The organism is Halomonas sp. AOP30-A1-24, assembly GCF_052378165.1.
In the GTDB taxonomy this organism is placed as follows: Bacteria; Pseudomonadota; Gammaproteobacteria; order Pseudomonadales; family Halomonadaceae; genus Vreelandella; species Vreelandella citrativorans.
Map to the genome: position 1 here is coordinate 1 of NZ_JBQSXL010000014.1, position 106,612 is coordinate 106,612.

The 106,612-nt window shown below is 54.9% G+C and carries 98 protein-coding genes and 1 pseudogene; 59 read left to right on the plus strand and 40 right to left on the minus strand.

The genetic code is table 11. The features are described from left to right. Window positions 1–65: 65 nt before the first annotated feature. The gene (locus ACT3TJ_RS09485; RefSeq protein ID WP_193056888.1) at window positions 66–1,718 is read left to right on the plus strand and encodes a sulfatase-like hydrolase/transferase; all 1,653 of its coding nucleotides are present in this window, start codon (window positions 66–68) and stop codon (window positions 1,716–1,718) included. On the opposite strand, the gene waaF is transcribed toward ACT3TJ_RS09485, so the two are convergent. Then, window positions 1,708–2,754, minus strand: coding sequence for a lipopolysaccharide heptosyltransferase II (gene waaF, locus ACT3TJ_RS09490; RefSeq protein WP_193056889.1), 1,047 nt, complete (start codon window positions 2,752–2,754; stop codon window positions 1,708–1,710). The two genes, ACT3TJ_RS09485 and waaF, sit on opposite strands and share 11 nt — an antisense overlap. Further along, window positions 2,747–3,703: an ADP-glyceromanno-heptose 6-epimerase gene (gene rfaD, locus ACT3TJ_RS09495; protein ID WP_192526754.1), complete on the minus strand. Its 957-nt coding sequence runs from the start codon at window positions 3,701–3,703 to the stop codon at window positions 2,747–2,749. The genes waaF and rfaD overlap by 8 nt, the downstream gene beginning before the upstream one ends. 111 nt (window positions 3,704–3,814) lie before the next feature. Here rfaD and glyQ point away from each other — a divergent pair, with 111 nt between their 5' ends. From glyQ to gmhB, 4 genes are all read left to right on the plus strand, one after another. Continuing rightward, on the plus strand, window positions 3,815–4,774 hold the full coding sequence (gene glyQ / locus ACT3TJ_RS09500; protein ID WP_192526755.1) for a glycine--tRNA ligase subunit alpha: 960 nt from the start codon (window positions 3,815–3,817) through the stop codon (window positions 4,772–4,774). Then, window positions 4,774–6,840, plus strand: a complete 2,067-nt coding sequence (gene glyS, locus ACT3TJ_RS09505) for a glycine--tRNA ligase subunit beta (protein ID WP_193056891.1) — start codon at window positions 4,774–4,776, stop codon at window positions 6,838–6,840. The genes glyQ and glyS overlap by 1 nt, the downstream gene beginning before the upstream one ends. A 279-nt stretch (window positions 6,841–7,119) precedes the next feature. After that, complete coding sequence (locus tag ACT3TJ_RS09510; protein ID WP_192526757.1) at window positions 7,120–7,908, plus strand: hypothetical protein; 789 nt, start codon at window positions 7,120–7,122, stop codon at window positions 7,906–7,908. An 11-nt stretch (window positions 7,909–7,919) separates the two neighbouring features. Beyond that, a complete protein-coding gene (gmhB, locus tag ACT3TJ_RS09515) occupies window positions 7,920–8,483 on the plus strand; it encodes a D-glycero-beta-D-manno-heptose 1,7-bisphosphate 7-phosphatase (RefSeq protein WP_193053430.1) in 564 nt (187 codons plus the stop codon). A gap of 102 nt (window positions 8,484–8,585) precedes the next feature. Here the strand turns inward: gmhB and gyrB are convergent, their stop codons facing one another. The 4 genes from gyrB to dnaA all read right to left on the minus strand — a co-directional run bounded on the left by gyrB (window position 8,586) and on the right by dnaA (window position 14,872). Beyond that, window positions 8,586–11,006, minus strand: coding sequence for a DNA topoisomerase (ATP-hydrolyzing) subunit B (gyrB, locus tag ACT3TJ_RS09520; protein WP_193056893.1), 2,421 nt, complete (start codon window positions 11,004–11,006; stop codon window positions 8,586–8,588). A gap of 39 nt (window positions 11,007–11,045) precedes the next feature. Then, window positions 11,046–12,149, minus strand: a complete 1,104-nt coding sequence (recF, locus tag ACT3TJ_RS09525) for a DNA replication/repair protein RecF (protein WP_444665675.1) — start codon at window positions 12,147–12,149, stop codon at window positions 11,046–11,048. Between the two features lie 97 nt (window positions 12,150–12,246). Beyond that, window positions 12,247–13,350: a DNA polymerase III subunit beta gene (gene dnaN, locus ACT3TJ_RS09530; protein ID WP_087106978.1), complete on the minus strand. Its 1,104-nt coding sequence runs from the start codon at window positions 13,348–13,350 to the stop codon at window positions 12,247–12,249. Window positions 13,351–13,408: 58 nt separating this feature from the next. Next, window positions 13,409–14,872 (minus strand): chromosomal replication initiator protein DnaA, encoded by a 1,464-nt coding sequence (gene dnaA / locus ACT3TJ_RS09535; protein ID WP_192526760.1) that lies wholly within the window; start codon window positions 14,870–14,872, stop codon window positions 13,409–13,411. A gap of 532 nt (window positions 14,873–15,404) precedes the next feature. On the opposite strand from dnaA, the gene rpmH reads away from it, so the two are divergent. The 4 genes from rpmH (at window position 15,405) to mnmE (ending at window position 19,229) form a co-directional block, all read left to right on the plus strand. Continuing rightward, complete coding sequence (rpmH, locus tag ACT3TJ_RS09540; protein WP_172118745.1) at window positions 15,405–15,539, plus strand: 50S ribosomal protein L34; 135 nt, start codon at window positions 15,405–15,407, stop codon at window positions 15,537–15,539. A 13-nt stretch (window positions 15,540–15,552) separates the two neighbouring features. After that, on the plus strand, window positions 15,553–15,954 hold the full coding sequence (gene rnpA / locus ACT3TJ_RS09545) for a ribonuclease P protein component (RefSeq protein ID WP_193056894.1): 402 nt from the start codon (window positions 15,553–15,555) through the stop codon (window positions 15,952–15,954). A gap of 115 nt (window positions 15,955–16,069) precedes the next feature. Then, complete coding sequence (gene yidC / locus ACT3TJ_RS09550; protein WP_172118743.1) at window positions 16,070–17,758, plus strand: membrane protein insertase YidC; 1,689 nt, start codon at window positions 16,070–16,072, stop codon at window positions 17,756–17,758. Window positions 17,759–17,858: 100 nt separating this feature from the next. Continuing rightward, on the plus strand, window positions 17,859–19,229 hold the full coding sequence (gene mnmE, locus ACT3TJ_RS09555; RefSeq protein WP_172118742.1) for a tRNA uridine-5-carboxymethylaminomethyl(34) synthesis GTPase MnmE: 1,371 nt from the start codon (window positions 17,859–17,861) through the stop codon (window positions 19,227–19,229). Window positions 19,230–19,380: 151 nt separating this feature from the next. Here mnmE and ACT3TJ_RS09560 read toward each other — a convergent pair whose 3' ends face one another. The 4 genes from ACT3TJ_RS09560 to rdgB all read right to left on the minus strand — a co-directional run bounded on the left by ACT3TJ_RS09560 (window position 19,381) and on the right by rdgB (window position 22,788). Next, window positions 19,381–20,226 (minus strand): 23S rRNA (adenine(2030)-N(6))-methyltransferase RlmJ, encoded by an 846-nt coding sequence (locus ACT3TJ_RS09560; protein ID WP_193056896.1) that lies wholly within the window; start codon window positions 20,224–20,226, stop codon window positions 19,381–19,383. 88 nt (window positions 20,227–20,314) lie between these two features. Then, a complete protein-coding gene (locus tag ACT3TJ_RS09565; RefSeq protein WP_192526767.1) occupies window positions 20,315–20,989 on the minus strand; it encodes an OmpA family protein in 675 nt (224 codons plus the stop codon). A gap of 31 nt (window positions 20,990–21,020) precedes the next feature. Continuing rightward, complete coding sequence (hemW, locus tag ACT3TJ_RS09570) at window positions 21,021–22,187, minus strand: radical SAM family heme chaperone HemW (protein ID WP_193056897.1); 1,167 nt, start codon at window positions 22,185–22,187, stop codon at window positions 21,021–21,023. Then, a complete protein-coding gene (gene rdgB, locus ACT3TJ_RS09575; protein WP_193056898.1) occupies window positions 22,180–22,788 on the minus strand; it encodes an RdgB/HAM1 family non-canonical purine NTP pyrophosphatase in 609 nt (202 codons plus the stop codon). The genes hemW and rdgB overlap by 8 nt, the downstream gene beginning before the upstream one ends. Before the next feature lie 279 nt (window positions 22,789–23,067). Between rdgB and ACT3TJ_RS09580 the strand changes: the two genes are divergently transcribed. The 6 genes from ACT3TJ_RS09580 to ACT3TJ_RS09605 all read left to right on the plus strand — a co-directional run bounded on the left by ACT3TJ_RS09580 (window position 23,068) and on the right by ACT3TJ_RS09605 (window position 27,486). Further along, entirely contained in the window at window positions 23,068–23,754 is a 687-nt protein-coding gene (locus ACT3TJ_RS09580; protein ID WP_193056899.1) for a LuxR C-terminal-related transcriptional regulator, read from the plus strand. A gap of 29 nt (window positions 23,755–23,783) precedes the next feature. Continuing rightward, entirely contained in the window at window positions 23,784–24,245 is a 462-nt protein-coding gene (locus ACT3TJ_RS09585; RefSeq protein WP_193056900.1) for a CsgE family curli-type amyloid fiber assembly protein, read from the plus strand. 53 nt (window positions 24,246–24,298) lie between these two features. Next, window positions 24,299–24,721 (plus strand): curli assembly protein CsgF, encoded by a 423-nt coding sequence (locus tag ACT3TJ_RS09590; protein ID WP_193056901.1) that lies wholly within the window; start codon window positions 24,299–24,301, stop codon window positions 24,719–24,721. A 95-nt stretch (window positions 24,722–24,816) separates the two neighbouring features. Next, window positions 24,817–25,647, plus strand: coding sequence for a CsgG/HfaB family protein (locus ACT3TJ_RS09595; protein ID WP_193056902.1), 831 nt, complete (start codon window positions 24,817–24,819; stop codon window positions 25,645–25,647). 283 nt (window positions 25,648–25,930) lie between these two features. Next, on the plus strand, window positions 25,931–26,458 hold the full coding sequence (locus tag ACT3TJ_RS09600; protein WP_193056903.1) for a hypothetical protein: 528 nt from the start codon (window positions 25,931–25,933) through the stop codon (window positions 26,456–26,458). 59 nt (window positions 26,459–26,517) lie between these two features. After that, entirely contained in the window at window positions 26,518–27,486 is a 969-nt protein-coding gene (locus tag ACT3TJ_RS09605) for a curlin subunit CsgB (protein WP_193056904.1), read from the plus strand. Between the two features lie 75 nt (window positions 27,487–27,561). Here ACT3TJ_RS09605 and ACT3TJ_RS09610 read toward each other — a convergent pair whose 3' ends face one another. From ACT3TJ_RS09610 to ACT3TJ_RS09630, 5 genes are all read right to left on the minus strand, one after another. Further along, complete coding sequence (locus ACT3TJ_RS09610) at window positions 27,562–27,831, minus strand: hypothetical protein (protein WP_226912126.1); 270 nt, start codon at window positions 27,829–27,831, stop codon at window positions 27,562–27,564. Between the two features lie 176 nt (window positions 27,832–28,007). Beyond that, complete coding sequence (gene hemL, locus ACT3TJ_RS09615; RefSeq protein ID WP_193056906.1) at window positions 28,008–29,288, minus strand: glutamate-1-semialdehyde 2,1-aminomutase; 1,281 nt, start codon at window positions 29,286–29,288, stop codon at window positions 28,008–28,010. Window positions 29,289–29,324: 36 nt separating this feature from the next. Then, a complete protein-coding gene (gene thiD / locus ACT3TJ_RS09620; RefSeq protein WP_172118734.1) occupies window positions 29,325–30,134 on the minus strand; it encodes a bifunctional hydroxymethylpyrimidine kinase/phosphomethylpyrimidine kinase in 810 nt (269 codons plus the stop codon). Continuing rightward, entirely contained in the window at window positions 30,134–30,565 is a 432-nt protein-coding gene (gene hemJ, locus ACT3TJ_RS09625) for a protoporphyrinogen oxidase HemJ (protein WP_087107012.1), read from the minus strand. Before hemJ ends, thiD begins: the two co-directional genes overlap by 1 nt. A 9-nt stretch (window positions 30,566–30,574) precedes the next feature. Next, complete coding sequence (locus ACT3TJ_RS09630; RefSeq protein WP_172118733.1) at window positions 30,575–32,401, minus strand: chloride channel protein; 1,827 nt, start codon at window positions 32,399–32,401, stop codon at window positions 30,575–30,577. Between the two features lie 134 nt (window positions 32,402–32,535). Between ACT3TJ_RS09630 and argC the strand changes: the two genes are divergently transcribed. The 19 genes from argC to mgtE all read left to right on the plus strand — a co-directional run bounded on the left by argC (window position 32,536) and on the right by mgtE (window position 50,191). Next, window positions 32,536–33,570 (plus strand): N-acetyl-gamma-glutamyl-phosphate reductase, encoded by a 1,035-nt coding sequence (argC, locus tag ACT3TJ_RS09635; protein ID WP_193056907.1) that lies wholly within the window; start codon window positions 32,536–32,538, stop codon window positions 33,568–33,570. A gap of 103 nt (window positions 33,571–33,673) precedes the next feature. Continuing rightward, window positions 33,674–34,027, plus strand: a complete 354-nt coding sequence (erpA, locus tag ACT3TJ_RS09640) for an iron-sulfur cluster insertion protein ErpA (protein WP_172118731.1) — start codon at window positions 33,674–33,676, stop codon at window positions 34,025–34,027. 155 nt (window positions 34,028–34,182) lie between these two features. Next, window positions 34,183–34,950, plus strand: coding sequence for a transporter substrate-binding domain-containing protein (locus ACT3TJ_RS09645; protein WP_172118730.1), 768 nt, complete (start codon window positions 34,183–34,185; stop codon window positions 34,948–34,950). 103 nt (window positions 34,951–35,053) lie between these two features. After that, window positions 35,054–35,722 (plus strand): amino acid ABC transporter permease, encoded by a 669-nt coding sequence (locus ACT3TJ_RS09650; RefSeq protein ID WP_172118729.1) that lies wholly within the window; start codon window positions 35,054–35,056, stop codon window positions 35,720–35,722. A 14-nt stretch (window positions 35,723–35,736) separates the two neighbouring features. Beyond that, on the plus strand, window positions 35,737–36,507 hold the full coding sequence (locus ACT3TJ_RS09655) for an amino acid ABC transporter ATP-binding protein (RefSeq protein ID WP_172118728.1): 771 nt from the start codon (window positions 35,737–35,739) through the stop codon (window positions 36,505–36,507). Between the two features lie 595 nt (window positions 36,508–37,102). Next, window positions 37,103–39,007 (plus strand): tRNA uridine-5-carboxymethylaminomethyl(34) synthesis enzyme MnmG, encoded by a 1,905-nt coding sequence (gene mnmG / locus ACT3TJ_RS09660; RefSeq protein WP_193056908.1) that lies wholly within the window; start codon window positions 37,103–37,105, stop codon window positions 39,005–39,007. Further along, window positions 39,004–39,684, plus strand: a complete 681-nt coding sequence (gene rsmG / locus ACT3TJ_RS09665; protein ID WP_193056909.1) for a 16S rRNA (guanine(527)-N(7))-methyltransferase RsmG — start codon at window positions 39,004–39,006, stop codon at window positions 39,682–39,684. Before mnmG ends, rsmG begins: the two co-directional genes overlap by 4 nt. Continuing rightward, window positions 39,685–40,452, plus strand: a complete 768-nt coding sequence (locus ACT3TJ_RS09670) for a ParA family protein (RefSeq protein WP_172118725.1) — start codon at window positions 39,685–39,687, stop codon at window positions 40,450–40,452. A gap of 27 nt (window positions 40,453–40,479) precedes the next feature. After that, entirely contained in the window at window positions 40,480–41,409 is a 930-nt protein-coding gene (locus ACT3TJ_RS09675; RefSeq protein WP_193056910.1) for a ParB/RepB/Spo0J family partition protein, read from the plus strand. A gap of 207 nt (window positions 41,410–41,616) precedes the next feature. Further along, window positions 41,617–42,015, plus strand: a complete 399-nt coding sequence (locus ACT3TJ_RS09680) for an ATP synthase subunit I (protein ID WP_193056911.1) — start codon at window positions 41,617–41,619, stop codon at window positions 42,013–42,015. A gap of 12 nt (window positions 42,016–42,027) precedes the next feature. After that, the gene (atpB, locus tag ACT3TJ_RS09685; protein WP_172118722.1) at window positions 42,028–42,855 is read left to right on the plus strand and encodes a F0F1 ATP synthase subunit A; all 828 of its coding nucleotides are present in this window, start codon (window positions 42,028–42,030) and stop codon (window positions 42,853–42,855) included. 67 nt (window positions 42,856–42,922) lie between these two features. After that, window positions 42,923–43,150, plus strand: a complete 228-nt coding sequence (atpE, locus tag ACT3TJ_RS09690) for a F0F1 ATP synthase subunit C (protein WP_018918432.1) — start codon at window positions 42,923–42,925, stop codon at window positions 43,148–43,150. A gap of 77 nt (window positions 43,151–43,227) precedes the next feature. Beyond that, entirely contained in the window at window positions 43,228–43,698 is a 471-nt protein-coding gene (locus ACT3TJ_RS09695) for a F0F1 ATP synthase subunit B (RefSeq protein WP_193056912.1), read from the plus strand. Window positions 43,699–43,709: 11 nt separating this feature from the next. Beyond that, window positions 43,710–44,246: a F0F1 ATP synthase subunit delta gene (locus tag ACT3TJ_RS09700; protein ID WP_193056913.1), complete on the plus strand. Its 537-nt coding sequence runs from the start codon at window positions 43,710–43,712 to the stop codon at window positions 44,244–44,246. A gap of 16 nt (window positions 44,247–44,262) precedes the next feature. Then, on the plus strand, window positions 44,263–45,807 hold the full coding sequence (gene atpA, locus ACT3TJ_RS09705) for a F0F1 ATP synthase subunit alpha (protein WP_172118719.1): 1,545 nt from the start codon (window positions 44,263–44,265) through the stop codon (window positions 45,805–45,807). Window positions 45,808–45,872: 65 nt separating this feature from the next. Beyond that, window positions 45,873–46,760 (plus strand): F0F1 ATP synthase subunit gamma, encoded by an 888-nt coding sequence (gene atpG / locus ACT3TJ_RS09710; RefSeq protein WP_444665677.1) that lies wholly within the window; start codon window positions 45,873–45,875, stop codon window positions 46,758–46,760. A gap of 73 nt (window positions 46,761–46,833) precedes the next feature. After that, on the plus strand, window positions 46,834–48,213 hold the full coding sequence (gene atpD, locus ACT3TJ_RS09715) for a F0F1 ATP synthase subunit beta (protein ID WP_193056914.1): 1,380 nt from the start codon (window positions 46,834–46,836) through the stop codon (window positions 48,211–48,213). Window positions 48,214–48,237: 24 nt separating this feature from the next. Continuing rightward, entirely contained in the window at window positions 48,238–48,666 is a 429-nt protein-coding gene (locus tag ACT3TJ_RS09720; protein WP_193056915.1) for a F0F1 ATP synthase subunit epsilon, read from the plus strand. Between the two features lie 142 nt (window positions 48,667–48,808). Then, window positions 48,809–50,191 carry a magnesium transporter gene (mgtE, locus tag ACT3TJ_RS09725; protein WP_193056916.1) on the plus strand — a complete coding sequence of 461 codons (1,383 nt, stop codon included), beginning with the start codon at window positions 48,809–48,811 and terminating at the stop codon, window positions 50,189–50,191. 28 nt (window positions 50,192–50,219) lie between these two features. Here mgtE and ACT3TJ_RS09730 read toward each other — a convergent pair whose 3' ends face one another. Continuing rightward, the gene (locus ACT3TJ_RS09730) at window positions 50,220–50,819 is read right to left on the minus strand and encodes an undecaprenyl-diphosphatase (RefSeq protein ID WP_193056917.1); all 600 of its coding nucleotides are present in this window, start codon (window positions 50,817–50,819) and stop codon (window positions 50,220–50,222) included. A gap of 58 nt (window positions 50,820–50,877) precedes the next feature. After that, window positions 50,878–52,071, minus strand: a complete 1,194-nt coding sequence (locus ACT3TJ_RS09735) for a cation diffusion facilitator family transporter (RefSeq protein ID WP_172118714.1) — start codon at window positions 52,069–52,071, stop codon at window positions 50,878–50,880. A gap of 195 nt (window positions 52,072–52,266) precedes the next feature. On the opposite strand from ACT3TJ_RS09735, the gene ACT3TJ_RS09740 reads away from it, so the two are divergent. Genes ACT3TJ_RS09740 through glmS form a run of 4 tightly spaced genes read left to right on the plus strand, consistent with a single transcriptional unit; the run spans window position 52,267 to window position 57,446 of the window. Then, window positions 52,267–53,067, plus strand: coding sequence for an undecaprenyl-diphosphate phosphatase (locus ACT3TJ_RS09740; RefSeq protein WP_193056918.1), 801 nt, complete (start codon window positions 52,267–52,269; stop codon window positions 53,065–53,067). 9 nt (window positions 53,068–53,076) lie between these two features. Next, window positions 53,077–54,195 carry an FAD:protein FMN transferase gene (locus ACT3TJ_RS09745; RefSeq protein WP_444665679.1) on the plus strand — a complete coding sequence of 373 codons (1,119 nt, stop codon included), beginning with the start codon at window positions 53,077–53,079 and terminating at the stop codon, window positions 54,193–54,195. Window positions 54,196–54,200: 5 nt separating this feature from the next. Next, window positions 54,201–55,571: a bifunctional UDP-N-acetylglucosamine diphosphorylase/glucosamine-1-phosphate N-acetyltransferase GlmU gene (gene glmU, locus ACT3TJ_RS09750; RefSeq protein ID WP_444665681.1), complete on the plus strand. Its 1,371-nt coding sequence runs from the start codon at window positions 54,201–54,203 to the stop codon at window positions 55,569–55,571. A gap of 45 nt (window positions 55,572–55,616) precedes the next feature. After that, a complete protein-coding gene (gene glmS / locus ACT3TJ_RS09755) occupies window positions 55,617–57,446 on the plus strand; it encodes a glutamine--fructose-6-phosphate transaminase (isomerizing) (RefSeq protein WP_444665683.1) in 1,830 nt (609 codons plus the stop codon). Between the two features lie 155 nt (window positions 57,447–57,601). Here the strand turns inward: glmS and ACT3TJ_RS09760 are convergent, their stop codons facing one another. Beyond that, window positions 57,602–59,233, minus strand: coding sequence for a CapA family protein (locus ACT3TJ_RS09760; RefSeq protein ID WP_193056921.1), 1,632 nt, complete (start codon window positions 59,231–59,233; stop codon window positions 57,602–57,604). 441 nt (window positions 59,234–59,674) lie between these two features. On the opposite strand from ACT3TJ_RS09760, the gene nhaD reads away from it, so the two are divergent. Further along, complete coding sequence (gene nhaD / locus ACT3TJ_RS09765; protein ID WP_172118710.1) at window positions 59,675–61,141, plus strand: sodium:proton antiporter NhaD; 1,467 nt, start codon at window positions 59,675–59,677, stop codon at window positions 61,139–61,141. Between the two features lie 130 nt (window positions 61,142–61,271). On the opposite strand, the gene ACT3TJ_RS09770 is transcribed toward nhaD, so the two are convergent. From ACT3TJ_RS09770 to ACT3TJ_RS09785, 4 genes and pseudogenes are all read right to left on the minus strand, one after another. Continuing rightward, window positions 61,272–61,874 carry a CBS domain-containing protein gene (locus ACT3TJ_RS09770; protein ID WP_087110219.1) on the minus strand — a complete coding sequence of 201 codons (603 nt, stop codon included), beginning with the start codon at window positions 61,872–61,874 and terminating at the stop codon, window positions 61,272–61,274. A gap of 100 nt (window positions 61,875–61,974) precedes the next feature. Beyond that, window positions 61,975–62,490, minus strand: coding sequence for a sensor histidine kinase (locus tag ACT3TJ_RS09775; RefSeq protein WP_444665711.1), 516 nt, complete (start codon window positions 62,488–62,490; stop codon window positions 61,975–61,977). A gap of 24 nt (window positions 62,491–62,514) precedes the next feature. Then, window positions 62,515–63,270 (minus strand): annotated as a pseudogene (locus ACT3TJ_RS09780) (sensor histidine kinase N-terminal domain-containing protein); the annotation flags it as partial. A gap of 56 nt (window positions 63,271–63,326) precedes the next feature. Further along, window positions 63,327–64,007 carry a response regulator gene (locus ACT3TJ_RS09785; RefSeq protein ID WP_444627715.1) on the minus strand — a complete coding sequence of 227 codons (681 nt, stop codon included), beginning with the start codon at window positions 64,005–64,007 and terminating at the stop codon, window positions 63,327–63,329. A 117-nt stretch (window positions 64,008–64,124) separates the two neighbouring features. Between ACT3TJ_RS09785 and ACT3TJ_RS09790 the strand changes: the two genes are divergently transcribed. Together ACT3TJ_RS09790 and ACT3TJ_RS09795 are read left to right on the plus strand one after the other, a co-directional pair. Next, the gene (locus tag ACT3TJ_RS09790; protein WP_444665685.1) at window positions 64,125–65,024 is read left to right on the plus strand and encodes a GNAT family N-acetyltransferase; all 900 of its coding nucleotides are present in this window, start codon (window positions 64,125–64,127) and stop codon (window positions 65,022–65,024) included. 411 nt (window positions 65,025–65,435) lie between these two features. Next, on the plus strand, window positions 65,436–65,897 hold the full coding sequence (locus ACT3TJ_RS09795; protein WP_444665687.1) for a c-type cytochrome: 462 nt from the start codon (window positions 65,436–65,438) through the stop codon (window positions 65,895–65,897). A 52-nt stretch (window positions 65,898–65,949) separates the two neighbouring features. Here the strand turns inward: ACT3TJ_RS09795 and rep are convergent, their stop codons facing one another. Next, window positions 65,950–68,019 carry a DNA helicase Rep gene (rep, locus tag ACT3TJ_RS09800; RefSeq protein WP_444639590.1) on the minus strand — a complete coding sequence of 690 codons (2,070 nt, stop codon included), beginning with the start codon at window positions 68,017–68,019 and terminating at the stop codon, window positions 65,950–65,952. 76 nt (window positions 68,020–68,095) lie between these two features. On the opposite strand from rep, the gene ACT3TJ_RS09805 reads away from it, so the two are divergent. Next, the gene (locus ACT3TJ_RS09805; protein ID WP_172118758.1) at window positions 68,096–68,566 is read left to right on the plus strand and encodes a tRNA (cytidine(34)-2'-O)-methyltransferase; all 471 of its coding nucleotides are present in this window, start codon (window positions 68,096–68,098) and stop codon (window positions 68,564–68,566) included. Here the strand turns inward: ACT3TJ_RS09805 and pyrE are convergent, their stop codons facing one another. Next, complete coding sequence (gene pyrE, locus ACT3TJ_RS09810; RefSeq protein WP_172118706.1) at window positions 68,567–69,232, minus strand: orotate phosphoribosyltransferase; 666 nt, start codon at window positions 69,230–69,232, stop codon at window positions 68,567–68,569. It lies immediately after the preceding gene. A gap of 141 nt (window positions 69,233–69,373) precedes the next feature. Between pyrE and ACT3TJ_RS09815 the strand changes: the two genes are divergently transcribed. Further along, entirely contained in the window at window positions 69,374–70,141 is a 768-nt protein-coding gene (locus ACT3TJ_RS09815) for an exodeoxyribonuclease III (protein WP_087110235.1), read from the plus strand. 78 nt (window positions 70,142–70,219) lie between these two features. On the opposite strand, the gene rph is transcribed toward ACT3TJ_RS09815, so the two are convergent. After that, window positions 70,220–70,957 carry a ribonuclease PH gene (gene rph / locus ACT3TJ_RS09820; RefSeq protein ID WP_444665689.1) on the minus strand — a complete coding sequence of 246 codons (738 nt, stop codon included), beginning with the start codon at window positions 70,955–70,957 and terminating at the stop codon, window positions 70,220–70,222. 129 nt (window positions 70,958–71,086) lie between these two features. On the opposite strand from rph, the gene ACT3TJ_RS09825 reads away from it, so the two are divergent. Then, window positions 71,087–71,965, plus strand: coding sequence for a YicC/YloC family endoribonuclease (locus tag ACT3TJ_RS09825; protein WP_444665691.1), 879 nt, complete (start codon window positions 71,087–71,089; stop codon window positions 71,963–71,965). Window positions 71,966–72,183: 218 nt separating this feature from the next. Here ACT3TJ_RS09825 and ACT3TJ_RS09830 read toward each other — a convergent pair whose 3' ends face one another. The 4 genes from ACT3TJ_RS09830 to ACT3TJ_RS09845 form a co-directional block, all read right to left on the minus strand. Further along, window positions 72,184–72,642, minus strand: a complete 459-nt coding sequence (locus ACT3TJ_RS09830) for a very short patch repair endonuclease (RefSeq protein ID WP_444665693.1) — start codon at window positions 72,640–72,642, stop codon at window positions 72,184–72,186. Further along, complete coding sequence (locus ACT3TJ_RS09835) at window positions 72,626–73,849, minus strand: type II restriction endonuclease (RefSeq protein ID WP_444665695.1); 1,224 nt, start codon at window positions 73,847–73,849, stop codon at window positions 72,626–72,628. Before ACT3TJ_RS09835 ends, ACT3TJ_RS09830 begins: the two co-directional genes overlap by 17 nt. 48 nt (window positions 73,850–73,897) lie before the next feature. Then, a complete protein-coding gene (gene dcm / locus ACT3TJ_RS09840) occupies window positions 73,898–75,358 on the minus strand; it encodes a DNA (cytosine-5-)-methyltransferase (protein WP_444665696.1) in 1,461 nt (486 codons plus the stop codon). A 70-nt stretch (window positions 75,359–75,428) separates the two neighbouring features. Continuing rightward, on the minus strand, window positions 75,429–76,550 hold the full coding sequence (locus ACT3TJ_RS09845; protein ID WP_444665698.1) for a hypothetical protein: 1,122 nt from the start codon (window positions 76,548–76,550) through the stop codon (window positions 75,429–75,431). Between the two features lie 406 nt (window positions 76,551–76,956). On the opposite strand from ACT3TJ_RS09845, the gene ACT3TJ_RS09850 reads away from it, so the two are divergent. The 3 genes from ACT3TJ_RS09850 (at window position 76,957) to ACT3TJ_RS09860 (ending at window position 79,980) form a co-directional block, all read left to right on the plus strand. Beyond that, window positions 76,957–78,096, plus strand: coding sequence for a tyramine oxidase subunit B (locus tag ACT3TJ_RS09850; RefSeq protein WP_193056931.1), 1,140 nt, complete (start codon window positions 76,957–76,959; stop codon window positions 78,094–78,096). A gap of 77 nt (window positions 78,097–78,173) precedes the next feature. Continuing rightward, window positions 78,174–78,599 carry a Rid family hydrolase gene (locus tag ACT3TJ_RS09855; protein ID WP_193056932.1) on the plus strand — a complete coding sequence of 142 codons (426 nt, stop codon included), beginning with the start codon at window positions 78,174–78,176 and terminating at the stop codon, window positions 78,597–78,599. A gap of 91 nt (window positions 78,600–78,690) precedes the next feature. Beyond that, on the plus strand, window positions 78,691–79,980 hold the full coding sequence (locus ACT3TJ_RS09860; RefSeq protein WP_444665700.1) for an NAD(P)/FAD-dependent oxidoreductase: 1,290 nt from the start codon (window positions 78,691–78,693) through the stop codon (window positions 79,978–79,980). Window positions 79,981–79,987: 7 nt separating this feature from the next. Here the strand turns inward: ACT3TJ_RS09860 and ACT3TJ_RS09865 are convergent, their stop codons facing one another. Further along, window positions 79,988–80,929 carry a helix-turn-helix domain-containing protein gene (locus ACT3TJ_RS09865; RefSeq protein WP_193056934.1) on the minus strand — a complete coding sequence of 314 codons (942 nt, stop codon included), beginning with the start codon at window positions 80,927–80,929 and terminating at the stop codon, window positions 79,988–79,990. 180 nt (window positions 80,930–81,109) lie between these two features. On the opposite strand from ACT3TJ_RS09865, the gene feaR reads away from it, so the two are divergent. Beyond that, window positions 81,110–82,054 (plus strand): transcriptional regulator FeaR, encoded by a 945-nt coding sequence (feaR, locus tag ACT3TJ_RS09870; RefSeq protein WP_193056935.1) that lies wholly within the window; start codon window positions 81,110–81,112, stop codon window positions 82,052–82,054. Between the two features lie 100 nt (window positions 82,055–82,154). Here the strand turns inward: feaR and ACT3TJ_RS09875 are convergent, their stop codons facing one another. From ACT3TJ_RS09875 to ACT3TJ_RS09905, 7 genes are all read right to left on the minus strand, one after another. After that, window positions 82,155–83,639, minus strand: coding sequence for an aldehyde dehydrogenase family protein (locus ACT3TJ_RS09875; protein WP_193056936.1), 1,485 nt, complete (start codon window positions 83,637–83,639; stop codon window positions 82,155–82,157). A 163-nt stretch (window positions 83,640–83,802) separates the two neighbouring features. Beyond that, window positions 83,803–85,146, minus strand: coding sequence for an alginate export family protein (locus ACT3TJ_RS09880; RefSeq protein WP_226912129.1), 1,344 nt, complete (start codon window positions 85,144–85,146; stop codon window positions 83,803–83,805). 235 nt (window positions 85,147–85,381) lie between these two features. Then, window positions 85,382–86,698 carry a TRAP transporter large permease gene (locus tag ACT3TJ_RS09885; protein WP_193056937.1) on the minus strand — a complete coding sequence of 439 codons (1,317 nt, stop codon included), beginning with the start codon at window positions 86,696–86,698 and terminating at the stop codon, window positions 85,382–85,384. After that, the gene (locus tag ACT3TJ_RS09890; RefSeq protein WP_193056938.1) at window positions 86,698–87,204 is read right to left on the minus strand and encodes a TRAP transporter small permease; all 507 of its coding nucleotides are present in this window, start codon (window positions 87,202–87,204) and stop codon (window positions 86,698–86,700) included. The genes ACT3TJ_RS09885 and ACT3TJ_RS09890 overlap by 1 nt, the downstream gene beginning before the upstream one ends. 49 nt (window positions 87,205–87,253) lie before the next feature. Then, window positions 87,254–88,327 (minus strand): TRAP transporter substrate-binding protein, encoded by a 1,074-nt coding sequence (locus tag ACT3TJ_RS09895; RefSeq protein WP_226912130.1) that lies wholly within the window; start codon window positions 88,325–88,327, stop codon window positions 87,254–87,256. A 106-nt stretch (window positions 88,328–88,433) separates the two neighbouring features. Next, window positions 88,434–91,463, minus strand: a complete 3,030-nt coding sequence (locus ACT3TJ_RS09900; protein WP_444665702.1) for a cytochrome P450 — start codon at window positions 91,461–91,463, stop codon at window positions 88,434–88,436. A gap of 226 nt (window positions 91,464–91,689) precedes the next feature. Then, window positions 91,690–93,567, minus strand: a complete 1,878-nt coding sequence (locus ACT3TJ_RS09905) for an FAD-binding monooxygenase (RefSeq protein ID WP_193056940.1) — start codon at window positions 93,565–93,567, stop codon at window positions 91,690–91,692. Window positions 93,568–93,971: 404 nt separating this feature from the next. Between ACT3TJ_RS09905 and ACT3TJ_RS09910 the strand changes: the two genes are divergently transcribed. From ACT3TJ_RS09910 to hpaH, 5 genes are all read left to right on the plus strand, one after another. Further along, a complete protein-coding gene (locus ACT3TJ_RS09910; RefSeq protein ID WP_193056941.1) occupies window positions 93,972–94,358 on the plus strand; it encodes a 5-carboxymethyl-2-hydroxymuconate Delta-isomerase in 387 nt (128 codons plus the stop codon). Window positions 94,359–94,386: 28 nt separating this feature from the next. After that, entirely contained in the window at window positions 94,387–95,895 is a 1,509-nt protein-coding gene (gene hpaE / locus ACT3TJ_RS09915; RefSeq protein WP_193056942.1) for a 5-carboxymethyl-2-hydroxymuconate semialdehyde dehydrogenase, read from the plus strand. Between the two features lie 72 nt (window positions 95,896–95,967). After that, entirely contained in the window at window positions 95,968–96,948 is a 981-nt protein-coding gene (gene hpaD, locus ACT3TJ_RS09920) for a 3,4-dihydroxyphenylacetate 2,3-dioxygenase (RefSeq protein ID WP_193056943.1), read from the plus strand. 69 nt (window positions 96,949–97,017) lie between these two features. Then, window positions 97,018–97,908 (plus strand): fumarylacetoacetate hydrolase family protein, encoded by an 891-nt coding sequence (locus ACT3TJ_RS09925; protein WP_193056944.1) that lies wholly within the window; start codon window positions 97,018–97,020, stop codon window positions 97,906–97,908. Further along, window positions 97,895–98,695: a 2-oxo-hept-4-ene-1,7-dioate hydratase gene (gene hpaH / locus ACT3TJ_RS09930; protein WP_193056945.1), complete on the plus strand. Its 801-nt coding sequence runs from the start codon at window positions 97,895–97,897 to the stop codon at window positions 98,693–98,695. The genes ACT3TJ_RS09925 and hpaH overlap by 14 nt, the downstream gene beginning before the upstream one ends. A 10-nt stretch (window positions 98,696–98,705) precedes the next feature. Here the strand turns inward: hpaH and hpaA are convergent, their stop codons facing one another. After that, the gene (hpaA, locus tag ACT3TJ_RS09935; protein WP_193056946.1) at window positions 98,706–99,605 is read right to left on the minus strand and encodes a 4-hydroxyphenylacetate catabolism regulatory protein HpaA; all 900 of its coding nucleotides are present in this window, start codon (window positions 99,603–99,605) and stop codon (window positions 98,706–98,708) included. A 139-nt stretch (window positions 99,606–99,744) separates the two neighbouring features. Between hpaA and hpaD (ACT3TJ_RS09940) the strand changes: the two genes are divergently transcribed. The 4 genes from hpaD (ACT3TJ_RS09940) to hpaR all read left to right on the plus strand — a co-directional run bounded on the left by hpaD (ACT3TJ_RS09940) (window position 99,745) and on the right by hpaR (window position 103,724). Further along, window positions 99,745–100,599 carry a 3,4-dihydroxyphenylacetate 2,3-dioxygenase gene (gene hpaD, locus ACT3TJ_RS09940; protein ID WP_193056947.1) on the plus strand — a complete coding sequence of 285 codons (855 nt, stop codon included), beginning with the start codon at window positions 99,745–99,747 and terminating at the stop codon, window positions 100,597–100,599. Window positions 100,600–100,629: 30 nt separating this feature from the next. After that, window positions 100,630–101,433 (plus strand): 4-hydroxy-2-oxoheptanedioate aldolase, encoded by an 804-nt coding sequence (gene hpaI / locus ACT3TJ_RS09945; protein ID WP_193056948.1) that lies wholly within the window; start codon window positions 100,630–100,632, stop codon window positions 101,431–101,433. Window positions 101,434–101,505: 72 nt separating this feature from the next. Beyond that, window positions 101,506–102,957 (plus strand): NADP-dependent succinate-semialdehyde dehydrogenase, encoded by a 1,452-nt coding sequence (gene gabD / locus ACT3TJ_RS09950; RefSeq protein WP_193056949.1) that lies wholly within the window; start codon window positions 101,506–101,508, stop codon window positions 102,955–102,957. Between the two features lie 314 nt (window positions 102,958–103,271). Then, complete coding sequence (hpaR, locus tag ACT3TJ_RS09955) at window positions 103,272–103,724, plus strand: homoprotocatechuate degradation operon regulator HpaR (RefSeq protein WP_193056950.1); 453 nt, start codon at window positions 103,272–103,274, stop codon at window positions 103,722–103,724. An 18-nt stretch (window positions 103,725–103,742) separates the two neighbouring features. Here the strand turns inward: hpaR and ACT3TJ_RS09960 are convergent, their stop codons facing one another. Then, the gene (locus tag ACT3TJ_RS09960) at window positions 103,743–104,357 is read right to left on the minus strand and encodes a TetR/AcrR family transcriptional regulator (protein WP_444665704.1); all 615 of its coding nucleotides are present in this window, start codon (window positions 104,355–104,357) and stop codon (window positions 103,743–103,745) included. Window positions 104,358–104,550: 193 nt separating this feature from the next. Between ACT3TJ_RS09960 and ACT3TJ_RS09965 the strand changes: the two genes are divergently transcribed. Continuing rightward, window positions 104,551–105,312, plus strand: a complete 762-nt coding sequence (locus ACT3TJ_RS09965) for an NAD(P)/FAD-dependent oxidoreductase (protein WP_444665705.1) — start codon at window positions 104,551–104,553, stop codon at window positions 105,310–105,312. A gap of 17 nt (window positions 105,313–105,329) precedes the next feature. Next, window positions 105,330–105,851: an NAD(P)/FAD-dependent oxidoreductase gene (locus ACT3TJ_RS09970; RefSeq protein WP_444665707.1), complete on the plus strand. Its 522-nt coding sequence runs from the start codon at window positions 105,330–105,332 to the stop codon at window positions 105,849–105,851. 107 nt (window positions 105,852–105,958) lie between these two features. Here ACT3TJ_RS09970 and ACT3TJ_RS09975 read toward each other — a convergent pair whose 3' ends face one another. Further along, window positions 105,959–106,318 (minus strand): cupin domain-containing protein, encoded by a 360-nt coding sequence (locus ACT3TJ_RS09975; RefSeq protein WP_444665709.1) that lies wholly within the window; start codon window positions 106,316–106,318, stop codon window positions 105,959–105,961. Window positions 106,319–106,612: the final 294 nt, after the last annotated feature.

Here is a 106,612-nt window from a genome sequence, read left to right on the forward strand (position 1 = left end):
CGTAACATTGCACTAGCACCAACAACGTCATTTTTATCAAAATTGCAATAGCATTAGGATATGGCATGCCCTCTTCAAGGACTCTGAAACTTACTCCCTGGCTGCCACTAGCGACCATTGGCCTTAGTCTAGGCTATGCCGCTACCGTGTTAACTCGCCTGCCCTGGTGGGCTCTCTTTCTCATCGCCGCTGGTTGGATCGGCACGGGGTTGAAGCTGAGCTGGGGTCGCCCAGCAAATGCTCGCTACCGAAAAGTATGGCCCTGGTCATTAGTGCCGCTAAGCTTGATGGGCGTGTACGTTTATTTAGCTGACAGCTTCGGCAATGTCGATTTAGGCGCTGTGTTTTTTCATTTACAGGCCGGTATCGCGGAGCACGGCGGTGCCAGCAAAATGGTGGTCGCGGTACTTTATACGCTGACTATGCTGGGCATTTTATGCTCCATTACGTGGCTTTCACGCCATGATCAGCGCTGGCGACTAGCCGAGCGCTATTTTGCGATTATTTTGCTGGCGACCAACCCGTTACTTTATGGTTTGGGTCAACGCAGCGTTGCCGTCGTGGCTGACGATAGAGAGTGGTTAAATCGACGTTATATGCCGCCCATGACCAACGAGCAGTCGCATACCCCTAATCTGTTAATCATGTACCTGGAGAGCCTTGAGCGTACCTATAGCAACGAGATTTTTGATGACGCTTATGCCGACTTGAATTCGCTGGGCGAACAGGGTCTGGTTTTCGAAGGTATCCGACAAATGGAAAACACCGGCTGGACCATGGCGGGAATGATCGCCAGTCAGTGTGGTGTTCCGCTAATGCCTGCCGGGCTTTTACACGATACACAGTTTGAGCCATTGAAAAAGGTGGTGCCAGGCGTTGACTGCCTGGGTGATATTTTAGCTGCTCAAGGGTATCAATTAAGCTATCTGGGGGGCGCTAGTACGCAGTTCGCGGGTAAAGGCCTTTTCTATCGCGGTCATCAGTTTAATAGCGTAAAGGGGAAAGAAGAGTTTTTACCCGACATGGAAGATCCAGAGTATTTAAATAGCTGGGGGCTTCATGACGACACGCTTTATAATTTTACCGCTGATGAAATACGCCGGTTAAATGAAGAGGATAGCGGCCCCTGGGCAGTGGTGAACCTTAACCTGGCAGCCCATGCGCCGAGCGGGTTTCCGTCCCAAACCTGCCAGGACCGCCAGGGCACATTTGATGGCCAGGATATTCTGTACTCAGTGGAGTGCTCGGCTCATGAAGCACGGGTATTTATTGAGCAGTTACAGCGCGAAGGGCTTTTGGATAATACGTTGGTAGTTGTACTCAGCGATCACCTCACCATGCGAGTCTCCGTATGGGATCAACTGACAGCCCTGGACCGCGATAACACGCTGATTATGCTCGGCGACTATATTGAGCCCCAGCGTATTCGCCGCGATGCCACAATGCTGGATGTGTTTCCAACGATATTAGAAGCGCTCGGCTTTACCTTGAACGATCACCGCGCAGGGCTGGGTGCTTCACTACTCAGTGAAAAACCCACGCTGGCTGAGGTGCATGGTATCGAAACACTCAACGAGCGCTTGCGTGAGGAAACCGCCCTGCAGCACCGCTTATGGGAAGGGCTAACGCCCCAACGCCGCGAAGCAGAAGATACCTCGGCAGATCAAGTGACAGAAACGCCAGCGGATCAGGCCGACGAAGTAAACATCACCCATTAATGATCAAGCCGCTGGCACGCTGCGGGTCGGCTTGCATCGCCTGATAGACCTGCTCTACCGCTAACTGATTAAGGCAGTTGGTATGTCCCAACGGGCAAACACGCTTAAAGCAGGGCGAGCAGTAGAGCCCCAAATAATGAGCGACAGCGTTGTTGGTCAAGGGCGGCGTATAGGCCGGTGACGAAGAGCCGTAAAGCGCATGAATGCGCACGCCGACGGCAGCGGCCACATGCATGAGACCTGAGTCGTTGGTTACCACTTGCCGACAGTCGGCCAACAGGTCTACCGCATCGGCTAACTGCGTTTTGCCGCATAAATTATGCGCATGGGGCAACCCTTTCACGATGCTCTCGCCTGCCGAATGATCTTTTGGCCCACCCAGCACCCGAATTTCAAAACCGTCGCTGATAAGTTGCGCGGCCAGGTTGTGAAAATAGGCCAGTGGCCACTGCTTGGCAGGCCCATATTCTGCGCCGGGCATCATGCCAATGGCGGGCCGCGATGACAGCGCATGAGCCAGGCGCAAATTAACCAGATTATCCCGGTCGATCATTAAACGCGGCCTGGGGATCGGAAAATCCCCGTTTAGCGCTTCATCACGAGGCAAACCCAGCGATACAAACCGCTTTACGGTCTGGTCCAGAACCTGCTTATCTAGCTTGCGGCGCTCTTTTAAAAGCCCATAGCGATGCTCGCCCAAAAAGCCCACCCGCTCAGGAATGCGAGCCATGAAGGGAACGAGGGCGGCTTTCCAGGAGCGTGGCAGCACAATGGCACGATCAAAGCGCCCTTTTAGCTGGCTGGCGAGTTCACGGCGATTAGCCAAACCAAACTCGCCGTGACCAACAGCCAAGGGGAGCACTTCGTCTACCTCCGGCATACGCTCTAAAATGGGTTGTGACCACGCGGGCGCAACCACCCCAATGGTCGCATCAGGCTGACGCGCTTTAAGCGTCATAAAGAGGCTTTGCGCCATGACCATATCGCCCACCCATGACGGGCCAACCACCAGCAGACGCTTGGCGGAATTAGCCATTTAGCCACTCCAGGTAAGCGCCAACCCCTTGGGCCACGGTTTTGAACTCAACATCGCAGCCGGCTTCACGCAAATGACTGATGTCAGCACGCGTGTAGCTTTGATAACGGCCTTTCAACTCCTCAGGAAAATCGATGTAATTGATCTCGCCTTTGCCATAGAAGTCGATGACTGCTTCGCCAATCGCTTTAAAGGGCTCTGCTCGGCCAGTTCCCAGGTTAAAAATGCCAGACGCTTGAGGGTTATCCAAAAACCATAGATTGACGTCGACGACATCGCCCACGTACACAAAATCCCGGCTCTGCATGCCAGCCTCATAACCACCATAGGCGCCAAACAGTTTCAGGGTTTCGCCGTTACGGATTTGAAGATGGTTATGGTAGGCGACACTTGCCATCTTGCCTTTATGCTGTTCACGAGGGCCGTAGACGTTGAAGTAACGGAAACCAACGACCTGGGTAGTCAGCGACTCCCAGCGTGAGCGCACATGTTGATCAAACAGCAGCTTGGAGTAACCGTAGACATTAAGCGGTTTTTCGTACTCGGGCGCCTCTTTAAAGACGTCACTGCCGCCATAGGTCGCTGCGGATGATGCGTAGAGGAAAGGGATACCGAATTTCTCACAATAATTCAGCAGTACCTTCGAGTACTCGAAGTTATTTTTCATCATGTACTGGCCGTCCCACTCAGTGGTATCGGAACACGCCCCTTCATGAAAAATCGCCTCGATGTTTGGCAAGTCGGTGATCTCACCGCGCAACGCGGCCTCTATCTTGGCAAGAAAGTCATCTTTATCCAGGTAATCGGCCAGCGTACAGTCGGCTAAATTGACAAATTTAGTGCCGTCGCGCAGGTCATCCACCACCATGACATCATTACGGCCGCGCGCATTCAGTGCTTTCACGATGTTTGCGCCAATAAAACCGGCACCGCCTGTTACAACGATCATTTTGCTCTCCTTAACCAAAAGCGGTTCTGTTGGCTTATGTGCCTATAACCCATCTGCCTAGGATTGTATACTTGACGGCTTATGAATTCATGGCCAACGGTGCTTTCTGCGATGAGTGTCTCGACAAACCAATCGACACCTGATGTGTCGACCTTCCAAGGCTTGATCCTTGCTCTGCAACAGTACTGGGCAGAACAGGGCTGCGTCATTCTCCAACCTCTTGATATGGAAGTTGGCGCGGGCACCTTTCATCCCGCTACTTTCCTGCGCTCAATCGGCCCGGAAAGCTGGAACGCGGCCTACGTTCAGCCTTCTCGCCGCCCAACCGATGGCCGCTATGGCGAAAACCCCAATCGCCTGCAGCACTACTACCAGTTTCAGGTCGTCATGAAGCCATCGCCAAGTAATCTGCAGGACCTTTATCTTGGCTCACTAAAGCGTTTAGGCCTGGACCCACTGATCCACGATGTGCGCTTTGTTGAGGATAACTGGGAATCGCCAACGCTGGGCGCTTGGGGCCTGGGTTGGGAAGTATGGCTCAATGGGATGGAAGTTACCCAGTTCACCTATTTCCAGCAAGCGGGCGGTATTGAGTGCTACCCCGTTACCGGTGAGCTGACCTATGGTCTTGAGCGGATTGCCATGTATCTGCAAAACGTTGACAGCGTTTACGACCTGGTATGGGCGATTGCCCCGGACGGTAGCCAAGTCACCTATGGCGATGTGTATCTACAGAACGAGCGTGAGCAATCGACCTATAACTTCGAGCATGCCGACGTCGATCAACTGTTTGCCTCCTTCGATCACCAGGAGCGTGAGTGTACCAAGCTGCTGACCGCCAACCTGCCCTTACCTGCTTATGAGCAGGTACTCAAGGCATCACACACCTTTAACCTTCTGGATGCCCGTCACGCTATTTCGGTAACCGAGCGTCAGCGCTTTATTCTGCGCGTACGCACCATGGCGCGGGATGTTGCCCATACCTACTTTGAGTCGCGTAAAGCAGCAGGTTTCCCCATGGCTCCAGAAGCGCTTCGCCGCGAACTACTTGCCGATCAGGGAGATGCATAATGGCTGTTGATACGCTTTTATTAGAACTGGGCGCCGAAGAGCTGCCACCCGCGGCGCTGGATGCACTCTCTGACGCATTTGCCGCGGGGATTGAAAAAGGCCTGCAAGAGGCCGAGATTCCTTTCCAGCACGTGACCGCTTACGCCACGCCTCGCCGTTTAGCCGTCAAGGTCAGCGAGCTTGCCGATAAACAGCCTGACCGCGAAGTAGAGCGTCGTGGGCCGGCGCTGGCCGCCGCCTTTAAAGACGGTGTTGCAAGCAAAGCAGCCGAAGGCTTCGCTCGTTCCTGTGGTGTTAGCGTCGATGAGCTAATTCACTTGGAAACAGACAAAGGCACCTGGCTTGGCTACCGCGAACAGCAGCAGGGTGAGAGCCTTCAAGCACTTCTGCCCGAGATTCTGCGTAAAGCCATTCAGGGCCTGCCTGTACCTAAAAATATGCGCTGGGGGGCATCACGTATTGAGTTCTCCCGCCCGGTACACTGGTTGGTCGCACTTTACGGCAGCGATGTCATTGCCGCAGAAGTGCTGGGATTACAGGCTAGCCGCACCACCTATGGCCACCGCTTCCACGCCCCCAATGCGATTCAGCTTGAGCACGCCGATGATTATCTGGCCACGCTCGAAAACGCTTACGTATTGGCGGACCGCAAGCTGCGTCGCGAACGCATTCGCGAGCAAGTACTAGCCGAAGCGGAAGTACAGGACGCCAATGCCGTTATCGACGAAACCCTGCTCGTTGAGGTCAGTGGTTTGGTGGAGTGGCCGGTCGCACTTACCGGCAGTTTCGATGAGCGCTTTTTGGAGGTCCCGGCGGAGTGTTTGATCTCCTCCATGAAGGCCAATCAAAAGTACTTCCACCTGCTGGATGACCAGGGCAAGCTCAAACCGCTGTTTATCACTATCTCCAATATCGATAGCGCTGATCCACAACAGGTAATTTCGGGTAACGAAAAAGTCATTCGTCCGCGCCTGGCGGATGCCGCCTTCTTCTACGATACCGACCGTAAGCAGAGCCTGGCTTCGCGCATTCCGCAACTTGAAAGCGTAGTGTTTCAGCAGCAGTTGGGAACACTGGCCGACAAAGCACGTCGTACCACCGCTATTGCCACTTTCATTGCTGAGAAGATCAACGGTGACGTTGCCAATGCACAGCGTGCTGTGGCACTTGCCAAGTGTGACCTTGTCACCGAAATGGTGCTCGAGTTCCCTGAGTTACAGGGCATTATGGGTCGCTACTACGCCGAGCAGGACGGCGAGCCTGCGGATGTTGCTCAAGCGATTGAAGAGCAGTACCTGCCACGCTTTGCCAGCGATGCTATTCCGCAAAGCCTGACCGGGCAAACGCTGGCCTTGGCGGATCGCCTGGACACCCTGGTAGGTATCTTTGGTATTGGTCAGCGTCCAACCGGCGCAAAAGATCCCTTCGCCCTGCGCCGCGCCTCAATTGGCGTGTTGAATATCCTGATCAAGGGCGAGCTGAATCTTGATCTGCGCGAGCTTTTAGATGCCGCCGCTCAGCAGCATCAGGGGCTGCCCAAGGCTGAGGGGCTGGTAGAGGACGTGCTGACCTATATGCTGGATCGCTTCCGCGCCTGGGGTCAGGAAGAAGGCATTAGCGCCGAGATGTACCTGGCGGTGCGTGCACGCCCGGTCACCAACCCGCTCGATTTCGCTCGCCGGCTGCGCGCGGTGAAAGCCTTTGCTCAACGTGAAGAGGCAGCTGCGTTAGCCACCGCTAACAAGCGCGTGACCAATATTCTGAGCAAGCAGGATCACAACGGCAACCTTCAGGTTGACCCGAGCCTGCTGCAAGAGGAAGCCGAGCAGGTACTATTCAAGGCAGTCACCAGCCGCCAGGAGCAGGTAGCCCCGCTGTTTGGTACCGGTGATTATCAGCAAGCGCTGGATGTACTGGCGACGCTTCGTGAACCCGTTGATGCATTTTTTGATCAGGTGATGGTCATGGCGGATGATGAAGCAGTGCGCAATAACCGTCTTGCTCTTTTGGCGAGCCTTCAGGCACTGTTCCTGGAAGTTGCTGATATTTCGCTGCTCCCCCAATAACGCTCTCTCGACCGTCTGCCGGTCGCTTTTATGCCACCGGCAGCACGCTTATCACTCCTTCCCCTACCTGCCTTTTAGCGCGCTCATTTCTGGCTGTGACGTATAATCGTGATGCTCCTCTTTGAAGGTCTCTTCACGCGCTGCTGGTTTGTTTCACGTGAAACACCGTGAAAAAATAATCGATTTTTACTAAAATAAAGTTTTCCTGATGCGTTAATTCCCCTTTATAGACGTAATGCGTGTTATTGCTTGGGTGCATAAGCACTCTGGAGTTGCCCTGTGTACGATCTCTTTCTACTGGACTCATTTCCCCAGCAACAGGCTAGCATGGCTTCCCATACGCTGAATGGCCAAAAGGTGTGGTTAAACCGTGCCGCCAAACGGAACTCGCAGCTTGCCTATGCGCCGCTCAAGTTATTGGCTGCATGGTTTAATATTGAAGCGTTAAAGCCGGTCCCCAACCTGGGCGGCGAGCAAAGTATTTTCACCGAGGCCCAACGGATTAGAGCCTTAAGTGAAGCAGGTATCTCCGTTCCCGTCATCCTGGCCGAAAATCCTCAAGCCCTTCTTTTAGCGGATGCAGGGTCGCCTGAACAACCCGCGGTGACACTGCTGGAAAAGCTCAAAAAGGCGAGCAGTGTTGAGGAAGTGGATAAAGCGCTTAGTCAAAGCATTCAGGCACTCAACGCGGTTCATGAGCGCAATTGCTACCTGAGTGAAGCGTTCGCACGCAATATCCTTATCACCCACGACCAAACTGTCTTTATCGATTTTGAAACGGATCCAGGTAAAGTACATACCCCAATCAACTGCATGGTGCGCGATTGGTACTGCTTTATCTTTTCACTCTATGGCAAACTCTCTAAATCACCGATGCAAATCGAACGTTTAACCCCTGCGCTGATTGATGGATTGCACAGCGCCCGGCAGGAAGTTCGAGAGCAGTTTAAAAAAACGCTGCCCAAACTACTCCGCTTGCAAAAAATCCCATTTAAATACCTGGGTAGTGATGGCCGCAAAATTAGCGTCACGTTGCAGGCGTTGGCGATGCTTAATCAGCGTCTTTAATGGAACGCGCAATGCCTATCTCCCCCGAGCAGCTGGTTATTCTTGATCGTGACGGCGTCATTAATCAGGATTCTGACGCCTATATAAAGTCACTCGAAGAGTGGCTGCCCTACCCTTCTTCCATCCATGCTATCGCTAAATTATCCCAAGCCGGTTACACCGTTGCGATAGCCACGAATCAGTCGGGCATTGGCCGCGGTTATTACGATGCAGGCGTTCTCGGTCAAATGCATGACCGTCTCAATGCGTTGGTCAATGCCGCAGGAGGAACCATTGCGCATATCGCTTATTGCCCGCATGGTCCCGCCGATGACTGCGAGTGCCGCAAACCCTTACCGGGCTTGCTGCACGATATTCAGCGTGCACTAAGTTTATCGAGCTTATCCGGCAGTTGGATGGTGGGTGATAGCCTGCGCGACCTGCAAGCGGGCGAAGCATGTGGCTGTCAGTCGGTATTAGTAAAAACTGGCAAAGGCGAGAAAACACTGGCCAAGGGCGTAGGCCTGGAAAATGCCCACGTTTATACAGATTTAGCCGAGTTTGTCGATTGGCTGTTATCCCGTTCATCCGGCTGAATTTTATAGCTCAAAAAAATGCCGCTGGCTTTAAGCCAGCGGCATTTTTCATTTCAAACAATGTTTCACGTGAAACATGTTATGCGAGCTTCGCTCGGTGCCTTATACGTCCAGATTAGCGACCAAGGCATTGCTTTCGATAAAGTTACGCCGTGGCTCTACATCATCACCCATCAAGGTGTTAAACATCATATCGGCGGCGACGGCGTCTTCAACCGTAACACGCAGCATACGGCGGCTATCCGGGTCCATGGTGGTTTCCCAAAGCTGATCTGGGTTCATTTCGCCCAGCCCTTTATAGCGCTGTACCGAAAGGCCACGCTGACCTTCCTGCATTAGCCACTGCAACACCTCGGAGAAGTGAGCCACAGGCTTCTGACGCTCGCCACGGGAAATAAAGGCGCCCTCTTCAAGCAGCCCATTAAGGGTATCACCCAGCGCTGAAATAGCCCGATAATCCGCACTTTCAAAGAAGTCCAGGCCCCAGTCGTACTCGGTAGTCACGCCATGCGCAATAAGCGACACGGTAGGCAATAACAAGCCACGCTCCTCATCTTCTTTCAGATAGAAGGTGTAACGCGGCCCGCCTTCATAGGCCACCATGTCATCCATGACTTTTTGCAGTTCAGCAATCCAGTTTTCCATGGTGACACGATCTTTAAGACTCGCCTCGCCCTGCAATCCTGTGACATGGATGATCTGCTTCAATACTTCAATCGGGTAAACGCGCGCCAGGCGATCGATACGCTTCATCACGTTGCGATACTGGTTTACCAGGGCTTCCAGCTGCGAACCGGAGATACCCGGCGCGTCCGCATTCACATATAGGCCTGCGCCATCCAGCGCTGTCGTGGTCAAGTAATCGACCATGGCCTGCTCATCTTTAAGATAGAGCTCTTGCTTGCCTCGCTTGATCTTATAGAGCGGCGGCTGGGCAATAAAAATATGGCCGCGCTCAATCAGCTCCGGCATTTGCCGGAAGAAGAAGGTCAGTAGCAAGGTACGAATATGCGAACCGTCGACATCCGCATCGGTCATGATGATGATGGAGTGATAACGGAGTTTATCGGGGTTAAACTCTTCGCGGCCGATACCACAGCCTAGCGCGGTGATGAGCGTACCCACTTCAGCTGACGAAAGCATTTTGTCAAAACGCGCTTTTTCGACGTTCAGGATTTTACCTTTAAGCGGCAAAATGGCCTGAGTGCGGCGGTCACGCCCCTGCTTGGCACTGCCACCGGCCGAGTCGCCCTCCACCAGGTAGAGTTCTGACTGGCTGGGGTCTTTCTCCTGGCAATCAGCAAGTTTGCCCGGCAGACCTGCAATATCCAGCGCGCCTTTACGCCGCGTCATGTCCCGGGCCTTACGTGCCGCTTCACGCGCACGCGCCGCATCCAGCATTTTATTAACGATTGCTTTGGCTTCGTTAGGCTTTTCAATCAGGTAGTCAGAAAACAGGCGACCCATTTCCTGCTCAACGGCTGTTTTCACTTCACTGGACACCAGCTTGTCCTTGGTTTGTGAAGAGAATTTCGGGTCAGGCACTTTGACAGAAACAATCGCCGTTAAGCCTTCACGAGCATCATCACCCGCCGTGCTTACCTTGGCTTTTTTGAGCAGGCCTTCCGCTTCGATGTAGTTATTCATCGTGCGCGTCAGTGCTGCCCGGAAGCCGGCCAAGTGAGTGCCGCCATCACGCTGAGGAATATTATTGGTATAACAGAAGATGCTTTCCGTAAAGACGTCGCTCCACTGCATTGCCACTTCGACTTCAACACCGTCCTCCCGCGAGGCAGTAAAGTGGAAAACAGGGTTCAGAACCGTTTTATTGGAGTTGAGGTGATCAACAAAGGCTTTCAAGCCGCCTTCGTAATGAAACAGCTCTTCCTTACCGCTGCGATCATCCATTAGCCGAATGGCAACGCCAGAGTTCAGAAACGACAGCTCACGCAGGCGTTTGGCCAAAATATCGTAATGGAATTCAATATTAGCAAAGGTGTTCTGGGAAGGGCGGAAATGAACACGTGATCCGGTTTTTTCCGTTTTACCCACCACGCTAAGCGGTGCCTGAGGCACGCCATGGTGATAAATCTGCTCAAACACTTCGCCCTGGCGCCAGATGGTTAAGCGTAGCTCTTCAGAAAGCGCATTAACCACGGAGACACCCACACCGTGAAGACCGCCAGATACTTTATAAGAGTTATCGTCAAACTTACCGCCCGCGTGTAACACGGTCATGATGACTTCTGCGGCAGAGACGCCCTCCTCTTCGTGCAGCTCGGTAGGAATACCGCGACCATTATCGCTAACGGTTACCGACTCATCGGCATGAATAACCACGCGAATTTCACTACAATGGCCCGCCAAAGCCTCATCGATGGAGTTATCCACCAACTCGAAGACCATGTGGTGCAACCCGGTGCCGTCGTCGGTATCACCGATGTACATACCAGGACGTTTGCGTACTGCATCCAGTCCTTTGAGCACCTTGATGCTTGATGAATCGTAAGCCTGTTCGCTCATTGACCACTCCGTCGTGAAGTCTGTCTTGTCCCGTATCGTCTACCCATCTTGCACCAACTGGCCAAGCCCTTGCGGGTCATGTTTCACGTGAAACATGCTAACCAGGGTTTTAGATTGCCACATAGGTTGTAATGCGGCGGGGTCGACGCTGGTAATAAATGCCTGACACTGCATCTCTTCAAGCAACTGACAGAAACGCTGTTGGTGTTGCACATCCAGCTCTGCTGGCAAATCATCAATTAAATAAATGCAGTGACGCTGTGCCGTTCTTTCCAGAAACCGCCCCTGGGCAAGCTTGAGTGCGCTTACCACTAGCTTTTGCTGGCCTCTGGAAAGTACTTCAACAGCAGGCTGTTTATTAAGCCTGATACGCAAATCGGCACGCTGAGGGCCTTGTTGGGTAAACCCCTTTTGCTGATCGGTGACTCGGTTATCCTGAAGCACATCAGCCAGCGTTTTCTGTTTGTCCCATCCTCGAGCGTAGTTAAGTTTTAAGCCAGGTAATGGAAGAAGTACATTCAGCGTTTCTTCAAAGACAGGCAGAAACTCACTAAACCATTCAAACCGCAACCTATCGACTACCTCGCCCCATAGCGCCAATTCTTGTTCCCAGGCCGCCATTTCCTGTGGGTCTATTCTACCACGCCTGAGTAATGCGTTCCGATGTTTCACTGCTCGGCGTGTACGCTTCCATGCTTCCAGAAAGTGATGTTTCACGTGAAACACTCCCCAGTCAAGAAACTCGCGCCGTCCGGCTGGGGACCCTTCAAGAAGCCTAAAAGCGTCAGGATTGATTAGTTGCAAAGGCATCGCCTCGACCAGCTCGGCCAAGCGTACCCCCTTATCCCCACGCAAACGCAGCTCTAGTTCACGCTGAGCCCGTAACCGGCGCACCCCTATGGAAATCTCTGGTTCCCCTTCCAGGCGCCCGTAGAGCGTCATATGTGCCACATCAGATTGGATGGCATGCTTTAGCTGACGGGTACGAAACGAGCGCCCCATCCCCAAAACATGAATGCCTTCCAGCAGGCTGGTTTTGCCACTTCCGTTCAGCCCAGTGATGATATTGATCCCCCGAGAAGGATGCATATCCAGCGGCGCTAAATTCCGTAACCCTTGGAAGTTAAGCTGACTCAAGCTCATGTAAACACTCGGGTAAAAGGCGTAACCAACCCTCAAGAGAAAGCGGCGCCCCTGCTACCAGAAGCGCCGCCCCGTTTGGCATTTATGAAACGCTATATTACAACCGCATGGGCATAACAACATACAGCGCATCGCCACCACCCGGCTCTTCAAGCAGCGCACTGCTATTAGGGTCGGCCAGCGTTATTTGCACTCTGTCTTCATTTAGTACGCTAAGCACGTCAACCAAATAGCCCACGTTGAAGCCGACTTCCATCGCAGAGCCGTTATATTCGACGGCCACGTTCTCTTCGGCTTCTTCCTGTTCAGGGTTATTCGCCATGACCTTAAGGTTGCCCTCTTCCAGGTATAAGCGCACACCTCGATACTTCTCATTGGAGAGAATCGCCGTACGTGACAGCACCTGACGCAACTCGGCGCGTTCAGCAATGAGCACCTTATCGCCATTGCGTGGTACGACGCGCTCATAGTCAGGGAACTTCCCGTCAATCAGCTTGGACGTAAAGGTGAAGTCACCGGTATGAGCACGCACATGGGTTGAACCCAACGTCAGGCTTACCGGCTCATCGCTATCATCCAACAGGCGCGAAAGCTCAAGAATACCCTTACGAGGTACAATCAGCTTCTGCGGCTGGCTAACCGCGACATCAACAGGACGTGAACACATCGCCAAGCGGTGGCCGTCTGTCGCCACCGTGCGTAGCAAGTTACTTTGAATTTCCAACAGCATGCCATTGAGATAGTAGCGAACATCCTGCTGCGCCATGGCAAATGATGTGGTTTCAATAAGATGCTTTAACGTGCCCCGTGGAACGCTTAACTCCTGACTGCTATCGGCATCTTCAATATTGGGGAATTCAGCCACCGGTAATGTCGAGAGCGTAAAGCGTGAACGACCGCTGCGCAGCACCGCTCGGCCATCTTCAACGGTCAGTTGGATATCGGACTGATCAGGCAGCGATTTACAAATATCCATCAGCTTACGAGCAGGCACGGTTGCCGCCCCTGGCTGGTCAACCTGGCTTGCGACAGTACGCCCGATGAGTTCAACCTCAAGGTCCGTACCGGTTAGTGCGACCTGGTCACCTTCGACCTGAATCAGCACATTAGACAGTACAGGTAGCGTTTGGCGCCGTTCTACCACGCCTGCCACCAGAGTCAGCGGACGCAGCAATGCCTCTCGGGAAATGGAAAATTTCATCAACACTCCGGTTTATATCCTGAAAACCTGCAGACGGCAGGCCAATCCCATGGATGATTTAGCTGGTTAAAAGGCGCAACAGATTTTTGTAATCTTCGCGAATATCCGCGCTCTCCTCTTGCAAGGCTTTCACCTTGCGGCAAGCGTGAAGTACCGTTGTATGATCACGGCCACCAAACGCATCGCCAATTTCCGGCAAACTATGATTGGTCAATTCCTTGGCTAGCGCCATGGCCACCTGCCGGGGGCGAGCGACTGAGCGCGAGCGTCGCTTGGATAATAAATCTGCCACCTTGATTTTGTAATACTCGGCGACTGTGCGCTGGATATTATCTACACCCACCTGCTTATCTTGTAGCGCGAGTAAATCTTTTAGCGACTCACGAATAAAGTCCTGGGTAATCGGCTTACCCATAAAGTGTGAGTCAGCAATCACTTTTTTCAGTGCCCCTTCCAATTCACGTACGTTCGAGCGAATTTTTTGAGCAATAAAGAAGGCCGCATCATGAGGTAAATCAACTTTGGCCTGGTCGGCTTTTTTCATCAAGATGGCTACGCGGGTTTCAAGTTCGGGCGGCTCAATAGCCACCGTCAAGCCCCATCCAAAGCGCGATTTCAGGCGCTCCTCAACACCACTGATCTCCTTTGGATAACGATCAGAGGTGAGAATCATTTGCTGGCCGCCTTCCAAAAGCGCATTAAAGGTATGGAAAAACTCCTCTTGGGAGCGCTCCTTGCCAGCAAAAAATTGAATATCATCAATGAGTAACGCATCAACACTGCGATAAAAGCGTTTGAAGTCGTTGATCGCATTAAGCTGAAGTGCCTTGACCATATCGGCAACAAAACGCTCAGAATGCAGATACACCACCCGGGCATTTTCCCGGCGGCCAGCCAGCGCATTGCCTACGGCGTGCATCAAGTGCGTTTTACCCAGACCTACCCCACCGTATAGAAATAGTGGGTTATAGGCACCACCCGGATTTTCTGAAACCTGCCGAGACGCCGCACGCGCCAGTTGGTTGGATTTACCTTCCACGAAGGTATCAAACGTAAAATTGGGGTTCAGCCCACTGCCGTGCTTAAGACTACCTTCGACCTGGACCTGACGCTCGTTAGTCCGCCGGCGCGGCGTTTCTTCACGCTCACGCAGCTGATCAATTTCACGCTCATCGGCAATATCACCGCGCGGGGGCGTATGCACTGAAGGCGCCGAGGTTGAAGCGGAAACAGGATTACCCAAATCACGCGGCTGGGGGACTGCCGCTACTGGACGACGGCTACCTACGGTCAGGCTTACTTTGGGTGGTTTAGACGGCGCAAGCTCGCGGATCAGCTCACTGATTCGCTTGGCATACTTGTCACTCACCCAATCGCGCACAAAGCGATTAGGCGCCAGTAAGCGCAACTCATTGGACTCTCCTTCTTCTGCCTGCAAGGGACGTATCCAGGTATTGAATTGCTGAGAATTCAATTCGTCCTGCAGGTAGTCCAGGCACTGTTGCCAAAGCGCGAGTGACACTCATCTCACCATCAGTTGAAAACGGCCGACCATTGTAGCGCTCTAAAGCTTGGTTATCCACACGGGTTTGGCTAACAATTATGCCTGTGGACAACTTATCGTAAGCACGTGGGACAACCCGCTGATGGAGTGGGGACAGATCCGTTTTTAGCGTTTTCCCACATCTCTACACACATCAAAACAACAGTTTATAGACCGCTTATACGACACTTATGCACATTGTTTTTATGATTTTATCATATTGATTAACCTATTTATTATTCACTTATCCACAAATAGTATCCCCACTATTAATAACAACAAGATTTAAAAACCTTATTAGTAATAATAGCTGTTTTGATTTTCGCGTAAAAAAGCCGGCAGGCCCCATGCCCACTGCCTTTTTGTTGGTTTTTATGCAAGGAAAAATTGCACCCGGCGCGGGAAGCCTCTACAATTTCCGGTCTTGAATTGAAACTCCCCGGCTAGTTTCCTCACTGGGCCGGGTCTTTTGGATTCACATCCGTCCTAAACCACGTGGGAATTACGAGTTATGAAACGCACTTTTCAACCCAGCGTTCTCAAACGCAAGCGCATGCATGGCTTCCGTGCTCGCATGGCAACCAAAAACGGCCGTGCCGTTATCTCTCGCCGCCGTGCGAAAGGCCGCAAGCGTCTGAGCGCCTGATCTCGGATTGCGTGTGCCGCCTCAAGGCTTTCCCCGGCGTTTGCGTCTTTTAAACGCTGGGGATTTTAGTCACGTGTTTGAACAAGCTGACCTTAAAGTTCATGGCAAAGGTATGATGGCGTTAGCGCGCATGACTACCCGAGGGCATCCTCGCATTGGACTAATTGTCAGCAAGAAAAATGCAAAGCGCGCTGTAGATCGCAACCGCTTTAAGCGTCTAGTCCGAGAGTCCGCCAGGCTTCGCCAGGATCACCTTCCCTCCATGGATATTGTGATATTAGCCAAGCGCGGTGTGCAGGATATCGACAATGAAACGCTTAGTCGGCAGTTGCATGGTATGTGGAAACGCCTTCAGCGTGACGCGCAAACGCTATCAATTGCACCACCGCTTGATGGCGTAACACGTGACACTTGACGACACACCTCGCCGCTCGACCTCGGCCTGCCGCTTGGCAGGCTTTCGTGTGTCATGGGTCGAGTAAATGACACTGCGCCATTAGCATGTTCATCACCCAGCGGGCAGAACCCTCATGGACGTAAAACGACTTCTCTTACTGATTCCAATGGCAGTACTTGCCTATCTACTGGTGATCCAGTGGAATCAGGATTATGGGCCGACAGATTACGACTCGACGCCTGAAATTACGCAAAGCAGTAGTGACGCCCCCTCAGCCAATGCTGAAAGCAGTAACGACCTGACGGTTCCGTCAACGTCGGCACCCAACAGTGCGGTAGACGACGGGCTGGCAAGCAATACTGAAAGCGAAACATCTAGCCGTGACTTTATTGCAGTGGCTACCGATGTTCTCGACGTGCGCATTGACCCGCACGGCGGCGACATTATTTATGCTGCGTTACCTCAGCATAAAATGACGCTGGATACTGAACGCAACTATGTGTTGCTCTCGGATAATTCAACGCGTAGCTATGTTGCACGTTCCGGCCTACAGCTGGATGGGCAAGCAAGTCGTATTGAATTTACCCCGGAAAGCAATGCCTATCGTCTGGCAGATGATGATGACCAGCTGGTCGTTGATTTACGGGCAGACGTTAACGGCGTTGATATTATCAAGCGTCTTACATTCGAACGTGGAAATTACGCGGTCAATGTTGATTACTATATTGCCAATAATACCGATGCGCCGGTAAGTGCTCGTTTTATTGGCCAATTAGCGCGTGATAACAGCCCTGACCCGTCAAGCGGCGTTGCCATGGGTATGAACTCCTATATTGGGGCAGCGTACTCAACGCCAGACGAACGTTATGAAAAGATCGATTTTGAAGACATTCAAAACCGTAACTTTGAAAATCGTGAAGCCCAGGGCGGCTGGATTGCGCTTATCCAGCACTACTTTGTTTCTGCCTGGGCACCGCCCCAAGACCAACAAAACCTTTACTACGTCACCACTGACTCAAGTGACCGTAACGTGGTGGCGTTTGCAGGCCCCACCAGCAACATTGCGGCGGAAGGTGAAGCGACACTGGGCGCCACGCTCTACATGGGTCCCAAGGTTCAGGATCACCTTGAGCAAGTGGCACCCAACCTGCGCCTGACCGTTGACTATGGCTGGTTATGGTTTATTGCCAACCCGCTGTTCTGGTTGCTGGATAAGATCCACGACATCGTGGGCAACTGGGGCTGGTCAATTGTTCTGCTGACGGTTGTGGTTAAGCTGGTGCTCTTCCCGCTGTCTGCCAAGGCTTATAAGTCAATGGCACGCATGCGGAAACTGGGCCCGGAAATGCAGCGTCTTAAAGAGACCTATGGCGATGATCGTCAGAAAATGTCTCAAGAGATGATGAAATTCTACCAAAAGGAGAAGATCAATCCTTTAGGTGGCTGCTTACCCATCGTCATACAGATGCCGGTGTTTATCGCGCTTTACTGGATGTTGCTGGAGTCGGTAGAGCTGCGCCATGCGCCGTTTATCTTCTGGATTCACGATCTATCGGTGAAGGATCCTTACTTCATCCTGCCAATACTGATGGGTATATCCATGTATGTTCAGCAGCTGCTGAACCCAACACCTCCGGACCCCATGCAGGCGAAGATCATGAAGATGCTGCCGATTATCTTCACCTTCTTCTTCCTGTGGTTCCCGGCGGGTCTGGTCATCTACTGGGTAACCAACAACATCATTTCGGTCGCGCAACAGTACTTTATTACGCGTAGTATCGAAAAAGACCCCAGTGTGGGTAAAGGAATGCGAACCAAGTAATCCTTGTTAACCACGCTCCCAGACCCCCGCCCTCGTGCGGGGGTCTGGCGTTTTAGAGACGACAAATTCACAATGTACGCATCCATTAATGAGGCGCGCCATGGCTGAACGACTTTATACCCAGGATACGATTACTGCTCTGGCGACACCGCCTGGGCGTGGCGGCGTAGGGATTATTCGCGTCTCAGGGCCTGCCTGTCGCGATATTGCAGCGTCCATACTCGGCCACTGCCCGGCGCCTCGGCATGCCTATCACGGCCCCTTTAAGGGCGCTGATAGCATTATTGACGAAGGCATCGCCCTGCTGTTCAACGGCCCTCACTCCTTTACTGGCGAAGATGTGCTGGAGCTACAGGGGCACGGTGGCCCCATTATCATGGACATGCTGCTTGAGCGTTGTGTGGCCTTGGGCGCGCGGTTGGCGCGGCCTGGTGAGTTCTCCGAGCGGGCCTTTCTCAATGACAAGCTCGACCTTGCCCAAGCCGAAGCGATTGCCGACTTGATTGATGCCACCTCGCGTTCAGCGGCGGAAAATGCCGTGCGCTCACTGCAGGGCGAGTTTTCTACCCGCGTCTCCCATCTGGTTGAGCGGCTTATCGAGCTGCGTGTCTATGTAGAAGCCGCCATCGACTTCCCTGAAGAGGAGATCGACTTCCTGGCGGATGGTCATGTCGCCCAGCGTTTGGAAAGTGTTCAGCAAGCACTCAGCGACGTGCGCAAAGCCGCCGGCCAAGGGGCGCTGTTACGCGAAGGCATGAACGTGGTCATTGCCGGTCGCCCCAATGCGGGTAAGTCCAGCCTGCTTAACGCGTTGACCGAACAAGAGACCGCCATTGTGACCGATATTGCAGGCACCACGCGGGACGTGCTGCGTGAGCACATCCATATTGATGGCATGCCGCTGCACATTATTGATACAGCGGGCTTGCGTGATACCCCGGACGCCGTTGAAAAAATCGGTGTCGCCCGCGCCTGGGCCGAGATTGAGAAAGCCGACCGGGTACTGCTGTTGGTGGACGCCTCTACCACCGAGGCGACCGACCCCATGATGATCTGGCCCGAGTTTGTTGCCCGCCTTCCCGATCAAAGCCGTTTAACGTTGGTACGTAACAAAATCGATACCAGCGCTGAGCAGGCTGGAATTGATTTATCCACAGCCACGCCCACGCTTCGCCTTTCGGCCAAAACCGGTGCGGGTGTGGATAACCTAAAAAACCATTTGAAAACCGTGATGGGCTTTGCGGCGACCACCGAAGGACGCTTCTCCGCACGTCGGCGTCACCTGGATGCCCTCGACCGGGCAATGGCAGCGCTTGATACCGGCCGTGCCCAATTGGATGGCTACGGCGCTGGAGAACTGCTGGCCGAAGACCTTCGCGACGCGCAGCAAGCGCTGAGTGAAATTACCGGCGAGTTTAGCGCTGATGACTTGCTGGGCGAGATTTTTGGCAGTTTCTGCATCGGCAAGTAATACGCTCACTTTATGGATCAGCGGGGCGGCGCTGTTGTGCCACCGTAATCCTAACGTCAAATGGTTTAGAATAGTGGTGGTACTGGAGCGTGTTAAAACCACGCTAGAGATCATCTAGCGAGCGGCTTTCACTCAACGTTTTTGTGCCTGGCTACTCCTCAACCCACCACTGCGCCTCAACGCGGCTTTCACTTCCAAGGCAACGGGTTACCTCTGCCATTGCGGTCTTCAGGCGCTCATCAAGCCCCCAGGGCGGGTTAACGACCAACATACCGCTACCGTACATACCGTGCGTTTGCTCACCCGGCGCACGCAGCAAAAGCTCGCTGCGCCATATTTTGCGAATACCGCTTGCCTTTAGCCCGTCCAATAACGCGTGATGATGCCCGGCGGGTAGCAGGGGGTACCAAATCAGTAGTATGGCGTGGCGCGCCTTTTCAAGCGTGTATATTGCCGTATCAACCACTTCCTGGTACTCCGCTTTACGCTCAAAACTAGGGTCAATCAGTACACAGAGCCGCGGGGTAGACACCGGCAGCATGGCCGTTAAACCCGCTAAACCATCGCCATAAATACGTTTTGCCTGAGGAGGAAGCGACTGCGTGTTCAAGTGCTCATGCTCACCCGGATGAAGCTCAAAAAGGCGCAGCTTATCGTGCTCGCGCAATGATTGGCTTAGCCACCACGGGGAGCCGGGATAGTGCGTTAACGCACGAGTACTGGGCTGAACGCTGGTGACAGCATTTAACCAATCACAGAGTAACGGGTCGGTGAGTACCTCGCGTTCGTGCCATAGCGGCCAAATGCCCTCACGGTACTCCTGAAGCCGCTGCGTCTCTTTGGTGGCTAACGGATATAGCCCTCTTCCCGCATGCGTATCTATATATGTAACAGGTGTTTTTTTACGTAATAAATAATCAACGACGGTGTAGAGCGTCAAGTGTTTGTGTACATCGGCAAAATTACCGGCGTGATAGGCGTGTTGATAAGACAGCATGGTAACTCGCAGATAAGTGAACGAAAAAAGCCCGCTATGGGATCATAGCGGGCTTTAAACGGTAATGCGCGGGGGAGTTATGTCTTACTTAACCCTGGCCGTTACCGATTGGCGTCAGGGTGATTTCAACCCGGCGGTTTTGCGCCCGGCCCTGCTCGGTATCGTTGCTGGCAACCGGCTGGTTAGCGCCGTATCCCATGGTGTTAAGACGCGAGGAGGATACCCCGTTTTGACTTAAGTAGTTGCCCACTGACTGAGCTCGGCGCTCTGAGAGACGCTGGTTGTAGCTGGCATCCCCGGTGCTGTCGGTGAAGCCGGCAATATTAACCCGCGTATCGGTATACTGCTTGAGCACGTTAGCCACTTCATTAAGCGCACTGCGCGCATCGCCGGTTAGATCTGAGGAGTCAAACCCGAACGTCACGCTGCTGGGCATATTCAGTACGATGTCGTCGCCGCGACGGTCGATTTCAATGCGCGAGCCCTCCAGGTTCTGGCGAAGCTGCTGTTCCTGACGGTCCATGTAAGCGCCAATACCGGCACCCGCAGCAGCGCCCACGGCAGCACCAATCAAGGCACGGTCACGACGGCTGGTACTTCCGCTACCCGAAAGTGCACCCGCAGCAGCGCCTACCGCCGCGCCAATCCCTGTTCCCATGCCAGTCGATGAACGTTGTGTCTGGCCACCATAAGGGTCAGAGGTGGCACAGCCCGCCACTAAGATCGCAGCAGCCAACGGGGTCAGTAGTCGAGAAATACGCATCACTCACTCCTTGTATATTTTTGCGCTTGAATTATTCGTCGCTGATAAAGGCCAGCAACTCATTCAAGAATAATAGACCTTGAGGCGATGCACGCAGCTTTTCGGGCATTTCCATCAAAAGTCCTTTTTTGGCGGCCGTGTGTAAACGTGCCAGCAGTGCTTCCTGCGGCTGGCCGGTATGCGCCGACCAGGCATGCATGGCAACCCCTTCGGTTAAGCGAAGCGCATTCATGGAAAACTCAAGCGGCAGCTCGTCCGCCGCGATAGGCTGCTTGCCCGCCACAAAACCGCGTGGGTCATTATCACGCCGTAAGTAAGCATCCGGCTGGCGCGTTTTCCAGCGCCGTTCAATATGCCACTGCCCTTGCGGGTCAATCGTCGTCAGTTTGCCGTGTGCCCCGGCGCCAATGCCCAGATAGTCGCCAAACTGCCAATAGTTGAGATTATGCCGGCTCTGCTTACCAGGTTTTGCATAGGCTGAAATTTCGTAGCGTTCAAAGCCCGCCTGCTCCAATCGCTGATGGCCAAGCTCCTGAATATCCCAAAGCGCCTCCTCTTCAGGCAGAACAGGTGGCTGTGAATGAAACGCGGTATTCGGCTCAAGGGTTAGCTGATACCAGGAGAGATGATCCGGTGACAGCGCAAGCGCCTGGTCAATATCATCAAGCGCCAGGGAGGGCGTCTGGCCAGGCAAGCCATGCATCAGGTCGATATTAATATTATCAAACCCCGCCGCACGCGCCTGGCCTACCGCAGTAATAGCCTCTTCACCGCCGTGAATACGCCCCAAAGCCTTCAACTGAGCGGGCTGAAAGCTTTGAATACCCAACGAGAGACGATTGATGCCCGCCTCGCGGTAGCCCGTAAAGCGTGCCTGCTCGGTGGTACCAGGATTCGCCTCCATGGTGATTTCTATATTGGGCGCGAAGGGTAAGCGTTGGCGTATTCCATTAAACAGCCGTTCAAAGAACGCGGGTGACATCAGGCTTGGCGTACCGCCACCAATAAAGATGGTCTGAATCTGACGCTCAGCGGCTAACGCCAGGTCGCCATCCAGATCATGAAGCAGTGCTTTTAAATAAGCCGCTTCGGGTAAATCACCGTTAGGTTCATGAGAGTTGAAGTCACAATAAGGGCACTTGCGTACGCACCAGGGCGTATGAATATAGAGCGATAACGGAGGTAATGGCTTAGCCATGTGCCACCTTAAGTATATCAACCAACCCTTGAAGCGCCCGCCCACGGTGGCTTAGCCGATTTTTTAAGTCACTGGGTAATTCCGCCACGCTCATGCCCTGGTCGGGTAGCCAGAACAGCGGGTCATAGCCAAAGCCACCCTCTCCGCGTGGATAAGCAAGTAACTCCCCTTCCCAGCTGTGCTGAACAATAACCGGTACCGGATCAGCAGGATGGCGCAAATACACCAGCACGCACCAGTAGCGCCCGGTGCGCTGACCTTCTGCACAGTCATTAAGCGCTGCCAATAGTTTTTCATTGTTACGCTGATCGCTTTTCGGCTCACCAGCGTAGCGTGCGGAGTAAATCCCCGGCGCCCCTGAAAGCGCATCAACCTCAAGGCCGGAGTCATCAGCAAGCGCCGGTAAGCCGCTAACCCGGCTCGCCTCACGCGCTTTTAAAAGGGCATTTTCAACAAAGGTTAACCCCGTTTCTTCGACATCATATACGCCAAAATCTGCCTGTGGGCGAACATCCAGCCCCAGTGGGGCCAGCAGTTGATTGAATTCTTTAAGTTTTCCCGCATTGCCGCTTGCTAGAACAAGGGTATTTACCGTGACCATCACATTTTCTCCAAACGTCAGTCTGTAAGTGTACGCCTAACAAAATCATACTATGGCTAGCAAAATGTTACCAAATGTACATAATGATTTGATTAACAAACAACGTCGCTTTATTTATTACATCATTAAAAACATATATTTATATTAAATCCACCGTTTTACACCTTAAAGGGGGCGAGTTGTTTTAAAAAAATACTAGTAACAAAACTTTACGAAACTACACTTATAGACAACACTTATTTCGTCGTTAGCTCACTCCTCCTTACCAAAGGGCTTAACATGAAAAGGGAACCGTCCTCCGACTTGGTGTATATCCTGACCGAGCAGAGTCCTCAATCTCAGCTTTTTGCTGAATACTTAAATAAACGCACCGGCTATCAGGTGAGCATTTACTCGCGTCATTCGGCCCTGTCTGCGGATACATCAGGAAAGCTACTGCTTCTCATCGATAGCGATCACATCACTAGTGATGCACTACCTGAATGGCAGGACCAGCTACCTGAAGCGCTATCAAAAGCGACGCTTGCCGCGTTCAATATTCGCAACATGAACCATGCGTTAGAGGCACTTTCCTGTGCTCATTTAAAAGGCGTTTTTTATCGTGAACAGAGCCTGGAGATTATCTGCAAAGGCGTTCACGCCTTGCTCGATGGTGAGCTATGGATGTCGCGTGAATTAATGGCTCGGCTAATTCTTTTTTATCGTAAATCACAGAACAACGCGTTTAGACCTACTTGCGGACTAACAAACCGAGAAATTGAAATTATTTCGTTACTAAAAGCAGGCTCTTCTAATCAACAAATTGCTGATCGACTATTTGTTAGTGAGCATACGGTTAAGTCACATCTTTATAACATCTTTCGCAAGATAAATGTGCATAACCGTATACAGGCTTTGAACTGGATTCATCAAAATCTGGGCCCTATTCTTCCGGCTATTGATAAACCCCGTGGGCTCAAAAACTAATAGTACAACTAGCTTGAGGTTATATCGTGATGTTATTTCGTCGTTGTTTAACACCACTCTGCGTACTTCTACTGTTTTCTTTATCGCCACTAATGGCCAGTGAAACACTCTCCCAGGAAGAGGTTGAGCGATTAAACGAGCAAAAAGAAATTGATTCTATTAATCAATTATCGAGTCCCGATGGGCCTGAAATAGAAAGTGTTAAAAACGCCAGCAGCGAGCTGACCGGGGTGATGGTAGACCGCACGATTACCATGGCAGGGAAGACATTTTACCGAGCCTTTAGCCAGCGCGCTATGGACAACCTGATTATTGGCAATGCCACCATCACAATCCAGGAACGACCTGATGCTCGCTGGGGCAGCCAAATATGGGTGATGGATGGAAATCGTATGTATTTTCGCACACAGCTTTCTCCAAGAATCAATGAAGCGGGTCGCGCCGCAGGAGAAGCCGTACAAATCGTCGAAGAAGCGCTGCTACGCCAATAAATAGCGTCAGCGTTAACTTCCGACAAAGACCTGGGAAGAGAGGAGATACGTTAATGAACGCTATAAAAACCACCCAACACACGTTGCTGGCCATCGCGCTGGGCACGCTGATAGCGTCAGCGGCCTCTGCAGGTGAATTGGTTTATCGCCCCCTGAACCCCTCTTTTGGTGGTGACCCCTTTATGGGCAGCTATCTATTGAGTAAAGCTCAATCGCAAGATACCAATAAAGACCCGGACTCAAGAAGCATAGAACCCATTTCCTCCACCGAACGGCTTATTCAAAACCTGGAGAGTCGTTTGATCTCTCAACTTATTTCAGATGTTGGCGCCGGCGATGTCGGTGAAGGATCTTTTGACAGCGGTGAATTTAGTGTGGTTGTACGCGATGAAGGCGGGCAATTGATTGTACGCGTGATTGATAAAGTGACCGGTGATGTGACGAATATCAGTGTTGGTGGCTTGTTTAACCCTTAACCATTGAGCCTGCCCCCGTCACGAAACTTAATAACCAAAAACCAATAAGGCCTTAAAAGCCTCTCCCATATCCTAGATGCTGTCAGGGGAACATCATGAAATTCATTGCTTCACTTATAATGCTTGCGCTGCTCAGCGGATGTGCGGGCATGGTCGCAAACTCTGAAAATTTAGAAGGCGCTGAGGCTACGCTTACGCCCCGAGGGGTAACCTATCAGGATCTCATTTCCTTGCCACCACCTGCCGGCAAAATTTTTGTATCGGTGTATGATTTTAGAGATCAAACCGGGCAATATCGGCCTGCCCCAGCCAGCACGTTTTCAACAGCGGTTACCCAAGGTGCAGCGGCAATGCTAACCGGTGCGCTGGCCGACTCGGGCTGGTTTATCCCCCTTGAGCGGGTGGGATTACAAAACCTGCTTACTGAGCGGCGCATCATTCGTGCAGAATTTGAGCGCTTTGGCCAACCCGATTCGCTTCCTTCACTACGCGCGGCCTCGGTAATGCTGGAAGGCGGCATTATTGCGTATGAATCCAACGTGCGAACAGGGGGAGCTGGCGCTGAGTACTTTGGTATCGGTGCCTCAGGACAGTATCAGGTTGACCAGGTAACGGTTAACTTGCGAGCCGTCGAGATATCGACAGGTGAAGTACTCGCTAACGTCACTACAACAAAAACCATCTACTCCAAAGAGTTAAGAGCGGGTATCTATCGATTTATTGATTTCCGACGCTTATTAGAAGCTGAAGCAGGCATTACCACAAATGAACCTGTTCAATTAGCGGTCATGTCGGCCATTGAATCTGCCGTTATTCATTTAGTAGCTCGTGGCGTTGAGAATAGCCTTTGGAACCTCTCAAACGGCGTAAACTTCCGGGAAACTATTTTATCTGACTACTTAACTGCGCCGACTCCAGCACTATAAAAAACGTTCTCCATAAAGGCTATCCCCGTAAAAACGGTCTCCATAAAGACTGTCTCCTATGACTGGAAGGTTCAGCGCAATCGGCTTAGCTTACGCTAAGCCGATTTTTTTATAGCTAAAACAACCTGCTATTTAAACGTATGAGAAAGTTAATCAATAATGCATAGAAAAGCACTAACAAACACATCGCTTAAATAACAAAAAGATGGATGGCAGAAAATTTAAAAAAGCCCAAACTCAATGTACCAGGATAAAATCATACCAACATTGAGAGCTTAAAAAAATGATCCGCACACTAACTAGCATTCATTATCTCTCAGCGTTACTTCAAAAAGTAAACGTTAATACTGTTTTGTTAATGACGGTACTTTTATTCGTTACAGGGCATGCTAGTGCGGACACAAACCGTATTGAGCAATATTTTAATCAGGTTGACCCACACGCCTACCAGGGTAACTACAGCATTATTTCTCAGATAGGTAATAACAACAGGGCAACGGTTAAACAATCTTACTCTGCTGCTTACCAGGCCGGTAACTTCTCGCATATCAGCCAATACGGTAATAAGAACACGGCCTCAATCACTCAAGTTGGTGCTAGAAATTACGGCGTTATTCTTCAAGACGGTAATTATCACAACACCCAAATAAGCCAGTCCGGGAGCCAGCAAGAACAGGCAACGTATGTTTCCCAGACAGGATTAAGAAGCGATATACACGTTTCACAATCGGGGAGTGGCTATCGCAGCATAGGCATAGAACAGCAAGCATTCTCTGGCTATACACGACCAGTCACCGTCGAAACCTACTGAGCAATACTTCTGTTGTCTCAGTAACAACCAAAGCAAGCATAACAGGATGGGGAAACATCATGAAAATCCAAATCACAACGATCGCTGCCGCCGTTGCCTTTGCTATGAGCACGGCTGCTTTCGCACAGTTTGCAGGCAGTGACTCAACTATTTACCAGGATGGTGATCGCAATACCAACGCTATCACCCAGTGGGGCACGCAAACCTCACGTGTGTATCAAGAAGGTCGTGGTAACGCCACTACCGTTTCACAAGATGATATTTCAGGAGTGGCAACAACGCTGCCTGGCCAGAACAACTCGGATATTGACCAGGTTGGTGGCGGAAACTCGGCAGGCGTTACTCAATTAGGTGCGAGGAACAGCTCAACCGTATACCAGGAGGGCATTAGTAACGATGCAGCCGTTGACCAGGACGGTTCTAAAAACGTTTCTGTGACAACGCAAACTGGTATTTCCAATAACGTCAGTGCGACTCAGAATGGCCGTCTTAACGATAGCTATGCCTACCAGCAAGGTTACAACAATGAAGCGACCGTTGATCAGGAAGGTTTTGCAAATATTTCTGTGACAACGCAAACTGGCCTTTCCAATGACGTCAGTGTGGCTCAGGATGGCCTATTTAACGATAGCTATGCCTACCAGCAGGGGTACGGCAATGAAGCGACCATTACTCAGGAAGGTTTTGAGAACAAGTCCGTCGTTGAAGAAATCGGCAGCTTCAATGAAGCAACCATTACTCAGATTGGCAACGATAACGATAGCTACGCTCACCTAAACGGTCATCATAATGTGGCCAACGTTAGCCAGAATGGTAACTCACTTGAAAGCACCATTTTAGCCAGTGGCAACAACAATACTCATGATGTCATGCAGTCTGGCCGTGGACATGACTCCTATATCAATACCCAAGGCAACGGTAACGTGCATAACGTTACCCAAAGCGGTGCTTTCTGGGGCGGTGCTCATACCTCTAGCATCGTGACTTATGGCCATGGCAACCTTAATACAGTAAGCCAAGGCCATTAAGCATAGGGCGTACGCATACAAACCGTCCCACCCGGGGCGGTTTTTTAATATTTATAGAAAATACCTTAAAACGGGTTAACGAACCCCGACCGTTACCGTTGACCCTAGTCCTTGGGTAGATGAGCGCGAGCGGTTGCCGCCTTTCTGAATATCCACATCCAGGCGCTGGCTATCACTTAATAATGTCACCGTACCCTCAAGCGACGACCCGATAAACGTATACTCTTTGGGCACCGTAGCGTGCTCTTCAATATGCTCGATAGTTTGACCATCGTGAGTGATGCGCCAATGTGCGGAGAACTCAGCACCAGGCGTTCCTCCCATCGCAATATGGATCTGGCTCATGCTCTGCTCCTCAGAGGCAAAGGTACTAACGGAGAGTCCCATAGCAAACACCGCTATGAAAACCTTTGGAAGAGTCGATAATTGTTGTTGCATGATAGCGACCTCACTAACGATAAAGCCGCTCGGCATGAGCGGCTTTATAGTTTAGCAGAGCAACACCTTTCCGTTACATTGAGTTACATAATACTAAAGGCTTTTTCTGCAGCATCCAGCGTAAATTGGATATCCTCAGGCGTATGAGCGCTCGACATAAAGCCTGCCTCAAACGCTGAAGGTGCCAGGTAAACACCGTGATCCAGCATCGCGCCAAAGAAGCGGCGAAACGCCTCGGGGTCACATGCGGTTGCCTGGGCGAAGTTATCCACACGGCGTTGAGAGGTGAAAAACAGCCCAAACATGCCCCCCGCTGATTGCGTCATCATGGAGACACCGGCGGCATTAGCGCGTTCTTTCAGGCCGCTGCAAAGTGTTTCAACCCGTTGAGAAAGCGCATCATGGAAGCCAGGGACCTGGAGTTTAGTCAATAACGCAACACCGGCCGCCATCGCCAAGGGGTTACCTGACAGCGTACCTGCCTGATAAACCGGCCCCATGGGGGAGATATTTTGCATAATCTCGCGCTTACCGCCAAACGCACCGACTGGCATACCACCACCAACAATCTTACCCAAGCACGTTAAATCAGGCGTAATGCCGTAATGCGCCTGAGCCCCGCCCAGCGCAACGCGGAATCCGGTCATGACTTCATCGAAAATCAGAATGCTTTCATGCTCGTTACACACCCGGCGCAGCGTTTCCAAAAAGCCCGGCTGGGGAGGAATACAGTTCATGTTACCTGCAACAGGTTCAACAATAATGCAGGCAATCTGGTCACCGATTTCAGCAAAGCACGCCTCAACGCCTTCAATATCGTTATAGGAGAGCGTAATGGTGTGCTCGGCAAGTGACGCGGGAACACCTGGCGAGCTAGGTTCGCCATGGGTGAGCGCGCCAGAGCCCGCTTTTACCAGCAACGAATCTGAATGGCCGTGATAGTTACCTTCAAACTTAACGATCTTGTCGCGCCCGGTGGTGCCGCGTGCCAAGCGGATCGCCGACATGGTGGCTTCCGTACCGGAGCTGGTCATGCGCACCATTTCCATGGTGGGGATCATTTCGCAGATCAGGTCTGCCATGGTGGTTTCCACCGCGGTCGGGGTACCAAACGAGAGACCGTTGTCCAAACGAGCACGTACCGCTGCCAACACATCCTGGTCCGCATGACCGGTAATCATTGGGCCCCAGGAACCTACATAGTCCACGTAGCGGTTGCCTTCCACATCAAACAGATAAGCGCCCTGGGCGCGCTCCATAAATACCGGCGGACGGTGCAGGCCTTTAAACGCACGTACCGGCGAATTTACGCCACCTGGAATATGGCGGCTAGCAAGCTCAAACAGTTCAGCAGATGTGGTCATGGCGTCCTCAATATCAATGGCGTAGCGCGAATAAAATCAAAAGCGAACCGGCCGTGGCAAGCGATTAGGTAAACACTGCCCGCTAGGCGGCTGATACCCATGAGACAGACTCTCCCAGGTAAAGTGCTGGGCCTGTTCACAGGCCGTCGGCAAACGCTCACCGGCGGCAAGGCGTGCCGCAATGGCAGATGCCAAGGTGCAGCCTGAACCGTGAAACCGTTCCGGCAGACGTGGCCACTGCCATTGGCGCGTGGTATCCGGCGAGTGCAGTGTATTAACAACCTGCTGCTCGTTACCTGGAACAGGCTCATCGGTCGCGGTTACTAAAATAGCCTGGCAACCCTGGGATAAAAGTGCGACGGCGCGCGCCGTATCATCCAGGGGGCCGTCAATCTCTGGAGTGAGCTGCTTAAGCTCATAACGGTTGGGCGTTAAGATATCCACAAGCGGTAGCAGGCGAGCCGCATAGAGGCGTTGCAATTGGGGTGTGGATAACTCAGTACCGCCACCGGCTTTAAGTACTGGGTCGGCCACAACCGGGATGCCTGGGAAACGGCGAATAATCTGCTCGGCTGCTCTTAGCGTTGCTTCATCTGCCAACAGGCCCAGCTTGATCGCAGCAACCTGCATCCCGCTAAGCGCCTCTGCCATTTGGCGCATCAACGCGGGGTCGGCCGGAACGACATGGCTCACGTTATGGCAGTTTTGCACCGTTAACGCGGTGGGAATCGTCACTGCCCAACCGCCACAGGCGGCAATGGCTTCGCTATCTGCCACTAAACCCGCTCCGCCCGTCGGGTCATGGCCCGCCAGTACTAAAACAACCGGTGAAAGAGGTTGGCGCATCAAAAAGGTTTCACAACGGCAAGTAGAATAATCGCCACTAGCGCAATCACCGGCGCTTCGTTGAACCAGCGAAAGAACGTGTGGCTTTTCGTGCAGCGATCCTGGGCAAACTGTTTTAAATAAATCAGACAGACGTGATGATAGGCGATCAGCAGTACCACAAAGGTGAGTTTAACGTGCATCCAGCCTTGGCTGAACCAGCCGGGCACCAGATACAGCATCGCCCCGCCAAAGATAAGCACCAGTATCATGGAAGGCGTCATGATGCCGCGATAAAGCTTACGCTCCATGGTTTTGAAATAGGCGATAGCTTGATCGTCGCCTTTATCTCGTGCCATGGCGTGATACACATACAGCCGCGGCAAATAAAACAGGGCGGCAAACCAGGTCACCATGGTCATTAAATGCAGGGCCTTCAACCATAGATACATTGTCTCTCCTTATACGGGCGAATCATTCGCTTTCGGGTCAGTACGGGTATTTGGGTCAGCGTCGGTATTGGGGTCAGAATAGTAATAATAACGTTCAATGGCACCACGGGTGATGATACCTGAAATTCGCTGCCGCTTTGGCCGATAACCGTGCACTACATAAAGCGCGCCCAAGGCATCGTCTTGAAGCTTTACAAACGCCTCTGACAGGGTGGCCTGTAGGCCAATCGGCGCAAGTTCCAGGCGCTGGCCCGGAATTTCCAGTAAATCGACGGATTCATTATCGGGAGGAGCATCGCCATCAAGCGCTTCATCGTGCTCCAAAAGCCACCGCGCCAGCGCCGACGCTTTTAACGCCAGTACCGATTTTTCTTCATTTGAACGCTCAATAATCAGCCAGACAGGATTGGTTTCCAGTAGTTTACGTGCCTGCTCAAACGTCACCTTGCGCTCAGTACGTACCAGGCTTCGCTCCATCACCGCAGGCACCGACACGCGGGAAAGCGCCTGCATTAACGGCTGTTGAAGCGGGTGCAGCCCATAACGTACGGAACTAATAAAAAATCCTTCGCAGCCGGTAAGCTGGCGAGACGTCAGGCAGGCAACCACCACCACCAACATACCCGGCAACATGACATGCGGCGTATGAGTAAGCTCCAACAGCGCCATTAACGCCGCAAGCGGCGCTTGCAGCACCGCCCCCATCATGGCCGCCATGCCTAACATGGCGTAAATGCCTGGGTCTGACGCTTTATCAGGCCATAGCCAGCCACCCAAAATACCGCCCAGCGCGCCTGTCGCAGCACCAATCACCAGCGTGGGGCCAATAATCCCGATGGGTACGCTACCTGATACGGTCAGGGCGGTAATCAAAAGCTTGGCAATCATCAGCGCCAGCAACACGTTAATGTCCAATTGATTATTAAGCGCCGCCGCCACACTATCGTAGCCAATTCCCTGAACCTGCGGAAACCACCATGCCACCACCCCGGTCGCCACCCCCACACAAGCCAAACGAAGCCACAACGGCCATGCCTGCATGCGTTTGTTACGTGAAATATGAATAAATAGCCCCGCCAATAGCCCGACCACAAAGCCGAGTACGATGACCCACGGTAAATTCATGAGCGAGCCCAGCACGACCTCGGGGATACGAAAAGCCGGCTCATTGCCATACACCATCTGCGCAATGAGCGCCGCCATCGTAGAGGCTAAAATCACCGGCATAAAGCTCATCAGGGTATACTCCATCATGACGACTTCCATGGCGAAGATAACCCCGGCAACCGGTGTATTGAACGACGCAGAAATCCCCGCCGCCGTCCCACAGGCAACCAAAACGCGCAGGCTGTTATTGGGTAACCGAAGCTTGACTCCCAACCCGCTTGACGCGGCAGCGCCTAAATGAATAGCCGGGCCTTCCCTCCCAGCAGAGAGCCCACCAAGAACCGACACCACCCCCACCCACCATTGATTCAGCCAGTTTCGCATTGGGAAGCGGCCCTGGTGATAAGAGAGGCGCTCAATAACGTGCCCTACTCCCATCTTTTGGGCAGCGGCTTTTTGCCGATAAAGCAGCAGCCCCAGCACGCTAACGGCAATAATAGGCAGCAGTGAGCGCAGCCACGGAGGCAGTCCTTCAAATCCTTCCGGGTTTCCATCCGGCATATAAAACACCGCCCCCGCTTCGAGCAGTAGCCGGAAGGCGACCATCGCCGCCCCCGTAATGATCCCCGACACTAACCCCAATACGCACAGCTGAGGCAGCGCATCAACATGGGCCAACTGGCGTCGAAACCCCTCGAGGGTGAAATCTGATCGGGAAAAACGCGCCACGACGACCTTCCTTTACGCATGTAGTGTAGTTCTCTTGTGTATCATAGCCCGATACGCTTCGACAGCCTGCGCCAATCTGTTTAGGCTGTTAATTATTACCCTGTCTCGAATGTGCAACGTGTAAGGAGTCGTTTGTGATTAAGGTCGGAATTGTCGGCGGTACCGGTTATACCGGCGTTGAGCTACTGCGGTTACTCGCCCAGCATCCCCATGTCAGCGTTGAAGCCATTACCTCGCGCTCGGAAGCCGGCGTAAAGGTATGCGATATGTATCCCAACCTGCGCGGCCACTACGACACATTGACGTTCAGTGAGCCCGATGCAAAGCAGTTGGGCGATATGGATGCGGTATTTTTCGCCACTCCCCACGGTGTTGCCCACGCTTTGGCTGGCGAGCTTTTGGACAAAGGCACCCGCATTATCGACCTGTCGGCTGACTTCCGCCTGCGTGATGTCAAGGTATGGAGCCAGTGGTACGGCCAACCTCATGGTGCGCCTTCGCTACTTGAAGAAGCGGTCTATGGCCTGCCCGAGATGCACCGCGAAAAAATCAAAACGGCGCGTCTGGTGGCCGTGCCAGGCTGCTATCCAACCGCTGTGCAGCTAGGCTACCTGCCGCTGCTGGAAGCCGGGCTGGTTGATCCTCAACAGCTGATTGCCGACTGCAAGTCGGGTGTGACGGGGGCAGGCCGAGGGGCCAAGGTGCCTTCACTACTGGCAGAAGCCAGTGAGTCCTTCAAAGCTTACGGCGCCTCAGGGCATCGTCATTTGCCCGAAATCCGCCAGGGCCTTGGTGATATGCAGGCGCACCCGGTGGGGCTGACCTTCGTTCCTCATTTAACACCGATGATACGGGGCATTCACGCCACGCTCTATAGTCAGCTCACCACCTCGGTGGATGACCTTCAGGCGCTGTTTGAAAAACGTTATGCAAGCGAACCCTTTGTTGATGTGATGCCTGCGGGTAGCCATCCTGAAACGCGCAGCGTTAAAGGCACCAACACCTGCCGCCTGGCCGTGCATCGCCCAGAGAACAGCAATACAGTCGTCGTGTTATCGGTCATTGATAACCTGGTGAAAGGCGCCTCGGGCCAAGCCATTCAAAACCTCAATCTGATGTTTGGGTTCGAGGAGAGCATGGGCTTGACCGCTCCTGCCTTGATGCCATAAGCCACGTACAAAATCCCGGCAATAGTTGACCCTTTTGCTGGGAATTATCCATAATCATCTTCCAATGCTGATTATTCGTTCTTAAAGCTCGCGGGAGGTACCCATGAGCGGTGCAGAAGCTTTTGTTCCAACCCCTTTAATGCTGTCCGATAGCGCACGTAAACGTATCCGTGCCCTAATGGATGAAGAAAATAACCCTGCGCTAAAACTGCGCGTCTATGTCACCGGCGGTGGCTGTTCAGGTTTTCAGTACGGCTTCGATTTTGCCGACACGGTCGCCGAAGACGATACGCTCATTGAATTTGGCACGGCGACCCTGGTGGTCGACCCTCTCTCCTACCAGTATCTGGTTGGATCGACGGTGGATTACGAAGAAGGCCTCGCTGGCGCACGCTTTCGCATTCAAAACCCCAATGCCACCACCACCTGCGGCTGCGGCGCCTCTTTTATGGTGTAGGCGCTTATAACGCTAGCAAAGCGTTGGTACCCATGACTTGACGCCTTGGTGGTTTCTCGCCAAGGTTAAAAGGTCAACAATTGCTCTAACGCGGTGTGAAAAGAACGTCGTCTCTTCTTTTCACCGCTTCAGCGCTATAAAACATGGGGAAACCAATGAAAACCATACTAACGACAACTGCTATCGCTTCCTCCATCGCTCTGGGTTTAAGCGGCGCCTCTGTCGCCATGGCCCAAACGCCTTCTGTTAATGTCGCAACCGACCCAAGCTTTGTTCCTTTTGAAATGATGGATTCAGAAACCGGCGAGATGATCGGTTTCGATATGGATATTATCAACGCCGTTGCCGAGCGTGCCGGTTTTGAGGTCAACCTCACCACCATGGAATTTTCGGGCATTATTCCCGCTGTGCAAACCGGCAGTCAGGAAATTGCCATCGCAGGCACGACCATCACCGAAGAGCGTGCGCAGGTCGTTGACTTCTCTGACCCCTACTACGATTCCGGTCTACAGATTATCGTTCGTGCCAACAACGAAGACATCTCTTCATTGGAAGACCTCCAGGGCTTGACCATCGGTACCAAGATCGGCTCGACAAGCTACGACTTCCTCCAGCAAGAGCTGGGGGAAGGCGCTGACATCACGCCCTATCCAGGCACCGCCGACATGTACATGGCTCTGCTGGGCCGCAACGTAGACGCCGTGCTGTATGACGCTCCTAACGTTGCTTACTTCTCCCAAACCCGTGGCGAAGGACGTACCAAAGTGGTGGGGCCGCTTTATGAAGGCCAGCAGTATGGCATTGTGTTCCATAAGGGCAGCGAATGGGTAGAACCCACCAATGAAGCCTTAGCCGCCATGCGCGAAGACGGCACTTACGACGAAATCTACAAAAAATGGTTCGGTGAAGCCACCAGCGAGTAACCCAGCGGCGCTATAGAGTTAACAGCTAATTTATCACAGGGCCGGGCGGCTACCCTCCCGGCCCTGTGACGTTATACGTCGCGTGTTTTTTTGGAGATAAGACGTGGATTTCGACTTTCATTTCGACTGGGCAGCCGCGTTTGCGTCGATCCCTTACCTGCTGCCGGGTATTCCCTGGACGCTGCTGATTTCATTTGGCGGTCTAGCAATCGGCTTTTTTATTGGTATTTTCTTTGGCCTGCTGCGTATTAGTCCGATCCGCTGGCTACGCTGGGTGGCCCTTTGCTACATAGAAGTGTTTCGTGGTACGCCTATTCTCGTGCAGGTACTGTTTATTTTCTACGGCCTGCCCCAGCTACTGGGCAGTCCTATCAATGCGCTGGTCGCAGGCATTGCCGCTATTGCGGTTAACTCGGGTGCGTATATTTCTGAAATCGTGCGGGGCGGCGTGCAGTCCATTGAGCGCGGCCAGCGTGAAGCATCCCTCTCGTTAGGGCTTTCGCGCGCTCAGGCCTTTCGCTATGTGATTTGGCCCCAGGCGCTGCGTCGTATGATTCCTCCGCTTGGCAATCAGGCCATTATCAGCATTAAAGATACCTCACTATTTTCAGTCATTGGGGTCAGCGAGCTGGTACGCCAGGGGCAAATCTATATCGCGACAACCTTCACCGCCCTGGAGGTCTACTTTATGGTTGCGGTGATGTATTTAGCGATTACCTGGACCCTCTCTATTCTTCTGCGCCTGCTGGAGCGTAGAGGCATCGCAGGCTGATAAGGAAACGTACAATGACCGATACCGTGTCACCCACAACGCCCTCCATTGTGCGTATGCAAAAGCTGAATAAACATTTTGGCAACCTGCACGTACTCAATGAGATCGACCTTGAAATTATCCCCGGTGAAGTCGTCGTCATTATTGGCGCAAGCGGGTCAGGTAAATCCACGCTGATTCGCTGCATCAATGGGCTGGAAGAGTTTCAGTCGGGCATGCTGGAAGTAGATGGCAATACGCTAACGCCTAACGGCAAGAGCAGCAAGGCACTACAAACCATCCGTACAGAAGTCGGTATGGTGTTTCAGCAGTTCAATCTATTTCCCCACCTTAGCGTGATCGATAACATCACCTTGGCCCCCATGAAGGTGCGTGGCTGGAACCGCGACGATGCAGTGGCAACCGCAAAACGCCTGCTGGATAGGGTCGGAATTGCCGACCAGGCCGATAAGTACCCCAGTCAGCTCTCAGGTGGTCAGCAGCAGCGTGTTGCCCTCGCCCGTGCCTTGGCCATGGAGCCTCGGCTTATGCTGTTTGATGAGCCTACCTCAGCGCTTGATCCCGAAATGATTGGTGAAGTGCTGGACGCCATGCGTGAGCTGGCGAAAGAGGGCATGACCATGGTGATTGTCACGCATGAAATGGGCTTTGCCCGTGAAGTAGCCGATCGCGTGATTTTTATCCATAAAGGGGTTATTGCTGAGCAAGGAGCGCCACAACAGCTCTTCGATTCGCCTCAGCATGAACGCACTCAATCGTTTCTTGCCCGGGTGCTTAAACACTAATCTTTAGCACTCACCTTAAGCACGAATACCGGCAAAAAATACCCGCTTTAACGCATTTTTTATGGCCTGTCCTTGCGACAGGCCATTTTTGTGCCCTGTGGATAATTTTTTTATTTTAAAACGCTACAACATGCCACAGCGCCCATGAGGAGCGCCTTTAAGGTGGACACGCAATGCTTTTTAGATGTGTTCACAGCTGCGGTAACAACGTCGGTATGAGTAGGTGGATAAGCCGTGTTTTTATAGCGCTGTGGGTAAGTAGCGGTTCCATCCACAGGGCCTACACCGTTTCTACGCAGCTAATACGCTGCTTAACCACGTAAAGGTCAACATTTTAAGCATTTGAATTTTATAAACTTAATAGAGTTATACACAGAAACTGTCCACACTAATAATTACAGCATTAACAGAACTTCTCTTATTTTATTTATATATTGTTATTAATAGAGAGTAACTGAGCAGACGAGGTGTGGAAAAACCTGACGGTTACCCACAGGGGGTTTATACTGGCGGGCTTGTTTAACTACGCCGACACGTCTGAAACTGACGAAACGGCCACATCATTCGTGCCAACTGGCACAAGACGAGGTGTCTCTTGAATTACCCCGACCGCTTTGACGTGATTGTCATCGGCGGTGGCCATGCGGGAACTGAAGCCGCACTGGCCTCTGCTCGTATGGGCTGTCAGACCCTACTGCTCACGCACAACATCGAGACCTTGGGTCAGATGTCGTGCAACCCTGCCATTGGCGGCATTGGCAAAAGCCATCTGGTGAAAGAGATCGATGCGCTAGGCGGGGCGATGGGGCTTGCCACGGATTTAGGCGGCATCCAGTTCCGGGTGTTAAACGCTCGAAAAGGGCCGGCAGTACGTGCCACACGTGCTCAAGCAGACCGCGTTCGCTACAAAGCAGCGATCCGCGGCATGCTGGAAAACCAGCCAAATTTAACGATTTTCCAGCAGGCAGCTGGCGATCTGATTGTGGATAACGATACGGTTCGTGGCGTCGTAACGGAGACTGGTATTCGTTTTTATGCCGAGTCCGTTGTGCTGTCGACGGGTACGTTTTTAGGTGGTGTGATTCACATCGGCCTGGATCAAAGTCGCGGCGGTCGAGCAGGTGATCCACCCTCGAATGCCTTGGCTGAGCGTCTGCGTGCCCTGCCGTTTCGGGTTGACCGGCTCAAAACCGGCACGCCACCGCGCATTGATGCTAAAAGCGTGGATTTCACCCAGCTTGAAGAACAGCCTGGCGATACGCCAACACCGGTCATGTCCTACCTTGGTTCGCGGGGTATGCACCCTCAGCAAGTCAGCTGTCATATTGCGCACACCAATGAGCGCACGCATGAGCTGATTTTGGCGAATCTTGATCGTTCACCGATGTACTCCGGCGTGATCGAAGGCGTGGGTCCGCGCTACTGCCCATCAATTGAAGACAAGGTTCATCGCTTTGCCGATAAATCGAGCCATCAGGTCTTTATTGAGCCGGAAGGCCTGGATACCCATGAGCTATATCCCAACGGTATCTCGACCTCGCTGCCCTTTGATGTGCAACTGCAGGTAGTGCGCTCGATTAAAGGTCTGGAGAACGCGCATATCACGCGGCCAGGCTATGCCATTGAGTATGATTTCTTCGATCCGCGGGATTTAAAACACTCACTGGAAACCAAATTTATCCACAACCTGTTTTTTGCCGGGCAGATCAATGGCACAACAGGTTACGAGGAAGCCGGGGCCCAAGGCCTGTTGGCCGGGCTCAACGCCGCGCGGCGTGCCATGCAGCAGGATGCCTGGTACCCACGTCGTGATGAGGCCTATCTTGGCGTGCTGGTGGACGACCTGATCACAATGGGCACCAAAGAGCCTTACCGTATGTTTACCTCCAGGGCGGAATACCGGTTATTGCTGCGTGAAGATAACGCCGACTTGCGACTGACTGAAAAAGGCCGTGAGTTAGGCCTGGTGAATGATCAGCGCTGGGAAGCATTTAGTAAAAAGCGCGAAGCCATTGCGCTGGAGACCGCGCGTTTAGCCAGTGTATGGATTCAGCCAAGCAGCCCGGCTGCGGCAAAAATTGCTGAAAAAACCGGCAAACCGCTCTCCCGCGAGTATCGGTTGAGCGATCTGCTCAAGCGCCCGGAGCTAAATTATGCGGACCTTGCTGAACTGCCGGGGCTGGAAAGCGGCGTTATCAATGATGAAGCCGTTGCCGAACAGGTACAGATCCAGTCGAAGTACGAAGGCTATATCGAACGTCAACAGTATGAAATTGATAAGCTTAAGCGCCATGAAGCAATGCCACTTCCCGCCGACCTGGATTACCAGCGGGTGGAAGGGCTCTCCAATGAGATTCGCCAGAAGCTGACCAACGTACGGCCTGAAACACTGGCCCAAGCGGCGCGTATTTCAGGCGTAACACCGGCCGCAGTGTCTATTTTGCTGGTGCATCTTAAAAAGCGTCGTCTGATCGCCTCGCCCGAGGTGGCTAACGGATGAGCGGTTTAACTGTATTGGTGAGTAGCTTGCCTGCGAGTGTCGCTGCACGACTGGATAATGGATTAGCGCAGCTCGGTTTAACGGTAACGGCAAGCCAGCGTGAACAGTTGCTTGGGTTTGTCGCCCTATTGCACAAGTGGAACAAGGCTTATAACCTCACGGCAGTTCGCGATATTGATGATATGGTGGCACGTCACATACTGGATAGTGCGGCTGTCGCGCCTTATGTGCATGGCCCTAGATTGCTGGATGTGGGTGCGGGGCCAGGTCTGCCAGGTATCGTGCTGGCCATCCTTGATCCGGCGCTGTCCGTTACGCTTTTGGATAGTAATGGTAAAAAAGTCCGTTTTCAGCGCCAGGCTATCATGGAGCTTGGGCTAAAAAACGTGGTTGCAAGCCAGGCGCGGGTGGAGACGTTTAGTGACCAGCCGTTTGATCAGGTAATTTCACGCGCGTTCGCAAGCCTGGTGGACTTTGTCACCCTAACGCGTGAACTACCCACAGCGAACGGACAGTGGTTGGCCATGAAAGGCCCTGGCGCTGACGATGAGTTGCGTGAACTGCCCAGCGGTATTCGATTGCAAACACGTCACCTGCTAAACGTACCCTTCGATACGGCCGAGCGACAGCTATTGATTCTGAACGTTGATTCTGAACCCCAGGAAGGAGTTGAGTAAGTGAGCCAGATCATTGCCCTGACCAATCAAAAAGGCGGCGTGGGCAAGACCACCTCAGCCGTTAACCTGGCGGCTAGCCTTGCTGCTCTTGATCGTCGAGTGCTGCTGGTGGACCTTGATCCTCAAGGGCACGCCAGCATGGGCAGTGGTATTGATAAACACGAACTCGATAAAAGCGTCCTGGATGTACTGCTCGGCGATGCCACCGCCGCCGATACCATCGTACGCGACCTGCCGGTCAACTATGATGTTCTCCCCGGTAACGGTGACTTGACCGCAGCGGAAGTCGAATTGCTGGATCTTGATAAGCGCGAAAGCTGCCTGACCACGGCGCTTGGCTCGGTTGCTGAGAAGTACGATGTGGTGCTGATTGACTGCCCACCTTCACTCAATATGCTGACCGTTAATGCGCTGACGGCAGCGGATAGCGTGCTTATTCCGCTGCAGTGCGAGTTTTACGCGCTGGAAGGACTGTCGGCGCTGTTGGATACTGTTGAACAGATCAAGCAAAGCGTTAATCCTGATTTGGCGATTGCGGGTATTCTGCGCACCATGTACGACAAGCGCACCAGCCTAACGCGGGAAGTGGACAAGCAACTGCGAGACTTCTTTGGCGATGCGCTGATCAAGACGACGATCCCGCGCAACGTCAAAGTGGCTGAAGCGCCAAGCCACGGAATACCCGTGACGCAATATGCCCGCTTTTCACGCGGCAGCCAGGCGTACCGCGTACTGGCAAAAGAGATGATTCGTCGGTTATCGCTATAACGTATTGATTAGTACGAGGGAAAGCGAATGACGCGTAAACGCGCGCTAGGACGTGGCCTGGATGCCCTAATTGGTGCGGGCGCTCGTCGCCGTGACAGCCTGGAACTTACTGGTAGCTCTTCATTGGAAGCTCATGATGAGGCGTCATCCGCGATGGTGGCCTCGGATGCGGCTTCTGAGCGTTTGGAGCGCCTTCCGCTTGGTCAGTTAACCCGTGGCAAGTATCAGCCGCGGCGTGATATTCAGCCAGAAGCGCTTGAAGAACTTGCCGATTCTATTCGTGCCCAGGGCGTAATGCAGCCTATTGTGGTACGCCCTATTGGCGAAGATCGCTATGAAATTATTGCTGGTGAGCGGCGCTGGCGTGCAGCGCAGCTGGCCGAGCTTGACGTTATCCCCGCGGTTATTCGTGAGGTAAGCGACGAAGTTGCCTTGGCACTGGCGCTGATTGAAAATATTCAGCGTGAAAACCTCAATGCCATCGAAGAAGCGATGGCGCTTAAACGGCTGGGTGATGAGTTTGAATTAACCCAGCAGCAGATTGCTGACGCGGTCGGTAAATCCCGCACTCAGGTCGCCAACTTACTGCGCTTGCTGGCACTGGACCCTGAAGTCCAAACGCTGCTAGAGCGAGGTGACCTTGATATGGGCCATGCGCGTGCGTTGCTATCACTTAACAGCGTTCAGCAGCGCCAAGTGGCTCATGAAGTGGTGAATAACGATCTCACCGTGCGGTCCACCGAAGCGTTGGTTAAAAAGGTACAGGCCAGCCAAAGCGTTGAAAAAACGCCGAGCCAGCCAAGTAAAACAGCGGATGTCTCGCGTCTGGAGACGCAGCTAGGCGAACTGCTTGGTGCCCCCGTTTCAATTGACCATGGCAACCGGGGGAAAGGCAAAGTGACCATCCGCTATACAAGCCTTGATGAACTCGACGGAATACTGGCGCATATTAAATAGGCTGCTTATTAATTAAATAGCAGGCTTATTAAGAAAACGTTAAAAAGTAGCTAATTTTCACCCTTTGGTCGCAAGTTGTCTCCTAAACACGTTAAATACGAGCAACTTTGGTTGAAGGTGTGATAGCGCTTCCCTATAATCGCGCAAGATTTGTGCAGGTTGCTTATCAACAGCCTAAGCAACCATTCGCTGGCAGGGTGCTGGGCAATGGTAGAACGTGTTGAAACCCAGCGCAGGAAGGCGTATGTCATCCGGCTTTTTACCGCACAGCTAATCGTGACGGTAGTCGGTATGTTGATGGTCTACCCTGTAGCGCGCATGCCGGGCGTTTTCTCCGTGGTAACAGGTGCGCTGGTGGCCTTGCTACCCCATGCTTTTTTTATACAGCGAATGGGTATATTGCACAGTAAGCGAACATCGCGTAGCGCTGTTCATTTGTTTCGTGCCGAAGCAGGCAAGTTTGGTTTGACGGTGGCACTGTTTAGCGCAGTGTTCGTTGTAGTGCCCCCCTCAAACCCCGCTTTCTTTTTTAGTGCTTATGTGGCGATTGTTCTGATGCATGGGCTAACGCCGTTGTTTATGCGCAGACATCGCACACTTGATTGAGGTGATATCTCTATGGCCGCAGGAAACGAAGTCTCGACGACTTATTATATCCAGCACCACTTGCAGAACCTGACCTTTGGGCATCACCCGGTGAATGGTTGGTCGCTGGCGCATTCCGCTCAAGAAGCGAGCGAAATGGGCTTCTGGGCGATCCATCTGGATACCATGGGCTGGTCAATCGCTATGGGGGTACTGTTTCTCTGGGTATTCCGTAAGGCGGGAAAAGCGGCGACCACTGGCGTGCCAGGCGGTCTGCAAAACGCGGTTGAAATGGTGGTCGAGTTTATCGATAACCTGACGCGCTCAACGTTCCATGGACGCAACCCTCATATCGTACCGCTGGCCATTACGCTATTCATCTGGATACTGCTGATGAATAGCCTCAAGATTATTCCGGTTGACTACTTCCCGGTACTGTTTAGCAAGCTCGGTGTGGAGTACATGAAAATTGTACCTACCACCGACGTAAATGCCACGCTAGGCATGGCGTTGGGCGTATTTGGCCTGATTTTGTACTACAACTTCAAAGTGAAAGGCGTTGGCGGTTTTGTCAAAGAGCTCTCCCTGACCCCGTTTAATCACTGGGCACTGATTCCTTTCAACCTGGTGCTGGAAATTGTATCGCTACTGGTCAAGCCGTTCAGTCTGGCCATGCGTCTTTTCGGTAACATGTTTGCCGGTGAAGTGATCTTCATTTTGATTGCCATGCTGCCGTTTTGGGCCATTTGGGTACTGGACGTGCCATGGGCAATTTTCCATATCCTGGTCGTCACGCTACAGGCCTTTATCTTTACCACGCTCACCATCGTTTATTTGAGCGCGGCGCACGAACACCACTAACCAAGCAAAGCTAACGCTTTCATTAACCCACAACCCTTAACCAAAACTTAAACTCAGGAGCAACATCATGGAAATGGTTTATCTTTCTGCTGCCATCATCATCGGTCTAGGCGCATTGGCTACTGGTATTGGCTTCGCTATTCTGGGCGGCAAACTGCTTGAGTCTACTGCACGTCAGCCGGAGCTGGGTGACCAACTGCAAACCAAAACCTTCATCATGGCAGGTCTGTTGGACGCTGTACCGATGATCGGTGTTGGTATTGCGATGTACCTGATCTTCGTTGTTGCCGGTTAATGATTGCTTTACCGGGCGGTTAGCCGCTCGGTTTTGTTTCACTCCGGTCGCCACGAACTTGTCAGAGGTACATCCCTGTGAATATCAACATGACGCTTATCGGGCAGACGATCGCCTTCGCGATCTTTGTCTGGTTTTGCATAAAGTACGTGTGGCCTCCGATCAGCAACGCGCTTAACGAGCGTCAGAAAAAAATTGCTGATGGCTTGGATGCAGCCAGCCGTGCTACTCGTGATCTTGAGCTAGCTCAAGAGCGGGCAGAACAGACGCTGCGTGAGAGTAAGGAACAAGCTTCACAGATCCTTGAGCAAGCTAATAAGCGCTCTGCTCAGATGATCGAAGAAGCTCGCGAGCAGGCCCGCGCAGAAGGTGAACGTCTCATGACGGGCGCACGTTCTGAAATCGAGCTTGAAGTAAATCGCGCGAAAGAAGAGTTACGTGCCCAGGTGTCTCATCTGGCCATCATCGGCGCTGAGCGTGTATTGGAAGCTTCTGTCGATGAAAATGCGCATCGCGAGCTGCTTGATAAGCTGGCTGCCGAACTGTAAGGAGGTGAATTATGGCGGAATTACTTACCGTCGCTCGTCCTTACGCAAAGGCGGCGTTTGAACACGCGCGTGATAATGATGTGCTTGATAGCTGGTCACAGGCGCTGGGTTTTTTAGGCACTGTTGTGGCCGATAGCGACGCTCGACGTCTGCTGGATAGCCCCAAAATCGAGAATGCAAAGAAAGTTGCCCTTCTGGTTGAAATGCTTCCAGAAACGCTGGGTGATGCACTGTCTCGCTTTTTGGAGGCTGTGGCTGACCATGACCGTTTAATGGTGCTGCCTTTTATCGCTGAACAGTTTGAGCGCCTGCGCGCTGAACACGAGCAGCGTATAGAGGTAATGGTAACGTCAGCGTATAAGCTGACAGCCGCACAAAAGACCAAGCTATCCAACGCGCTCAAGAAACGTCTGAATCGCGAAATCTCCATTACTACTCAGGTAGATAAGTCGCTCATCGGTGGTGTCATCCTGCGTGCTGGCGATACCGTCATTGACGGGTCGGTACGTGGTCGACTGAACCGCCTTTCCGAAGCGCTAACCGCTTGAGTCTGAGGGACATGGCATGCAGCAATTGAATCCTTCCGAGATCAGCGACATCATCAAGCAGCGAATTGAGAAGCTTGACGTCGCATCTGAAGCTCGTAATCAGGGCACCATCGTAGGTGTTTCCGACGGTATCGTGAAAATTCACGGCCTCGAAGACGCTATGTTTGGTGAAATGATTGAATTTCCTAACAGCGTTTTTGGCATGGTACTTAACCTGGAGCGCGACTCCGTAGGTGCCGTTGTCCTGGGCGACTACCTGCTGCTTGAAGAAGGCATGACCGCGAAATGCACCGGTCGTATTCTTGAAGTACCGGTAGGCCCTGAGCTGATTGGCCGTGTTGTTGATGCGTTGGGTAACCCCATCGACGGCAAAGGCGATATCAACGCTAAAATGACCGACGCGGTAGAAAAAGTAGCGCCTGGCGTTATTACCCGTCAGTCGGTTGATGAGCCGATTCAAACCGGCTTGAAATCCATCGATGCCATGGTACCGATCGGTCGTGGTCAGCGTGAGCTGATTATCGGCGACCGTCAGATCGGTAAATCTGCCATTGCCATTGATGCGATCATCAACCAGAAAGGCAAAGGCGTTACCTGTGTCTACGTTGCCATTGGTCAGAAACAGTCGACCATCGCCAACGTTGTGCGCAAACTCGAAGAGCATGGCGCGATGGAACATACCATCGTCGTCGCTGCGGGCGCTGCCGATCCGGCTCCGATGCAGTTCCTCTCCGCGTATTCCGGTTGCACCATGGGTGAGTACTTCCGTGACCGTGGCGAAGACGCGATGATCGTTTATGACGATCTTTCCAAGCAGGCAGTGGCGTACCGTCAAGTATCCCTGCTGCTGCGTCGTCCGCCAGGCCGTGAAGCCTACCCCGGTGACGTGTTCTATCTCCACTCGCGTCTGCTTGAGCGTGCGGCACGTGTCAACGTCGACTACGTTGAGAAGTTCACCAACGGTGAAGTGAAGGGCAAAACCGGTTCCTTGACCGCACTGCCGATCATCGAAACCCAGGGTGGCGACGTTTCTGCGTTCGTTCCGACCAACGTGATCTCGATCACCGACGGTCAGATCTTCCTGGAAACCAACCTGTTTAACTCCGGTATTCGTCCGTCGATTAACGCAGGTTTGTCCGTATCGCGCGTGGGCGGTGCTGCCCAGACCAAGATCATCAAAAAGTTAGGTGGTGGTGTTCGTCTGGCCTTGGCTCAGTACCGTGAACTGGCTGCGTTCTCGCAGTTCGCTTCTGACCTTGACGAAGCGACCCGCAAGCAGCTTGAGCACGGTCAGCGCGTTACTGAACTGATGAAGCAGAAACAGTATTCGCCGATGTCGGTTGCAGAAATGGCGCTGTCTCTCTACGCCGCTAACGAAGGTCACATGGATGATGTGAGCGTCGATAAAGTGTTGGACTTCGAACGTGCGCTGCACGATTACATGAAGTCTGAGCACGGCGACCTGCTCGACAAAATCAACCAGACCGGCGACTACAACGGCGAGATTCAAGACGGCTTGAAGTCGGGTCTCGAGAAGTTCAAGGCGACTCAGAGCTGGTAATGTCCGGCCCGCCTGCGGGCGGGCTTGCCTACTTTCTGAGAGTCACGAACGAAAGGTAGATCGCTATGGCAGCTGCAAAAGAGATACGCACCCAGATCGGGAGCATCAAAAATACGCAGAAGATCACCAGTGCCATGGAAATGGTAGCTGCGTCGAAAATGCGTAAAGCACAAGATCTGATGAAGGCTGGCCAGCCGTATGCCAAGCAGATTCGCAACGTCGTAGGCCACATTGCTGACGCTAACCCCGAATATCGCCACGATTACATGATCGAGCGTAACGAGGTAAATCGCGTAGGCTACATTGTGGTGTCTACCGACCGCGGTTTGTGCGGCGGCTTAAACGTCAACCTGTTCAAGGCCGTGGTGAAAGATGCCCGCGTCTGGAGTCAGGAAGGCGCTGAGCTGGACTTCTGTGCCCTTGGCGCGAAAGGCAGTGCTTTCTTCCGTAACTATGGCGGCAACTTGATTGCCGCCAAGAGCGGATTAGGCGAAGCACCCACGGTCGAGGGTCTGATCGGTAGTATCAAGGTCATGCTCGAAGCGTACGATGAAGGACGTCTTGACCGCCTGTACGTGGTGTATAACGAATTTGTTAACACCATGACGCAACGGCCGGTTGTGCGTCAGCTTCTTCCTCTGTCGCCTGATATGGGCGAAGACGCTAAACATGACGAAGAAAACGCCCGTCCCGAAAGCTGGGACTACCTGTATGAACCGGATGCCAAGGCGTTGCTAGACAGCCTGTTGGTTCGATTCATCGAATCGCAGGTGTATCAGGCGGTAGTCGAAAACGGTGCGTGCGATCAGGCCGCCCGAATGATCGCTATGAAGAGTGCCACTGATAACGCGGGCAACCTGATCGACGATCTGGAGATGGTTTACAACAAGGCCCGTCAGGCCGCCATCACCCAGGAAATTTCTGAGATCGTCGGCGGCGCTTCAGCCGTATAACGCCTAGGGAGCTGCCCAATAAAGCAGCTCCTGGCAGACAGGTTTCATTTGCAGGTTTTTGAGAGGAACCAAGATGAGCGGACGTATCGTACAAATCATCGGCGCGGTGATTGACGTAGAGTTTCCGCGGGACTCTGTGCCCAAGGTCTACGACGCGCTGAAGGTCTCTGACAAAGAGACTGTCCTCGAAGTCCAGCAGCAGCTGGGCGACGGCGTGGTACGCACCATTGCCATGGGCTCCACTGAGGGCTTAAAGCGTGGCTTGGACGTAGCCAACACAGGTGCCGCGATTTCCGTACCGGTAGGTAAGGAAACGCTGGGTCGTATCATGAACGTACTCGGCGAGCCGATTGATGAAGCGGGTGATATCGGTGAGCAAGAGCGTATGCCGATCCACCGTAAAGCACCCAGCTATGCCGACCAGGCAGCCTCTAACGAGCTGCTGGAAACCGGTATCAAGGTTATCGACCTGGTCTGCCCGTTTGCCAAGGGTGGTAAGGTTGGCTTGTTCGGCGGTGCGGGTGTTGGTAAAACCGTTAACATGATGGAGCTTATCCGCAACATCGCCACCGAGCACAGCGGCTACTCTGTATTCGCCGGTGTGGGTGAGCGTACGCGTGAGGGTAACGACTTCTATCACGAAATGACCGAATCCAACGTTATCGATAAGGTATCGCTGGTTTACGGCCAGATGAACGAGCCGCCCGGTAACCGTTTGCGCGTCGCGCTGACCGGTCTGACCATCGCTGAAAAATTCCGTGATGAAGGCCGCGACGTTCTACTGTTCGTCGATAACATTTACCGTTACACCCTGGCCGGTACAGAAGTATCTGCACTGCTTGGCCGTATGCCGTCTGCGGTAGGTTATCAGCCGACGCTAGCCGAAGAGATGGGCGTTCTGCAGGAACGTATCACCTCGACGAAATCGGGCTCAATCACCTCCGTACAAGCGGTATACGTACCGGCGGATGACTTGACCGATCCGTCTCCGGCAACCACCTTCTCACACTTGGACGCGACCGTTGTACTGGCCCGCTCCATTGCTGAGCTAGGTATCTACCCGGCCATTGACCCGTTGGACTCTACGTCGCGTCAGTTGGATCCGCTGGTGGTAGGTGATGAGCATTATGCGGTTGCTCGTGGCGTGCAGAACGTTCTGCAGCGTTACAAGGAACTGAAGGATATTATCGCCATTCTGGGTATGGATGAGCTGTCTGATGAAGACAAGCTGGCCGTTTCTCGGGCGCGTAAAATTCAGCGTTTCTTGTCGCAGCCGTTCTTCGTTGCTGAGGTATTCACTGGCTCACCCGGTAAGTATGTTTCTCTGAAAGATACTATCCGTGGCTTCCAGGGCATCCTCGATGGCGAGTATGACGATATGCCGGAACAGGCCTTCTACATGGTTGGCTCCATCGACGAAGCGGTCGAAAAAGCCAACCAGATGAAGAAGTAATCCCGTCCATTAGGGGGATTCGCTATGGCGAATAGCTTCATTTGCAATATCGTCAGCGCAGAAGCATCTATCTTCTCAGGCAGTGTTGAGCAGGTAGTCGCTTCCGGGATGATGGGTGACCTGGGTATTTTGCCAGGTCACGCCCCGTTACTGACAGAGCTTCAGCCGGGCCCGATTCGTGTCATTCACGACAATGGCAAGGAAGAGAACTTCTTTGTCTCGGGTGGCTTTATGGAAGTTCAGCCGGATGTCGTTACGATTCTGGCAGACGCCGCAGCACGTGCCAGCGACCTCAATGAGGCCGCTGCCGAAGAAGCGCGTCAGGAAGCGCTGAAAGCCTTTAATGAGAAGTCATCGGAGCTGGATTATACCCGTGCCTCCGCTGAACTTGCCGAAGCCGTTGCACAGCTGCGTACGATCCAGCAGCTGCGCAAAAAGGCGGGTAAAGGCTAACACTACGCGGTAAGCGTGAATAAAACGCCCCTTGAACCCGTTAGGGTTTAAGGGGCGTTTTTTTTGTCTGGTACACTTGTCATAAGCATTTAGTAGCATAATGCTTGTCAGCACTGACTCGTCTGCAGAGAAGGAGAACGCGATGTCATTGAACGATGAAATCTTGCAGGAATTAAAAACCGAGCTGCTGGACGAGCTGGTCAAAGAGGAACCGAAAAAAGAGCTATTATCCGAACGCTTGGCCGAAATTCGTTCGGCAGATATTGGTGAGGTGCTTGAAGAGCTTATCGAGGAGGACGAAGAGCTGTCCGCAGCGCTTTCAGTGCTCGATATACTTTCTACAGAACGCGCCGCTAATGTGCTTGGCTACCTGCCAGGTGAAAGCCAGCTGGAAGTCGTGGGTGAGCTAAAGGACACCCAGGTACTTAAGCTGTTGGAAGAGATGGGCTCTGACGAGCGGGTGGATCTGTTCAATCTTCTGGATGAAGATCGCCGAGAAGCGCTGCTAAGGCGCATGGCACATCAGGAGCGGGAAGATCTCAAGCGGCTGGCAGGCTACGAAGAAGGTACTGCAGGCGCCATTATGACCTCTGACTATGTAGCGATAGCCAGTGGCATGACGGTGTCTCAGGCGATGATGCGCGTACGCCAGACCGCTCCAGATGCCGAGACGGTCTATCAGCTCTATATCCTGGACAACGATGGTAGGCTGATTGGCACGATGTCCCTGCGTCAGTTGATGATTGCCAGGCCCGGCGCGTTGGTTGATGACATCATGATCAAGGATGTGATCAGCACCGCTGTGGACGAAGCGCAGGAAGAAGTGGCTCGTATCGTGGCTCGTTATGATCTTCTGGCACTGCCGGTGATTGATGCCGACAATCGTATGGTGGGTATCGTTACTCACGATGATGCGATGGACGTGGCGGAGTCGGAAGCCACCGAAGATATCCACAAGGGGATGTCGATTGGCCAGTTGGAAGATGGCGTTAGCCGTGTATCGCTGTGGAGCCTGTACCGTAAACGGGTGACGTGGCTGGTAGTACTGGTCTTTGCCAACCTGTTTTCCGGCGCGGGTATTGCTCACTTTGAAGGTATTATTGCCGCCCAAGTGGCGCTGGTATTCTTTCTGCCCTTGTTGATTGGTAGTGGCGGTAACGCAGGCGCTCAGGCGGCAACGCTGATGGTTCGCGGTATGGCAACCGGTGATGTAGGCGTTAAGGACTGGAGTAAAATGCTCGGCCGTGAGCTGTTGGTAGCTGGCTCCCTGGGGCTGACCATGGCCATCGCCGTCGCTCCCATCGGGATACTGCGTGCAGGCAACGAAGTCGCTATTATCGTCTCCCTCAGTATGGTCACTATCGTACTGTTTGGCAGCCTGTTGGGCATGTGCCTGCCGTTTGTACTGGAGCGCTTCAAGGTCGACCCGGCAGCTGCCTCTGCGCCGCTGGTCACCACCTTGATTGATGCCACCGGGGTATTGATTTACTTCTCTATTGCAACGGCAATTCTTACTAGCTTATAGCGACTAGTCATTTGTAGCGTACAGCCGGCTAACGCTGCACCCAGCCACGGCGGATAAGTGGCGCGAACAGCCAGTGATAAAGGCGCTTGGCGACGTGCTCATAAATCGGTAGCACTAGCCAGGCGCGGTTGAAACCCACCAGCACGGCCATAACGGCTGACAAAAGGGCAGCGCCTGCCATGTCCTGGGGAAAGTGGACGCCCAAAAAAATTCTTGCCCAGCCGACGGGAATGGCCAAGAGCAGAAGAAGGCCGCCGATACGTCGGGTGTAGCTGTGCAGCATCAAGCTAAAGGCCATGGTCAGAATGATCGTTAGATGATTACTGGGGAAGGCTGGGGTTGGCGCATGGGCCATCAACGTGGTGCCTGCCGGTACCGCAAAGGGCCGGGGCATCGGCCATAGCATCCCAATGATGCCACTTATCGCTAAGGCCAGCAGCGTCGCTATCAGCGCCTCCAGCAGTGGCTGCTTGAGCTGTTCACTGCCGCGCAGCCAACCGACTACCAGTAGCGCAGGTAATAGCCACATCAATTCAACGGCGCATCCATGAGCAAACATGACCAGCCAGGCAGGGGTGTCAGCGGCGGCGTTGAGCCTTTCAAACAAGGTAAGGTTAAGCGCATTCATTACGTACTGAAACCATAAGGCCCGTCAGGTGGTTGAGTATTTGGCGTTTATCGAACGGCTAGCGCATCGCGCTACTGGCCGCTCGGGTGATAAACATGACTTCCACATGACCAAGCCACTCGATATCACTGGCGAGCGCTTTGAGCTGGCTAGCCAAACATTGCGGGGGCTGATGTACCGCATCGCCGATAATCAGCGATACGGACACTTTGTCATCCAGATAGTGCAGTTGAAGCTCGTTTAACGTACGCCACACCGGATGCGCATACCAGCGTTGATCAAGCGCGGCCTCAACTTCCGGGCGTAGTGGCAGGCCAGGCATTCGGCTGGGGTCCCCTTCTCCAGCGTCGTCTTCAGGGTCAACGTGGAAAATAACGTCGGTGAGTAGTGGAAACTCATGACGTAAACGGCGGCTGACCTCATTACCTATCTCATGGGCTTCTGAAACGGTGATTTTAGGCCCGACCACGACATGCAAATCCACCATTACCCAGCCTGCCGACTGGCGAGTACGAAGGTCATGCACGCTATCCACGCCCGGTACGCTACAGGCTACGTCGTGCATTTGGCGCTGGGTGTCTTCAGGCAGTGCGGTATCGACTAATTCCCGCGCAGACTCCCACAGTAAATCCCAGCCAACCTTGCCTACCAGCAGGCCAACCACAATGGCGGCAACGGCATCCAGCCAACCCAAGCCAAACTGAGCACCAATCAGTGCGACCAGCACCACCGCAGTAGAAAGGGCATCGCTACGGGAGTGCCAGGCGTTAGCCTCCAACAGCTTGGATTTTACCCGCTTGGCGACGCGCATGGTGTAGCGAAAAATCCACTCTTTACTGATCAGCGCAATAAACGTAATCACAATCGCCACGATGCCAGGCGCGGTGACTTCTGTGCCGCTAAACAAGCGCTCCAGGCTTGACCAGGCAATACCGCCTGCCACAAAGATCAGTACGCTACCCAACAGCAGCGTGGTGAGTGTTTCGATGCGCCCGTGACCATAGTGATGGTCGTTGTCGGGCTCCTGACGCCCGTAATGAATGGCGGCCAGTACAAAACCATCGGTGATTAAGTCGGAGAGCGAGTGGATGCCATCGGCAATCAGTGCGGCAGAGCCCACCCAAAAACCGACCACCACTTTGACAATACTAAGCACACCATCCAACCAGGCACCGATATAGGTGACGCGCTTGGCTTCCTGATTATCTAGCTCGTGGTTGGGAACCACTGGCGTTTCAACGGTCTGAGTCATGGAATACCTGACAAGGGAGCGCTTTCAATAAAGCATTATTGTAGCGCACTGCAATATGATCTCTTAAGCCCTTTGTTCTAAGCAGGCTAATACGCAATACAAAACGATGGCAGCCATGGCGGACAATCCCCTAATGGAGGTGTATCCTTATGCGCCATTGTCATTCAACCACCCTTTTGATGTATAGGATGACCCATGGAGTGGCTCCAAATAGTGGTACTTGCCGCTGTGCAAGGGATAACGGAATTTTTACCTGTCTCAAGCTCGGCGCACTTGATTTTAGTACCCGTATTAACCTCTTGGGAGGACCAAGGGCTTGCTTTTGATGTCGCGCTCCACTTGGGCAGTTTAAGCGCAGTAGTGGTCTATTTCCGGCATGAAATTTGGCAAATGATAGCGAGCAGCCTGGCAGCGCTGCGTGGCCGGGGGATCAATAAAGATGCCAAGCTCGCGATCTGGGTCACGCTTGCCACGCTGCCTGTGTGTATCATCGGTTTTCTGCTTCGTGATGTTATCTCGGTGTATATGCGCTCCACGGTTATCATCGCGCTCAGCCTGATTGGCTTTGGCCTGTTACTGGGGTACGCCGACTGGAAAAAACGCGGTACCCGCAGTGAATACCAAATGCAGCTAAAAGATGTGCTGATCATTGGCGGCGCCCAAGCGTTGGCGCTCATTCCGGGCACATCACGTTCAGGGATTACCATCACCGCCGCCCTTCTGGTAGGTATGAGTCGTGAAGGGGCTGCGCGGTTCTCCTTTTTACTTTCCATCCCGGTAATCGTATTAGCCGGTGGGTTAGAAGCCGTTGAACTTTTACATCAGCCCCAGTCAGTCGATTGGCTATCCATGGCGGCCGGAACGCTATTGTCCGGTGTTATTGCGTACCTGTGTATTCACTATTTCCTCGTTATTATTAAAAAAATGGGGATGCAGCCTTTTGTTGTTTATCGCGTACTGTTCGGTGCGTGGCTCCTCTGGTTTTTTTACATGTAGAGTAAGCTCATGACCCTATTTATGCCTGAATCAACACGGTTAACAGTAAAAGCGGTATGTATTATGTCGCTGTTACTGTTGGTTGGCTGTTCGGAAAAAGATCGTCCTTTGGAGTCGCCTGTCCGTTTAGAGGGCGGCATCTTTGGCACGTTTTATCAGGTAACCATTAGTGACCCGCTAACCCAGGAGCAAGCCAGCCATCTGGAAGCCGGTTTTTTGGAAGAGCTTGAACGTGTCGATGTGTCCATGTCGACGTATAAAGATGACTCTGAACTAAGCCTGTTTAACCAGGCGCCGCTGAATGAGTGGCAGCCACTTTCCAACGAGCTAATTGAAGTACTGGCGATAAGCCGCTCGGTGTCTGAACAAAGTAACGGCGCGTTTGATACGACCGTTGGTGGTCTGGTCAATTTATGGAGTTTTGGTCCTGAGGCTCGCCCGCAAGAAGCCCCTTCGGAGCACCAGTTGGCCGAGCGCTTGGCCGAAGTGGGCTTTGATGCTGTAGCGATCGATACTCAGGCCATGCAGGCGCGCCGTGAGCGTGACGTTTATGTGGATCTTTCCGGTGTCGCCAAGGGACATGCAACCGACCGCGTGGCAGCGTACCTAAACCAGCAAGGGATTCAGGGTTATTTAATCAACCTGGGGGGAGATATGCTGGCGCACGGCTATCGTGATGATCAAGAGACGCCTTGGCGCGTAGGCATTGAAACGCCGCAAAGCAGCGCGCCACAAGCACAGCATATTGTGCCTCTTCACGATATGTCGGTAGCGACCTCTGGGGATTATCGCAATTACTTTGAGGCTGATGGGCAGCGCTTTTCACATACCATTGATCCACGTACCGGGCAGCCTGTCTCGCATAATCTTGCATCGGTATCGGTTTTCCATCCATCCAACGCCTGGGCCGATGCCTGGGCCACCGCGTTATTGGTAGAAGACAGCGATACCGGTATGGAAGTGGCCGTTGCGCAGAATCTGAGTGTATTAATGCTGATCCGCGATGGCGACCAGTGGCAGAGTATTGCAAGCCCTGCTTTTGTTGATGAGTTTGGCGAAGAACTCATCAATGAAAGCGGTATTGGTCAGTGGGCGTCTCCTAACGTGCGTCACGCAGAAGAAGGGTAATGAGAATGCAAAAAGCGCTAGATGTAGTAATTCTCGCAGCGGGTAAAGGCACGCGGATGCGCTCACACATGCCGAAGGTGCTTCACTCCTTGGCGGGCAAACCCATGGTGTCGCACGTGTTGGAAACCGCGGCGAGCCTAAGCCCTGCGCGCACGCAGGTCGTCATTGGTCACGGCGCTGAGCAGCTGCGTCACGCATTGGCGGATGAAAACATCACGTTTGCCGTGCAAGAAGAGCAGAAAGGCACGGGGCACGCCGCTGCTCAAGCACTGAATGAACTGGGTGACGGCATTGTTTTGATACTGTATGGCGACGTACCGCTCATTCAAAGTGAAACGTTGACAGCGCTGTTGGCCCATGTGAACGAACAACAGATGGGGCTGCTGACGGTTACGCTGGACGATCCAACGGGGTACGGCCGTATTGTGCGCAATGCGGCGGGCGATGCGGTGGCGATTGTAGAGCAAAAAGATGCCAACGACGCCGAGCGTGCCATCACCGAATGCAACACCGGCATCATGGCGATGACCAGTGCCCAACTGGCGCGTTGGTTGCCTAAGCTTTCCGCTGACAATGCTCAGGGTGAATACTACCTGACCGATGTGATCGAAATGGCGGCTAAAGAGGGGATTAAAGTTTGCACCGAGCAGCCAGCTCACGCCGTTGAAGTAGAAGGGGTTAATAATCGTGCCCAAATGGCGCGGTTAGAACGCGTTTACCAAGCGCGCCAAGCGGACCTGCTAATGGAACAGGGCGTGGCACTGGCTGATCCTGCAAGGATCGACGTGCGCGGAAGCCTCACCTGTGGTCACGACGTGTTTATTGACGTGGGCTGCATTTTTGAAGGTGACGTGACGCTGGGTGATGGCGTTAGTGTAGGGCCTTACTGCGTGATCAAAAACAGTGCCATCGGTGCTGAAAGTAGCATTGATAGCCACACTGTTATTGATCAAACGAAGATGGCTGGCCATAACCAGGTGGGGCCTTATGCGCGCCTGCGCCCCGGTACGCGCTTGGCGGTTAATGCCAAGGTGGGCAATTTTGTAGAAACCAAAAACGCCGAGGTAGGCGAGGGTAGCAAAATTAACCACTTAAGCTATGTTGGCGATGCCCGCTTGGGGCGTGACGTTAATATTGGGGCGGGCACGATTACGTGCAACTATGACGGCGCTAACAAGCATCACACTGAGATCGGCGATCATGCCTTTATTGGCTCTAACAGCGCACTGGTAGCCCCGGTTAGTGTGGGGGCAGGCGCAACCATAGGCGCTGGATCCACCATAGCAAAAGATGTCCGTGAGCATGCCTTAGCGGTGACGCGAGGCAAGCAGCTGGAAAAGGCCGATTGGGTGCGTCCTACTAAAGCTGGCAAGTAAACGCGTGGTACATCGCTACTTTAATTTATCCTGGGAGAACGGTTTATGTGTGGCATCGTCGCTGCTGTAGCGCAACGTAACGTGCAAGACATACTGTTGGAAGGGCTTAAGCGCTTGGAGTATCGCGGTTACGATTCAGCGGGCATGACGGTGTTGAACGATCATAACCAGCTTACTCGTCATCGCGCAGTTGGTAAGGTCGCAGCCCTTGAGAACGAGCTGAATAGTGCACCGCTGCCGGGAGCGTCAGGGATTGCTCACACGCGCTGGGCAACTCACGGAAAGCCTTCAAAAGCCAATGCCCACCCGCACCATAGCGGTGACTGCGTCAGCGTGGTGCATAACGGCATTATTGAAAACTACGAATATATAAAAGAGACGCTGCAGGCAAGTGGCTATACGTTTAGCTCGGAAACCGACACCGAAGTCATTACGCATTTGCTAGCGGACAAGTTGCAGAGTGGTCTCTGCTTGTTTGAGGCAACCCAGCAAATTGTGAATGGTCTGGGCGGGGCGTATGCGCTGGGCGTTATGAGTGTCAAGGAGCCGGGCGTCGTAGTAGGTGCACGCCAAGGAAGCCCGCTGGTGGTAGGTGTGGGTATGGGGGAAGCATTTTTAGCCTCAGACCCGCTTGCCTTGCTACAAGTAACGGATCGCTTTATTTATCTGGAAGAAGGCGATGTGGTCGAGTTAAGCGAAAAGGGTACTATCCGGATTGTCGATAAAGACGGCAGCTCGGTAACACGGTCGGTACACGTTTTTGAGCATGGCGATGGTGTTGCTAGCAAAGGCAACTATCGCCACTACATGCTTAAAGAAATCTTCGAGCAGCCCACCGTGATTGAGGCGGCCCTGGAAGGGCGTTTGAGCGCGGACAGTGTGTTGGTCGAGAGCTTTGGTCCTGATGCTCAAGCGCTTTTCCAGAAAACCCGCCAGGTCCATATCATTGCCTGTGGCACCAGTTATCACGCGGCGATGGTGGCCCGCTACTGGCTTGAACGTTACGCGGGCGTGCCGGTACAGGTTGAGGTGGCCTCCGAGTATCGTTACCGCCACCCGGTCGTACCTGCAGATACGTTATTCGTAACGCTCTCCCAGTCGGGTGAAACCGCTGACACGCTGGCGGCACTGCGTTTTGCCAAGACCTTGAACTATGTAGGCTCGCTGGCTATTTGCAACGTGCCGGGAAGCTCCCTGGTGCGTGAATCAGACATGACCCTGATGACCCGTGCAGGCCCGGAAATTGGCGTTGCCTCCACAAAAGCGTTTACCACTCAGTTGGTGGCACTATTGCTTCTAACGCTGGCGATAAGCAAAGCGAAGGGGCAGGAAGAGCATGCAGGTATTGTGAAGGCGCTGCATTCGCTTGCTGATATTTGCCAACAAGTACTGGCCCTGGACAGCCAGATTGAGCAGCTCTCCCAGGCATTTGCTGAAAAGCACCATGCGCTGTTCTTGGGCCGTGGTGCGCACTACCCGATTGCACTGGAAGGCGCGCTTAAGCTTAAGGAAATCTCCTATATTCACGCAGAAGCGTACCCAGCCGGTGAGCTTAAGCACGGCCCGCTGGCGCTGGTAGATAGCGAGATGCCGGTGATATCCGTCGCACCCAATGACGACCTGTTGGAAAAGCTAAAATCCAACCTGCAGGAAGTCCGTGCCAGGGGCGGCCAGCTATTTGTATTTGCCGATGAGAACGTGGGTATCAAGCCGCATGACAATATCCGAGTCATTGAGCTGCCGCATATTCACGAAGCCTTGGCGCCGCTTTTATATACGCTTCCTCTCCAGCTTTTGAGCTACCACGTCGCAGTGCTTAAAGGCACCGATGTCGATCAGCCGCGTAACCTGGCGAAAAGCGTGACTGTGGAGTAGACCACTGCCGTCTGGTATCAAGCGGTTCGTTGAATGCTCTTACGGCAATACCCTAAAGGTTGGATGAAGTGTCCAACCTTTAGGGGTGAGAATGGTTCGCTGGTTAGCATGACGTTCAGTGTGATCCGCCTATTACTCTACGTTTTCGTTCGCTTCTAACGTGTACCGAGCCTCGCAAGTGGCGAGAGTACCGCGTGCCACACTTTTTCTTCCAAATGCGGCAGCTGACTTTTCTCCAGCTCGGTTAGACCGTACTCATCCGGGTTTTTCAAAACGTCATGGAATTTGACGATACGGCAGTCGTAGCGAGTACCACCCAGCTTCTCATTGACAATATAAATGGGTAGGGCCTGAAGGTTAGCCAATTCTATAGCATCGTAGACCTTCACAATGTCGAATTTAACAATATAGGCAAGCTTTGAATTGCGGCTTTCCGGGTGATAGCTGACGAAGTCACCGAACGCGTAAACCACCAGTGCATCCTGCTTGCCTGGGCGGGGGATAGCTTCCGCCGGTTGGCTGACATGGGCATGGTTGCCAAGAATCGTGTCAACACCGCAGTCAATCACCTTGTGGGCGGCTTCTCTGATATTCACATGCGGGTACATCTCAAATTCCCACCCCCAGTGGCAGTAGGCGATGATCCACTCTGCACCTCTGGCTTTTGCTGCCGCCACCTGCTTCTTAATCAGTGAGTAATCAGGGGCTGGATCAGCATCGTTGAAGCGCACCTCGTTGGCAAGGTACGGCTTGTCAGCGGGAATCTTGTAGCCATTAAGGTCGAAGGTAAACGCCAGCAAAGCAACCTTAATGCCGTTTTTATCGACGACGACGACATCATCCTGTTCAGCCTGGCTTGCGGCAGTGCCAGAATAGTAGGCGCCTGATTTTTTGAGCACATCGAGGGTGGCAAGTACACCCTGTTCGCCCCAGTCCATGGCATGGTTGGTCGCCGTGCTGAAATAGTTGATTTTTGCTTCGTTGCGAAACTTCTGGAACATTGCCTCAGAGGTATTCATACGCGCCGGTTGTCCCGATGCTTGGGTGCGCCCCACGAGACTGTTCTTGTCAACGGTGGATTCCAGGTTAGCGCTGACAATATCGGTGGTGCTGTAGAAATCGGTGATTTCATCAAACAGGTGAGGTGTGTTGTCTGGTGTTAGAACATCGACGGCAAGCAGATCCCCCGCGCATGAAATAGAAGTTGTCGAAACAGGATAATTATTAGGGTGATCGACAATCCGGAAATCCAGTACCCGTGACGCCAAGAAGTCTTCTAGTCCTGCCCCTTTTTCAGCCACTTCAAGTTGATTGAACCAGTAGCGGTAAAGCCATTTGAGCTTTTGGAAGGAGTTTTCTGAAATATCATAAACGCTGGTTTCAGGCTGTGGGTAGTGGAGATCGTCGTAGAAAATATAGCTTACTAGGAGGAGTGCTTGTCGGATTAAGTCTCGCCTATTTGTTTTAATTGTGTCGATAATATCTTTAGGTGGCAGTCCTTTAGGCATTACGCTTTCAATATCATTAAGCGTAATGCCTCTACTTAAAAGGTTAGGATCAGCCAATAGTGGCTGAAGTATCGCCAGGATCTGTGTTGGCCTCTTTGCTACCATCCAGCCGCAAAGCGCCCGAAAGAGCTCCTCTTCCTTGGGAGTGATGGTTTCGGGCATGTCTAAGTCACCACGTGCTACGCTCTGCAGCGTTGCGATCACTTCATCTTCATTCCCCTCAAGGTAATCCTTAAGCTTTTGCAAGATGTCATGGATATTGTCTAAATATGCATCCATCAGCGGGCTCCTTTTTTGTTTGATGGTCTTTTACAGGAGGGTATTTGCTCTTTGAGTACATGGGGGACTTATCCAGCGTACTATCGCGTTAGTGAGAGCGTGTTTATTAACGATACTAACGATTGATACAACTAGAAATAAAAATACGGTGGCGTTACACACACTGGCATCCTGTCTTAAGTAATACCAGCATTGTTATAGCGGCTGAACGACGATCTGATTTTTTAACAGCCATTATTCCTGTGATCTGCTGTCCTGAAAAAAGAAGCGTATGGCCCATTGAATGAGCAAATGTAATAAGTTGTTCGGACACTATAAAACAGCGTTACAAGGTGCGACAATTAGGCGCACCTTGTGAGTCGGCGCTGCGTTGCAGCAGTTTATTAGCGTGCTTATCATGGTGCCACGCTCTCCCCCCACATCTGTCAGGATCACGCTGTCATGAAACCACAAAACGTCCTTGCACCTCGGCTCTCAGCTCGCCGGGTCGCTTGGTTGTTGATTGCTCTCTGTGCTGTTGTCTTTCCTTCCCTCTCTTATGCCGCTGCTGGCCCACTGAATTTAACGCTCTCTCTTGCCGGTATTACGTGTGTGGGTATCTTTGTACTTGCCTATGCTCTGGTAATGTCTGAAGAGCTTCTCCACATGCGTAAATCCAAGCCAGTTCTGGTAGCGGCGGGGCTTATTTGGGCCATTGTGGCATGGGTGTATGTGCAGGCCGGTATGCCTGAAGAGGCAGAAATCGCTTTTCGGGAAACGTTGCTCGAATACACCGAACTATTGCTGTTTTTGCTGGTGGCGATGACCTATATCAACGCCATGGAAGAGCGGCGTATATTTGACGCATTGCGTGCCTGGTTGGTGCGTAAAGGGTTTAGCTACCGCAGCCTTTTTTGGATTACCGGTTTTCTCGCATTTGGTATTTCTGCGATAGCCAATAACATGACCACGGCTATGCTGATGTGCGCGGTAATCCTGAAAGTGGCTGAAGGTGATAACAAGTTTATTAGCCTATGCTGCGTCAACGTGGTGGTGGCTTCCAATGCTGGCGGCGCATTTAGCCCCTTTGGGGATATCACTACGCTGATGGTTTGGCAGGCAGGACAAGTGCCGTTTAGCGGCTTCTTTGTACTGTTATTACCCGCTATCGTTAACTTTATGGTGCCTGCGGTCATCATGAACTTCTTTATTGTTAACCGCCAACCGGCAGCGCTTACTGAAAACGTCTGGCTCAAGCGGGGCGCACGCCGGATCATTGCGCTGTTTTTGCTGACCGTTGCCATCTCCGTACTCTGCCACTCGGTTCTGCACCTGCCGCCTGCAATGGGCATGATGTTTGGTTTAGGACTACTGCAGTTCTTTGGATACTACCTGCGGCGCAGCCTGCCGCGCTCGTTAGAGCGTAAACGGGTACGTTATTCACGCCGCGGCGACTGGAAGAAGCTGGAGCAATTAGGCAGCGTGGTGCCGTTTGATATCTTTAGCCGTATCGCACGTTCTGAGTGGGATACGCTGCTGTTCTTCTACGGCGTCGTACTGTGTGTGGGCGGGCTTGGCTTTATGGGGTATTTAAGCCTGCTGTCTGAAACGCTCTATGGCAGTTGGAATCCCATCTGGGCTAACGTTGTGTTAGGGCTGATTTCAGCCGTGGTGGATAACATTCCAGTCATGTTTGCCGTGCTTTCCATGGCGCCCGATATGTCTGAAGGCAACTGGCTGCTGATTACGCTTACCGCTGGTGTTGGGGGAAGCCTGCTCGCCATGGGGTCAGCGGCTGGCGTTGCCTTGATGGGCCAGGCACGGGGTATTTATACCTTTATGGTTCACTTGCGCTGGGTGCCGGCTATTTTTCTGGGTTATGCCGCGAGTGTAGCGACACACTTATTTATCAACGCCTCCATGTTCTAGTGGTTAGGTGTTAATCTTTAGGGATTAACACGTTATTGATAGAACACTAAAAAACGCCTCTTACCGTTTTTGGTAAGGGGCGTTTTAGATGATAAATACGTTTAACAACAGCTAACGGATACTTTTAAACTTACAGGTCGTGACCGGTAATCACTTGGCAAATATCGGCAAAGCTGCTCGCGACGGGAACCACTGTACTGACTTGCTTACCCACAGTGTTTTGAATATCGGTGGCTGATATTAAGCCACGAATGGTCAGTGCGTTATGGTCGTCGTACTGAGTGATCAACAGGTGCTGTTCAGTCACGTCTTCCATGACCAGGACAAGGTCTTCAATCGTCAGCGCCGAGAGCTGTTCCAGCGTCATCGCACTGAGTTTATCCCAAGAGGTCATGATCATATCCGCGGTTATTTCGTCGCGGTCAAGATTGCGCTGCTGCATGGCCAGGTTAATACGGCGTGTGCCGATCAACTCTTTGGCGGTAAGAATACCGATGCAGTGCTCATTTTTGTCGGTTACAAACAGAAGCCGCACACCGCTATAACGCATTTTGAGATGTGCCTCATCAACAGGCGTGTCGGCGGCGACTGAATGAGGTTTCAGCGTTTGAAAGTCGGTAAGTACATCCAGCGCTGAACTTTCAGTCGTTAACCGCTTGGCACTCGGCGACTTAAGGCGGGGAGCGGCGCTGAATTTAATTAACGTTTTAGGTGCAAAAGCCACTTGATTCATCAGGGAACCTCCATTTTTATTTGGCCAACGGCTTACTGCCAATCAGCCTGGTACCCTCAGAGTCACAGTTAATTCTTATCGGAACCTTAAGGCTTGAAAACTAGCCTTGGCCGCTGTGGCGATTAAGCGTGACCTGTACGCGCAAACCGCCCCCTGGCGCATCATCAAATACCAGGCTGCCCGCATGCTGCGCCACTATCCGTTCCACAATGGATAATCCCAATCCTGACCCGGCGCCGGGGCCTGCGCGGTGAAAGCGCTCTGTAACGGCCTTGCGAGCTGATAAAGGAATCCCCGGGCCCTGGTCATCCACTACTAAAATAATGGCGCTCAATTCCGCCTTAAGCTGCACGTGGATAGTTCCTTGAGGGGGAGAGTGCTGAATGGCGTTGCCCACCAGGTTTTGTACGAGTGCTCCCAAGGTGCCAGGGACTTCGTTTAACGCCCTCTGGCCTTGTTCATCGGCCTCTAGCTGCAGCGTTTGCTGCTGTTGCTGGGCGAGGGGAAGTAGCTTGGCCAGCGCGTCACGTACCTCAAACAGCGCATCAACAGGGCGTAATGGCAGGCTTGTTTCATCCGGGTCAAGCCTTGCCAGCGTTAACAGCTGGCTGACCAAATGTGTCGAACGGGCAACGCCTTGGCGCAAATAATGAAGCGACTCCTCACGGTCCTGTGGGCTTTCTGCGGCCAAGGCGTTTTGGGCATGAAGGTCGAGTACGGCAAGCGGCGTACGCAGTTCATGGGCGGCATCGGCGATAAAACGTTTTTCGCGCTCGCGTAAACGCTGGATGCGCATCAACAGGCGATTGAGTGCACCGGAAATAGTCGCCAGCTCGTACGGCAGAGGCGCAAGCTTAAGGGGTTGAAGATTATGTGGGTCTCGGTTGCGGATTTGCTCTGCCATTCTCGACAGCGGTGAAAGCCCCCAACCGATGCTCCACCACAATAAAGACGTTAAGACGATTAGCCCCATAAATTCGGGCAGCAGCGTACGCAGCGCTACCCGCCTGACCAAACGTAAGCGGATATCGTCACGCTCACCCACAATGACCCTGCGCCCCTCGGCAAGCGAAAGCGTGTAGGTTTGCCACGTTTGCCCCTGGTACTGTTGCCGGGTGTAGCCACTTTGCGATACGGCAAGCGGCGCTAATGGTGCATCGGTTGAGCGCAGCAGTAGTTCATCGCCTTCCCACAGTTGAAAGACGAGCGCTTCAGGATTGCGCTGCTTGGTTTGCAGCGTATTTTCTACGCTTTGCAGAAGTGCCTGCTGATACGCGGGCGGAATAGGCGCCTGCATGAGCTCACCCAAAAGATGCGCGTGACGGGCAAGGCTTGCATCGTGCAACTGCTGAATTTCGTGCGTGGCGTAACGGTAGCTAACCACGCTAATGACCATAATACTGAGTAGAAACAGCAGCAGTGTGAGCCCTAAGGTTCGCCGGCGGATAGAGTTCACTGTTCGCCTCCCGGCGGCGCTTTATCCATCACATAGCCAATGCCACGTACGGTGCGAATCACCTCAGGGAACAGCTTGCGCCGTAAATGATGAATATGAACTTCAATGGCGTTGCTCTCGACATCCTCATCCCAGCCATAAATCAGGCTGGTCAGTGTATCGCGGGTAAAGACCCGGCCCGGGTGGCCCATAAATTCCTGTAACAGGGTAAATTCGCGCCGTGAAAGGGTAATGACGTTATCTTGATAGCTGACGCTTAGGGTAAGCGGTTCCAGGCGGATGCCGCGACACTCCAGGTAATTATCCAATTGCCCCTGACTACGCCTTAGCAGTGCCCGTAAACGGGCCTTGAGCTCTTCTACTTCAAAGGGCTTGACCAGGTAATCATCGGCCCCAGCATCCAGCCCTGCTATGCGGTCATTGATACCGTCGCGGGCGGTGAGTACCAATATCGGAATTTGGCTGCCTTGGCGGCGTACCGCCTTGATAATGTGGAGGCCATCCAAACCCGGCAAGCCCAAATCGAGAATGACAGCATCAAACGGCTCAGCCTCTTTTAGTGCCATAAGGGCGCTATTGCCATTATCCAGGTGATCAACCGTATAGTGTTCCGGCTTGAGCGCCAGGCGAATGCCCGAAGACAAGCTGGCGTCGTCCTCAACCAGCAGTATGCGCATGGTGTTAGTCACTCCTGTAGCAACGGCCCGGTAAGAAGTAACAAAAGGTAGCATCGTTAGGGGGAGTCAGTCAGGATTAACATCAACGAAAGCAACACAGTGGCGCCCTGATTACTAATGAAGCCGACGGTCGATAGTGCATTTGTGAGTATTTGCCCTTCAACGCAGCGTAGGGAAGCCCTGCTTCACTTGGCGGCGGTGCATGAGCCGTCCTTGCAATCGACGCTGCACACCGCCTTAACATCAGCCTCGCAGGCAGCCTGGGACGGGCTATGGGTCTATCAGCAGCACGGCCGTATTAGCGGTGCGCTGTGGGTGCAGCCGCTCGCTCACGCCACCGCACAGCTATGGCTTCCTTGCCAGGATGATCCAGCAAGCCAAGCCTTACTAAGCGCTGCTCATGATTGGGTAACCGCGCAGGAAATAACGCTTTGCCACGTGGTCTTGCCGCCCAGCCACTATGCGTGGGAGGCAACGCTGCTTGCGCATAATATGGTGCGCTTGGCTGAGCTACACTATTTGTCCATTACGCTGGCGGGCACGGAGGCGGTACCTTCAACGGATTCACCAATTCGGCTAGCGCCTTTTAGTGAGCTAAGCGCCGCCGCGCAAACCGCCCTGATCGGTTCCATTAGCCAAGGCTCGCTGGACTGCCCAGCACTGCGAGAATCACTTTCCAGCGAAGCGCTGCTAGCCGGTTTTTATGACCAGGCACCTACGGCGCCGAACCACTGGTACAGCGTTAACCTGGGCGATGAGCAGGTGGGCGTGTTGCTGTTAGCGCCGCGGTCGGCTCACTGCTGGGAGCTTTTATTAATGGGCGTCACGGCGCAATGGCGCAGTAAGGGCATCGGTCGAAACGTGCTAACCGAGGCTTTTAACCTGGCAATTAACCAAGGGGCAAACGAGATGATATTGACCGTCGATGCTCGCAATACGCCCGCTTGGCGCCTTTATCAACAGGCGGGGTTCATCGGTTATGCCGAGCAGCGCCTGCTTGCCTGGAAAAATGCCTAGCTTACCGCTTCAAGCCCATGATGAAGCACGAGAATTTCTCTGTTCGAAAGGTAACATTAAGCCTGCTTTTTTAATTTTTCTTCTATACTGTGAGCGTGGTATTGAGGAATGCTTCTTTTATTCATGGAGGAAACGTTATGAAAATTTTGCTGTGGATTATCATCTTTATTTTTGCCGTGGGGCTTCTTACTCTTACGGGCGTCTTTAAGCTGATCTTCTAACCGTAGGTAGGCCTTTAAATCACCGTTTAGACCCTTTTGTTATTACGTCACCCGATAGGTGACTCTCACCTATCGCCCTCTGGCTATCTGTGAAAAAAAAGATATTATCTCCTAGTATATTTTCCTGGAACACGGTTATCGATACAGGATTAAACGCCGCTATTATGGCGATAAACGCCAAGGGGGCAGGGTGAATTTCAAATGTATGCTGGGCGGGATAGTTGCGTTAGGAGTGCTATCGAGCGCCGCACTTGCTGATGCAGAGGCCGAGGATGCAGCGCTTGCCGAGCGCCTTGCGCCAGTTGGCAAGCTCTGCCTGCAAGGACAAACATGCCAACGTGCGGTGGCCCAGCCTGAACCTGATGCTTCCTTGCCAGAGGAGCCTGAACCGGAAGATATCGCCGCCCAATACGATGGTGAAGCGCTGTATGCCAGGGCAGGCTGTGGCGCCTGCCATGCGGCAGGCATTGCGGGCGCTCCGGCAACGGGCGATAACGCCGCCTGGACTGCACGGCTTGCTCAAGGCACTGACACGCTTTACGTCAACGCCATTAAGGGGATTGGTGCGATGCCGCCCAAGGGCGGTCGGTTTAATTTCAGCGATGATGAGATCAGGGCAGCGGTCGACTACATGATCGAAGAGGTCGAATAGCCTGTCCACAAGCGGTTCCGGTGTTCCACCTGTGGATAGTTTGGTCTGGTCGTTACCCCAACAGAGAGCGCAGCCCGGCAATTGCATCCTTGCCGCGCGCCTGCTTCTTGTCCGGGTCCTCTTTATCCGCTCGACCTTCCCACTCCAGGTCTTCCCCGGGCAGTTCATCCAGAAAACGGCTGGGCTGGCAATCCATCAGCTCACCGTAGGCTTTGCGCTGGCGGGCAAGCGTGAGCGTGAGCGTGCGCCGCGCCCGGGTAATACCCACGTAGGCCAGGCGGCGCTCCTCTTCCACCGTGCCCATTTCAATAGCATTGCGGTGGGGCAGCAGGTCCTCTTCAAGGCCCAGCAGGTAGACATGCGGGAACTCAAGCCCTTTTGAAGCGTGCATGGTGAGCAGCTGTACGCGGTCCGAGTCATCCTCTTCGGCCTGCTGTTCCAGGATATCGCGCAGCACCAGCCGGGAAATTGCCGCCTCCACGCTATCGGTTTCAGTCGTCTCTGAGGCGGTATCCTCTTCCGGGTCACGGTTTAGCGACTTTTCCAACTGGTCGATCAATATCCACACGTTGGCCATACGCCGTTCAGCAATAGTGGGCGCACTGGCGTTCTGATAAAGCCACGCTTCGTAATCCATATCACGCAACATGTCGCGGATAGCGGCAATTGCATCGCCCTGATCCATGCGTTTGCGCACACCGTCGATAAAGTGGGTGAACCGGCTTAACCGCTCGACAGCGCGGGTGGGTAGCGTCTGTTCCAGGCCCATTTCATGACACGCTGCAAACAGGGAAATCGTCCGTTCGGTGGCATAGTTAGCCAGTTTCTCAAGCGTGCCTGGCCCAATCTCACGGCGCGGTACGTTTACTATCCGCAAAAAAGCGTTATCGTCGGCAGGATTGATGAGTAGGCGCAGATAGGCCATGGCGTCCTTGATCTCATTACGCGAGAAAAACGACGTGCCGCCGGACAGCTTGTAGGGAATTTGGTAATGCTGAAGCTTGAGCTCTAAAAGCCGTGCCTGAAAGTTGCCGCGATAAAGGACGGCAAAGTCGCGCCATTCAGCCTTTTCCTTGATACGCCGAGTCAGCATTTCGCTAGCCACCCGCTCAGACTCCGCTTCTTCATGGCGATTCACAATCACCCGAATCGGTGCACCGTCGCCCATATCCGACCACAAGGTTTTATCGTAGACGTGCGGGTTATTGGCAATCAGCGTGTTGGCCGCGCGTAGAATTGTCCCGGTTGAGCGGTAGTTCTGCTCCAGCTTGATCACCTTCAGGCGCGGGAAGTCCTCGCCCAGCGTGATCAGGTTCTCGGGGCGCGCACCACGCCAGGCGTAGATTGACTGATCGTCGTCGCCCACCACGGTAAAGGTCGAGCGCTCGGCCATTAAAAGCTTCACCAGCAAATACTGGGACACGTTGGTGTCCTGGTACTCATCCACCAACATGTAGTGAATCTTGCGCCGCCAACGCGCCAGTGCCTCGGCATCGTTTTTCAAGAGCACGACGGGCAACAGAATCAGGTCATCAAAATCCACCGCGTTGTAGGCTTTGAGATGACGGTTATAGGCTTCATAGACTCGAGCAGCAAAGTGTTCATCGTCATCGGCGGCAAAGGAAAGCGCGTCGCTGGGCAGCACCAGGTCGTTTTTCCAGGTGGATATTTTGCTCTGCACGGCATTGATCTGCTCGGCGTCGACCTGGGCGTCCTTGTTCATCAGGTCACGCAGCAGCGCCTTGGCATCTTCCGGGTCGAACAGCGAAAACCCCGGCTTGTACCCCAGCGTCTTCAGCTCGCCACGAATAATATTAAGCCCCAGGGTGTGAAAGGTGGAGACGGTAAGGCCATGACCCTCCTTGCCTTTCAACATTTGCCCTACGCGCTCTTTCATCTCGCGGGCGGCTTTGTTGGTGAACGTGACCGCCGCAATCCGGCGCGCACTCATTCCACATTCCTGAACCAGATACGCAATCTTGGTGGTGATAACGCTGGTTTTGCCGGAACCCGCGCCCGCTAATACCAGGCAGGGGCCATCAATGTAACGCACGGCTTCCTGCTGGCGCGGGTTAAGGCCTTTAATGCGGCTAAGAATGGATTGCGGGGGCGAGGGCGTCATTAGGCACGTTATCCTTGGCGGTTTTTCATCTACAATCAGGCGTTTCTACGCGCACAATATGGATAGGCAGGTGGTGATGTTTGAAGTAGCGCTGTTTGAGCCGCGTATGGCACCCAACACGGGTAATATCATGCGCCTGGTAGCCAACAATGGCTGTCGTTTACATTTAATCGAGCCGCTGGGCTTTGATCTTGAAGAAAAAAAGCTGCGCCGTGCTGGGCTTGATTACCGCGACTTGGCGAATGTGACGCGTCATGCTGATTTTGCTGCGTTCCAAAAAGCTCTGCCTGAGCGGCGAATTTGGGCAATTACCACCAAGGGTACACGGCCCCACAGCGAGGCAGATTTTGCGGCTGGCGATGTACTGCTGTTTGGTTCTGAAACGGCTGGTCTCTCTGCCGAGGTGCATCAGGCGCTGCCAGACGCCCAAAAGCTACGCATTCCCATGCAGCCCAATAATCGCAGCCTAAACCTTTCCAACGCGGTGGCTATTGTGAGCTATGAAGCGTGGCGCCAGCAAGGTTTTGCTGGCGCACTTGCTACTTAGCTAGGCGGCAATACCATAGCGGTCACGATAAGCACGCACGGCTTCTGCATAGGCGAGCATTTCGCTACCAGCATGCTCTTCAAGGTAAGTAAGTACTTGCTCAAGCGTAACGATGCTCACCACCGGCATGCCATACTCGGCCTGGACTTCCTGGATGGCGCTCTGCTCGCCCTGGCCGCGCTCCTGGCGATCCAGGGCAATGATTACGCCGCCTGCCCGGGAACCGCTTTGCTCAATCAGGCTCATGACTTCGCGGATGGCCGTACCGGCGGTAATCACATCATCAATGATCAGGATATCGCCCGCCAGTGGCGCACCCACAATGTTGCCGCCTTCGCCGTGGGTTTTGGCTTCCTTACGATTAAACGCGTAGGGCATGTCCTGGTCGTGATGATCCGCCAGTGCCGCAGCGGTCACTGCCGCCAGCGGAATGCCTTTGTACGCTGGGCCAAACAGCACATCGGCTTTCAAGTCGCTGTCGACAATGGCCTGGGCATAAAAACGGCCTAACTTGGCCAGCGCGCGGCCGGTCTGGAATAGCCCAGCGTTAAAGAAGTAAGGGCTTACTCGCCCAGATTTAAGCGTAAACTCACCAAACTTGAGAACGCCCTGCTCAATGGCAAAGGCGATGAATTCGCGCTGATAGGGTTGTAGAGTGGTAGCCACGGCGTTCCTCATTAGGCGGTGGGTGCATGTCAGCCTGAAGGCAACAATAAAACGCAGGTAAATAGCAAGAAATGGTTGGTCTCTTTACCCAAACGTCTAAACGTCGGGTATCATACAGCAGCGACGCAAAAGGGACGATTTATGAAAATTGCCAGCATCAATGTTAATGGTATACGTGATGCCGTCGACCGTGGCTTCCTGGACTGGCTGGCTCAGCAGGACGCCGATGTGGTCTGCGTGCAGAACATCAAGGCAAAAAGTTTTGAATTAGGTGACCATATTCTTTATCCGGAAGGCTATGAAGGCTATTTCCTGGATGCAGAAGAAGATGGGTTCGCCGGTGTTGGGCTTTACTGCCGCAAAATCCCCAAGGCGATCATGTATGGCTTGGGTTTTCCGCAGTGCGATCACGAAGGGCGCTTTCTGCAGGCGGATTATGACCGCTTCAGCATTGCTACCTTTTTGATGCCCGATGGCAGCGACCAGAAAGCCAAACAGGCGTTTATGGAGCAGTACCAGGAGTACCTGACGAAGATGTCGCGCAAACGTCGCGAATACATCATCTGTGGTACCTGGAACGTGGCCCATAAAACGGTCGATTTGGCCAATTGGTCGGATAACCAGCTCACCTCTGGTTTCCGCCCTGAGGAGCGCGCCTGGATGGATCAGGTGCTTGGCCCAACAGGGTTTATCGACACCTTCCGCGAAATCAATCGCGATGCTGGCGAATACACCTGGTGGCCGAAGCTTGACCAGGAAGTGCCACGCAGCCGTCAGGAAGGGTGGCGGATCGACTATCAGTTAGTCGGCCCCAACTTCCGTCGTCACGTGGTCGACGCATGGATCGATAAAGAGGCAACTTTCTCCGAGTACGCCCCGCTAATTGTCGAGTACGATCTCGCCCTTTAAGCATCTTTCCCGCGTCGTCGTTAACCAATGAGCCGGCCATGGACCATGGTCGGCTCATTGCGTTGGCGATTAAACGGCCTAACCACGAACACCCAGCGCCTCACGCTGATGCTCAATTAGCTCAGAGCCCGCCTTTTCGGCCAGGTCCAGCATGGCGTTTAGCTCCGTGCGGTTAAACGCGCCTGCCTCGGCCGTGCCCTGTACTTCAATCAGCTCGCCGCTTTCGGTCATCACCACGTTCAAATCGGTATCGGCCTTGCTGTCCTCGGGGTAGTCAAGGTCCAGCACCGGCGTGCCTTTATAGATACCCACTGAGATCGCGCTGACCAACTGTTTGAAAGGATCGCTTTTAATCTTCTTCTCACGCTGCAGATAACGAATGGCATCCACCAGCGCGACACAGCCACCCGTAATTGACGCCGTACGCGTGCCGCCGTCTGCCTGAATGACATCGCAGTCCACGGTGATCGTGAATTCGCCTATCTTTTTCAGGTCGACCGCTGCCCGCAGGCTCCGGCCAATCAAGCGCTGAATTTCCAGCGTGCGGCCACCCTGTTTGCCACGTGTCGCCTCACGCCCACTGCGTGAGTGGGTCGCACGGGGCAGCATGCCATATTCCGCGGTGATCCAGCCCTGGTTTTTGCCGCGCAGCCAGCGCGGTACGCCCATTTCTACGCTGGCATTACACAGCACTTTGGTATCGCCAAACTCAACCAGTACAGAGCCTTCCGCATGACGGGTATAGTCGCGGGTCAGGCGGATCTCACGCAACTGGTTGGCCTCGCGACCACTGGGGCGAACAACTTCAGGACGCATAGCACCTCACAAAAAGCACTTCACAATAAGCGCGTAACTAGGAAAAGCCTCCTATTGTACACGTCTTCACGTTTAAGCCTGCCCTTATCGGGTAGACTGAGGAAAACGCGTTCTCAAAGGATAATCACCATGGCCACTTTACGTCGCGTACACAGCATGACCGCCTTTGCCCGTATTGAGGAGGCTGCTTCCTGGGGCACGCTGCACGTCGAAATTCGCTCGGTGAACCAGCGTTACCTGGAACCGCATTTTCGCCTACACGAAAGCCTGCGCGATCTCGAACCGCTACTCCGAGAAGCCCTGCGAACCCGCCTGGCACGAGGCAAAGTAGAGTGCAGCATACGCTTTGAAAGCTCAGAAGCCGTACAGGCCCCTACGGTAAATACCGCACGCTTGGCCGCGATTTCTGATGCGCTTACGACGATCCAGCAGCACGTGCCCAGCGCCGTACCGCCCACCACGCTTGAGCTTTTAAACCAGCCTGGCGTGATGGAAACCCAACACCTGGATCAGTTCGCCATCAAAGCCGCTGCCAAAACGTTATTTGAGCAAGCGCTGGAGGAACTCATCGATGCCCGAGCCCGTGAAGGCGACAAACTCGCCGAAATGATCAGCACACGCCTTACCGCGGTAAGCGAACAGGTCGCTACGGTCAAAAGCCTGTTACCCCAGCTATTAGAGCGCCAACGTGCTCAACTGCTGGAGCGTCTGGAGATAGCCAAAACGGAACTCGACCCCCAGCGCCTGGAAGCTGAGCTGGTACTGGTGGCCCAAAAAACCGATGTAGACGAAGAGCTCGACCGCCTCACGGCCCATGTCGAAGAAGTCAGCCGCCAGCTCACTCAAACAGGCCCTAAAGGCCGCCGCCTGGATTTTTTGATGCAGGAGTTAAATCGCGAAGCCAACACGCTTTCATCCAAATCCATCGTGGCCGAAAGCACTCGCTGCGCGGTAGAACTTAAAGTGCTGATTGAGCAGATGCGGGAGCAGATTCAGAATATTGAGTAATGTCGACGTAACAATATGACCAAGCTCTAAGTTTTAGTCATTAGTAATAAGCGTGTTTACCATCTACGGTTGCAATAATTGTTAAGCCACCAGGAAAATAGTTTTCCGTACTATTTGTTGCACCCATTAGCTTCTTTGGTTTTTAAAAAGCTAACGTATTTAGAGAGAATGCCGCGATTGGGAACTTGGCCCTTCGTGATAATAGCGTCGCTAGTACGTTAGTCCCTGACACGTGGCGGTTTTTCGGGCCACTCTGAAAGGGCAATTTCACCCTCGATAGCATCTACCACCACCTCGAACTCCTGCGGGCAGTGTTTCACGCCACACTCCCAGACAACGATGACGCGCCATCCTTGAGCCTCTAGTTCGGCCTGTTTGCGTGCGTCTCTGCGTACGGTCTCGGTGAGCTTGTTCTGCCAGAACTCCTTTTGGCTGGCGGGCGTTGTCGCATAGAAGCAGCCTTCATGACGGTGCCAGAAACAGCCATTTACAAAAAGAGCGACCTGATAAACAGGAATCACAAGATCTGGCTTGCCTGGCAGGTGTTTCGCATGGGCGTCAAAAGAAATATGTCGTTTCTCTAGCTCCGCCTGAACGAACCGCTCCGGGACAGTATTTTTGCCCTTGATAGAAGCCATCATTTTTGACCGAGTGGAACGATCAACAATGTCCGCCATGGTGGTGCCCGCGAATAAATTCGATGAAGCTGGATAGCGTCTCGACGCTGCCTTGAGCGTAAAACAGCTGCAGCGGCGATGGAATTACCAGCTGAACGCCAGCATCCCTCATTTCCGTAAGCTGATGCTCTGATACGCCGGGTTGAAGGGTCAGCAAGTGCTTTAAAGGAATACGCTGCGCTTCATTCAGAACCTGCCGCCAGCGGTCCTTGCAGGTGGTTTTGACGCCCAGCATATGAAGTTTTGAAGAAGGAAAGTCATCGTGTTGATACGCTTCACTGCCTGGAAACAGGAAGTCCGGCTTTGAGCGTTTCTCGGTTCTGGCGCCGCGCTCAAACGGTAACCCGTGCTTGCCAAATATCCACTCCAAGTGGTTCTCCAAGGCGTGCCCGGCTCTGGATTTTCTTCGGTTCTGAACACTGAGAGAGAAGCTGATAAAAGCATCTACATCTTTAGACCAGCCGTTGGCATGCTCTACCAGGTGTGCACTGACAATGTGGCGCTCCAGCTGCTTAAAGAGTATTTCTTCGCGCTCGATCAATGCCATCAACGTATCGTCAGGCGCGGAGACTGGATCAATATCATGTTGCAGCGTTTCAAGCGCCAGATCTGACAGTTTTCGAGTGGTGGGAAATTTTAGGTCGAATCTTTCAAGCAGTAGATCTAGCCAACTATCCTCATCAGCACCTGCTCTTGGGACGGCTATCCCAACTTCGTCAGCAATATAGTTGAACAGTGAAACCGGAACCTCGATGCGGGTTGGGTCGACGATTTCAAGCGTCGTACCAGGCTCCTCATACACACCAAACAGCCACAGAAGCGCTGTTCGAAGCTCGCTTTCCTGGGGAACGATAACCAGCAGCAGAGAACCATCAGGCCGGTGAGCATAAATCAGGGTGTCGCCCGCCGCCGCAGACTTCAGGGGCTCATTGCTGCTTTTATAGTACAAACGAAACTCTGCACTACGCGCCGGGTCATGCTCGCGTGCATCGTACCAGGTTAACGTCCCATTCTGAGAGAGCCTGTCGGCATCATCATCACCCATATAGAGACATGTGCTCTCAATATAGAGCCGCTCATTTCCGAGAATTTGCCGGAGCTTCTGAACCCCTTGAAGCTCATGCTGGTTGGACCTTTTGGGGTTAACCTCAACCTCACTCAGCAGCTTTACGCCAACGCCCGTAAAGTGATTGGACAGCTTTTCCATACGTCTATGGCCCCTGATATCCTGGTGTTCAAAACCCTAGCAAACCCGTTACTGCGCGAGGGGAATCTCGATCTGCTTTTGGTCTTCCTTCGCCTTGATAGACTCAATTTTTCGGGCAGCAAGAATTCGCGATTTCATTAGCTTTGCCACTGATTCAAACACTGGCACAACCACCGAGTTACCAAACTGCCGGTAGGCTTGGGTGTCGGATACCGGGATGACGAAGTTGCTCTCACCCAGCTTATCAAAGCCCATTAATCGGGCGCACTCTTGGGGCGTCAGCCTTCTTGGCCGGTGCGTGAGGTTGTGTTCACTGTAGAAATCCAGGGCGTCATCAAAACCCCGGTCTACCAAAATCTCCGAGCCATCCTTGTGATAACGGGCTGACAAGGTGCGGGCCACGTCGTGGGAGCGGGTCAAGCCAAAGCCGAATCCGTTACCCTTTTCGCGGTGCTTCTGCGCGTACTTGTAAAGGTACTCCCAAAGCTTAGGCGTCAGGATGTACTTGTCATCGACGTCCTTATCCAGGAGTTCGCCAAAAGAGGGGCGCTGCTTCGGATACATGTTGACGATATCTTTCAGGGTGAAGCCGTCATGAACATCAAGGTCTCGACGAAAGCCCACAAGCACAATCCGCTCGCGATGCTGAGGAAGGAAGTGTTTGGCATCGATAACCTTAGGATCACGGCCTTTGGGAGCGTTAACATCCGCCACTTCATAACCCAGCTCATCCAGCGTCTCACAGATCACTCGGAAGGTTTTACCCTTGTCGTGGCTCTTGAGGTTTTTGACGTTTTCAAGCAGGAAAGCCGCCGGCCGCTTGGCGGCCAGAATCCGTGCAACGTCAAAAAACAGTGTTCCCTGGGCATCGCACTCAAACCCGTGTTTGCGGCCAAGAGAGTTCTTCTTTGAAACGCCTGCCAGAGAAAACGGCTGGCACGGAAAGCCTGCCAGTAATACGTCATGATCAGGAATCTGCTGATCAATGTGTTTATAGGCGGTATCTTCGTCAATCTCGAGGTTCGAGCTCAGCGTGACTTCGCGGATATCTTCGTTGAAGCGATGCGTCAGCGGATCGCAGAAATGGTTCGCTTTATAAGTACGTACGGCGTACTTGTTCCACTCAGACGTAAACACACATTCGCCACCAATGGCTTCAAACCCTTTTCTTATTCCCCCGATACCGGCGAACAGGTCAATGAACCGAAAAGACGGCTTGAGATCATTGGGTTTAGGCGTTGGCAGCATGGACACCATGCGCTGGTAGGCGGCACGGGTAACTTTGGGTTCAGCCTTTCCTTTGGCCCAGCGATTGATGGTTTCTCGGCACCAGCTCCCCTTATCAACCTCGGCAAGTGCTTCTGCGATGGCTCTTTGATCGTAAATTTCCAACAGCTTGTTCAACAGAGCTCTGTCATCAAGCCTCTCATAGGGCGATAGAGAAGTACCTGCTGGTTGAGGGGTCGCGTCTGAGTCAGCAGCGTTATCAATATCGAAAAGGAGAGTCATGAGGTTCTCTGGGTCAAATGTGTGATGATCTGCCACGATTGTAGACCCATCATTCGGTATTGGCGAGGCCTTACTGCTGAATACGGCTGTTCTTTAACATCTGATCACTGGCCGGGCGATCCAAATGGCCTGTGGCAGCAAGATGAATGTTTTTGGCAATTTCTTCGACGGGATCGTCCAGCGTTCCCAGAAACTGAAACTCGGAAGGGATAACGTAGCGCGCTTTTTGCTCATCTTTTCCGGTGAAAGATTGTTCTGCCCCCGTTGCCGATGAGCGTCTTTTCATTATCTCGCGCAAGGTCGTTTCATCCAATAACTTTGCCAATAGTACGGCGTTCTTGCGATCCCCGATTCGGTTGAGTAGGTAGCCCGTGCCCAGGTTTTTGTTCCAGATCGGCTTCACCATAATCATGTGCAGCGTCTTGATACCTCTTTGGGCCAGTGCCAGCATGACCATTAGTTGGCCGTTATTAATCCCAAAAGAGAGATTCTCGTCAGGGCCAGTAACACGCGGGAACTTATGCTTAACTTCCAGTTGCATGAAAGTGTTATCCGGCAGCCGTGCAAGGCTGTCGATATCCCACACGCCATCGAAAAAAGGCTGTATTGCACAGTTTTTGAACAAGCGATGGAGCACGACTCGCTTGAAAAGATCATCGCTATATTGGCTGGAAATACCCGCCCAGAACGCTTGTTGGGAGCGGTGTTCATCAATGACTGACGCCGCAGGAATCCTGAATTGAGGCACTGTTTGTCGGCGGTTCTTCAGCATAAAGGACTGAATGGGAATATGCGTTTCGCCGTTCCACTCCTTGATAAAGAAGTCTCGGGCTGACTCGTTGTAATAACAATCAAACAGAAAACCGTCATGACTTCCTTTGGGCGCAAGAAGCCTGCGCAGCACTGCTGCTGACGTACACTCTTCTGAGTGGTCCCACACCCACCAGGCATTCACAAACGTTTTCCGCGTCGAATGGCGCTGGGTTTTCACCGTGAGTGTGCGAACCAGCGAGATCGGCAATACGTCAATCCCTTGCCCGGTAAGCTTGCTGAGATACTCGTTAAACACTGATTCAATGACCAGGCCTTCCAGCATCCGGCTCTTATCGGAACGAACGAGAATTTCCTTTAGCTGCTCGATGTTATCAAGCGGAATATCCTTAAGGTGCCCAAACGGGGTCAGCAAGCTCATTGCCTATTATCCTGCACTACGCATGGAGGTTTGATATTGGCTGGGCAAGGGATAATTAGCAAGTGTTGACGTTGGGGCGAAGAGGACTTGGCAGTAGGGGGGCAAGCTCGCAGGATAACGGGTGGCGAGGCCCACGCCAGCGAGCCTATTCGTGAGCAGGTTGAGGCACAGGGCATGATGGCCTTGGCCTGCTGCTTGTTATGGCTGCCCAAGTGAAGGCCAACAGGCCCTGGTAAAGTAGAACCCAAGGATTAGCCGGGATATTACAGTAATGAGGGGATATTTAAATTTGAAGAGAACTCTCCGGCAGTCGTAATTGGCTTGCCGATCTGTGCTAACGCTCGTACTCAAGGCTAGGCATCATAAATGCATTGCATTCAGTCAAACACTCGTTGGGAGCAAAGCAATGCATAACAATACTAAAATCGATTTTATCTACCTTTCCGAGCAGGACATGATCCGCGCTGGCGTCACCGACATGGCCGCCTGCGTGGATGCCATGGAAGAGGTCTTCCATCTGCTTCACATCGGCGATTATCGCATGGCCGGGCCTAATAATGACTCGCACGGCGCGATGATCATGTTCCCGGAAGAGTCGCCCTTTCCCACCATGCCAAAACCTACCGCCGACCGCCGTATGATGGCGATGCCGGCCTATTTGGGCGGCAGCTTCTGCACCTCCGGGGTGAAGTGGTACGGCTCCAACATCGCCAACAAGGAGAAGGGTCTTCCCCGCTCCATTTTGATGTTCACGCTCACCGACCCGGACACCGCCGCACCGCTGGCCTACATGTCGGCTAACCTTTTGTCGGCCTACCGCACTGGTGCGGTGCCGGGCGTTGGCGCGCGCCATCTGGCGCGCAAGGACTCCCGCGTCATCGGCCTTCTGGGGCCGGGTGTGATGGGCCGCACGAGCGTGGCCGCCTTCATGGCCGTCTGCCCACAGATCGACACCCTCAAGATCAAGGGGCGCAGCGGCGAAAACCTCAGTATCTTTTTGAATTGGGTGAAAGAGCACTACCCACAGATCGTCAACATTGAGGTGGTAGACAGCGCGGAAGGCGTAGTGCGCGATTCGGACATCGTGACCTACTGCGCCTCCGGTGAAGTCGGCGACCCTTCCCAGTACCCGCTGGTCAAGCGTGAGTGGGTTAAGCCCGGCGCCTTTCTGGCCATGCCCGCACCGTGTAATTTCGATGAAGGCATGGAAGCGCCCGACGTTCGCAAGGTGCTCGACGACACCGGCCTGTATGAAGCCTGGTACGAGGAAGTGCCTAAGCCCGCCCATAACGTTATTCCGCTGGTTGGCGTCAAGTTCATGGACATGATTCACGCTGGCACCCTCAAGGCCGATGATCTCGAAGACCTGGGCGCTATCGTCTCCGGCGATAGCCCGGGACGTCAGAACGATGACGAGATCATCATGATGTCGGTCGGCGGCATGCCGGTCGAGGATGTCGCCTGGGCCACGATCGTCTATCGCCGGGCCGTGGAAGAGGGCATCGGCGTCAAGCTCAACCTGTGGGATGAGCCCGTACTGAGATAACGAGGCAGCGTCTTCTCCGGCGGGGGCTCTTCACGGGTCGCCCGCTCTTTCATCGACTTCAACGCGAGCGTTTAACCATGAGCACGATTACCAAAGTCAAGACCGGTTCCAAATTCGAAGAGCATGCCAGCTACTCCCGCGTGGTGGCCGTCGACAACTGGATCCTTGTCTCCAACACGGCCGGGCGCAATCCTGAAACCAAGGAGATTCCGGAGGACGTCAGCGAGCAGCTCAAGCAGGTGTTTGCCAACATCGAGCGCGGTCTTGCCGCCGTCGACAGCCGTCTGGCTGATGTGGTGTCCGCGAAGATCTTTATCCAGAACCCGGCCGACACCGAGACCGTCATGACGCTGTTTGGCGAGACGATGCGCGGCGTCGATCCGGTCATCACCGTGACCTGCCCGCCACTCGGTTCGGAGGTCTACAAGGTCGAGCTGGAAGTGACCGCCTACCGCGGCGCAGGCAGCGCCGCGGTCCAGAGAATCGATACATCCACTCAGTAAGGCCGCGCCCGGGTTGTTACTCGAGCGTCCAACAGGCGACCGGCATCGACCGGTCGCCTCTGGTTTACTGGCCCACCATCAGGACACTTTCATGGCACCGACCATCGCATCCGTTGACACCTCCAAGGACTTTCCCGCCTCGACCACCGTGGTTATCATCGGGGGCGGCATCATCGGCCTGACCGCCGCACTGACCCTTGCCGAACGCGGCGTGCCGGTCGTCGTGCTGGAAAAGGGTTGCCTGGCCGGGGAGCAGTCCTCCCGCAATCTGGGCTGGATTCGCAAGACCAGCCGCCACGGCGAGGATGTGCCACTGGCGCTGGCCGCCGACCGGCTGTGGGCCAACATGGCCGAGCGGACCGGCAGCGAGGTTGGCTATCGCCCCTCCGGCATCATGTTTTTATCGCGTACGCCCGAACAACTCGCCGTGCACGAGGGCTGGCTCACGTCGGTATCAGACCTATCGCTGGACTCGAAGCTCATGAGTACTCGCGATATCGATAACCATGCCCCCGGCGGCCGCGGCCAGTGGGCCGGCGGTATCCTCACCTCCTCGGATGGCTATGCCGAGCCGACGCTGGCCTCCAGCGCCATCGCCCGGGCTGCCATCGCCCGCGGCGCGGTAATCGTCGAGCACTGCGCGGTGCGCAACATCGTGCGCACCGGCGGCCGGGTCAGCGGCGTGGTGACCGAGCGCGGCGAGATCAGCTGTGATCAGGTGCTGCTGGCCGGCGGTTTGTGGTCACGCCGTTTTCTGGGCAACATCGGCATTTCGCTTCCGACGTTGCCGCTGGTCCTGTCGGTGCTTCGCACCGGCCCCATGGAAGGCCCGACCGACAGCGCCGTGGGCGGACCGGACTTCTCCTTTCGAAAGCACAGGGATGGCGGATTCATCGTGACCCAGCGCGGTGCGCTCGATGCCCCGCTGACGTTCGATCACCTGCTGGTCGGCTCGAAATACCTGAGTTCGCTGCGCTCGCAGTGGGGGCTTTTGAAGATGTCGCTGGGCAAGCACTTCTGGCGGGATCTTGCACTCTCCCGGCGCTGGGCGCAGGGCCGCTCGCCCTTCGAACGCGTGCGCACCATGGACCCGCCGGTCAACGAACAATTCAACAGCGACGCCCTGCGCAACCTGGCCGCTGCCTGGCCAGCGTTTGAAAACGCCACTGTAGAGCAGTCTTGGGCGGGCATGTTTGATGTCACGCCGGACTCCAATCCGGTGATCGATGCCGTGCCCGGCGTGCCGGGGCTGACGCTGGCGACCGGCTTCTCGGGACACGGCTTTGGCACCTCGCCGGCAGCCGGCCAACTGGCGGCTGATCTGGTCATGAACGAGACGCCGATCATCAGGCCGACACCCTATCGATTCGGCCGATTCTAAACCGCGCTTACACTACTGATAGGGGCGGGGATAAGAGCGGGGTCTTCAGGGCACGAACGCGAGTAGCGGAGGGCAGTTCCTGAAACAGGCGGCGGTATTCGCGACAAAAGTAGCTCTGATGAAAAAAGCCCTGGCTAGCGGCGGCATCGGCTAGTTGCTGCGAAGGGTTTTGCCACAGACTGCGGCGTACAGCATTGAGGCGCAAGGCGCGCAGGTAGGTCACGGGTGACTGACCGACCTCGGCTTGAAAGCTGTACTGAAGCGTGCGCCGTGAAATCCTTAACTGATGGCACAGCGTCATCAGCGAGGGCGGATTCTCGGGCTGGCCACGCATCAGCTCATGGCAGCGGTCAACAATATAGCGCCGGGTTCGGTAGTTGCTTGCATCGGCGTTACAAGCCAGCTCGACATCGTCAAGCAGTAGCTCGACACTCTCTTCGATCTGGCGCAGGAGAGATCGCTGTAACGCGGCGGGCATCGGCTCCTGGTGAGAGCGTTGACGCAGGTAGTCGGTCATTCGCTGCCAGAGTTTACGCGCCTGCGCGACCCGTTCGGGGGCTACATCGAGCCGCCGTAGTCGGTGGTCGTCGCGGCCGAGCCACTCATGATGGCGCCGGTCGATGGAGATCACCAGCAGGTCGTAGTTGGAAGGCGTAATGCTCCAGAACTGTTCGCAGCGCGGAAGGGCCGTTATGGTGTCGGGCTTGTAGAGAGTCTCGCTTGGCCATCGTATCGGTGTGACCAGGTGCCACTGTGAGTCGGGAAAATGCATTCGCTGCGAAAGTCCCAGGTTGGCGCTTTCACGAAAAAGCCGTACTTCCTCGCTTGCGATATCCACGATATCGCCCGAAAAAATGCCCGATACGATCTGGCTGGATTCCTGCTGCCAGCCCTGCAGGCGCTGGGCATGCTCGGCGGCATCGAGGCAGTGATGCGTTGTAATTATCATGAAGAGACTCCTCGGAGCGTGTCCATGGCGCTTTTGGCAGGCAGCGTGTAATTAGTTATCTGTTGCCGTGCGAGCGGCTGTCTCACCCGGTGGCATACAGGACCAAAGGATGGTGGTGCCAGGACGTGTTTTTATCTAGAGTGAGTTCAACCATTAAAATATTAATGAAATGGTGACCCAATGCTATCCACGAATGCAAGTGCAACGTTCATGCCGTTCGATGTCTGGCTTGGTGCTCTGCGACAGACCTGCGGAAATTTCGACTCCACCCCTCGGGATCGGCGTACTTTTCAAGGCCACATATCGACTCGCACCAATGGCGGTATCAACATTGCCAACATTGTCACGGATGCCGAGAAAGTGACCAACCGTCGCGCCCAGCGATGCGATGAAGAGCGCCACTGCTTCTTGGTCGTACAAAAACGCGGACGCGCCACGCTGATGCAAAACGATACGTCCATCACCCTGCGCCCGGGCGAGATGGCGCTGATGGACTCTTCAAAGGCCTGCGATGTCATCCCGCATGGTTTGATCGAACACGATTCGCTTCATCTGTCGCGCAGCGAGGTGGCAAGTCGCTTCGGCAATATTTCGCTGCCTTTCATGAAAATCATGCCGGACAGCGCCAGCGGTCAGATCCTGCAACTGGTGGTTAACCGCATGATCACCGAGCCTTTGGCTTCGGTAGAAGGGGAAGGGCAGGGGGTGGCTGATTCGCTGGTGGCGCTGCTGCCGGCGATTTACCAGCATCAGGCGCTGTCGCCCGCTTTCATGGAGCAGGCCGATGGCACGCTGTTCAACTGCGTACAGCAGTTTATTGACCAGCATTTACATGAGGAGGATATCGGCCCGGAGCGTCTGTCGGCGACCTTTCATATCTCGATTCGCCAGCTCTATCGTTTGTTCGAGCAGCACGAGGAAACGGTGTGTCGCTATGTTCAGCGTCGGCGACTGGCCCGCTGCGCCGAGGAGTTGGCATGCCCCATGCAGGTCAAGCGCTCGATCACTCAAATTGCCTACAAGTGGGGCTTTACCGATTCGGCGCACTTCAGCCGTTCTTTCAAACGTGAGTTTGCCCGTTCGCCGCGAGAGTACCGCCGTGAATGCCTCGACCCCGTCTGCTGATGTCAGAAAGCGAGAGGCGAGGCCACCACCTTTTGAGCAGAGATAACGGCCACCCTACAAGGGTGGCCGTTAGGCGTGAAGCGGCGGGGAAACGGCCGCGCTAGTAAGCGATGCACACCGACTTGAGCTCGGTGTAGGCGTTGACCGCTTCCGGACCGAACTCCTTGCCAAGCCCGGACATCTTGAGGCCGCCAAACGGCATGGCTGGGTCAAGCGTCACGTGGGTATTGACCCACACGGTGCCGGCCTCAATGCGCGGCGTCAGGGCCATGGCCTTGGACAGGTTGTTGGTCCAGAGACTGGCCGCCAGCCCCAAATCACTGTCGTTGACCATCCGCAGCGCTTCTTCCTCGTCATCAAACGGAATCACGGTCAGCACGGGCCCAAAGACCTCTTCGCGCGCGACTTCCATGTCGTGATCGGCGCCGCTGATGATGGCCGGCGACACGTAAAAGCCTTCCGTGGGCACGTCGTTGCCCACATGGATGTTGGCACCTTGCTCGCGCGCCCGATCAAGATAGCCGCGTACGCTGTCCTGCTGGCGCTTGGAGACCAGCGGATTGACCTGCGCCTGCGGGTCCATGCCAGGGCCTGCCTGCATGGTGTCGACGGCCTGGGCCAGCCGCTCGCAGAAGGCGTCATGAATGCTGCGATGCACGTAGAAGCGCGAGGCCGCCGCACACACCTGGCCCTGGTTGAATAGCCCGCCCATCAGCGCGCCGTTGACCGCCTTGTCGACATCGGCATCTTCAAGCACCAGCATCGGGTTCTTGCCGCCCAGCTCCAGCGAGAAGTGCGCCATGTGCTCCACCGCGGCGTGACCGACCTGCTTGCCGACCGCGGTACTGCCGGTGAAGGTGACCTTCTTAACGTCCGGATGCTCGGCCAGGCGCGTGCCAACCACCGAGCCCGAGCCCAGCACCACGTTGAACACGCCCTGCGGCACACCGGCCTCCAGCGCCAGCTCGGCCAGGCGCAGCACGCTCAAAGGCGTTTCCGAGGCGGGTTTCAATACCACTGTGCAGCCTGCGGCCAGCGCCGGCACCAGCTTCCACAGCGCAATCATCATCGGGAAGTTCCACGGCACGATGGCCGCCACCACGCCCAGCGGCTGGCGCAGGGTGTAGGCATTGAACTTCGCGCCTTCCGGCATGCCGATGGAGACGTCGCGGGTATTGCCCTCGAGCTTGGTGGTCCAGCCAGCCATGTAGCGGATGAAATCGATCGAAAAGCCCACGTCAACGCCGCGGGAGAGATTGATCGACTTGCCCTGGTTGAGGGTCTCGAGCTGGGCCAGCTCCTCGGCGTGCGCCTCGACCAGATCGGCAAAGCGCAGTAGGGTACGCTCGCGCGCGGCTGGCGTCAGTCCGGACCAGCGGCCATCCTCGAAGCTCTCCTTCGTCAGCGCGATCGCCCGGTCGGCCAGAGCGCGATCGCCCTCGCGCAGTGTGGTTAGCGCCTGACCACTGGAAGGGTCAAGCACGTCAAAGCGAGGGCCTTCATCGATGAAGGCGCCGTCGATGAACGAGCCCGTCGCACGTTCGAGAAAGCCCTGTACGGCTTGTGATGCGGTGTCCTGGCTCATGAACGATCTCCTGCGCGTGTGAGGTATCAAATGATAGTAGCTTTGACACATAGTAACTTTGACACGTTGCTTTATACGAAACGGGTGCCTTTGGCTCAGCCTAATACGCTATTCGCCCCGCGGCTTGCCTGTCTCTGCCGCTGGTATGACGCTCTCTGCCGGGCTAGAAATCGAACCCGACCAGCAGTTGGGTGTAGTAGTTGGCTCCGTTGCCACCGAGCTGCGTACCTCCCTGCGAGGCGGAGGTGTCCGGATCGTAACGGCCCACCAGCGGCATGACCCACCAGTGATCATTGATCGCCCAGGTAGCGTAAATGTCGATCTCATTGCCGTCGAGGTTCGGCCCCTGACCGGCATTGAGCGTATCGAAGCGATACATCATCAGTCCAAGGCTAAGCCGTTCGGTGGGCTCAGCCGACAATGCAACCTGGTGAATGCGGGCATTCGTCGAGAAGGGACCTGCGTAGTTGGCGGCCACTTCTCCCTGAAACCAGGTGCCGAGTGCGCGACCGTTACCGTAGAACAGCGGATCGTAACCGTCGGAGAAACGGCTGAAACGGTAGCTTGCGTAGGGCGTGCCGGGTAACTGGTCGAAGGTCCAGCCCGCCTCGAGGTACCAGGCATTTTCACTATCGTCGTTGCCTTTCTTCTGAAAAGCGTATTGCCCGGAGAGAAACAGGTTCTCCACGCCCGCGTTGCCGTTGCCGTAGAACGTGTAGACTCGCGTGCCGTCCCGGTCGGGATACAGGAAGGCGTAGTCATCGTCGGTATCGAGTACCTTGAGGTAGGTCGCGCCGAGCGTGGCGACATCGGTGATGTGCTCCAGATTGGCCACCGCCAGCTCGGGTTTAGCTTGGGCCGCATTGTCTGAAGCGAGCCACATTAGATCCCCCCGCAGGCCCTGCTCGCCGCCGAGGCGCAGCACGGCGCTTTTGGCGAACGACTGGCGCGGCGCCAGGTAGTAGCCGCCACCGCGATTCAGCGCGCCATCGAGTACGCCAGTACCGAAATTCAGCGCGTCTCCCGAGACCAGAAAGCCATCCCCGACCTGGATATATTGACGGCCCACAGAGATATCGATGCCGTCGTAGTCGAGTGTCGGCACCAGGTCACCGGATTTCCAGCCCGCCGAGAGGCTTTCGAGATGCGTGCGCCGCTCGTCGCCGGTGGTGAACCCCGCCGCATCGCCCTGCCCCCAGGTGCCGCCGGAAGTCCAGGCCACATTGGCATAGAGCGAGCCAGCCGTGGGGGATAACGCATGGCTGGCATTGAGACCATACTTGATAAACCCTTCTTGCCAATCTCTGCCTTCTGCCTCGGCCGTTTCCGATTGGGCGTAGCCCTTCTGGCTATGAAACGCGCCAGCCACGCCCGTGACGTTCAGGTTGAGCGTGGTCTGATCAGTGCCATGAAGCTCAAGCGCCGAAGCGCTGGTGCATATTGAAAGTGTGATGACCGAGCCAAAAGCAAGTCTGGGTAGCATGGAGTTGTCGCGTGAGGTAGTCATAAGTCAGTGATCCTATTCGTGCGATGCTTGTTGTTATGAGGATGCAGCGCCAGGTGCGGGGCCGCTGATTGACAGGCTAACGAGTGGGGGATTGCCGTTCTTGTCTGCCGCTGACGAAAATCTGCCCTGCGCTGCCGCCCGTGCACACTTTTAAGATCAACCAGCAACGCCGGTCCAAAAACGAAAAAGACCGGCACACAGGCCGGTCTACTTGATTGAGCACTAACGTTCCGCACTAGCCAAGCCACACCAGTGACAGTGCTGGTACGAAGACTATGATGGCGATGCGCACTATATCAGCACCGAGAAACGGCATGATGCCGCGACTAACGGTGGCAAGCGACGTGTTGTGGCTGTATTTCTGCACGATGAACAGGTTCATTCCCATCGGCGGCGTGATCAGGCCGATTTCTACCACCATCAGTGCGACGATACCGAACCAGATCGCCTTTTCTGGTCCCGCTAGGTTGAACAGCTCAAGCTGCATGATGATGGGGAAAAAGATCGGAATGGTTAGCAGGATCATCGACAGCGAGTCCATCATACAACCGAGCACCAGATAGATCGCCAGAATCACCATCAGTATTGCTAATGGCGCCAGCCCGCTGCCCAGCACCCACTCGGCCAGCGCCGAGGGCATTTGCCCAAGCGCCAATCCGCTATTGAGGAGGTCGGCACCGATGACGACCAGATAAATCATCGCACTCGCTTCCGCCGTGCCCACCAGGCTTTTAAAGAGTCCTGGCCAACGCATGCCCCGCCATACGGCGTAGATTCCACACGCGGCGGCCCCGAGCGAAGCCGCTTCGGTCAGATTCGCCCAGCCACCGTAAAGGCCGAATATCACCACGATAAAGATCACTAGCACCGGCATGATTTCACGTAGGCTCGCCAACCGCTCGGCCCAGCTGTAGCGCGGTGAAGCCTCGACATCACTTATGGAGCGCATTGCTATCAGTCGAATCACCACGAAATAACCCACCACGGCCAGAAGCGCCGGTAAAACGGCCGCCATGAAAAGCGTGGTGATCGACGTATTCGTCAGCACGGCGTAGACGATTAGCGGCACCGATGGTGGAATTAGAATGCCCAATGTGCCTGCTGCCGCGATGGTGCCCGTGGCAAGCCGCTTGGTGTAGCCGTGACGCTCTAGCTCGGGTAGCGCCACCTGACTCATGGTGGTGGCGGTGGCCAGTGAAGAGCCGCAGATGGCGCCGAAACCAGCACAGGCGCCAGCGGCCGACATAGCAAGCCCCCCTCGCCAGTGGCCGATCCACTTGGCGCTAACCCGAAAGAGTGTCGCTGACAGGCCACCGTGGATCGCAAACTGCCCCATCAGCACAAAAATGGGAATCACAGCCAGGTCATAGCTCGAAAAACGGGCATACACCAGGTTGTTGAGGGTATACAGCAGCGCGTTGGTATCGCCGTCGTACACCAACCAATAGCAAAGCGCGCCAGCCAGCAGCATCGCCACGCCTACATGCAGCCGACACCCCAACAGTACAAGCATTCCCCCGAGCGCTACCGCCCCCATCGTTAGTCCTTCCATCACACTCCCTCCTCCTCAATCATGGCGGGCGCTTCATCATGGGTAAGGTGATGAATGCTCTGATACAGGGCACACACGCCCATCAATGCAAGGCCCGGCAGCATCGCCGCCTGAAAGGCCCACTCGGGCAAACCAAGCTGAACGCTTTGTGCGTTATAGATGAAGCTGTCTTGGGTCATTAGCGCCGTTCGCCACAACAGCAAGGCGCTGACGCCCGCCAGCACAAAGTGTGAGATGGCTAGCAGGGCGCGATTGATGCCTGCCGGCAGAAGCGTTGCGACGATGTCCACACGGATATGTCGATCATTAATTTCACACAGCGGCATAAAGCAAGCCACCGCCACGGCCATCGTCATCTGCAGGAGTTCCATGTCACCGGTGACCGGGGTGGCCAGAAGTCGGCGTCCCAGCATCGAGGTGAGCGAGAGTGTGATGGCAGCCAGCAGCAGCAGGCCACCTACCAAGGCAAGCGCGGTGGCGAGCCGCTTGAGTAGAGGTTTGATCATGTAGGTCTCCCGGAGTAAACGCGTTCCAAACGGTGCGCGTGGCCCGCGCTTATTCGGGCGGTAAGGTGTGTGATTTGGCGATTGATTCAAGCGACCTCACCAGCGCCGCGCGGTCGATGCCACCGTCGTTTGATGCCATCCACGCCTCGGTTACGCTGCGAGAGGCGTCGCGCATGGCCTCATAGGTGTTGTCATCGAGGGCAATGACCGTCTGCTCGGGGTCGTTCTGCAAACGCGTTCTGACCGGCTCGATAGCATCATCCCAGGCCTGGCCGAAGCGGCGCGACAGGACTTCGCCGCTGAGCTCATCCAACGCCTCGCGCGCTTTCTCGGGGAGTTGGTCATAGCTCTCCTTGTTCATCAGAAAGGCCAGCACAGTCACGGTCGGGGTGGCTTGATGCGGGGCGGATTCGGTGTGGTTGTGGGTAACCTCGGCAAGCTTGGTCGGTGGCACGACTTCCCAGCCGGCCGACGCCCCGTCGATGACACCCTTGGCGAGTGTGTCGGCGATCTGAGCCGGTGGCATGCTCACCGCCGAGGCGCCGAGTGAGTCGATGAGCCGTGAGGCCATACGAGTCGGCGCACGCAGCTTCAGTCCTTCCATATCCTCAATACCGTGAATGGCTCGGGGCCGCGAATGGAAGACGGCACCGCCGTCGCTGTGCACAGCCAGCACGTGATAGTCGCTAAAGTCCTCGCTTGCCGGGCCTTGGGTGAACTCCCAGGCGATGCGGCTACCGGCGACGCCGCCGGCCGGCAGCATGAACGGCAACTCTAGCGCCTCGCTGCGGGGAAAGCGCCCAGCGGAGTAGCCAAGTGCCGTCCAGGCGATGTCTACCACACCGTTACGCACCATGTCGGGCAACTGCGAGGGAATGCCTCCCAACTGCATCGACGGATAGATCTGGCAGCGGATCTCGTGGTTGGAGCGCTCCTCCAGGTCGTCGCACCATGGGTCGAGCACGCCGCGCTGCACGCTGGCTACCGAAGGCAAAAAGTGCGTGATACGCAGCGTCGTCTCTGCCAAGGCCGGAGCGCTCGAAAGCCCGCCAGCCAGGGCGACTGTGCAGGCTATCATTAGCCGTTGAAGCCGGCCGGGGGCGTGCCTTGTTGTTGTGTTCATGGTGGTCTTGCTCCTCTCGCAGTTCTTTGGGCTTAGGTCGTGCCCTCGGGCGATGAATGAAAAAAACGAATGACCCAGCGAGTAGCGATCCAGCGCTTGGTGAGGCTTAGGCCGGCACCGGTTCTTCGCTCGTCACCAGGTTCAGCACGCCCTCGACCCAGTCCAGCGCGACATCCGAGGCCGAAAGCGATCCGCTGGCGTCGTGACGGCCAAACTCCCCGATACGTGTCGCGCCGCAGGCCATCATCGCCTCGGTGAGCAGCTCGCCGCCGCGGGAGTAGGTCCGCGCGTAACTGCTGTCGCCCAGCCCTAGGCTTGCAAAGCGAATGTTGGAAAGATCTGGGGCGTCGTCGCGCAGCGCTTGATAAAACTCGTTCGCCCCACCTGGCACTTCGCCGTCACCGTAGGTAGAACAGACGATGAGGTGGAGCCGGTTAGGGTCGAGCGACTCGGGATCGACATCGCCCAAATCAGCTACCTCCACCGCGCAACGCCCGTTGAGGGCCTGCTCGAGCTCTTCTGCCACCAGTTCCGCATTACCGGACTCGGTGCCGAATAGAATACTGACCGACAAATCGCCCAGGCTCTCGCCGTCACCGGCCGTGCCCTCTGGGCGCTGCTCAAGCACGATTGATTCGTTGCGCGCCGATTCGAGCAGCGCCTCGAGCGTGGTCAGCTTGGTACGCACCCGGCCCGGCGCGGTTTGATTGCGCTCCTGATGATCGATGCGCCGCCAGCCGTCGATATCGGTTGCATCCACGGGCGGCGTGAGCCCTTCGAGGGTGCATGTCACTGCACCGGTGGCAATATCGCCGCCGATTACGCCGGCCAGCGCCCGGGCATCGGTACGCTGATCGGGAATCGTGCCCCGGGCATCGCGGCGCAGCCAGCCGGCCAGATACAGTCCTGCTTCGACGCGGCCTGTCTCGGGGGCGCTGGGAAGCTCGGCCAGTGCTTTGGAGATGGTGTCTTCCGGGTCGGGCACGAAGCCGATGGCGGTAATCACCGAGTCCACCGGCAGCGAGACCGTCTTGCCGCCGTGGCGCAGGGAAATTCCTTCGACCTTGTCCTGCCCGTCGATCTGCTCAGGGGTCGCCTCGAACCACCACTCGACCATCATGGAGGGCGTGCCCTCGACCTCGGCCTGACACGCGCCCGGCAGCGTGCGTAGCGCGTCCAGCCGCGCATCCTTGCCTTCCGGCACGCGGTCGAGATCGACGCCGTGAAGGCGGTGCGTGATGCCCGAAAAACGGCCCAATTCGCGGATCATTACCGGGTCAAAGCGGGCCTTCTCCGCGCTTGAGCGCCCGATGATATGAAGGGTGGCGATCTCGTGAGTCAGCGTACTGTGCACGGCGTCGTCGATGTCGCTGCCTTCGAGCTCTTCTGATCGAATCGACAACAGCCGCAGCACGTCGATGGCCACGTTGCCTTGACCGGTGATCGCCACGCGGCGGCCCAGCGTCGGGGTGGTGGTCTCGTGCGGGTGGCCGTTGAGTCGTCGAGTGATGCAGCCCGCGCCGAACACGCCGCTCAGGTCTTCGCCGGGAATCTCGAGCCGGCGATCCGCGCGCACGCCGGAGGCGAGCACCACGGCATCGTAGTCCGCGCGCAGCGCCTCGAAGGAGATCTGATCGCCGATGGTGGTATTGCCGATGAAGCGCACTTTGGGTGAGTCGAACAGCCGGTCGAACTGGCCTGATACCGCCTTGGTCCCCTGGTGGTCGCCCGCTACGCCGTAGCGAAGCAGACCGTAGGGCACGGGCAGGCGATCGATCAGATCGATATGCGCGCCGGGCATACGCCGTTGGATCTCTTTCGCTGTGAAACAGCCCGCCGGGCCGGAGCCGACGATGGCGACATGGGGCGTCGCCTCTGCCTCGCAGGTAGCGGCGGAGGCGGTTGCGTCCGTGCTGTTCTCATCGAGGGAAACGACGCTATCCCAAGTGACCGGCAGCGAGAGCATGCCGCGGAACACCCAGCCGCCAACGGTGGGCTCGCGATCAGGATGCACCCGGAGCCCTTTCAAGTGGTTGAACAGTAGTGGCAGGGCCACGTCGGCGATCTGAGCCCGTGCCGCCCGCGCGCCCAGGCACACATGGGTGCCCTTGCTGAAGGCCAAGTGGGGTTTGACCTCGCGGTGGATATCGAACTCGTCCGCGCGCTCCCATACCGATTCGTCGCGGTTGGCCGACAGAATACAGATCCCCAAGCGGGCACCCTTGGGCAGCTCGACGCCGGCCAGCACAGTTTTTTGGGTCGTCTGGCGCGAGTACAGGCCAATCGGCGCGATCCAGCGGATGGATTCGTCGAACACCGTCGACCAGAGGCTCGGGTCGCGCTCGGCGGCCTGGCGCTGCTCGGGGTGGGTCAGCATCGCCCAGGCCGCCACGCCCAGCGCATCGCGCGGCTCGTTGAGCCCGCCGCCAATGCTCATCTTGATGTTGGCGCGAATCTTCTCCATCGGCATCTGGTCCTCGGGCGAGGAGAGCAGTGACGAGATCAGTGAGTGGTCGCGGTTATGTCGGTGCCACTCGAGCATTTCATCAAGCGCGATGTCCACCTCGTCGAACGAGCGCTTGCCGGCGGCCCAGACGTCCGGGTCGTCGGCGTAGTTGCCGGTGGCATCGATCAGCGTCTGCGACCAGCGCTGCATATCCTCTGACGAAGCGTTGTGGAGTCCGAGCAGTTCCTTCAAGCATTCCGCCGCGAAAGGCGCCGCGAAATCCCAGATCAGATCCGCGCCCGGCCCTTTTTCAATCAGGTGCGCCAGCTGCTCGCGGCCCTTCTCGTGGAAGGTTTGCGTCCAGACGTTTTTCACCACGTTGGGTTTGAACACGCTCTGCCATTGGCGGCGCTCGTGGTAGTGCTCCGGGTCGTCGCGGCGCAGCATCGAATGCCCCATGGCGCGGATCTGAAGCGAGTCCTGCTCGTTGGCTGAGAAGGTTTCTTGGTCGTGTTCGGTGGTGATCACGGCGTCGTAGCTGGTGATCAGATAGCGGTTGACGCTGGGCACCCAATGCACGCCCCCTTCACGGCGCAGGCGTTCATAAATCGGATAGGGGTCGTGATAGAGCGTATTGATATCAACCCAGTCCGCGACGGGGGCGGGGCGAGGAGTGTTGGTGTTGTTCATACGACCTCCGAAGGGGATAGCAATAAAATGAGGCGCATTGATCGGACGGCTAGCGCGTGGTTGGTGATCACGCTATTCATTTGTTAATAAGTTAACAATTAGACTTTATGTACAGAAAAAGCTTTTTCCCAGCGCTTTCATCGACCCGCTCGCGCGGGTCGATTTCCAAGTAATTGCATTTTTCATAAAATGGTGTGGGGCTGGCGTTGGCCCGGAAGGAGCGGGGTCATGCCTGTAGGCGCTTGAACAGCTCGCCAAGGCGGTGGTTATCGGAAAGTGCCAACACGTCGGCCACGTACTGATCCGGGCGGACCACCACGATCGCTCCGTCGCGATTGATACCGCGGGCATCGAAGATGTCCTCGTCGGGGGCGATGCCAAACACGTTCTCAAGATTCACTAGTTCAAACGGTCCGACCTCTGGTTTGAACACGCGCGGCACCTGATTAATCGACACATCCTCGTGGTGCTGCTGGTAGATCACTTTGATATCGAACCAGTCGACCCAGGCGCCGCCCGGTAGTGCCACGTTGAGCGGAGAATCGCTCGAGCGCTCCAGCCATTCGGCTAGACGCTGTGTGGCAGAACCCTCGCCAGTAAGGGCGGCATCGGCAAATACATAGAGGCGCCATCGCCCATCGGCCCTGGCCTGGTGGCCCAGCTGCAGCGGATTGCCGTCACATACCCGCGACACCATTGCCGACTTAAAACGCTTGCCTACCGGAAAGCCGGTGGCAAGTGTCTGATGCTTGGCATCGTTGATAATCATCGAGGGCGCGTATTCGGTCATAAAACCTGCTGGGAACTCGATGGTACGAGCGTAGAACGCCTCCAGCTCGCCCGGGTCTTCGAACTCTTCCGGGCGTTTGGCCATCATCGTCGACCACTTCTTGTCGAAATCGATCAGGTTCTTGGCCACCACCTGACGCTCGGCAGAGTAGGTCGACAGCAGCGTGGCGGGACTGCGGCCGGAGAGTACGTAGCCGAGCTTCCAGCCCAGGTTGAAGCCATCCTGCATCGAGACGTTCATGCCCTGGCCCGCCTTGGCGCTGTGGGTGTGGCAGGCATCTCCGGTGATGAACACTCGCGGCAGGCGCTCGGAGCTCGGGTCCTCGACGTCGTCGAAGCGGTCGGTGAGACGGTGGCCTACCTCGTAGACGCTGTGCCAGGCGACATTACGCACATCGAGGGTGTAGGGCGTGAGGATGTCATTAGCCTTTTCAATGATTTGCTCAATCGGCGTGTTACGTACGTCGTTACTGCCATCGGCTGGCACTTCGCCCAGGTCGACGTACATGCGAAACAGATGTCCTCCCTCGCGAGGAATCAACAAAATACTGCCACCGGCATTGGACTGGATGGCGCATTTGGTGCGGATATCGGGGAAGTCGGTCTTCGCAAGTACGTCCATCACCCCCCAGGCGTGATTGGCCTGGTCGCCGGTGAGCGTGCAGCCAATGGCGCTGCGTACACCGCTTCGCGCGCCGTCGCAGCCCACCACGTAGCGGGCGCGCACGGTGCGCTCACGCTCCTCGTTCGTATCTGCATTCATGCGTAACGAGACGTTGACCGGGTAGTCGCCGTCGCCATCAACTGTAAGGCCGTTGAACGTGACGCCGAAATCAGGGCGAATGCGCGCCGGGCCATTGAGAGCGGCTTCGGCCAGATAGTCGAGTACCCGGGCCTGGTTGACGATCAAGTGGGGAAACTCGCTGATGTCTTCCGGGTCATCCGGGGTGCGAGCGCTGCGTTTGATGTGCTCGGGCTGCTCCGGATCGGGCTTCCAGAACGCCATCTCGGTGATGCGGTAGGCCTCGGCGGTGATGCGGTCAGCAAAGCCGAACGCCTGGAAGGTTTCGACGCTGCGCGCCTGGATACCGTCGGCGTGCCCGATCTCGAGCCGGCCCGGGCGGCGCTCAATGATACGGGTGCGGATACCTGGGAACTGGGCAAGTTGCGCGGCCATGATCATGCCGGCTGGCCCGGTACCCACGATCAAAACGTCCACTTCGTCGGGCAACTGCTCGGGCCGGTCTACACCTGTACCCGCGGCGGGTTGCCGGCGCGGATCGCCGGATACATAACCGTAATGATGAAATTGCATGATGGCTCCTCTTGATGGGTGACATCCGGGCCTTCATCGAATCAAGGTGCAAGCCCGATTGCGTTTGGATGTCGTGACCTTTTTCATGCTGAACACCTCAAGGACCAATGGGGATGTGTTTTACGTCCTCTGTATTGTACTTTTCATAAATATACCCCCTACCTTGGTCGGTCTGCCAATCTGGTGCCTCGTTTTTTCGTTAATCTATAAACGATTAGTTGGGTGCAATAGTGACGACTGCCCGGCCCAGCAACGTCCGAAAAGGTCGAAACGAGGTTTTGTGTACATCTAAATGATGAGGCGGACCTGCTTGACACGGCGCCTCTCTTCGATCATTAATATATTAACAAGTTGAACGTGGATCCGTTCATTACCCCTTTTACTACTGGCTTTAGGAGAACGACGTGCCCCATCTGCATATCGAGTACTCATCCAGCCTTGAGCAGCGCGTTGACGTGCACGAGGTGTGCCGGGCCGCCTATCGAGTGATGGCGGCGTCCGAGCTCTTTCCGCTGGCCGGTATCCGCGTTCGCGCCTTTGCTGCTGATCACTGCATCGTGGCCGACGACCATCCGGACAACGATTTCCTGGCCATGACCCTGAGTGTCGGTAGCGGGCGTGCCCAAAGTGATCTCAAGGCCGCTGGCGAGCAGCTGTTTGCCGCCGTACAAGGCGTACTGGCCGAACCGCTTGCCACCCCACATTTCGCCCTGTCGCTGGAAATCCGCGAAATCGATGCCGCGCTGAGCTGGAAAGACACTCCAATCCATGCCCGGCTGTCCCAACAGTGAGCCCCATGTCCCTTCTGGAGGATTCTTGATGAGCCAATTAAACGACAACATTGCCCGCGCGCAGGACTACATGAAGCGTTTTCGCGACCAGGGCGTCTTGAACCATATCAACGGTGAGTCGGTGCCAGCGGATTCTGGCAAGACGTTCGAGACCCTTTCGCCAGTGGATCTCGCGCCGCTTGCCAACGTCGCCCACGGCGGCGCCAGTGATATCGATCGCGCTGTACAGGCCGCCGAAAAAGCGTTCAAGACCTGGAGCAAGACGCCAGGCAAGGAGCGCCGCGAGATTCTGATCAAGGTCGCCGAGGCTATCGAAGCCCACGCCGAAGAGATCGCCTTCACCGAGTGTATGGATACCGGGCAGTCGCTGCGCTTCATGTCCAAAGCGGCCATTCGCGGCGCGGCCAACTTCCGTTACTATGCCGATCAGGCGCCCCAGGCCGAGGATGGTCAGGCGCTGCGCAACGACACCCAGATGAACGTGACCTCCAAGCGCCCGCTGGGCCCGATTGGCGTCATCACGCCGTGGAACACACCGTTCATGCTCTCGACGTGGAAAATCGCCCCGGCCTTGGCCTCGGGCTGCACCGTGGTCCACAAGCCAGCGGAATTCTCGCCGATGACCGCCAAGCTGCTGGTCGAAATCGCCGAGAAAGCAGGTCTGCCCAAGGGTGTCTTGAACCTGGTCAACGGCATGGGTGAAGACGCCGGCAAGGCGCTGACCGAGCATCCCGGCATCAAGGCGATCGCTTTCGTCGGTGAAAGCCGCACCGGCCAGCTGATCATGGCCCAGGCCGCGCCGACGCTGAAGCGCTTTCACTTCGAGCTGGGCGGCAAGAACCCGGTCATCGTCTTCGAGGACGCCGACCTCGAGAGTGCCGTCAACGCCGCGACGTTCATGATCTATTCGCTCAACGGCGAGCGCTGCACCTCCTCCTCACGCCTTCTGGTGCACGAGAATATCTATGAGGAATTCACCCGCCGCGTGGCGGAAGTTGCCAACGGCGTGAAGGTCGGTCATCCGCTCGACCCGGACACTGTGGTCGGCCCGCTAATCCACCCGGAGCACGAACAGAAAGTGCTGTCGTACTTCGACAAGGCGCGTGAAGAGGGGGCCACTATCGCCGCCGGCGGCGAAAAGGTCGGTGAAGAAGGCTGCTTCGTACGCCCGACACTGTTCACCAACGCCACCAACGACATGGCGATCGCTCAGGAAGAGATCTTTGGACCGGTGCTGACCGCTATTCCGTTCAAGGATGACGAGGAAGCGCTGCGCCTAGCCAACGATACCCAGTACGGCCTGGCCGCTTACCTCTGGACCAGCGATCTTGACCGTGCCATGCGCCTGACCGACGAGCTGGAAGCGGGCATGATCTGGGTCAACTCCGAAAACGTGCGCCACCTGGAGTCGCCCTTCGGTGGCGTGAAGGCATCCGGCATCGGCCGCGATGGCGGCCACTGGTCTTTCGACTTCTACATGGAAACCGTCAACGTTTCCTTCCCGCGCAAGGCCCACAAGGTGCCGAAACTCGGGTGATGCCGTTATCACAGGGCGGCGCGTGCCGCCCTGTTTGCCGAACACCCGTTTGTCGAAAAAAGGAGTCTTGTCATGCCTATTCCAATGCCCAATCTCTACCCTCCGTTCAACATCATTCGTCTGAGTCATGTCGTGTTCGGCGTTCGTGATCTGGAGAAGAGTCGTCACTTTTACGTCGATACGCTCGGCCTTCAGGTCACCGATGAAGACGACAAGCGTATCTATCTGCGTGCGATGGAAGAGCGCGGCCACCACTGCATCGTGCTGGAAAAAGGCGACAGCGCGACCGTGAAATCGCTGTCGTTCAAGGTCTTCGATGAGCAGGAGCTCGACAAGGCGCACGCCTGGTTCCAGGAGCAGGGTCACCCGGTCGAGTGGGTCGAGCGTCCCTATCAGGGTCGCACACTGAGCACCACTGACTGCTTCGGCGTACCGATCGAAATCTATTTCAAGATGGACCGGCTTGCGCCGATCCATCAGCAGTACGCGCTCTACAAAGGCGTCAAGCCGCTGCGCATCGACCACTTCAACCTGTTCTCGCCCAACGTCGACGAAGCGGTCGAGTTCTACAACCGCATCGGTTTTCGCGTTACCGAGTACACCGAAGACGAAGAAACCGGCAAGCTGTGGGCGGCCTGGACGCATCGCAAGGGCGGTGTGCATGACATGGCCTTCACCAACGGCCGTGGCCCGCGCCTGCACCACACCGCGTTCTGGGTGCCCACACCGCTGAACATCATCGATCTGTGCGATCTGATGGCCACCACCGGTTACGTTGCCAACATCGAGCGCGGTCCGGGCCGTCACGGCATTTCCAATGCCTTCTTCCTGTACATCCTCGACCCGGACGGCCACCGCATCGAGATCTACTGCTCGGACTATCAGACCGTCGACCCAGACCTGGAAGCCATCAAATGGGATCTGAAGGATCCGCAGCGCCAGACGCTGTGGGGTGCCCCGGCACCGCGCTCCTGGTTCGAACACGGTTCCGAATTCGAGAATCTCGAGCCGGTGGATTCCCAACTCAACGCAACGCCGATCGTCGCGCCCTGAGCCGGGGCCTTGCGTCGCACCATTGACTCAAAAGGGCCCGGGACCACTCGGGCCGTCAGGAGACTGTTCATGAGTAACGCCCTTCCGCCTCGCCTCGCTTCCTTCCGTGCCAATGGCGCCGACCGCTACGGTGTCGTTACCGACAGCGGCATCGTCGACCTGACGCCGGAGTTCGGTGCCCGCTTTAAGGGGCTCAAGGAAGTGGTCGAGGCCGGCGCCATCGACGAGCTGCTGCATGCTGCCGACGGCCGCAGCCCGAGCTACCGCGAAGAAGACGTCAGCTACCTCATTCCGATCATTAATCCGGAAAAGCTGATCTGCGTCGGCGTCAACTTCCCCTCGCGCAACGAGGAGTACAAGGACGGCCAGGCCGCGCCGAGCAAGCCGTCGCTGTTCATCCGCTTCCCGCGCAGCTTTGTTGGCCACAACGAAAATCTCGTGCGCCCGCCGGAGAGCGAACAGCTCGACTACGAAGGCGAAGTCACCATCGTGATCGGCAAGGGCGGTCGCCGTATTTCCCGCGAAAAGGCCTATGAGCACATCGCCGCCCTGACGCTGTGCAACGAAGGCACCATTCGCGACTGGGTGCGCCACGCCAAGTTCAACGTCACCCAGGGCAAGAACTTCGATGCTACCGGTGCCATCGGCCCCTGGCTTGTGCCGTTCAAGCGCGCGGAGCAGCTCGATGACATCGAACTGACCACCCGGGTCAACGGCGAAGTTCGCCAGAATGATCGCACCTCGCGCATGATGTTCGATTTCCGCTATATCGTGAACTACGTCTCGACCTTCACCACCCTGGTGCCGGGTGATGTCATCGTCTGCGGTACGCCCACCGGCGCCGGTGCCCGTTTCGAGCCGCCGGTCTGGCTCAAGCCCGGCGACGTCGTCGAGGTGGAAGCCGAGGGTATCGGTAAACTGGTCAACGGCGTAGAGGATGAACGTCATGGCGCTCACTGAGACGCAAATCAACGAAGCGGCAGAGGCACTGCTTGAGGCGGAGAAGAGCCGCGAGCAGATCGGGCTGCTGTCAAAAGCCTATCCGGACATGACACTGGATGATGCCTACGCGATCCAGACTGCCCAGATGGAGCGAAAGAAGGGTGAGCACGACATCATCGGCTGGAAAATCGGCCTGACGTCCAAGGTGATGCAGGATGCGCTCGGTATCGACACGCCCGACAGCGGTGTGCTCTATGACTACATGCGCTTCGACAGCGGCGCCGTGATTCCGAAGGGCCACTTCATCCAACCGCGCATCGAGGCCGAGATTGCCTTTGTCATGAAGGCACCGCTGGAAGGGGAGGTCACCCGCGAGGACGTGCTGGCCGCCACCGACTACGTGACACCGGCCATCGAAATTCTCGATACCCGCATCGTCAGAAAGGACGCAGAGACCGGTCAAGCGCGGGTGATCTTTGACACCGTCTCCGATAATGCCGCCAACGCTGGCATCGTGCTGGGCAGTGAGCGCCACGACCCGCGGGCGCTGGATTTACGCTGGGTCGGCTCGATTGTTAAGCATAACAACGACGTGGTGGCCACCGGCCTCGGCGCCGGCGTGCTGGACGATCCGGTCACCGGGCTCGTCTGGCTGGCACGGCGCATGGCGACTTACGGTCAGCGCATCGAGGCCGGCCAGGTCATCCTGTCGGGCTCGTTCATCGGCCCGGTCGAATGCCCGTCCGGCAGCCGGATCGAAGCCGACTATGGCCCGTTCGGGTTCGTGTCATTGACATTCGACTAGACGACACCCGCTATTCACGAACGGGCGGATCGCAACGGTAACCCGAGGGGGTGGTACCCGAATGACGCGCAAAGAATCGACAGAAGTAGGCGGGGTCCTTGAACCCGAGCTGGTAGGCGATCTCGTTGACGCTCATGCGGGTGAAGATCAGCAGGCGCCGCGCCTCCTGCATCACGCGGTCGTGAATCACCTGCTTGCTGGGCACCCCGGCGATGCGTCGACAGACGTTGTTGAGGCGCGCCTCGGTAACGTTGAGAACGCGGGCATAGTTCGCCAGCGTCCAGTGCGCTCGATAGCGGGCCTCGATCTCCAGATTGAAGCGGTGAAACAGCGACAGCTCGTCGTGACGCACGCTCTGGGCTTTGAGCGAGTTGGCCGACAGGCGGAACAGACCGATGAAGATCAGCCGCGTCAGGGTGATCAGCGCCGCCTCCCGGCCCGGCCGGTCGGCCTCGAACTCGAGGCGCAGCTCGTCAAACAGCCGTTCGACGCGATTCACTTCCGGTCTCGTCTCGTCACTGACCCGGCCGGTCGCCACGCACACCGGTGTCACGGTCGAGGCGTCGCCCAGCTCGGGAATCTCTTCGAGCAGCGACCACACCAGCTGCTGGCGCACCGTCAGCACATGGCCGTCGCTGCTGTCTTCGGTGGTAAAGGAGTGGGGCACGGTCGGCGGCGTCAGAAAAAACATCGGCCCCTGCTGGTGAAATTGCCGCTCGTCCAGATAGACCCGCACCATGCCACTTTTGACGTAGTGCACCTGAAAGAACCGGTCATGATGATGGACCGGCATGTTGCGCCCGTAGAAATCCGCCATGCGACCCAGCGCATCGTAATGCACCGTCGCATCGGCATAGCGCTGGTCGTACTCCTGACCAATCGTGATATTGGGAATGAGATCCAGCGCCATGATTGTTCTCCTGAGCTTGCGCGGTGTTACCGTCCGACAGGCCTCTATATTAACCATCGACGGGTGCTTCGCTCCATAACGTTGCCTGCCTGCCGTGCAGGTCGCCTTGACCAGCCCGTCCGTTTCAAGGAATTTTCTCATGGGTGAAATCGTACTTGCTGCCAAGATCACGCACGTCCCCTCGATGTACCTCTCCGAGCAGCCCGGACCGCATCATGGCTGTCGCGCCGAAGCGATCGCCGGTCACAAGGAGATCGCTCGTCGCGCCCGTGAACTCGGCGCCGACGTCGCCGTGGTCTTTGACACGCACTGGTTGGTCAACAGCGGCTATCACATCAACTGCGGCGATCATTTTGAAGGTATCTATACCAGCAACGAGCTGCCGCACTTCATTCAGAACATGGCCTACAAGTACGACGGCTGCCCCGACCTGGGCCGGGCGATCGCCGAGTACGCCAACGACTCCGATATTCGCACCATGGCGCACAATATCGAGAGCCTCAAGCTCGAATACGGCACCTTGGTGCCCATGCGCTACATGCACATGGATGTGCCGGAAGAGCAGCCCTTCAAGGTGATCTCCATCGCCGCCTGGGATGCTTGGCACGACCTTAATGACAGCATTCGCTTCGGCGCCGCCGTGCGCCAGGCGATCGAGGCAAGCGATCACAAGGTGATGGTGCTGGCCTCGGGGTCGCTTTCCCACCGCTTCAGCGACAACGTCAATGCGCTCGAGAACCTGCACCGCTGGACCCGAGAATTCGACCGCCAGATGGACATTCGTGTGGTCGAGCTATGGCGCGAAGGTAAGTTTGACGAGTTTCGCAAGATGCTGCCGGAGTACGCCCAGCACTGCTACGGCGAGGGCGGCATGCATGATACCGCGATGCTGATGGGCGTGCTCGGCGAGGGCTATGACCGTCCGGCCGAAATTTTGACCGCACCGTTCGGCAGCTCCGGTACTGGTCAAATCAACGCCGTTTTCCCGATGTAAAGCGATACGCCAACTTTCAAGGAGTGCCTTATGGACATGCCCAGCAATACCTTCAAGCAGGCCATTGGCAACCAGCAAGCCCAGATCGGTCTCTGGCTGGGGCTTGCCAACGGCTACTGTGCCGAGCTTGCCGCCAACGCCGGTTTCGACTGGCTTTTGATTGACGGCGAACACGCCCCAAACGATCTGCGCACCATTCTAGAGCAGCTTCAGGCGGTGGCGCCTTATCCGGTCCAGCCGGTAGCGCGCCCGCCGGTGGGTGACGCGGCGACGATCAAGCAATACTTGGATCTTGGTGTTCAGACGCTGCTGGTGCCGATGGTCGATACCGCCGAGCAGGCCCGCGAACTGGTGCGCGCCACTCGCTATCCGCCGGTCGGCATCCGCGGGGTGGGCAGTGCGCTGGCGCGCGCCTCGCGCTGGAACTCGATTCCGGGCTATCTCGATCACGCCGATGAAGAGGTCTGCCTGCTGGTACAGATCGAAACCAAAGAGGGGCTGGAAAATCTGGATGAAATTGCCGCTGTCGAGGGCGTCGACGGCGTTTTCATCGGGCCGGCTGATCTAAGCGCTTCGCTCGGTCACCGCGGTGATCCGGGGCACGACAACGTGCAGCGTGCCATCGAAGACGGTATTGGCCGCATTCAGCAGGCTGGCAAGGCCGCGGGCATTCTCTCGGCCAACAAGACGTTGGCCAAGCGCTACCTCGAACTGGGTGCCACCTTCGTGGCCGTGGGTGTGGATACCAGCCTGTTGATGGGCTCGCTGAAAACACTGGCTGGCGAGTTCAAGGACGGTGATGTTCCGACCACGCCCGCCTCATCGGTGTACTGATTACGCGACGGCTCCCCGTTTTTGTTTTCACCTGGGCCTGTGCATGTCAGGCCCTCAATTTCGGAATGACTCATGAATCTCAACGACACTCGTCTGCTACGCCAACAGGCTTACATTAACGGCCAATGGCTCGATGCTGACAACGGCGACACTTTTGATGTGACCAATCCGGCCAACGGCGATACCGTTGCCACCGTAGCCCGTGTGGGCACGGCCGAAACCCAGCGTGCCATTGACGCTGCCCAAAAGGCGCTTCCGGCATGGCGTGACATGACCGCCAAGGCCCGCTCGCTCATTCTCAAGCGCTGGTTCGCGCTGATGCAGGAGCACAAGGAAGACCTGGCCCGCATTCTAAGCGCGGAGCAGGGCAAGCCGCTGGCCGAGAGCCGCGGTGAGGCCTACTATGGCGCCAGCTTCATCGAGTGGTTCGCCGAGGAAGGTAAGCGCGTCTACGGCGATGTGATCCCCAACGACAAGCCCGACCGTCGGCTGGTGGTGATCAAGCAGCCAGTGGGCGTGGTCGCGGCGATCACGCCGTGGAACTTCCCCATCGCCATGATTACCCGCAAGGCTGGCCCTGCACTGGCCGCTGGCTGCACGATGGTTCTGAAGCCTGCCTCCGAGACTCCGCTTTCCGCGCTGGCGCTGGCCGAGCTTGCCGAGCGCGCAGGCGTACCTGCCGGGGTGTTCAACGTGGTGGCCGGACGCGCCGGCGAGATTGGTACCGAGCTCACCCACAGCGAAACCATCCGCAAGCTCTCCTTTACCGGCTCCACCGAGATCGGCCGTCAACTGATGGAAGAGTGCGCTGGCACGATCAAGAAGGTGAGCATGGAGCTGGGTGGCAATGCGCCCTTTATCGTGTTTGATGACGCCGACCTGGACGCGGCGGTCGAAGGCGCGATTGCCTCGAAATTCCGTAACAGTGGCCAGACCTGCGTTTGCACCAACCGGTTTCTGGTTCACGATGCGGTCTACGATGCCTTCAGCGAAAAACTGGTCGCCGCCGTCAAGGCGCTCAAGGTCGCCGCTGCCGAAGAAGAAGGCGCCCAACAGGGGCCGTTGATCAATCAAAAAGCTGTCGATAAGATACGCGCCCACATCGACAACGCCGTCGGCCACGGCGCGAAGGTGCTCTGCGGCGGCGAGTCTCACGCGCTGGGCGGCAACTTCTTCGAGCCGACGGTCCTGGGTGAGGTGACGAAGGCGATGGACGTAGCCGGTGAGGAGACTTTCGGCCCGCTCGCACCGCTGTTTCGTTTCAGCACCGAGCAGGAGGCCATCGCCATGGCCAACGACACGCCTTTCGGCTTAGCCGCCTACGTCTACACGCAGAACCTGGGACGCAGCTGGCGCATGGGCGAGGCACTGGAGTACGGCATGGTCGGCATCAACGAGGGCCTCATCTCGACAGAAGTTGCTCCGTTTGGTGGCATCAAGGCCTCGGGCGTTGGTCGTGAAGGCTCCCACTACGGCATCGAGGATTATCTCGAAATCAAGTACCTGTGCATGGGAATCAAGTAGACAGTCATTACATTATAGTTGATATGATCTGAATGGTCGGCCCCGGCTCGCGCATGAGGGCCGGTCATTTCTGGTTCGTTGCATCACTTCTGGTCACGGAATGCGCCCTTGGCTTTCAACTAGAAGTGCCAGATGCTTAGTGGTCGCTGAAAAAGCGCCATTTTTGCTATCCAGATGCCATGCGTCAGGTCATGTAGCAAGCGAGTGAGTGTGGTATTGTCCGCTCCTTGATAAGACTCCGCTTTACACCTATCTTCGGCGATTCTATGACAAGAGCCGCTATCGTCTCGGAATTTTTTAGAAAAAGGCAGCACATGTCGCGTCCGACTCCTTCAATGACTCTGGCACTGCTTCAAGCCCGTGAATCCGCCATGGATTTTTTCCGGCCACACCTTAACCACAACAACATTACCGAGCAGCAGTGGCGCGTTATTCGCATCCTGTGGCAAGCCGAAGAGCAGACACTGGAGAGCTACCAGTTGGCCGAGCTTGCCTGCATTCTACGCCCGAGCCTGACCGGGGTGCTGGTGCGTCTTGAGCAGAATGGGCTGGTCAGTCGCTGGAAGCCCGAAAACGACCAGCGACGTCTTTGCGTCACTCTGACCCCCCAGGGGAATGAGCTGTTCGACAGCATGAAAGGGGAAATGATGCGCCAATACCAGAAAATCCAGAAGCGGCTTGGCCCGGAGAAATACCGCACCTTGATGAGCCTGCTGGATGAAGTGCAGCGGTTGTCACCAGATCAGGACAACGATGATCCGCGCTGATAGCATCTGATCGGTCCGTTACCAGTTCTTGATCAGTAGCATAATACTGTCCAGCATCTTTTCTCGCACTCCTGCCAAACTGTCATCGGCCGTCATACCCACTCCCAAGTGCAACAGTGAGCCTTCAATCATAGAAGAAACCACGGTTGCACATTGCAAGCAGGCCTGAGCGTTCAGGTCGGGACGCAGCTCCGCGACCAGTATTGTCAGCTCTTCGCGATGCTCGGCGTACATATGGCAAAGCTGCTTCTTGTAAGCTGTATTCTGAAAACCCAGCGCCCATACCTGGGTAAAAAAGCAGCAGGTCTCCTCGCTCAGGCTGTCGGCCAGTAGAAATCGAAAAAAATCTCGTATCTGCCCTGCCTCTTTGCTTTTCACTTCCTTTTTTATATGGGTTCGTTTGGCCTTATAGAGGGCTATGCGTTTAGCAATGACGGCTTCGATCAACGCCTCTCGACTGCCATAATAATATTGCACCGTACTTAAACTGATCCCCAGGCTTCTGGCTATACGCCGTAACGTCAGCTCGGCATAACCTTCTTCTACAAGAATTTTTTTGGCTGCTTCAAGGATTTCGCGAGAACGCTCACCAGACGTCCTTTTCCCTGCCCTTAACTTGCGTCCTTCCGTCATATCTACACCAAATTTGTTAATAATTTAATAAATATACCAAGGTATCATTTACCACTAGCCTCGAGGGTCTTTAGGATTGTTAACATGTTATAGGTCGAGTGACCTAAAGCTTAACTACTACAGCTATCCCGTAAAGGGTTAAACGCACCTAGTCGCTAATAATAAGATTATGAGCGAGACAGGAGACGCCAGCATGCTATCCGTGGAATCCCCAACCACTTACTACACGATGACAAGAAAGTACGACAGTAAATATCCAGACCTGAACGAGGATATCGATACCGATATTGCGATCATTGGTGGGGGATTTACGGGGGTCAATACTGCTCTCGAACTGGCGGAGCGTGGTGTTACGGATGTGGTCCTGCTTGAAAGTAACTATTTGGGATTTGGTGGTTCAGGAAGAAACGGAGGGCATGTCATGGCGGGTATCGGTCATGACCTTGAAAAGATAAGAAAGCAGGTTGGTGAAGATGGATTGAAAGCCATTTTCGACATCAGCGATGCTGGCGCACAAATCTTACGCCAGCGTATTGAGCAGTATAGTATCGATGCCGATTTTAGGCGCGGCTATGGCTATATGGGGTTCAACAAGCGCCAAGCCAAAACGCTTCAGAACTTGGAAAAAGAGTTTAAATCACTTGATCCTGACCATGATGTTGCCTACCTGGAGGGCAGTGAGGTCAAAAACATCATAGGCTCTGATGCCTATAGCAGCGCCGTCATGCACATGGGCAACGGTCAAGTTCATTCCCTAAACCTCCTGTTGGGGGAGGCAAAGGCGTTTACGGACCTGGGAGGTAGGATTTATGAAAGAACGCCGGCCCTTGAAATTACCTACGGTTCACGCATAAAAATCAGGACAGCCAAGGGGTCGATAACTGCCAACAAGATACTTTTTTCCTGCGGCGCTTTTTTGAACCGACTTCAGCCCAGCCTGGAAAAACGATCATAAACACCTACTCCTTTCAGATGGTCACCGAACCTCTTTCCAATGAGCTGATCGAGAAAATCAGCCCCATAAGAGGAGCCTTCAGTGATATTCGTCCCGTTATCGATTATTATCGCGTGACCAAGGAAAACCGCCTTCTTTTCGGTACTGCCACACATTTTATTGAACATATCCCCTCGGATTTGAAGGCCTATAATCGCAACGCGATGTTGCGAATATTTCCCTATCTCAGGGACGTCAAAATCGATCTTGGTTGGGGGGGACCCATGGAATGCTCCGCCAATCTTTTCCCGCAAATTGGCACTCTGCTCGATCATAAAAACGTGTTTTACATTCAGGGATACTCAGGATTTGGTGTAACCCCCAGCCATATTCTCAGCAGAGTCGTGGCGGACGGAATGACCACAGGATCACGTCACTGGGATGTCTTGAGTGCGATAAAGCATCACCGTATTTTCGGCAAGGAACATCTCCGAACGGCCATATGTACAATGGCCAAGGTGGCTCATCAACTGGAAGGTTACAAGAAAGGAACCCGCTAGCCAGCCGTCCATGACATACACTTCCTGCATAACATCCGCGCCAAAAACATCTGGTGCGGATGTTGTACTTCATTATTGACAGGTCCTTCGCGGAGAATTGGTTCTGCTTACACCACCGCTAGGTAGTGCTTAACGAAATCACTGGTAACCACCTCCCAGAGTACAGTCGTGCCCTTCTCGTACAGCCAGCTATCACCTGCCTTGTAGTGGACGCGCTCGTTAGTAGTTTCATTGGTCAGGATGACTTCCCCCGACACCACGCAGGCCTGCTCCGTAAAAGGGTATGTCATCCTGAATTTGCCAGCAGTGGTGCCGAAATAGCCAGCACTGACAGCATCCTCGGGCGCATTTAACGTCATTTTAATAAATGCCTGTACATCGCCTTCTACGATAGTGGCACCCATCTTTTCAACTGAACCAATGCTATTTAGATCGGCAGTAGTAAGCCCATTTTCAATTCGTCCCATATCTCAATCCTTTTCTATTTGGGTCAATGTAATGACAACTTTATTGGAGCTGTCTCTGGTCATGCTGTTATGGGGTTTTTTCAAATCGCTTGTCACATCGACAGCACTGCTGTCTGTCGATAAGTCAGCATGTTAGGCCGCTTTGCCGTTTATTTTCAGTAAACCCTTCCGCTGAGGGAAAACAGAACGGAAGGCACGGATAACAGTTCACTCTTTTAGCAAATGAATTTCTTTTTCCTGAATGACAGATAATTGGCAAAGGCTGCCATAAGGCATAAAGTTTGTCCCAAGGCC

Bases quoted from the DNA above. Each gene is read 5' to 3' on its own strand.
- ACT3TJ_RS09485 (WP_193056888.1), top strand. From the start codon at position 66: ATGCCCTCTTCAAGGACTCTGAAACTTACTCCCTGGCTGCCACTAGCG.
- waaF (WP_193056889.1), bottom strand. From the start codon at position 2,754: ATGGCTAATTCCGCCAAGCGTCTGCTGGTGGTTGGCCCGTCATGGGTG.
- rfaD (WP_192526754.1), bottom strand. From the start codon at position 3,703: ATGATCGTTGTAACAGGCGGTGCCGGTTTTATTGGCGCAAACATCGTG.
- glyQ (WP_192526755.1), top strand. From the start codon at position 3,815: ATGAGTGTCTCGACAAACCAATCGACACCTGATGTGTCGACCTTCCAA.
- glyS (WP_193056891.1), top strand. From the start codon at position 4,774: ATGGCTGTTGATACGCTTTTATTAGAACTGGGCGCCGAAGAGCTGCCA.
- gmhB (WP_193053430.1), top strand. From the start codon at position 7,920: ATGCCTATCTCCCCCGAGCAGCTGGTTATTCTTGATCGTGACGGCGTC.
- gyrB (WP_193056893.1), bottom strand. From the start codon at position 11,006: ATGAGCGAACAGGCTTACGATTCATCAAGCATCAAGGTGCTCAAAGGA.
- recF (WP_444665675.1), bottom strand. From the start codon at position 12,149: ATGAGCTTGAGTCAGCTTAACTTCCAAGGGTTACGGAATTTAGCGCCG.
- dnaN (WP_087106978.1), bottom strand. From the start codon at position 13,350: ATGAAATTTTCCATTTCCCGAGAGGCATTGCTGCGTCCGCTGACTCTG.
- rpmH (WP_172118745.1), top strand. From the start codon at position 15,405: ATGAAACGCACTTTTCAACCCAGCGTTCTCAAACGCAAGCGCATGCAT.
- yidC (WP_172118743.1), top strand. From the start codon at position 16,070: ATGGACGTAAAACGACTTCTCTTACTGATTCCAATGGCAGTACTTGCC.
- mnmE (WP_172118742.1), top strand. From the start codon at position 17,859: ATGGCTGAACGACTTTATACCCAGGATACGATTACTGCTCTGGCGACA.
- ACT3TJ_RS09560 (WP_193056896.1), bottom strand. From the start codon at position 20,226: ATGCTGTCTTATCAACACGCCTATCACGCCGGTAATTTTGCCGATGTA.
- ACT3TJ_RS09565 (WP_192526767.1), bottom strand. From the start codon at position 20,989: ATGCGTATTTCTCGACTACTGACCCCGTTGGCTGCTGCGATCTTAGTG.
- hemW (WP_193056897.1), bottom strand. From the start codon at position 22,187: ATGGCTAAGCCATTACCTCCGTTATCGCTCTATATTCATACGCCCTGG.
- rdgB (WP_193056898.1), bottom strand. From the start codon at position 22,788: ATGGTCACGGTAAATACCCTTGTTCTAGCAAGCGGCAATGCGGGAAAA.
- ACT3TJ_RS09580 (WP_193056899.1), top strand. From the start codon at position 23,068: ATGAAAAGGGAACCGTCCTCCGACTTGGTGTATATCCTGACCGAGCAG.
- ACT3TJ_RS09585 (WP_193056900.1), top strand. From the start codon at position 23,784: ATGTTATTTCGTCGTTGTTTAACACCACTCTGCGTACTTCTACTGTTT.
- ACT3TJ_RS09590 (WP_193056901.1), top strand. From the start codon at position 24,299: ATGAACGCTATAAAAACCACCCAACACACGTTGCTGGCCATCGCGCTG.
- ACT3TJ_RS09595 (WP_193056902.1), top strand. From the start codon at position 24,817: ATGAAATTCATTGCTTCACTTATAATGCTTGCGCTGCTCAGCGGATGT.
- ACT3TJ_RS09600 (WP_193056903.1), top strand. From the start codon at position 25,931: ATGATCCGCACACTAACTAGCATTCATTATCTCTCAGCGTTACTTCAA.
- ACT3TJ_RS09605 (WP_193056904.1), top strand. From the start codon at position 26,518: ATGAAAATCCAAATCACAACGATCGCTGCCGCCGTTGCCTTTGCTATG.
- ACT3TJ_RS09610 (WP_226912126.1), bottom strand. From the start codon at position 27,831: ATGAGCCAGATCCATATTGCGATGGGAGGAACGCCTGGTGCTGAGTTC.
- hemL (WP_193056906.1), bottom strand. From the start codon at position 29,288: ATGACCACATCTGCTGAACTGTTTGAGCTTGCTAGCCGCCATATTCCA.
- thiD (WP_172118734.1), bottom strand. From the start codon at position 30,134: ATGCGCCAACCTCTTTCACCGGTTGTTTTAGTACTGGCGGGCCATGAC.
- hemJ (WP_087107012.1), bottom strand. From the start codon at position 30,565: ATGTATCTATGGTTGAAGGCCCTGCATTTAATGACCATGGTGACCTGG.
- erpA (WP_172118731.1), top strand. From the start codon at position 33,674: ATGAGCGGTGCAGAAGCTTTTGTTCCAACCCCTTTAATGCTGTCCGAT.
- ACT3TJ_RS09645 (WP_172118730.1), top strand. From the start codon at position 34,183: ATGAAAACCATACTAACGACAACTGCTATCGCTTCCTCCATCGCTCTG.
- ACT3TJ_RS09655 (WP_172118728.1), top strand. From the start codon at position 35,737: ATGACCGATACCGTGTCACCCACAACGCCCTCCATTGTGCGTATGCAA.
- rsmG (WP_193056909.1), top strand. From the start codon at position 39,004: ATGAGCGGTTTAACTGTATTGGTGAGTAGCTTGCCTGCGAGTGTCGCT.
- ACT3TJ_RS09675 (WP_193056910.1), top strand. From the start codon at position 40,480: ATGACGCGTAAACGCGCGCTAGGACGTGGCCTGGATGCCCTAATTGGT.
- ACT3TJ_RS09680 (WP_193056911.1), top strand. From the start codon at position 41,617: ATGGTAGAACGTGTTGAAACCCAGCGCAGGAAGGCGTATGTCATCCGG.
- atpB (WP_172118722.1), top strand. From the start codon at position 42,028: ATGGCCGCAGGAAACGAAGTCTCGACGACTTATTATATCCAGCACCAC.
- atpE (WP_018918432.1), top strand. From the start codon at position 42,923: ATGGAAATGGTTTATCTTTCTGCTGCCATCATCATCGGTCTAGGCGCA.
- ACT3TJ_RS09700 (WP_193056913.1), top strand. From the start codon at position 43,710: ATGGCGGAATTACTTACCGTCGCTCGTCCTTACGCAAAGGCGGCGTTT.
- atpA (WP_172118719.1), top strand. From the start codon at position 44,263: ATGCAGCAATTGAATCCTTCCGAGATCAGCGACATCATCAAGCAGCGA.
- atpG (WP_444665677.1), top strand. From the start codon at position 45,873: ATGGCAGCTGCAAAAGAGATACGCACCCAGATCGGGAGCATCAAAAAT.
- atpD (WP_193056914.1), top strand. From the start codon at position 46,834: ATGAGCGGACGTATCGTACAAATCATCGGCGCGGTGATTGACGTAGAG.
- ACT3TJ_RS09720 (WP_193056915.1), top strand. From the start codon at position 48,238: ATGGCGAATAGCTTCATTTGCAATATCGTCAGCGCAGAAGCATCTATC.
- mgtE (WP_193056916.1), top strand. From the start codon at position 48,809: ATGTCATTGAACGATGAAATCTTGCAGGAATTAAAAACCGAGCTGCTG.
- ACT3TJ_RS09730 (WP_193056917.1), bottom strand. From the start codon at position 50,819: ATGAATGCGCTTAACCTTACCTTGTTTGAAAGGCTCAACGCCGCCGCT.
- ACT3TJ_RS09735 (WP_172118714.1), bottom strand. From the start codon at position 52,071: ATGACTCAGACCGTTGAAACGCCAGTGGTTCCCAACCACGAGCTAGAT.
- ACT3TJ_RS09740 (WP_193056918.1), top strand. From the start codon at position 52,267: ATGGAGTGGCTCCAAATAGTGGTACTTGCCGCTGTGCAAGGGATAACG.
- ACT3TJ_RS09745 (WP_444665679.1), top strand. From the start codon at position 53,077: ATGACCCTATTTATGCCTGAATCAACACGGTTAACAGTAAAAGCGGTA.
- glmU (WP_444665681.1), top strand. From the start codon at position 54,201: ATGCAAAAAGCGCTAGATGTAGTAATTCTCGCAGCGGGTAAAGGCACG.
- glmS (WP_444665683.1), top strand. From the start codon at position 55,617: ATGTGTGGCATCGTCGCTGCTGTAGCGCAACGTAACGTGCAAGACATA.
- ACT3TJ_RS09760 (WP_193056921.1), bottom strand. From the start codon at position 59,233: ATGGATGCATATTTAGACAATATCCATGACATCTTGCAAAAGCTTAAG.
- nhaD (WP_172118710.1), top strand. From the start codon at position 59,675: ATGAAACCACAAAACGTCCTTGCACCTCGGCTCTCAGCTCGCCGGGTC.
- ACT3TJ_RS09770 (WP_087110219.1), bottom strand. From the start codon at position 61,874: ATGAATCAAGTGGCTTTTGCACCTAAAACGTTAATTAAATTCAGCGCC.
- ACT3TJ_RS09785 (WP_444627715.1), bottom strand. From the start codon at position 64,007: ATGCGCATACTGCTGGTTGAGGACGACGCCAGCTTGTCTTCGGGCATT.
- ACT3TJ_RS09790 (WP_444665685.1), top strand. From the start codon at position 64,125: ATGAAGCCGACGGTCGATAGTGCATTTGTGAGTATTTGCCCTTCAACG.
- rep (WP_444639590.1), bottom strand. From the start codon at position 68,019: ATGACGCCCTCGCCCCCGCAATCCATTCTTAGCCGCATTAAAGGCCTT.
- ACT3TJ_RS09805 (WP_172118758.1), top strand. From the start codon at position 68,096: ATGTTTGAAGTAGCGCTGTTTGAGCCGCGTATGGCACCCAACACGGGT.
- ACT3TJ_RS09815 (WP_087110235.1), top strand. From the start codon at position 69,374: ATGAAAATTGCCAGCATCAATGTTAATGGTATACGTGATGCCGTCGAC.
- rph (WP_444665689.1), bottom strand. From the start codon at position 70,957: ATGCGTCCTGAAGTTGTTCGCCCCAGTGGTCGCGAGGCCAACCAGTTG.
- ACT3TJ_RS09825 (WP_444665691.1), top strand. From the start codon at position 71,087: ATGGCCACTTTACGTCGCGTACACAGCATGACCGCCTTTGCCCGTATT.
- ACT3TJ_RS09830 (WP_444665693.1), bottom strand. From the start codon at position 72,642: ATGGCGGACATTGTTGATCGTTCCACTCGGTCAAAAATGATGGCTTCT.
- ACT3TJ_RS09835 (WP_444665695.1), bottom strand. From the start codon at position 73,849: ATGGAAAAGCTGTCCAATCACTTTACGGGCGTTGGCGTAAAGCTGCTG.
- dcm (WP_444665696.1), bottom strand. From the start codon at position 75,358: ATGACTCTCCTTTTCGATATTGATAACGCTGCTGACTCAGACGCGACC.
- ACT3TJ_RS09845 (WP_444665698.1), bottom strand. From the start codon at position 76,550: ATGAGCTTGCTGACCCCGTTTGGGCACCTTAAGGATATTCCGCTTGAT.
- ACT3TJ_RS09850 (WP_193056931.1), top strand. From the start codon at position 76,957: ATGCATAACAATACTAAAATCGATTTTATCTACCTTTCCGAGCAGGAC.
- ACT3TJ_RS09855 (WP_193056932.1), top strand. From the start codon at position 78,174: ATGAGCACGATTACCAAAGTCAAGACCGGTTCCAAATTCGAAGAGCAT.
- ACT3TJ_RS09860 (WP_444665700.1), top strand. From the start codon at position 78,691: ATGGCACCGACCATCGCATCCGTTGACACCTCCAAGGACTTTCCCGCC.
- ACT3TJ_RS09865 (WP_193056934.1), bottom strand. From the start codon at position 80,929: ATGATAATTACAACGCATCACTGCCTCGATGCCGCCGAGCATGCCCAG.
- feaR (WP_193056935.1), top strand. From the start codon at position 81,110: ATGCTATCCACGAATGCAAGTGCAACGTTCATGCCGTTCGATGTCTGG.
- ACT3TJ_RS09875 (WP_193056936.1), bottom strand. From the start codon at position 83,639: ATGAGCCAGGACACCGCATCACAAGCCGTACAGGGCTTTCTCGAACGT.
- ACT3TJ_RS09880 (WP_226912129.1), bottom strand. From the start codon at position 85,146: ATGACTACCTCACGCGACAACTCCATGCTACCCAGACTTGCTTTTGGC.
- ACT3TJ_RS09885 (WP_193056937.1), bottom strand. From the start codon at position 86,698: ATGGAAGGACTAACGATGGGGGCGGTAGCGCTCGGGGGAATGCTTGTA.
- ACT3TJ_RS09890 (WP_193056938.1), bottom strand. From the start codon at position 87,204: ATGATCAAACCTCTACTCAAGCGGCTCGCCACCGCGCTTGCCTTGGTA.
- ACT3TJ_RS09895 (WP_226912130.1), bottom strand. From the start codon at position 88,327: ATGAACACAACAACAAGGCACGCCCCCGGCCGGCTTCAACGGCTAATG.
- ACT3TJ_RS09900 (WP_444665702.1), bottom strand. From the start codon at position 91,463: ATGAACAACACCAACACTCCTCGCCCCGCCCCCGTCGCGGACTGGGTT.
- ACT3TJ_RS09905 (WP_193056940.1), bottom strand. From the start codon at position 93,567: ATGCAATTTCATCATTACGGTTATGTATCCGGCGATCCGCGCCGGCAA.
- hpaE (WP_193056942.1), top strand. From the start codon at position 94,387: ATGAGCCAATTAAACGACAACATTGCCCGCGCGCAGGACTACATGAAG.
- hpaD (WP_193056943.1), top strand. From the start codon at position 95,968: ATGCCTATTCCAATGCCCAATCTCTACCCTCCGTTCAACATCATTCGT.
- ACT3TJ_RS09925 (WP_193056944.1), top strand. From the start codon at position 97,018: ATGAGTAACGCCCTTCCGCCTCGCCTCGCTTCCTTCCGTGCCAATGGC.
- hpaH (WP_193056945.1), top strand. From the start codon at position 97,895: ATGGCGCTCACTGAGACGCAAATCAACGAAGCGGCAGAGGCACTGCTT.
- hpaA (WP_193056946.1), bottom strand. From the start codon at position 99,605: ATGGCGCTGGATCTCATTCCCAATATCACGATTGGTCAGGAGTACGAC.
- hpaD (WP_193056947.1), top strand. From the start codon at position 99,745: ATGGGTGAAATCGTACTTGCTGCCAAGATCACGCACGTCCCCTCGATG.
- hpaI (WP_193056948.1), top strand. From the start codon at position 100,630: ATGGACATGCCCAGCAATACCTTCAAGCAGGCCATTGGCAACCAGCAA.
- gabD (WP_193056949.1), top strand. From the start codon at position 101,506: ATGAATCTCAACGACACTCGTCTGCTACGCCAACAGGCTTACATTAAC.
- hpaR (WP_193056950.1), top strand. From the start codon at position 103,272: ATGTCGCGTCCGACTCCTTCAATGACTCTGGCACTGCTTCAAGCCCGT.
- ACT3TJ_RS09960 (WP_444665704.1), bottom strand. From the start codon at position 104,357: ATGACGGAAGGACGCAAGTTAAGGGCAGGGAAAAGGACGTCTGGTGAG.
- ACT3TJ_RS09965 (WP_444665705.1), top strand. From the start codon at position 104,551: ATGCTATCCGTGGAATCCCCAACCACTTACTACACGATGACAAGAAAG.
- ACT3TJ_RS09970 (WP_444665707.1), top strand. From the start codon at position 105,330: ATGGTCACCGAACCTCTTTCCAATGAGCTGATCGAGAAAATCAGCCCC.
- ACT3TJ_RS09975 (WP_444665709.1), bottom strand. From the start codon at position 106,318: ATGGGACGAATTGAAAATGGGCTTACTACTGCCGATCTAAATAGCATT.